Origin of the sequence: Nocardiopsis sp. NPDC050513 (assembly GCF_044457925.1) — a bacterium.
Classification (GTDB): domain Bacteria; phylum Actinomycetota; class Actinomycetes; order Streptosporangiales; family Streptosporangiaceae; genus Nocardiopsis.
The window spans coordinates 1-113,677 of the sequence record NZ_JBITHK010000015.1 but is presented as its reverse complement, the minus strand read 5'-3'; the positions used below and the strand labels follow the sequence as shown (position 1 = coordinate 113,677).

General features: G+C 73.4%; 106 protein-coding genes (1 of these 106 cut by a window edge). 35 read left to right on the top strand and 71 right to left on the bottom strand.

The features are described from left to right. The 3 genes in view from sufD to ACIBFB_RS23395 are tightly spaced (at most 19 nt apart) and all read right to left on the bottom strand, a layout consistent with a single transcriptional unit that may run on beyond the window. On the bottom strand, positions 1-754 hold the 5' portion of the coding sequence (sufD, locus tag ACIBFB_RS23405; RefSeq protein ID WP_397233539.1) for a Fe-S cluster assembly protein SufD. Its footprint begins 407 nt before the window's first position; 754 of the gene's 1,161 nt are visible here — the first part of the coding sequence; the start codon lies at positions 752-754; its stop codon lies off the left edge, out of view. Position 755: 1 nt separating this feature from the next. Beyond that, positions 756-2,168: a Fe-S cluster assembly protein SufB gene (gene sufB / locus ACIBFB_RS23400; protein WP_397233537.1), complete on the bottom strand. Its 1,413-nt coding sequence runs from the start codon at positions 2,166-2,168 to the stop codon at positions 756-758. 19 nt (positions 2,169-2,187) lie between these two features. Then, positions 2,188-2,964, bottom strand: coding sequence for a helix-turn-helix transcriptional regulator (locus ACIBFB_RS23395; protein WP_397233535.1), 777 nt, complete (start codon positions 2,962-2,964; stop codon positions 2,188-2,190). Positions 2,965-3,274: 310 nt separating this feature from the next. Here ACIBFB_RS23395 and ACIBFB_RS23390 point away from each other — a divergent pair, with 310 nt between their 5' ends. Further along, positions 3,275-4,216: an ABC transporter ATP-binding protein gene (locus tag ACIBFB_RS23390; protein WP_397233532.1), complete on the top strand. Its 942-nt coding sequence runs from the start codon at positions 3,275-3,277 to the stop codon at positions 4,214-4,216. After that, positions 4,216-5,049 carry an ABC transporter permease gene (locus ACIBFB_RS23385; protein WP_397233530.1) on the top strand — a complete coding sequence of 278 codons (834 nt, stop codon included), beginning with the start codon at positions 4,216-4,218 and terminating at the stop codon, positions 5,047-5,049. Before ACIBFB_RS23390 ends, ACIBFB_RS23385 begins: the two co-directional genes overlap by 1 nt. Positions 5,050-5,219: 170 nt before the next feature. On the opposite strand, the gene ACIBFB_RS23380 is transcribed toward ACIBFB_RS23385, so the two are convergent. Continuing rightward, a complete protein-coding gene (locus ACIBFB_RS23380; RefSeq protein WP_397233528.1) occupies positions 5,220-5,915 on the bottom strand; it encodes an RICIN domain-containing protein in 696 nt (231 codons plus the stop codon). Between the two features lie 128 nt (positions 5,916-6,043). On the opposite strand from ACIBFB_RS23380, the gene ACIBFB_RS23375 reads away from it, so the two are divergent. From ACIBFB_RS23375 to ACIBFB_RS23365, 3 genes are all read left to right on the top strand, one after another. After that, complete coding sequence (locus ACIBFB_RS23375; protein WP_397233526.1) at positions 6,044-6,415, top strand: hypothetical protein; 372 nt, start codon at positions 6,044-6,046, stop codon at positions 6,413-6,415. Positions 6,416-6,426: 11 nt separating this feature from the next. Beyond that, positions 6,427-7,359 carry an EamA family transporter gene (locus tag ACIBFB_RS23370; RefSeq protein WP_397233524.1) on the top strand — a complete coding sequence of 311 codons (933 nt, stop codon included), beginning with the start codon at positions 6,427-6,429 and terminating at the stop codon, positions 7,357-7,359. Between the two features lie 147 nt (positions 7,360-7,506). Beyond that, entirely contained in the window at positions 7,507-8,619 is a 1,113-nt protein-coding gene (locus ACIBFB_RS23365; protein ID WP_397233522.1) for a heme A synthase, read from the top strand. Here the strand turns inward: ACIBFB_RS23365 and ACIBFB_RS23360 are convergent. After that, positions 8,555-9,841 (bottom strand): PrsW family intramembrane metalloprotease, encoded by a 1,287-nt coding sequence (locus ACIBFB_RS23360; protein WP_397233520.1) that lies wholly within the window; start codon positions 9,839-9,841, stop codon positions 8,555-8,557. The genes ACIBFB_RS23365 and ACIBFB_RS23360 overlap by 65 nt on opposite strands. A 131-nt stretch (positions 9,842-9,972) precedes the next feature. Here ACIBFB_RS23360 and ACIBFB_RS23355 point away from each other — a divergent pair, with 131 nt between their 5' ends. Beyond that, entirely contained in the window at positions 9,973-10,386 is a 414-nt protein-coding gene (locus ACIBFB_RS23355) for a hypothetical protein (protein WP_397233518.1), read from the top strand. Between the two features lie 75 nt (positions 10,387-10,461). On the opposite strand, the gene ACIBFB_RS23350 is transcribed toward ACIBFB_RS23355, so the two are convergent. Then, positions 10,462-11,430, bottom strand: coding sequence for a heme o synthase (locus ACIBFB_RS23350; protein WP_397233516.1), 969 nt, complete (start codon positions 11,428-11,430; stop codon positions 10,462-10,464). Between the two features lie 393 nt (positions 11,431-11,823). Continuing rightward, positions 11,824-12,633 carry a DeoR/GlpR family DNA-binding transcription regulator gene (locus tag ACIBFB_RS23345; RefSeq protein ID WP_397233514.1) on the bottom strand — a complete coding sequence of 270 codons (810 nt, stop codon included), beginning with the start codon at positions 12,631-12,633 and terminating at the stop codon, positions 11,824-11,826. A gap of 274 nt (positions 12,634-12,907) precedes the next feature. Here ACIBFB_RS23345 and ACIBFB_RS23340 point away from each other — a divergent pair, with 274 nt between their 5' ends. The 10 genes from ACIBFB_RS23340 to pgl all read left to right on the top strand — a co-directional run bounded on the left by ACIBFB_RS23340 (position 12,908) and on the right by pgl (position 26,455). Then, positions 12,908-14,257, top strand: coding sequence for an MFS transporter (locus tag ACIBFB_RS23340; RefSeq protein ID WP_397233512.1), 1,350 nt, complete (start codon positions 12,908-12,910; stop codon positions 14,255-14,257). A gap of 88 nt (positions 14,258-14,345) precedes the next feature. Further along, entirely contained in the window at positions 14,346-15,845 is a 1,500-nt protein-coding gene (locus tag ACIBFB_RS23335; protein WP_397233510.1) for an FGGY family carbohydrate kinase, read from the top strand. Then, on the top strand, positions 15,842-17,326 hold the full coding sequence (locus ACIBFB_RS23330; RefSeq protein WP_397233508.1) for an FGGY-family carbohydrate kinase: 1,485 nt from the start codon (positions 15,842-15,844) through the stop codon (positions 17,324-17,326). The genes ACIBFB_RS23335 and ACIBFB_RS23330 overlap by 4 nt, the downstream gene beginning before the upstream one ends. 79 nt (positions 17,327-17,405) lie before the next feature. After that, positions 17,406-18,047, top strand: a complete 642-nt coding sequence (locus ACIBFB_RS23325) for a histidine phosphatase family protein (protein WP_397233506.1) — start codon at positions 17,406-17,408, stop codon at positions 18,045-18,047. A 72-nt stretch (positions 18,048-18,119) separates the two neighbouring features. Further along, positions 18,120-19,181, top strand: coding sequence for a 2-hydroxyacid dehydrogenase (locus ACIBFB_RS23320; protein WP_397233504.1), 1,062 nt, complete (start codon positions 18,120-18,122; stop codon positions 19,179-19,181). A 456-nt stretch (positions 19,182-19,637) separates the two neighbouring features. Next, entirely contained in the window at positions 19,638-21,731 is a 2,094-nt protein-coding gene (tkt, locus tag ACIBFB_RS23315; protein WP_397233502.1) for a transketolase, read from the top strand. An 88-nt stretch (positions 21,732-21,819) separates the two neighbouring features. Further along, a complete protein-coding gene (gene tal / locus ACIBFB_RS23310) occupies positions 21,820-22,929 on the top strand; it encodes a transaldolase (RefSeq protein WP_397233500.1) in 1,110 nt (369 codons plus the stop codon). 187 nt (positions 22,930-23,116) lie between these two features. Beyond that, positions 23,117-24,754 (top strand): glucose-6-phosphate dehydrogenase, encoded by a 1,638-nt coding sequence (gene zwf, locus ACIBFB_RS23305; RefSeq protein ID WP_397233612.1) that lies wholly within the window; start codon positions 23,117-23,119, stop codon positions 24,752-24,754. Positions 24,755-24,785: 31 nt separating this feature from the next. Continuing rightward, positions 24,786-25,712, top strand: coding sequence for a glucose-6-phosphate dehydrogenase assembly protein OpcA (locus ACIBFB_RS23300; RefSeq protein WP_397233498.1), 927 nt, complete (start codon positions 24,786-24,788; stop codon positions 25,710-25,712). Then, on the top strand, positions 25,709-26,455 hold the full coding sequence (pgl, locus tag ACIBFB_RS23295) for a 6-phosphogluconolactonase (protein WP_397233496.1): 747 nt from the start codon (positions 25,709-25,711) through the stop codon (positions 26,453-26,455). The genes ACIBFB_RS23300 and pgl overlap by 4 nt, the downstream gene beginning before the upstream one ends. Positions 26,456-26,520: 65 nt before the next feature. Here the strand turns inward: pgl and ACIBFB_RS23290 are convergent, their stop codons facing one another. Beyond that, positions 26,521-26,949 carry a DUF6069 family protein gene (locus ACIBFB_RS23290; RefSeq protein ID WP_397233494.1) on the bottom strand — a complete coding sequence of 143 codons (429 nt, stop codon included), beginning with the start codon at positions 26,947-26,949 and terminating at the stop codon, positions 26,521-26,523. Between the two features lie 129 nt (positions 26,950-27,078). Here ACIBFB_RS23290 and ACIBFB_RS23285 point away from each other — a divergent pair, with 129 nt between their 5' ends. After that, positions 27,079-28,086 carry an AraC family transcriptional regulator gene (locus ACIBFB_RS23285; RefSeq protein WP_397233492.1) on the top strand — a complete coding sequence of 336 codons (1,008 nt, stop codon included), beginning with the start codon at positions 27,079-27,081 and terminating at the stop codon, positions 28,084-28,086. Then, positions 28,087-28,467, top strand: coding sequence for a DUF397 domain-containing protein (locus ACIBFB_RS23280; protein WP_397233490.1), 381 nt, complete (start codon positions 28,087-28,089; stop codon positions 28,465-28,467). Here the strand turns inward: ACIBFB_RS23280 and ACIBFB_RS23275 are convergent. Both ACIBFB_RS23275 and ACIBFB_RS23270 read right to left on the bottom strand, forming a co-directional pair. Further along, positions 28,359-29,369 carry a hypothetical protein gene (locus ACIBFB_RS23275; RefSeq protein WP_397233488.1) on the bottom strand — a complete coding sequence of 337 codons (1,011 nt, stop codon included), beginning with the start codon at positions 29,367-29,369 and terminating at the stop codon, positions 28,359-28,361. The two genes, ACIBFB_RS23280 and ACIBFB_RS23275, sit on opposite strands and share 109 nt — an antisense overlap. Before the next feature lie 420 nt (positions 29,370-29,789). After that, a complete protein-coding gene (locus ACIBFB_RS23270; protein ID WP_397233486.1) occupies positions 29,790-30,680 on the bottom strand; it encodes an NAD(P)H-binding protein in 891 nt (296 codons plus the stop codon). A gap of 124 nt (positions 30,681-30,804) precedes the next feature. Between ACIBFB_RS23270 and ACIBFB_RS23265 the strand changes: the two genes are divergently transcribed. Then, positions 30,805-31,641, top strand: a complete 837-nt coding sequence (locus ACIBFB_RS23265) for a LysR family transcriptional regulator (RefSeq protein WP_397233484.1) — start codon at positions 30,805-30,807, stop codon at positions 31,639-31,641. Here the strand turns inward: ACIBFB_RS23265 and ACIBFB_RS23260 are convergent. Beyond that, positions 31,638-32,186, bottom strand: coding sequence for a carboxymuconolactone decarboxylase family protein (locus tag ACIBFB_RS23260; protein ID WP_397233482.1), 549 nt, complete (start codon positions 32,184-32,186; stop codon positions 31,638-31,640). The genes ACIBFB_RS23265 and ACIBFB_RS23260 overlap by 4 nt on opposite strands. Positions 32,187-32,295: 109 nt before the next feature. On the opposite strand from ACIBFB_RS23260, the gene ACIBFB_RS23255 reads away from it, so the two are divergent. The 4 genes from ACIBFB_RS23255 to ACIBFB_RS23240 all read left to right on the top strand — a co-directional run bounded on the left by ACIBFB_RS23255 (position 32,296) and on the right by ACIBFB_RS23240 (position 34,171). Beyond that, the gene (locus tag ACIBFB_RS23255; protein ID WP_397233480.1) at positions 32,296-32,862 is read left to right on the top strand and encodes a TetR/AcrR family transcriptional regulator; all 567 of its coding nucleotides are present in this window, start codon (positions 32,296-32,298) and stop codon (positions 32,860-32,862) included. A gap of 193 nt (positions 32,863-33,055) precedes the next feature. Continuing rightward, positions 33,056-33,445 carry a nitroreductase family deazaflavin-dependent oxidoreductase gene (locus tag ACIBFB_RS23250; RefSeq protein WP_397233478.1) on the top strand — a complete coding sequence of 130 codons (390 nt, stop codon included), beginning with the start codon at positions 33,056-33,058 and terminating at the stop codon, positions 33,443-33,445. A 52-nt stretch (positions 33,446-33,497) separates the two neighbouring features. After that, a complete protein-coding gene (locus ACIBFB_RS23245; RefSeq protein ID WP_397233475.1) occupies positions 33,498-33,788 on the top strand; it encodes an ArsR/SmtB family transcription factor in 291 nt (96 codons plus the stop codon). After that, entirely contained in the window at positions 33,785-34,171 is a 387-nt protein-coding gene (locus tag ACIBFB_RS23240) for a VOC family protein (RefSeq protein WP_397233474.1), read from the top strand. The genes ACIBFB_RS23245 and ACIBFB_RS23240 overlap by 4 nt, the downstream gene beginning before the upstream one ends. Positions 34,172-34,237: 66 nt before the next feature. Here the strand turns inward: ACIBFB_RS23240 and ACIBFB_RS23235 are convergent, their stop codons facing one another. The 3 genes from ACIBFB_RS23235 to ACIBFB_RS23225 form a co-directional block, all read right to left on the bottom strand. Then, the gene (locus ACIBFB_RS23235; protein WP_397233610.1) at positions 34,238-35,812 is read right to left on the bottom strand and encodes an alpha/beta hydrolase; all 1,575 of its coding nucleotides are present in this window, start codon (positions 35,810-35,812) and stop codon (positions 34,238-34,240) included. Between the two features lie 213 nt (positions 35,813-36,025). Continuing rightward, positions 36,026-38,194 carry a CRISPR-associated protein gene (locus ACIBFB_RS23230; RefSeq protein WP_397233472.1) on the bottom strand — a complete coding sequence of 723 codons (2,169 nt, stop codon included), beginning with the start codon at positions 38,192-38,194 and terminating at the stop codon, positions 36,026-36,028. Between the two features lie 347 nt (positions 38,195-38,541). Continuing rightward, positions 38,542-38,913: a hypothetical protein gene (locus tag ACIBFB_RS23225; protein ID WP_397233470.1), complete on the bottom strand. Its 372-nt coding sequence runs from the start codon at positions 38,911-38,913 to the stop codon at positions 38,542-38,544. A 362-nt stretch (positions 38,914-39,275) separates the two neighbouring features. On the opposite strand from ACIBFB_RS23225, the gene ACIBFB_RS23220 reads away from it, so the two are divergent. Next, entirely contained in the window at positions 39,276-40,421 is a 1,146-nt protein-coding gene (locus tag ACIBFB_RS23220; RefSeq protein ID WP_397233468.1) for a hypothetical protein, read from the top strand. Positions 40,422-40,437: 16 nt separating this feature from the next. Here the strand turns inward: ACIBFB_RS23220 and ACIBFB_RS23215 are convergent, their stop codons facing one another. From ACIBFB_RS23215 to ACIBFB_RS23180, 8 genes are all read right to left on the bottom strand, one after another. Next, complete coding sequence (locus ACIBFB_RS23215; RefSeq protein ID WP_397233608.1) at positions 40,438-42,696, bottom strand: TIGR03986 family CRISPR-associated RAMP protein; 2,259 nt, start codon at positions 42,694-42,696, stop codon at positions 40,438-40,440. Beyond that, positions 42,696-43,433, bottom strand: a complete 738-nt coding sequence (locus tag ACIBFB_RS23210; RefSeq protein ID WP_397233466.1) for a hypothetical protein — start codon at positions 43,431-43,433, stop codon at positions 42,696-42,698. The genes ACIBFB_RS23215 and ACIBFB_RS23210 overlap by 1 nt, the downstream gene beginning before the upstream one ends. Beyond that, positions 43,430-45,277 carry an RAMP superfamily CRISPR-associated protein gene (locus ACIBFB_RS23205; RefSeq protein ID WP_397233465.1) on the bottom strand — a complete coding sequence of 616 codons (1,848 nt, stop codon included), beginning with the start codon at positions 45,275-45,277 and terminating at the stop codon, positions 43,430-43,432. The genes ACIBFB_RS23210 and ACIBFB_RS23205 overlap by 4 nt, the downstream gene beginning before the upstream one ends. Then, the gene (locus ACIBFB_RS23200) at positions 45,274-47,073 is read right to left on the bottom strand and encodes a hypothetical protein (RefSeq protein WP_397233463.1); all 1,800 of its coding nucleotides are present in this window, start codon (positions 47,071-47,073) and stop codon (positions 45,274-45,276) included. The genes ACIBFB_RS23205 and ACIBFB_RS23200 overlap by 4 nt, the downstream gene beginning before the upstream one ends. After that, on the bottom strand, positions 47,070-47,831 hold the full coding sequence (locus tag ACIBFB_RS23195; RefSeq protein WP_397233462.1) for a hypothetical protein: 762 nt from the start codon (positions 47,829-47,831) through the stop codon (positions 47,070-47,072). The genes ACIBFB_RS23200 and ACIBFB_RS23195 overlap by 4 nt, the downstream gene beginning before the upstream one ends. Then, entirely contained in the window at positions 47,828-49,639 is a 1,812-nt protein-coding gene (locus tag ACIBFB_RS23190) for a hypothetical protein (RefSeq protein WP_397233606.1), read from the bottom strand. Before ACIBFB_RS23190 ends, ACIBFB_RS23195 begins: the two co-directional genes overlap by 4 nt. A gap of 572 nt (positions 49,640-50,211) precedes the next feature. After that, positions 50,212-51,165, bottom strand: coding sequence for a CRISPR system precrRNA processing endoribonuclease RAMP protein Cas6 (cas6, locus tag ACIBFB_RS23185; protein ID WP_397233459.1), 954 nt, complete (start codon positions 51,163-51,165; stop codon positions 50,212-50,214). Positions 51,166-51,256: 91 nt separating this feature from the next. Then, positions 51,257-51,796 carry a DUF1697 domain-containing protein gene (locus ACIBFB_RS23180; RefSeq protein WP_397233457.1) on the bottom strand — a complete coding sequence of 180 codons (540 nt, stop codon included), beginning with the start codon at positions 51,794-51,796 and terminating at the stop codon, positions 51,257-51,259. A 118-nt stretch (positions 51,797-51,914) separates the two neighbouring features. Here ACIBFB_RS23180 and ACIBFB_RS23175 point away from each other — a divergent pair, with 118 nt between their 5' ends. Continuing rightward, positions 51,915-52,910 carry a hypothetical protein gene (locus ACIBFB_RS23175; protein ID WP_397233455.1) on the top strand — a complete coding sequence of 332 codons (996 nt, stop codon included), beginning with the start codon at positions 51,915-51,917 and terminating at the stop codon, positions 52,908-52,910. A 130-nt stretch (positions 52,911-53,040) separates the two neighbouring features. On the opposite strand, the gene ACIBFB_RS23170 is transcribed toward ACIBFB_RS23175, so the two are convergent. Continuing rightward, the gene (locus tag ACIBFB_RS23170; RefSeq protein ID WP_397233453.1) at positions 53,041-54,429 is read right to left on the bottom strand and encodes a YcaO-like family protein; all 1,389 of its coding nucleotides are present in this window, start codon (positions 54,427-54,429) and stop codon (positions 53,041-53,043) included. A gap of 300 nt (positions 54,430-54,729) precedes the next feature. Here ACIBFB_RS23170 and ACIBFB_RS23165 point away from each other — a divergent pair, with 300 nt between their 5' ends. After that, entirely contained in the window at positions 54,730-55,650 is a 921-nt protein-coding gene (locus tag ACIBFB_RS23165) for an SAM-dependent methyltransferase (RefSeq protein ID WP_397233451.1), read from the top strand. Between the two features lie 41 nt (positions 55,651-55,691). Here the strand turns inward: ACIBFB_RS23165 and ACIBFB_RS23160 are convergent, their stop codons facing one another. Continuing rightward, a complete protein-coding gene (locus ACIBFB_RS23160) occupies positions 55,692-57,467 on the bottom strand; it encodes a cation acetate symporter (protein ID WP_397233449.1) in 1,776 nt (591 codons plus the stop codon). Next, positions 57,467-57,757, bottom strand: a complete 291-nt coding sequence (locus ACIBFB_RS23155) for a DUF485 domain-containing protein (protein WP_397233447.1) — start codon at positions 57,755-57,757, stop codon at positions 57,467-57,469. Before ACIBFB_RS23155 ends, ACIBFB_RS23160 begins: the two co-directional genes overlap by 1 nt. 631 nt (positions 57,758-58,388) lie before the next feature. Between ACIBFB_RS23155 and ACIBFB_RS23150 the strand changes: the two genes are divergently transcribed. Continuing rightward, complete coding sequence (locus tag ACIBFB_RS23150; protein ID WP_397233445.1) at positions 58,389-58,670, top strand: hypothetical protein; 282 nt, start codon at positions 58,389-58,391, stop codon at positions 58,668-58,670. A gap of 220 nt (positions 58,671-58,890) precedes the next feature. On the opposite strand, the gene ACIBFB_RS23145 is transcribed toward ACIBFB_RS23150, so the two are convergent. From ACIBFB_RS23145 to ACIBFB_RS23110, 8 genes are all read right to left on the bottom strand, one after another. Beyond that, a complete protein-coding gene (locus tag ACIBFB_RS23145) occupies positions 58,891-59,985 on the bottom strand; it encodes a GNAT family N-acetyltransferase (RefSeq protein ID WP_397233443.1) in 1,095 nt (364 codons plus the stop codon). 209 nt (positions 59,986-60,194) lie between these two features. Then, entirely contained in the window at positions 60,195-61,400 is a 1,206-nt protein-coding gene (gene hutI / locus ACIBFB_RS23140; protein ID WP_397233441.1) for an imidazolonepropionase, read from the bottom strand. After that, a complete protein-coding gene (locus tag ACIBFB_RS23135) occupies positions 61,397-62,779 on the bottom strand; it encodes a formimidoylglutamate deiminase (RefSeq protein ID WP_397233439.1) in 1,383 nt (460 codons plus the stop codon). The genes hutI and ACIBFB_RS23135 overlap by 4 nt, the downstream gene beginning before the upstream one ends. Then, positions 62,776-64,014 (bottom strand): allantoate amidohydrolase, encoded by a 1,239-nt coding sequence (locus ACIBFB_RS23130; protein WP_397233437.1) that lies wholly within the window; start codon positions 64,012-64,014, stop codon positions 62,776-62,778. Before ACIBFB_RS23130 ends, ACIBFB_RS23135 begins: the two co-directional genes overlap by 4 nt. Before the next feature lie 2 nt (positions 64,015-64,016). Further along, positions 64,017-65,675, bottom strand: coding sequence for a urocanate hydratase (gene hutU, locus ACIBFB_RS23125; protein ID WP_397233435.1), 1,659 nt, complete (start codon positions 65,673-65,675; stop codon positions 64,017-64,019). Between the two features lie 16 nt (positions 65,676-65,691). Then, positions 65,692-67,239 carry a histidine ammonia-lyase gene (gene hutH, locus ACIBFB_RS23120; RefSeq protein ID WP_397233433.1) on the bottom strand — a complete coding sequence of 516 codons (1,548 nt, stop codon included), beginning with the start codon at positions 67,237-67,239 and terminating at the stop codon, positions 65,692-65,694. A gap of 98 nt (positions 67,240-67,337) precedes the next feature. Beyond that, positions 67,338-67,739, bottom strand: coding sequence for a type II toxin-antitoxin system VapC family toxin (locus ACIBFB_RS23115; RefSeq protein WP_397233431.1), 402 nt, complete (start codon positions 67,737-67,739; stop codon positions 67,338-67,340). Further along, positions 67,736-67,996 (bottom strand): FitA-like ribbon-helix-helix domain-containing protein, encoded by a 261-nt coding sequence (locus ACIBFB_RS23110; RefSeq protein ID WP_397233429.1) that lies wholly within the window; start codon positions 67,994-67,996, stop codon positions 67,736-67,738. Before ACIBFB_RS23110 ends, ACIBFB_RS23115 begins: the two co-directional genes overlap by 4 nt. Positions 67,997-68,111: 115 nt before the next feature. Here ACIBFB_RS23110 and ACIBFB_RS23105 point away from each other — a divergent pair, with 115 nt between their 5' ends. After that, positions 68,112-68,873, top strand: coding sequence for an IclR family transcriptional regulator (locus tag ACIBFB_RS23105; RefSeq protein ID WP_397233427.1), 762 nt, complete (start codon positions 68,112-68,114; stop codon positions 68,871-68,873). Here the strand turns inward: ACIBFB_RS23105 and ACIBFB_RS23100 are convergent. Then, the gene (locus tag ACIBFB_RS23100; protein ID WP_397233425.1) at positions 68,865-69,545 is read right to left on the bottom strand and encodes a hypothetical protein; all 681 of its coding nucleotides are present in this window, start codon (positions 69,543-69,545) and stop codon (positions 68,865-68,867) included. The two genes, ACIBFB_RS23105 and ACIBFB_RS23100, sit on opposite strands and share 9 nt — an antisense overlap. Positions 69,546-69,660: 115 nt before the next feature. Between ACIBFB_RS23100 and ACIBFB_RS23095 the strand changes: the two genes are divergently transcribed. Continuing rightward, on the top strand, positions 69,661-69,918 hold the full coding sequence (locus tag ACIBFB_RS23095) for a hypothetical protein (protein ID WP_397233423.1): 258 nt from the start codon (positions 69,661-69,663) through the stop codon (positions 69,916-69,918). Between the two features lie 496 nt (positions 69,919-70,414). Here the strand turns inward: ACIBFB_RS23095 and ACIBFB_RS23090 are convergent, their stop codons facing one another. The 10 genes from ACIBFB_RS23090 to uvrC all read right to left on the bottom strand — a co-directional run bounded on the left by ACIBFB_RS23090 (position 70,415) and on the right by uvrC (position 80,697). Further along, positions 70,415-70,786, bottom strand: a complete 372-nt coding sequence (locus tag ACIBFB_RS23090) for an RNA polymerase-binding protein RbpA (protein WP_017606310.1) — start codon at positions 70,784-70,786, stop codon at positions 70,415-70,417. A gap of 79 nt (positions 70,787-70,865) precedes the next feature. Then, a complete protein-coding gene (gene secG / locus ACIBFB_RS23085; protein WP_075924865.1) occupies positions 70,866-71,099 on the bottom strand; it encodes a preprotein translocase subunit SecG in 234 nt (77 codons plus the stop codon). 293 nt (positions 71,100-71,392) lie between these two features. Further along, positions 71,393-72,169 (bottom strand): triose-phosphate isomerase, encoded by a 777-nt coding sequence (gene tpiA, locus ACIBFB_RS23080; protein WP_397233420.1) that lies wholly within the window; start codon positions 72,167-72,169, stop codon positions 71,393-71,395. Between the two features lie 75 nt (positions 72,170-72,244). Then, positions 72,245-73,429: a phosphoglycerate kinase gene (locus ACIBFB_RS23075; protein WP_397233418.1), complete on the bottom strand. Its 1,185-nt coding sequence runs from the start codon at positions 73,427-73,429 to the stop codon at positions 72,245-72,247. Between the two features lie 148 nt (positions 73,430-73,577). After that, entirely contained in the window at positions 73,578-74,582 is a 1,005-nt protein-coding gene (gene gap / locus ACIBFB_RS23070) for a type I glyceraldehyde-3-phosphate dehydrogenase (protein WP_397233415.1), read from the bottom strand. Between the two features lie 347 nt (positions 74,583-74,929). Next, positions 74,930-75,910, bottom strand: a complete 981-nt coding sequence (gene whiA / locus ACIBFB_RS23065; RefSeq protein ID WP_075924862.1) for a DNA-binding protein WhiA — start codon at positions 75,908-75,910, stop codon at positions 74,930-74,932. 201 nt (positions 75,911-76,111) lie between these two features. Next, a complete protein-coding gene (locus ACIBFB_RS23060; RefSeq protein ID WP_397233412.1) occupies positions 76,112-76,522 on the bottom strand; it encodes a DUF488 domain-containing protein in 411 nt (136 codons plus the stop codon). 76 nt (positions 76,523-76,598) lie between these two features. Then, positions 76,599-77,573, bottom strand: coding sequence for a uridine diphosphate-N-acetylglucosamine-binding protein YvcK (yvcK, locus tag ACIBFB_RS23055; RefSeq protein WP_397233410.1), 975 nt, complete (start codon positions 77,571-77,573; stop codon positions 76,599-76,601). Positions 77,574-77,785: 212 nt separating this feature from the next. Beyond that, entirely contained in the window at positions 77,786-78,670 is an 885-nt protein-coding gene (gene rapZ / locus ACIBFB_RS23050) for an RNase adapter RapZ (protein WP_397233408.1), read from the bottom strand. Next, complete coding sequence (gene uvrC, locus ACIBFB_RS23045) at positions 78,667-80,697, bottom strand: excinuclease ABC subunit UvrC (protein ID WP_397233406.1); 2,031 nt, start codon at positions 80,695-80,697, stop codon at positions 78,667-78,669. The genes rapZ and uvrC overlap by 4 nt, the downstream gene beginning before the upstream one ends. A 148-nt stretch (positions 80,698-80,845) precedes the next feature. On the opposite strand from uvrC, the gene ACIBFB_RS23040 reads away from it, so the two are divergent. Continuing rightward, positions 80,846-81,994, top strand: coding sequence for a mechanosensitive ion channel family protein (locus ACIBFB_RS23040; RefSeq protein ID WP_397233404.1), 1,149 nt, complete (start codon positions 80,846-80,848; stop codon positions 81,992-81,994). Between the two features lie 76 nt (positions 81,995-82,070). On the opposite strand, the gene ACIBFB_RS23035 is transcribed toward ACIBFB_RS23040, so the two are convergent. From ACIBFB_RS23035 to ACIBFB_RS22930, 22 genes are all read right to left on the bottom strand, one after another. After that, entirely contained in the window at positions 82,071-82,475 is a 405-nt protein-coding gene (locus ACIBFB_RS23035; protein ID WP_397233604.1) for a Rieske (2Fe-2S) protein, read from the bottom strand. Positions 82,476-82,674: 199 nt separating this feature from the next. Beyond that, positions 82,675-83,199 (bottom strand): GNAT family N-acetyltransferase, encoded by a 525-nt coding sequence (locus ACIBFB_RS23030; RefSeq protein WP_397233402.1) that lies wholly within the window; start codon positions 83,197-83,199, stop codon positions 82,675-82,677. Positions 83,200-83,210: 11 nt separating this feature from the next. Beyond that, positions 83,211-84,788 carry an asparagine synthase-related protein gene (locus tag ACIBFB_RS23025; RefSeq protein ID WP_397233400.1) on the bottom strand — a complete coding sequence of 526 codons (1,578 nt, stop codon included), beginning with the start codon at positions 84,786-84,788 and terminating at the stop codon, positions 83,211-83,213. A 42-nt stretch (positions 84,789-84,830) separates the two neighbouring features. Then, positions 84,831-84,989: a hypothetical protein gene (locus tag ACIBFB_RS23020; RefSeq protein ID WP_017602384.1), complete on the bottom strand. Its 159-nt coding sequence runs from the start codon at positions 84,987-84,989 to the stop codon at positions 84,831-84,833. A gap of 373 nt (positions 84,990-85,362) precedes the next feature. Next, positions 85,363-85,611 (bottom strand): hypothetical protein, encoded by a 249-nt coding sequence (locus ACIBFB_RS23015; protein WP_397233398.1) that lies wholly within the window; start codon positions 85,609-85,611, stop codon positions 85,363-85,365. Further along, positions 85,608-85,874, bottom strand: coding sequence for a hypothetical protein (locus tag ACIBFB_RS23010; RefSeq protein WP_397233396.1), 267 nt, complete (start codon positions 85,872-85,874; stop codon positions 85,608-85,610). Before ACIBFB_RS23010 ends, ACIBFB_RS23015 begins: the two co-directional genes overlap by 4 nt. A 281-nt stretch (positions 85,875-86,155) precedes the next feature. Then, positions 86,156-86,356: a hypothetical protein gene (locus ACIBFB_RS23005; RefSeq protein WP_241479766.1), complete on the bottom strand. Its 201-nt coding sequence runs from the start codon at positions 86,354-86,356 to the stop codon at positions 86,156-86,158. A gap of 53 nt (positions 86,357-86,409) precedes the next feature. After that, on the bottom strand, positions 86,410-86,658 hold the full coding sequence (locus ACIBFB_RS23000) for a hypothetical protein (RefSeq protein ID WP_268643232.1): 249 nt from the start codon (positions 86,656-86,658) through the stop codon (positions 86,410-86,412). A gap of 118 nt (positions 86,659-86,776) precedes the next feature. Beyond that, positions 86,777-87,982: a helix-turn-helix domain-containing protein gene (locus ACIBFB_RS22995; RefSeq protein ID WP_397233393.1), complete on the bottom strand. Its 1,206-nt coding sequence runs from the start codon at positions 87,980-87,982 to the stop codon at positions 86,777-86,779. 158 nt (positions 87,983-88,140) lie between these two features. Then, entirely contained in the window at positions 88,141-88,755 is a 615-nt protein-coding gene (locus ACIBFB_RS22990) for an RDD family protein (RefSeq protein ID WP_397233391.1), read from the bottom strand. Positions 88,756-88,795: 40 nt separating this feature from the next. Further along, positions 88,796-91,630, bottom strand: a complete 2,835-nt coding sequence (gene uvrA, locus ACIBFB_RS22985) for an excinuclease ABC subunit UvrA (protein ID WP_397233389.1) — start codon at positions 91,628-91,630, stop codon at positions 88,796-88,798. Positions 91,631-91,967: 337 nt separating this feature from the next. Continuing rightward, complete coding sequence (locus ACIBFB_RS22980; RefSeq protein WP_397233387.1) at positions 91,968-92,993, bottom strand: TerC family protein; 1,026 nt, start codon at positions 92,991-92,993, stop codon at positions 91,968-91,970. A gap of 348 nt (positions 92,994-93,341) precedes the next feature. Next, on the bottom strand, positions 93,342-94,451 hold the full coding sequence (locus ACIBFB_RS22975; protein WP_397233385.1) for a glycosyltransferase family 4 protein: 1,110 nt from the start codon (positions 94,449-94,451) through the stop codon (positions 93,342-93,344). Next, positions 94,448-96,076: a murein biosynthesis integral membrane protein MurJ gene (gene murJ / locus ACIBFB_RS22970; protein ID WP_397233383.1), complete on the bottom strand. Its 1,629-nt coding sequence runs from the start codon at positions 96,074-96,076 to the stop codon at positions 94,448-94,450. Before murJ ends, ACIBFB_RS22975 begins: the two co-directional genes overlap by 4 nt. Before the next feature lie 10 nt (positions 96,077-96,086). After that, complete coding sequence (locus ACIBFB_RS22965) at positions 96,087-96,989, bottom strand: hypothetical protein (RefSeq protein ID WP_397233381.1); 903 nt, start codon at positions 96,987-96,989, stop codon at positions 96,087-96,089. Positions 96,990-96,994: 5 nt separating this feature from the next. Further along, the gene (locus ACIBFB_RS22960) at positions 96,995-98,086 is read right to left on the bottom strand and encodes a copper transporter (protein ID WP_397233379.1); all 1,092 of its coding nucleotides are present in this window, start codon (positions 98,084-98,086) and stop codon (positions 96,995-96,997) included. Then, entirely contained in the window at positions 98,083-99,288 is a 1,206-nt protein-coding gene (gene steA, locus ACIBFB_RS22955) for a putative cytokinetic ring protein SteA (RefSeq protein ID WP_397233377.1), read from the bottom strand. The genes ACIBFB_RS22960 and steA overlap by 4 nt, the downstream gene beginning before the upstream one ends. A gap of 154 nt (positions 99,289-99,442) precedes the next feature. Continuing rightward, positions 99,443-101,152, bottom strand: coding sequence for a DNA repair protein RecN (gene recN, locus ACIBFB_RS22950; protein ID WP_397233375.1), 1,710 nt, complete (start codon positions 101,150-101,152; stop codon positions 99,443-99,445). Between the two features lie 81 nt (positions 101,153-101,233). Continuing rightward, positions 101,234-102,160, bottom strand: coding sequence for an NAD kinase (locus ACIBFB_RS22945; RefSeq protein WP_397233373.1), 927 nt, complete (start codon positions 102,158-102,160; stop codon positions 101,234-101,236). 110 nt (positions 102,161-102,270) lie between these two features. Continuing rightward, complete coding sequence (locus tag ACIBFB_RS22940; protein WP_397233371.1) at positions 102,271-103,071, bottom strand: TlyA family RNA methyltransferase; 801 nt, start codon at positions 103,069-103,071, stop codon at positions 102,271-102,273. 6 nt (positions 103,072-103,077) lie between these two features. Then, positions 103,078-103,272 (bottom strand): hypothetical protein, encoded by a 195-nt coding sequence (locus tag ACIBFB_RS22935; RefSeq protein ID WP_397233369.1) that lies wholly within the window; start codon positions 103,270-103,272, stop codon positions 103,078-103,080. A 42-nt stretch (positions 103,273-103,314) separates the two neighbouring features. Then, positions 103,315-104,061: a membrane fusogenic activity family protein gene (locus ACIBFB_RS22930; protein ID WP_397233367.1), complete on the bottom strand. Its 747-nt coding sequence runs from the start codon at positions 104,059-104,061 to the stop codon at positions 103,315-103,317. A gap of 215 nt (positions 104,062-104,276) precedes the next feature. On the opposite strand from ACIBFB_RS22930, the gene ACIBFB_RS22925 reads away from it, so the two are divergent. Both ACIBFB_RS22925 and ACIBFB_RS22920 read left to right on the top strand, forming a co-directional pair. Further along, positions 104,277-104,627: an SCP2 sterol-binding domain-containing protein gene (locus ACIBFB_RS22925; RefSeq protein WP_397233365.1), complete on the top strand. Its 351-nt coding sequence runs from the start codon at positions 104,277-104,279 to the stop codon at positions 104,625-104,627. A 165-nt stretch (positions 104,628-104,792) separates the two neighbouring features. Continuing rightward, positions 104,793-106,094, top strand: coding sequence for a DUF1015 family protein (locus tag ACIBFB_RS22920; RefSeq protein WP_397233363.1), 1,302 nt, complete (start codon positions 104,793-104,795; stop codon positions 106,092-106,094). Here ACIBFB_RS22920 and ACIBFB_RS22915 read toward each other — a convergent pair. Next, entirely contained in the window at positions 106,075-107,682 is a 1,608-nt protein-coding gene (locus tag ACIBFB_RS22915; protein ID WP_397233361.1) for a serine hydrolase domain-containing protein, read from the bottom strand. The genes ACIBFB_RS22920 and ACIBFB_RS22915 overlap by 20 nt on opposite strands. 207 nt (positions 107,683-107,889) lie before the next feature. On the opposite strand from ACIBFB_RS22915, the gene ACIBFB_RS22910 reads away from it, so the two are divergent. After that, positions 107,890-108,897 (top strand): HAD-IIA family hydrolase, encoded by a 1,008-nt coding sequence (locus ACIBFB_RS22910; protein ID WP_397233359.1) that lies wholly within the window; start codon positions 107,890-107,892, stop codon positions 108,895-108,897. A gap of 98 nt (positions 108,898-108,995) precedes the next feature. Here the strand turns inward: ACIBFB_RS22910 and ACIBFB_RS22905 are convergent, their stop codons facing one another. After that, positions 108,996-109,460 carry a single-stranded DNA-binding protein gene (locus tag ACIBFB_RS22905; protein WP_397233357.1) on the bottom strand — a complete coding sequence of 155 codons (465 nt, stop codon included), beginning with the start codon at positions 109,458-109,460 and terminating at the stop codon, positions 108,996-108,998. A 256-nt stretch (positions 109,461-109,716) separates the two neighbouring features. Here ACIBFB_RS22905 and ACIBFB_RS22900 point away from each other — a divergent pair, with 256 nt between their 5' ends. Together ACIBFB_RS22900 and ACIBFB_RS22895 are read left to right on the top strand one after the other, a co-directional pair. Beyond that, positions 109,717-110,691 carry an MBL fold metallo-hydrolase gene (locus ACIBFB_RS22900; protein ID WP_397233355.1) on the top strand — a complete coding sequence of 325 codons (975 nt, stop codon included), beginning with the start codon at positions 109,717-109,719 and terminating at the stop codon, positions 110,689-110,691. A 17-nt stretch (positions 110,692-110,708) separates the two neighbouring features. Next, positions 110,709-111,608: a GNAT family N-acetyltransferase gene (locus ACIBFB_RS22895; protein ID WP_397233353.1), complete on the top strand. Its 900-nt coding sequence runs from the start codon at positions 110,709-110,711 to the stop codon at positions 111,606-111,608. Here ACIBFB_RS22895 and ACIBFB_RS22890 read toward each other — a convergent pair. From ACIBFB_RS22890 to ACIBFB_RS22880, 3 genes are read right to left on the bottom strand one after another with little or no spacing between them, the layout of a single operon-like run. Beyond that, complete coding sequence (locus tag ACIBFB_RS22890; protein WP_397233351.1) at positions 111,586-111,972, bottom strand: NUDIX domain-containing protein; 387 nt, start codon at positions 111,970-111,972, stop codon at positions 111,586-111,588. The two genes, ACIBFB_RS22895 and ACIBFB_RS22890, sit on opposite strands and share 23 nt — an antisense overlap. A 20-nt stretch (positions 111,973-111,992) precedes the next feature. Further along, entirely contained in the window at positions 111,993-112,730 is a 738-nt protein-coding gene (locus ACIBFB_RS22885) for a hypothetical protein (protein WP_397233349.1), read from the bottom strand. Then, complete coding sequence (locus ACIBFB_RS22880; protein WP_397233347.1) at positions 112,664-113,080, bottom strand: hypothetical protein; 417 nt, start codon at positions 113,078-113,080, stop codon at positions 112,664-112,666. The genes ACIBFB_RS22885 and ACIBFB_RS22880 overlap by 67 nt, the downstream gene beginning before the upstream one ends. Positions 113,081-113,677 lie beyond the last annotated feature (597 nt).

The following is a 113,677-nucleotide window of genomic DNA, read 5'->3' as shown; positions in this document are numbered from 1 at the left end:
GGTCGATCAGCGAGCGGTGCTCGTGGTGCTGGCCGTCCCCGGTGAAGTACAGGCCGTGCAGCTCGGCGTTGCCGCCGCGCCCGGTGTAGGCCACCTTCGGGGAGAGCCGGACCAGGTCGCCGCCCAGCGTGATGACGATCGACTTGAACGTGGCGTCCTTGGCGACCTGGGCGTTGTGCTGGGTGACGTCGACGGCGTCGCCGTCCCAGTCCTGCACGCTGACCAGCGTGAGCCGGGCGCCCTCGCCGACGTGGACGTCCACACTGCCCGCGCGCACGCCGCCGCCGGTCTGGTTGAGGACGACGACCGCCTCGGCCAGCGGCTTGACGTCGATGACGTACTGGTCGAAGCGCGTCCCGCCCTGCGCCTGGCGCTCGATGGCCACGTGCCGGTCCAGGGCCTTGCCCTGGGCGACGGTGACGACCGTGGCCTCTTCGAAGGAGGAGTGGGCCTGGGCGACCACGCGGTCCGCGGGGCGGCCGGCCGTGCCGATCCGGGAGTCGTCGCGGCCGACGCGCTCCACCGTGACGCCCTCGGGGGCGTCGATGTCGAGCTTGTCGGCTCCGTCGGCCACGGCACTGCCGTCGTGCAGGCCCCTGAGCCGGCGGATCGGGGTGAACCGCCACTCCTCCTCACGACCGGTCGGGACGGGGAAGTCGTTCACGTCGAAGGACCCGTGGGTGGCCAACTTGGAGAACGGGATGTCCCCGAGACCGTGACTGTGGGCCTTGGGTTCGATGCTCGGGCTGGTCAACTTAACCAACCGCTCCTTCCATCTGAAGCTCGATCAGCCGGTTCAGTTCCAGCGCGTACTCCATGGGCAGCTCGCGCGCGATGGGCTCGACGAACCCGCGCACGATCATGGCCATGGCCTCGTCCTCGTCCATCCCCCGGCTCATGAGGTAGAACAGCTGGTCCTCGCTGACCTTGGAGACGGTCGCCTCATGCGCGAGCTCTGCGTCGTCCTCGCGCAGGTCGTTGTAGGGGTAGGTGTCCGAGCGGCTGATCGTGTCGATCAGCAGCGCGTCGCACTTGACCGAGGACTTGGCGTGGTCGGCGCCCTCCTGCACCTGCACCAGACCCCGGTAGGAGGCGCGGCCCCCGCCGCGTGCCACCGACTTGGAGATGATGGTGGAGGAGGTGTTGGGCGCGCAGTGCACCATCTTGGAGCCGGTGTCCTGGTGCTGGCCCTCGCCCGCGAACGCGATCGACAGGGTCTCGCCCTTGGCGTGCTCGCCCATGAGGTAGACGGCCGGGTACTTCATGGTGACCTGGGAGCCGATGTTGCCGTCGATCCACTCCATGGTGGCGCCCTCTTCGGCGATGGCGCGCTTGGTGACCAGGTTGAAGACGTTGTTCGACCAGTTCTGGATGGTCGTGTACCGGCAGCGCGCGTTCTTCTTGACGATGATCTCGACGACCGCGGAGTGCAGCGAGTCCGACTTGTAGATCGGTGCGGTGCAGCCCTCGACGTAGTGGACGTAGGCGCCCTCGTCGACGATGATCAGCGTCCGCTCGAACTGGCCCATGTTCTCGGTGTTGATCCGGAAGTAGGCCTGGAGCGGGATCTCCACGTGCACGTTCTTGGGAACGTAGATGAAGGACCCGCCGCTCCACACGGCGGTGTTCAGCGCGGCGAACTTGTTGTCGCCGGGCGGGATCACCGAGCCGAAGTACTCCTCGAAGATCTCCGGGTGCTCCTTGAGAGCGGTGTCGGTGTCCAGGAAGATGACACCCTGCTCCTCCAGGTCCTCACGGATCTGGTGGTAGACGACCTCGGACTCGTACTGCGCGGCGACACCGGCGACGAGGCGCTGCTTCTCGGCCTCGGGGATGCCCAGCTTGTCGTAGGTGTTCTTGATGTCCTCGGGCAGCTCCTCCCAGGAGGTCGCCTGCTTCTCCGTGGACCGCACGAAGTACTTGATCTTGTCGAAGTCGATCCCGGACAGGTCCGCGCCCCAGTTGGGCATGGGCTTCTTGTCGAAGAGCCGCAAAGACTTGAGGCGGAGCTTGGTCATCCACTCCGGCTCGTCCTTCTTGTCGGAGATGTCGCGAACGACCTCTTCGTTGAGACCGCGACGGGCCTTCGACCCGGCCTCGTCGGAGTCGGCCCAGCCGTACTCGTAGTTGCCGAGCCCTTCGAGCTCGGGGTGCGCGATAGACGTCATGCGCGGACTCCTCCTGGACTCAGACGTCCTTGTGGTGTTCCGAGCCGCCCGCCCCCTGGCGGGCGGCGTTGGTCGCGGGGGTGCCGTCTCCCCCGCTCGCCCCGTCCCCCCGAGGGGTGACGTGCGTGGTGCAGACACCGTCGCCGTGGGCGATGGTGGCCAGCCGGCGCACCGGGGTGCCCAGAAGCCGCGAGAAGGCCTCGATCTCGGCCTCGCAGAGCTGCGGGAACTCGGCGGCGACGTGGGCGACGGGGCAGTGGTGCTGGCACAGTTGGTCGCCGCCCCCGGGTGCGGGCGCCCGGCCCGCGGTGGCGGCGTAACCGTCGTTGGACAGTGCCTCGGCCAGGAGCCGGACGCGCTGTTCGGGAGGAACCGCGTCCAGCAGTGGCCTGTAGCGCCTCTCCAGGTCGGCGACCTGACGCTGGGCGAACTCGCCGACGGCCTCGGGGCCGGCGGTCTCCGCGAGGAAGCGGAGCGCGCTGGAGGCGAGGTCGTCGTAGGCGTGGACGAAGGCGTCCCGCCCGGCCTCGGTGATGGCGAAGACACGCGCCGGGCGACCCCTGCGCCGGCGTCCGCCGACGGGTCGTGCGTCGCGGGCCTCGACCATGCCCTCGCTGGTCAGGTTGTCGAGGTGGCGGCGGATGGCCGCCGGGGTGAGCCCGAGCCGTTCCCCCAGGGAGGAGGCGGTGATCGGACCCTGTTCGAGAATGAGCCGCGCGACCCGGGCACGGGTGCCGTTCTCGGCCCCGCGGTCGGGGCCGGACATCGGGCGGGGCACACTGGTCGCGTCGGGCACAGCGCTCCCCTCCCTTCTCCGGACGCCGCTCGTGTTTTTGACAACATCAGTGTGGCCTAAATAAGTCCGCGTAGGCAAACCCGCATTCATGCGCTTCGTCACGAAGGTCAGCCTTGCCTAACTGCGCATTCATCCAGGGGCCATCGGCCGGTCACAACGCCGACCGGCCGAAGAACAGTCCGTTGTCCCACATTCCGGGACGCCGCGCCGCCATGTGGACACCCCTGCCCGAGCCCTCCCGGCACCCGCCCCGAACCCCGCTCCCGGGCCGGTGCCCCGCCCCACCGGGCCGCACGTAGACTCAGGGCCCATGGACACAGCCGCGGTCGAGGTCGTCGACCTGGTCAAGCGCTACGGCGCCACCACCGCAGTCGCCGACCTCACGTTCACCGCGCGCAGGGGCGCGGTCACCGCGCTGCTCGGCCCCAACGGCGCGGGCAAGACGAGCACCATCGAGATCTGCGAGGGGTTCCGCCGTGCCGACGGCGGGCGGGTGCGCGTGCTGGGCCTGGACCCGGTCGCCGACGCCGCCGCGCTCAAGCCCCGCGTCGGGGTGATGCCCCAGTCCGGCGGCGTGCCCACCGGCGCCCGCGCGGGCGAGTGGCTGCGCCTGATGGCCTCCTTCCACGCCCGTCCGATCGACCCCGGCCTCCTGCTGGAGCGCCTCGGCCTGACCTCCGCCGCCGCGACCCCGTTCCGCCGCCTGTCCGGCGGCCAGCAGCAGCGCCTGTCCCTGGCCTGCGCCGTGGTCGGCCGCCCCGAACTGGTCTTCCTCGACGAGCCGACCGCCGGGCTGGACCCGCAGGCGCGGATGGCCACCTGGGATCTGGTGGCCGCCCTGCGCGCCGCCGGGGTCGCGGTGATCCTCACCACCCACCACATGGACGAGGCCGAGCGGCTCGCCGACCACGTGATCGTCGTCGACCGCGGCTCCGTGGTCGCGGAGGGGAGCCCCCGCGAGCTGACCGGCGACCGCCGCGAGGTGCGCTTCTCGGCCGCCGCGCCCCTGGACACCGAGGCCCTGCGGGCCGCCCTGCCCGAGGGCGGCCGGGTCGGGTCCGCGACCGCCGTCGGCGGCGGCCGGGAGTACGTGGTCACCACCGACGACCCCGACGCCCTGGGCCCGGAGTTCCTGGCCACGGTGACCGCCTGGTGCGCCTCGGCCGGCATCCTCGCCGAGGACCTGCGCGTGCGGCGGCGTACCCTCGAAGACGTCTTCCTCGAACTCACCGGCCGGGAACTGCGCGACTGATGACCGAGCACACCTCCAGCACTCCCACGGCCGTTCCCGTCGGCCGCACCGCCGACGGCGACGCCGACCTGTTCCGCCCCGATCCGCAGGCCGCCCCGGCCTGGCGGATGGTCACCGCGCAGGCGGGGATGGAGCTGCGGATCATGCTGCGGCACGGCGAGCAGTTCCTGCTGACCATGGTCATCCCGGTCCTGCTGCTGGTGGGGTTCAGCCTCACCTCCGTCCTGGACGTGGGCGGGGGCTCCCGCGTGGACGCCCTGACGCCCGGCGTGCTGGCGCTGGCGGTCATGTCGACCTCGTTCACCGGCCTGGCCATCGGAACGGGCTTCGAGCGGCGCTACGGGGTGCTCAAGCGCCTGGGCGCGACCCCGCTCCCGCGGTTCGGACTGCTGGCCGCCAAGACCCTGGCCGTGCTCGGCGTCCAGGCGATCCAGATCGCGGTGCTGTCCTCCGCGGCCCTGCTGCTGGGCTGGTCGCCCTCGCTCGCCCCGGTCGGCGCCGTGGCCGCGCTGGCCCTCCTGCTGCTGGCCACGGCCGCGTTCAGCTCGCTCGCGCTGCTGATGGCGGGGACCCTGCGCGCCGAGGCCACGCTGGCCGGGGCCAACCTGGTGTACGTGCTCATGCTGGGGCTGGGCGGGGTGCTCTTCCCGACCAGCAGCTTCCCCGGACCGGTCGAGCAGACGGTGGCGGCGCTGCCGATCACCGCGCTCACCTCGGGGCTGCGGGCGGTGCTGGTCGACGGGTCGCTGCCCGGCGCGGCCCCCTTCGCGGTCCTGGCCGTGTGGACCGCCGTGGCCGGGCTGCTGGCGAGCCGCCTGTTCCGCTGGGAGTAGCAGTGTTCGTCTTGGTCCTCCGCTTCGCTTCGGACCGTGTTCGGGCGCCCCGAAGGCAGGGATTCTTCCTCCTCGGCTACGCCTATCGCTCGTTCCTCGCTACGCGGCTTGCCTCGTCGTGCAGAACCCTGCCGGCGCCCGAACGGTAACCCCCTGGGGTGTCCGACCGCTCAGGACAGCGGGAGCAACCGCCACTGCTGGTGGGCCTGGCCCGCGTCGGCGGCCTGCGTGACCGGAGTGCCGTTGTCGGGCGCGCCGCCCCGGCCCTCCAGGGCCTGGCCGGTCGCGCGGTTGACGATGCGGACCACACCGGGGCCGACCTCGACGAGGGACCACTGCTGGTTGGGCTGCCCGGTGCGGGTGAGCAGAGCGGCGCCCGGTCCCGCGTCGGCGGCGGTGGGGATCTCCAGGAGCTTGCCGGCGCCCACGGCCTCGATCTCGTAGAACCCGCCCTCGACGGGGACGAAGCGCCACTGCTGGTTGACGCCGTCGTGGCGGTCCCACAGGTGCACGGGCGATCCGTTGGCGGTGGCGGCCTGGACGACGTCCAGGACACGGCCGCCGTTGCCGTTCTGGAGCACGTAGGTCACCGCGGGGTCCAGGCCCGCGGGGTGGGCGGGCTCCTCCGAGGGCTCCTCGGTCGGCTCCTCCGAGGGCTCCTGTTCGGGCGCGCCCGCCGGTTCGGCGAGGATGCCCGCCTCGACCGCCAACGCGGGTTCGTCCCGCTCCGCCGCACCCGGGAAGAGGAGACCGCCGGCGTACCCGGCGATGGCCACGACCATCACCAGCGCGATCGCACCGACGACGATCGGCCAGCGGGGGACGAGGCTCTCAGTCTCGGGGGCGGGGTCGGTTCGAGAGGGCATGAGTGGGTGCTCCAAGGCGGCGGGGTACGGGCCGTTTCCGCGACGACCCCGGTCTATTTCACACCACATGCGCTGATTCGCGCATGTTGACCGGTCGGGACGGTGCTCGCCCGGTAGGGTCGGCCGCCATGGAGGTCATCGGAGTTCCCTGGTTCATCGCCGTGCGCCATCTCGGACCGCCCCTGTTCCTGCTCGCGGTGGGCGGGGCGGTGCTGGTGCGGCGGCGTCCGGCCCGGAGCGGACTGGTGTGGGCGGGCCTGCTCGCCAACCTGGCCGCCGCGGCGCTGCCGTACGCGTGGATCGGCGCGCAGGCGCTGGCCGCCCAGGCCGAGCGGACGGTGTTCGGTCTGGTCATGACCCTCCTCCAGCCGGGCCTGGTGGTCGTGGCGTGGCTCCTGGTCCTGGCCGCCCTGGTCGGTCCGCGCCGCTCCGGGGACGACGGTTCCGGGGAGGACGGCTCCGGGACTCCCGCCGTCGCGGAGCGGGCCCCCAAAACGTAGGATGATCCGCCATGAGCTTCTCGTCAGGTCGCGACCGCTCCGCGTCACGCGCGGCCCTGGACTCCGTGCCTCCGGTCTGGCTGGTCCTGGTCGGCATCTCCTCCGTGCAGATCGGCGCCGGGGTGGCCAAGAACCTGTTCGAGGCGCTGCCCCCGGCCGCCGTGGTCTGGCTCCGGCTGCTCACCTCGGCGGCGCTGCTGGTCGTGGTGGCGCGCCCGGTCCTGCGCGGACGCGGCAGGGGCGACTGGGCGGTCGTCCTCGGCTACGGGGTGTCGCTGGCGCTGATGAACCTCTTCATCTACCAGGCCTTCGCGCGCATCCCGTTGGGGATCGCGGTCACCGTCGAGTACCTGGGACCGCTGTCCATCGCGATCCTGGGCTCGCGCCGGCGCGTCGACCTGCTGTGGGCCGCACTGGCCGGGCTGGGCGTGGTCGCGCTGGGCCTGGAGTCGGGCTCCATGGACCCGTGGGGCATCGGGTTCGCGGTGCTGGCCGCGACGGCGTGGGCGGGGTACATCCTGCTGAGCGCCGCGACGGGGCAGCGCTTCGAGGGGGCCTCGGGGCTGGCGGTCGCGAGCGTGGTCGGCGTGGTGCTCCTGGCCCCCGTGGGCGTCGTCCAGGGCGGCGCCGCGCTGCTCGACTGGCGGCTTCTGCTGTTCGGCCTGACCGTGGGCGTGCTCTCGTCCGTGGTGCCCTACTCGCTGGAGCTCACGGCCCTGCGCCGGATGCCCCCGCGGGTGTTCGGCGTCCTCATGAGCCTGCAGCCGGCCGCCGCCGCACTGGTGGGGCTGGTGCTGCTGGGCGAGCAGCTCACCGTGTGGCAGTGGATCGCGGTCGCCTGCGTCATCGCGGCCAGTGCCGGAGCGACGCGCACCGCGGCCCGACGCGTCGAGGGCGAGCGGGAGGCCGAGCCCGCCTCCGCGCCTCCGCGCCGGGACGGGTGATCCCCCTCCCACGACGTCCCCGGGGGGCGCGGCCCCGCCGACGGACGCCGACGGCTCGGACGCCCGCGGCCAGGGGCGTCCGCGCAGGTCGCGGCGGTGGGCGGGGGCGGGCGGCGGGAGCCGGAGCCGTGTACTACAGTCTGTCGTATGTTTGCGCTCCCGGACGCCGCGACCACGGCCCCGCACCCGCTCCCCCCGCTCGCGACGGAGACCATCGAGATCCTCGGCGCCCCGCTGTGGGCCTGGCAGATCGCCGTCGCCGTCACCGGGGTCCTGGTGCTCGTCCTCCTCGCCCGCACCATCTGGACGCCGACCCCGCGGTCGCTGCGCGCGTGGGCGCTGGGCAACGTCGTGGTCAACGCCGGAATCGCCGTCACCGGAGCCACCGTGCGCGTCACGTCCTCCGGGCTCGGCTGCTCGGAGTGGCCGCGCTGCACCCCCGAGAGCTTCGTGCCCGTCGACACCGAGCACGCGGCGCTCAACGCCGCGATCGAGTTCGGCAACCGCACGCTCACGTTCCTCGTGCTCGCGGTCGGGTTCATCACCCTCCTGGCCGTCCTGCGCTCACGGCCCCGGCGCCGCGACCTGACACGGCTGGCCGTGATCATCCCCTTCGGTGTGCTCGGCCAGGGCGTGGTCGGCGGCATCACCGTGTGGACCGACCTGCACCCGGCCTCGGTCGCCACGCACTTCCTGCTGTCGATGGTGGTGACCCTCCTGGCCGTGGCGCTGTACGTGCGCTGCCAGGAGCCCGAGGGCACGCCCCGGGTCTCGGTCGGCCCGATGCTGCACGCGCTGAGCGTCGGCCTGCTCGTGATCGGGTTCCTGCTGCTGGTCGCCGGGACCGTGGTCACCGGGACCGGGCCGCACGGCGGCGACGCCGAGGCCCCGCGCTGGGACCTGGCCCTGAGCGCCGTCACCCGTGTGCACTCCGCCCTGGCCTGGCTGACCCTGGCGACGGCGGTCCTGGCCGCGGTGGTCGCCGTGCGCGGCGGGGCGCGCCGCCCGGTGCGGGTCAGCGCGCTGGCCCTGGTCGCGGTGGTGGTCCTCCAGGGGATCCTGGGCTACACGCAGTACGTGCTCGCCCTGCCCGAGGGACTGGTGGTGCTGCACGTGCTCGGCTCGACGCTGACGTGGATCGCGATCTGCCGCCTGTACTTCGCCACCACGCGGCTCGTCCCGGAGGGCGGGGAGCTCAGTGACCCGGACGCTGTCCGTGGCGGGGAACGTAGTCCTGCTGAGCCCGCGCCTGGGCGATGACGTGGGCGAAGTCCGACCGGCGTAGGAAGCCCGAGTCGGTCGGGCGCTCGGCCCAACCGGGCGCCACCGGCTGCGGCATCCGCCCCAGGAAGGTGTCCCGTGCCACGTGCATGAGCGCCAGGAACGAGTCCCGGCGGACCTTCCAGTCCTCACGCGGCACTCCGGCGTCGAGTTTCTTGTGCAGCAGCGCCAGCTCCGTCGCGGCCAGCTGGTACTCCTTCATCGCGCTACGGCCGCGGCGGCCCGCGTTGCTCGCGGCCCACTCCCGGGCCCGGCGGCGTCCGGCCATGGAGCTGAGCATGGTGACGTCGGCCCGCGTCACCAGCCCGGTGGGGATGTACCGCGGCAGGTACTGGGCGATGGCCCTGATCTGGGCGTGGCGGTCCCGGACAGCCGTTCCCAGCAGGCACATCAGCACCACGAACAGCACGAAGTAGGCCGCGGCGAGCCCGAGCCACCCGAAGCGGGTCGAGGCGTTCCACATGCCGTGCAGCACGACCGCCAGACCCCATCCGGCCACGGGCGCGAACAGGCGCGTCACGCCCGTGTTCATGGCCGCGTAGGCGACCCCCACCCCGATCATCGCCGTGTAGATGGGGTGGCCGAAGGGCGCGATCAGTCCCCGGATCGCGAAGGTGGCGACCAGGGTGTCGTCGAAGAACGCGCTGAGGAAGTAGAGGACGTTCTCGGTGAAGGCGAAGCCGGTGGCGACCATCGCGCCGTAGATGACGCCGTCGGTGAAGGTGTCGATCTCGTGGCGGCGGCGCCACAGGATGATCAGCAGGACGGCGCCCTTGGCGCTCTCCTCGACCACGGGCGCCACCACCGAGGTGGCGACGTAGTCCCCCAGGTCCGCGCCGTACAGCGGGACGGTGAGGTTGTTCATGCCCCAGGTGTTGAGCAGCAGGGACACCACCACGGCCACGCCGGCGCCCCAGACGAAGGCGAAGAACAGCACCCATCCGGGTTCGGGTTCGAACCGGTCGAGCATGAGGATCAGCGGCACCAGCACGGACACGGGGATGACGGCGGCGACCAGGCTGACGACGAAGCCGACGGCGCCGTCGATGCCGGCGGCCGCTCCGCCCGCCACAGCCAGCAGCCACAGGTAGACGAGCATGCCGAGGAGGCACACCAGGCTGACCGTGGTGCCGACGATGAGCGTCGCCGAGTAGCGGGAGCGTCGGCCCTGGAGGATGGCCTTGCTGTCGAGTCGGGGCATGGGCACCGATCGTATCGGGATCCGGGGGCGGGCCGCGCCGCCGCCCACCGGTGTCCGCGCACGTCTACCGCCGTGTCGCCGAATGCGGCACTATCGAGCCAGATTCCCGTCGTCGTACCGGAAGGTCCCCCATGGACACCGTCTCCTCTCCCGCCACGGCCCTGTGGGCACTGCGGGTCGCAGCCCTCCTCCACCTGACCGTCGTCCTGTGGGAGGGCGCCACCGCCGGACAGCTCGTGACCTTCAACGAGGACGCGCTGCCCCTGCACTACTACGGGGCCTTCGGCGTGCACGTGGCCGCCGCGGCCCAGGCCGCGGCCGCCTGGTGGGTGTGGCGGGGCGCGGGACGGGGGCCGGAGGCTCCCAGGACGGTGCTGGCGGTGAGCCTGGTGGCCTTCGCCCTGGGCTTCGGCCAGGCGGCGATGGGCAGCTACGGGCCGCTCCAGGCGCACGTGCCCGTGGCACTGGTCCTGACCGGTCTGGTGGCGTGGGCCGCCGTCCTGTCCTGGTCGCGCGGGCTCAGGAGCCTGCCCGCCGGAGGCTGACCGACCGCGGCGCGCCGGACACGCGGCTGGCGGCGTCCCGTGCGGGACGCCGCCACCGGAGCGGTGCGGGGGCGGTCAGCCCAGGACGTTCGCGAGCAGCGGGTCCACGGTCACCGCCACGAACAGCAGCGCCAGGTAGGCGTTGGACAGGTGGAAGAAGCCCATCGTCCTGAGCTTGGCGCCGGTCACGCCCGCCATCGAGCGGCTGAGCAGGCGGTGCGCCTGGCCCACCAGCAGCGCGCCCAGCACGACCGCGACCGCGCCGTAGAACCAGGTGGTGCCCGCCACCGGCCAGAAGATCAGCGACACGACCACGGTGGCCCAGCTGTAGAGCACGCACTCCAGGAGCACCCGGCGGTCGGAGGCCACCACCGGCAGCATCGGCACCTTGGCCGCCGCGTAGTCCTCGCGGTAGCGCATGGCCAGCGCCCAGGTGTGCGGAGGCGTCCAGAAGAACACCACCAGGAAGAGCACGAACGGCGCCCACGACAGCCCGCCCGTGACGGCGGCCCAGCCGATGAGGACCGGCATGCACCCGGCGATGCCGCCCCACACGACGTTCTGGGCGGTGCGCCGCTTGAGCAGCATCGTGTAGACGAAGATGTAGAAGAGGATCGCGAAGACCGACAGCGCGGCGGAGAGCCAGTTGACCAGGACGGCGAAGCCCGCGGTGGAACCGGCGGCGAGCACGAGCCCGTAGGTCAGCGCGCCGCGCGGCGTGACCACGTCCATCGCCCCCGGACGCTGGCGGGTGCGGCGCATCTCACGGTCGATGTCGCGGTCGATGTAGCAGTTCATCGCGTTCGCGCTGGCCGCCGACATCGTGCCGAACAGCAGCGTGGCCACCGCGGTCCACAGCGGCGGGACGCCCCCGGCCGCGACGAACATCACGGGGATCGTGGTGATGAGCAGCAGCTCGATGACGCGGGGCTTGGAGAGGGCGACGTAGGCGCGCACGTGATCGCCGAACGAGGCCTTGCGGGGGGCCCGGGGGGCGGCGGTGTCGGCGGCGCCGGTGTGCGGGGAACGGTCGGCGAGGGCCATCAGCACCGCGCCCCCGGTCGGCTCGCTGGCGTCCCCGGGTGGGGCACCGGCTCGGTTTCGGACACGCGGATACCTCGACAAGTCTAAGGGTCTCGACACTGCTCGCCATGCGGGGTCGATCGGGCCGACAAAGCGTCTGGATCGGCGGAAACCCCGTCAACGACATACTGTAGTACTTCCTCGCGCGCCCCGGGGACGAGCCCCCTGACAACGGATATCCCCAGGTCCAGGGCGTGCGGGGCGGCGGGGTCCCGCCGGGTGTACAGCAGCGTCGCACACGCCCGTGCGCGCTGCCAGCGTGCCACGCGCCGCCCGGCCCCGGCCGGACGCGGCCCGCGGCTCATCCGCCGCGCACCGCGGGGCCTCCCGGTCGCCGCCCGGTTCCGGCCTCCGTCAGCACGGCACCACCTGGACGTCCACGCCCCGGTCCCGGATCCGGCGCAGTTCGTCCCGGGGGACGCCGTCGTCGACGATGACGAGGTCGAACCCGGTCAGCGGAGCCAGGGCGTAGAGGCCCTCCCGGGTGAACTTGGTGTGGTCGACCAGCAGGACGCGCCGCGCCGCCGCGTCCATGAGCGCGCGCTTGACGTGCACTGTCTCCTGGGACTGGTGGTAGCAGGTGCCGTGGGTGATGGCGGTCGTCGACATGAACAGCACGTCGGCCCGGAAGGAGCGCACCGCGTCGGCGGTGTGCAGGCCGAGGAAGGCGTCGTAGGCGGGGTAGTAGGCCCCGCCGAGCGCCACGACGTCGATGCCCGGCACCCCGGCCAGCGCCTTGAGCGCCGACAGGAAGTTGGTGATGACGGTCAGCGGAGCCCGTCGCGGCAGCCGCTTGGCCACGTGCAGGGCGGTGGTGCTCTCGTCCAGCATCACCGACTGCCCGGGCGAGACGAGTGCGAGAGCGGCGGCGCTCAGCCGGTCCTTCACCTCCTGCATCGCGGCCCTGCGCTGTTCCAGGTCGCCGTGGAACACGGCCGAGGTCTGGGCGGTCGCGCCGCCGCGGACCTTGCGCAGCCATCCCTGCGACTGGAGCGCGTCGAGGTCGCGGTGGATGGTCATCGGACTGACGTCGAACTCCTCGGCGAGCGCCTCCACGCGCACGAACCCCGCGTCGGCGACCCGCTCGCGGATGCCGAGCTGCCGCGCGTGCCGCCCGGCGCCCGGCGCCGCGGTGTCACCGCCGGTCGATGCGCTGCGCGACATCGCGCCTCCTTGTGTCCTCGCGAGACCCCAGCGATGCGGACCGCTGACCCATGTGAGATCTCACAGTATCTAACACCGATGAAACCCGCGGAAATCCCCGTGTGACAAGGGCGATCATCCAGCGCCGTCACAACCAGGCGCGACGAGCGTGTGATGAGTGTGTGGTCAAGCCTTGTGTCCCATAACACGCGTCACTTTCATGGACCTCACACGCGGTACCGCACCAGGTCCACCGGTCGGCCCCCGAGGGCCGTCCACGACGAGAGAGGGTGACATGTCCAGCACCCAACACGACCCGCGGTCGGTGACGGGATCCGCACCCCGGCACTGGACCGAGCGGATCGGCATCCCCCGACCGCTGGCATGGGGCTTCATCGGTGTTCTCATCTTCATGATCGGCGACGGTATCGAGGCCGGATACCTCTCGCCCTACCTGCTCGACCAGGGCATCCCCGCGCAGCGCGTGGCCCTCGTCTTCAGCGTCTACGGGGCCACCGCGAGCATCGCGGCGTGGTTCTCCGGCGCGCTCTCCGACCTCTGGGGACCCCGCCGGGTGATGTGGACCGGCCTGTCCGTCTGGGTCGTCTGCCACATCCTGTTCCTCACCCTGGCCCTGACCACGGTCGACTACCGCCTCATCCTGCTCACCTACGGCCTGCGCGGATTCGGCTACCCGCTGTTCGCCTTCGGGTTCCTGGTGTGGGTCACCGCGGTCACCCCGCGCGGGCGGTTGGGAACCGCCGTGGGCTGGTTCTGGTTCGCCTTCACCGGCGGGCTGCCGACCCTGGGGTCGCTGGTCGCCAGCGGTCTGGTGCCGTGGATCGGCGCCTACTCCACGCTGTGGGTCGCGCTCGGGCTCATCGCCGTCGGCGGGCTGATCGCGCTTGTGCTGGTCCGCGAACCCACCGGCGCGCGGCGGCTGGCCCCCGAGGGCGAGCGCCCGATCATCACGCTGCTCGGCAGCCTCACCATCCTCTGGCGACGCCCGCGGATCGGTGTCGGCTCCGCCGTCCGCGCCATCAACACCGCCTCGCAGTTCGGGTTCCTGGTCTTCCTTCCGGTCTTCTTCACCGAGACCGTGGGCCTGTCCCTGGAGCAGTGGCTGCGGCTGCTCACCGTCATGTTCGCCACGAACATCGGCTTCAACCTCCTGTTCGGCGTCGTCGGCGACCGCCTGGGGTGGCGCCGCACCGTGGCCTGGTGCGGCGGCGTCGGCTCGGCGGTCAGCGTCCTGGCCCTCTACTACGTGCCCGCCGCGGCCGGACCCCAGTACGCGCTCGCCCTCCTGGTCGCCGCGTTCTACGGCGCCACCCTGGCCGGATACGTGCCGCTGTCCGCGCTGATGCCGTCGCTGGCCCCCGAGCACAAGGGCCAGGCGATGGCCGCGCTCAACCTCGGCGCCGGCGTCAGCGTCGTCGCGGGGCCCGCCGTCGTCGCCGTGTTCCTCGGCCCGCTCGGCGTGGTCGGGGTGATGTGGATCTTCGCCCTCCTCCACCTGGCGAGCGCGCTGATGACGGCCTTCCTCAGGCTCCCCGACGGGAGGAGCGCGGACGGGGCCGTCCACCAACGGACCGTCGAGCCGCGACCGTCGCCCTCCTCCCCCACCGGGAAGGAACAGGGATAGGAGCCGGTACCCGGCCGATCCGCACGACGCGCATCCGCCGCCGCCCCCGCCGGGGGGCGGCGGCCCCACCACCGACTGGAGGACACAGATGGCGGTCACCACCGTCGATGTCGGCACCTCGATGATCAAGGCCGTCGTCTTCGACGACCACGGCCACGAGGTCGCCGTCGCCCGCCGCGCCACGGAGGTGCGCCGCCCCCGGCCCGGTTGGGCCGAGCAGGACATGGACGCCGTCTGGCGCTCGGTCGCCGCGGCCGTCCGCGAGGTCGGCGAGCGGACGGGCGAACCCGTCGACTTCCTGGCCGTCACCGCCCAGGGCGACGGCTGCTGGCCCGTGGACGGCACGGGGGCGCCGACCGGACCGGCGATCCTGTGGTCGGACGGGCGCGCGGCGGCGATCGTCGAGCAGTGGCGCGCCGACGGCGTCCTCGACGCGGCCTTCCGCCGCAACGGGTCGCTCACCTTCGCCGGACTGCCCAACGCGCTGCTCGCCTGGCTGTCCCGCAACGACCCCGACCGCCTGCGGCGCACCGCGGCCGTGCTCACCTGCGGCGGCTGGGTGTTCCACCGGCTCACCGGCGCCGTCTCGGTGGACGAGTCCGACGCCTCGGCGCCCTTCCTCGATCTGCGCACCCGCGGCTACGACCCCGCCTGCCTCGACCTGTTCGGCCTGGAATGGGCGGCCGGCCTCCTGCCCGAGGTGCGCGGCGACGACCGCCGCACCGGAACGCTCACCCCGGCCGCCGCGGCGGAACTCGGCCTGCCCCAGGGCCTGCCGGTCGTCATGGCCCCCTACGACATCGCGTCCACCGCCCTGGGCGTCGGCGCCGTCGCCGACGGCCAGGCGTGCAGCATCCTCGGCACCACCCTGTGCACCGAGGTGGTCACCACCGCGCCCGACACCGCCGGCGAGCCGAGCGGGCTGACGATCGCGCTCGACTCCTCCGGCCACCTGCTGCGCGCCTTCCCCACCCTCGCCGGAACCGAGATCCTCGGCTGGGCGTCCTCCCTCCTCGGCACGGACGGCCCGGCGAGCCTGGGCGACCTCGCGCTGGCCGCCGCCCCGGAGCCCGGCGGCCCCCTCTTCCTCCCCTACCTGTCCCCCGCGGGGGAGCGGGCGCCCTTCCTCGACCCCCACGCGCGCGGCACCTGGTGGGGACTGTCCCTGGAGCACGACCGCGCCCGGATGGCTCGCTCGGTGTTCGAGGGGCTCACCCTCGTCCTCAAGGACTGCCTGGCCGCCTCCGGAGTCCCCGTCACCGAACTGCGGCTCAGCGGCGGCGGAGCCAACAGCGACCGGTGGTGCGCGCTCATCGCCGACGTCACCGGCGTGCCCGTCGTCCGCTCCACCGACACCGAGGCCGGCGCGAAGGGCGCCTTCCTCAGCGGCCTGGTCGCCACGGGCCGCTCCCCCGACCTCGCCACGGCCGCCGCGGACCACGTCCACCTGCGCCCGGTCCGCGAACCCGACCCCCGCCTGGCCGGGCTCTACGCCCACACCTACGAGCGGTTCCTGGCCCTGCGCGAACTCACCCGCCCGGGGTGGGCGCTGATGACCTCGGACCCCGGGAAGGGGGCACCGGCGTGACTGACTCCCGATCCGTGTGGGTCGGCGTCGACCTCGGCACCCAGAGCGTCCGGGCGCTGGCGGTCGACGCCCGCGGAGCCGTTCTCGGCGGGGCCCGCGAACCCCTCCGCAGCCACCGCGACGGCGACCGCCACGAGCAGGACCCCGAACGGTGGTGGACCGCCGTCGCCGACGCCTGCCGCCGCGCGCTGCGCGACGTTCCCGCCGCCCGCGTCTCGGGTGTGGCCGTGGACGCCACCTCGGGCACCCTGCTGCTCGCCGACGCCCACGGCACGCCGCTCACCCCCGGGCTGATGTACGACGACGGGCGTGCCGACGCCCAGGCCGCCCGGGCCGACGAGGTCGGCGCGCGCGTCTGGGCGGAGCTGGGCTATCAGCGGATGCGCGCCACGTGGGGGCTGCCCAGGCTCCTGTGGCTGCTCGACCACGACCACCGCGCGCGGTCGGGAGCCGCCGTGGTGCTGCACCAGCCCGACCTCGTCACCTGGCGGCTCACCGGGCACCGCACCGCCACCGACGCCAGCCACGCGCTCAAGACCGGCTACCACCTCGTCGAGGAGCGCTGGCCCGAGGAGGTGATGGCCGGACTCGGCGTCCCCGCGTCGCTGCTCCCCGAGGTCGTACGGCCCGGCGCCGTGCTGGGCGAGGTGTGCGCCGCCGCGTCCGCACGCACCGGCCTGCCGCGCGGGGTCCCGGTCGTCGCCGGTATGACCGACGGCTGCGCGGCGCAGCTGGGGGCAGGGGCCCTGGCGCCCGGAGCGTGGAACTCCGTGCTGGGCACCACCCTGGTGCTCAAGGGCGTGAGCCCGCACCCGCTGCGCGACCCCGGCGGCGTGGTCTACTCGCACCGCTCCCCGACCGGGGACTGGCTGCCCGGCGGCGCGTCGAGCACCGGCGCCGGGGCGCTCACCCACGCACTGCCCGGCCGCGACCTGGACGCGTTGTCCGCGCGCGCCGCCGAGCGGGGGGCCACGTCCACCGTGGCCTACCCGCTGGTCTCGCGCGGGGAGCGGTTCCCGTTCCACGCGCCCGGCGCCGAGGGCTTCCTGCTCGGCGCGCCCGCCGACGAGACCGACCACTACGCGGCCCTGCTCCAGGGGGTCGGCTACGTCGAACGGCTCTGCTACGACTACCTCGACCTCCTCGGCGCCCCCACCGACGGTCCCCTGAGCCTCACCGGCGGCGCCGTGCGCAGCCGCTACTGGTGCCAGCTGCGCGCCGACATCCTGGGCCGCCCGGCCGTCGTGCCCGCCAACGCCGAGCCCGCGCTGGGCATGGCCGTGCTCGCCGCCTCCCGGGAGCGCGACCCGCGGCGGGTCGCCGCCGAGATGGTGCGGGTGCGGGCGACCATCGACCCGCGCGACGACCGCCGCGAGACCGACCGCCTGCGCGAGGGGTACCTGCGCCTCGTCGACGAACTCCGCGGCCGCGGCTGGCTGGACCCCGGCGTCGCCGCGCACGCCGCGGCGCGCGCCCGGTGAGGGGGCGGGCAACGGTGCGTCCCACGACGTGGGCGACTCCCCGACACGACCAATCCGACCCGCGAGAACGGAGTACACAGTGACCGACCTTGTCCTGGCCCGGCACGGCGAGACGACCTGGCACGCGGACAACCGCTACGCGGGCTCCAGCGACGTCGCGCTGACCGCGCGCGGCCACGCCCAGGCCGAGGCGCTGGCGTCCTGGGCCGACGGCGCGGGGCTGGACGCGGTGTGGTGCTCGACCCTCTCCCGCGCCCGCGAGACCGCCCTGCTCAGCGCCCGGGCCATCGGCGCGCCACCGCACGCCGACGAGCGGCTCCGGGAACTCGACTTCGGCGAGGCGGAGGGACGGACCGCCGCCGAGATGGAACGGCTCTTCCCCGAACGCCGGGCCGCGTTCACCGCCGACCCGGTGGCCCACCACCTGCCCGGCGGAGAGGACCCGCGCCTGGCCGTCAAGCGCGCTCTGAGCTGCTTCGACGACATCGTCGACCGCTATCCGGAGGGACGCGTCCTGGTCATCGCGCACAGCACGCTCATCCGGCTGGTCCTGTGCCATGTGCTCGGCGTCCCGCTGCGCGAGTACCGCCGCCTCCTCCCGACCGTGCGCAACACCGCACTGACCACCCTGAGCGTGACCGGGGGCCGTACGGCGCTGATCGACTACAACGTCCCGCCCGGGGCCGCCGCCGCGCGCCCGTCCGAACGGCGCGAAGCGTAGGCCCGCGCCCGCGCCCGCGCCCCCGCGCCAGCCCCGACTCCGAATCCGACGAAGAGACCCGAGGAACACCCCATGACCACCACCGTCCTCGCGGCAGGCGACCGCTTCGTACTGCCCGGACTCCTGTCCGACGCCGTCCGCGCCCGGGTGGGCGCCGACGTCGAGGTGCGCGAGCTGGAGCTGCCGTGGCCGCATGTGCCCTTCGGCCCCGTCGCCGAGGTCCAGGAGGCGTCGGGCACCGAGGAGGAACTCGTCACGGCCCTGCGCGGCGCGCGCGTGTGCGTCACGCAGATGGCGCCGCTCACCGAGCGCGTCCTGGCCGCCTGCCCCGACCTCGAACTGTTCTGCGTCGGCCGCGGCGGACCGGTCAACGCCAACCTCGACGCGGCGACCCGGCACGGCGTCGCCGTCTGCTTCGCGCCCGGGCGCAACGCCGCGGCCACGGCCGAGCACACCCTCGGCCTCATCCTCGCCGCCGCCCGGCGCATCCCCGATCTGCACGCCGACCTGCGGGCCGGGCGCTGGCGCGGCGACTTCTACGACTACGACAACTGCGGCGTGGGGATCGAGGGGGCCGCCGTCGGGCTCGTCGGCTACGGAGCCATCGGCCGCCGGGTCGCCGCGGCGCTGTCCGCGCTCGGGGCCCGCGTCCTGGTGTACGACCCCTACGTCGCCGAGGACGCCCTGCCGGAGTCGGCCGCCAGGGTGAGCCTCGGCGACCTGCTGGCCCAGGCGCGGATCGTCTCACTGCACGCCCGCCTGACCGCGGAGACCGAGGGCCTCATCGGGGCGGACGAGATCGCCGCGATGCGGCCCGGCGCCGTCCTGGTCAACTGCGCGCGCGGGGGGCTGGTCGACTACGGGGCCGTCCGCCGCGCCCTGGAGTCGGGTCACCTGCACGCGGCCGCCTTCGACGTCTACCCCGAGGAGCCCGTACCGCCGGGCTCCGGGCTGCTCAGGGCCCCGAACGTCGTGCTCACGCCGCACGTGGCCGGGGCGAGCCGCCAGGTCGCGCACACGGCGGCCGGCATGGTCGCGGACGAGGTCGGCCGCCTCCTGGACGGCCGGCCGCTCGCCCACTGCGCCAACCCCGCCGTCCTGGACGCCGACGGGGTGTACCGGAACGGAAGGTAGCCGGACGCGGCCCAGGAGGCCGGCGTCCCACCCGACGCGGGCTCCGAGACTTCGCACACGTTCGGCCCCGCCACCGGCACTCCCGCGGGCCCACCCGTCGTCCGCGGGGCACGCACCGCATCCTCGGCCGGGCCGCGCCTGGACAGTCGCTTCGCCGGACGGTGACGAACGGTGTCGGGTAGCGCCTCACCTGGACGCGGACGATAGGCTCACAGTTGGCCGAACCTGTCGGGATTCCCTCGGCCGTCGCGACCGTTGCACTGGATGACCTCGCGGCCGGGGGGCGTCCTACGCCCCGCTCCGACACCCAGGGCGGTCCGTCCCCCGCCGGGTCTCCGGTCCGCCTCACCGGCGGGCCGCGCCGGGCGCCGACGACCGTCCCGGCGACCGTACGCCCACAACCACACCCAGCGCACACCGTGCCGAACGGGTGCCCGAGAAGGAGAACGAAAGTCCGTGAACGCCCACACGCCGCACGAACTTGAGTGGTCGGACCTCGACCTCCGCGCCGTCGACACCGTCCGAGCACTGGCGATGGACGCGGTAGAGAAGTCGGGTAACGGACACCCCGGCACGGCCATGAGCCTCGCGCCCGCCGCCTACCTGCTCTTCCAGAAGGTGATGCGGCACGACCCGACGGCCCCCGAGTGGGTGGGCCGCGACCGGTTCGTGCTCTCCTGCGGCCACTCCAGCCTCACGCTGTACATCCAGCTCTACCTCGCCGGGTACGACCTGACCCTGGACGACCTCAAGGCCCTGCGCCAGTGGGACAGCCGCACGCCCGGCCACCCCGAGTTCGGGCACACCGCCGGTGTGGAGACCACCACCGGCCCGCTGGGCCAGGGCATCGGCAACGCGGTCGGCATGGCCATGGCCGCCCGCCGTGAGCGCGGCCTGTTCAACCCCGAGGCCGGTCCGGGCTCCAGCCCCTTCGACCACCACGTCTACGCCATCTGCTCCGACGGAGACGTCCAGGAGGGCGTGAGCCACGAGGCCAGCGCGCTGGCCGGGACGCAGCGGCTGGGCAACCTCATCGTGATCTGGGACGACAACCGGATCTCCATCGAGGACGACACCCGGGTCGCGCACACCGAGGACGTCGCCGAGCGGTACCGCGCCTACGGCTGGCACGTCGAGGAGATCGACTGGGCCGCCTCCGGCGAGTACCACGAGGACGTCCACGCCCTGTACGAGGCGATCCAGCGCGGCAAGGCCGAGACCGAGCGGCCCACGTTCATCCGCCTGCGCACCGTCATCGGCTGGCCCGCGCCCAACAAGCAGAACACCGGCGCGATCCACGGCGCGGCCATCGGCACCGCCGAGATCTCCGCCACCAAGGAGATCCTGGGCCTGCCCGACGAGCCGTTCGCCGTCGAGGACGCCGTCATCGAGCACACCCGCGCGGCCCTGGACCGCGGGCGCCAGGCGCACTCGGAGTGGGAGGCCGCGTTCCAGGCCTGGCGCCGCAGCGCCGGCGAGCACGGCGACCTGTTCGACCGGCTCCAGTCCGGCAAGCTCCCCGTGGGCTGGGAGGACAGCCTGCCCGTCTTCGAGGCCAGCGAGAAGGGCATGGCCACCCGCAAGGCCAGCGGCGAGGTGCTCAGCGCCGTCGCCCCGGTCCTGCCCGAGCTGTGGGGCGGCTCCGCCGACCTGGCCGGGTCGAACAACACCACGCCCAAGGGCGAGCCGTCCTTCCTGCCCTTCGACCGCGCCAGCACCATGTTCCCGGGCAACCCGTACGGCCGCGTGCTGCACTTCGGCGTCCGCGAGCACGGCATGGGCTCCATCCTCAACGGCATCGCCCTGCACGGCCCCACCCGCCCCTACGGCGGTACGTTCCTGGTGTTCAGCGACTACATGCGCCCGGCCGTCCGGCTCGCCGCGCTGATGAAGCTGCCGGTCACCTACGTGTGGACGCACGACTCCATCGGCCTGGGCGAGGACGGCCCCACCCACCAGCCGGTCGAGCACCTGTGGTCGCTGCGCGCCATCCCCGGTCTGGACGTCGTCCGCCCGGCCGACGCCAACGAGACCGCGGTCGTCTGGCGCAAGGTGCTGGAGACCGCCGACCGCCCCGCGGCGCTCGCCCTGACCCGACAGAACCTGCCGGTCCTGGACCGCACCCGGTACGCGCCCGCCGAGGACGCCGCCCGCGGCGGCTACGTGCTGGCCGAGGCCGGCGGGGGCGCCCCGGAGGCGATCATCGTCGCCACCGGCAGCGAGGTGCCCATCGCCCTGGCCGCCCGCGAGGAGCTGGAGTCGGCGGGCACCCCCACGCGCGTGGTCTCCATGCCGTGCGTCGAGTGGTTCGAGGCCCAGAGCGACGAGTACCGCGAGAGCGTCCTGCCCCCGTCCGTGCGCACCCGCGTGTCGGTCGAGGCCGGGATCGCGCTGGGCTGGCGCGCCTACGTCGGCGACGCCGGCGAGTCGGTCGGCCTGGAGCACTTCGGTGCCTCCGCGCCCTACGAGACCCTGTACGAGAAGTTCGGCATCACCTCCGAGGCCGTGGTCGCGGCGGTGCGCGCCAGCGCCGCCAAGGCCGGACGCTGACGTCGCGGGCCCCGCGCCGAGACCCGGCGCGGGGCCCGCTCCCTGTGTTACCGGGCGCCCGGCGCCCACGAGGAAGGCACGAGACACCATGAGCCACACACCACTGAAGGCCCTCTCCGAGGCGGGCGTGTCCGTCTGGCTGGACGACATCAGCCGTGAACGGCTGCGCACGGGCAACCTGGCCGCCCTGATGTCCACCCACCACGTCACCGGGGTGACCTCCAACCCGACCATCTTCGAGAAGGCGCTGGCCGAGGGCGGCGCCTACGACGAGCAGCTGCGCGAGCTCGCCGCGCGCGGCGTGTCGGTCGACGAGGCCGTCCGCCTGCTCACCGCCTTCGACATCCGCTGGGCCGCCGACACCCTGCGACCGGTCTACGACTCCACCGAGCGGGTGGACGGACGGGTCTCCCTGGAGGTCGACCCGCGCCTGGCCCGCGACACCGAGCGCACGGTCGCCGAGGCCAAGGCCCTGTGGTGGCTGGTCGACCGGCCCAACCTGATGATCAAGATCCCGGCGACCGCCGAGGGCCTGCCCGCGATCACCCGCGTCCTGGGCCTGGGCATCAGCGTGAACGTCACGCTGATCTTCTCGCTGGAGCGCTACCGCCAGGTGATGGACGCGTTCCTGGCCGGGATGGAGCTGGCCCGCGTCAACGGCCACGACCTGTCCCGCATCCAGTCCGTGGCGTCGTTCTTCGTCAGCCGCGTGGACTCCGAGGTCGACAGGCGGCTCGACGCCGTCGGCACCGACGAGGCCAAGGCCCTGCGCGGCCGCGCCGCCGTGGCCAACGCCCGCCTGGCCTACCGCGAGCACGAGGAGGTCTTCTCCTCCCGCGAGTGGAAGGCCCTGGCCGACCTGGGCGCCAAGCCGCAGCGCCCGCTGTGGGCGTCCACCGGCGTCAAGGACCCCGCCTACGAGGACACCCGCTACGTCACCGACCTGGTGGCGCGCGACACCGTGAACACGATGCCGCAGGCCACGCTGGACGCCACGGCCGACCACGCGGTCGTCACCGGCAACACGATCCTGGGCACCTACGAGCAGGCCGAGGACGACTTCGCCGCGCTGGAGGGCGTCGGCGTCAACCTCACCGAGGTGTTCGGGGTCCTGGAGGACGAGGGCGTGCGCAAGTTCGTCGACTCCTGGGAGAGCCTGCTGGGCGGCCTGTCCGCCAAGCTCGACCAGGCGTCCTGACCCCCGGCCGCCGTGCGGAGCCCTCCCCCGGACGGGACCGTTCCGCCCACGACGAGGGGCGCGCCGACCCACCGGCCCGGGGCGCCCGGCCCGCGCCCCCGTTCCCACCCGGACGGGGGCGCGGGTTCCCGGCCACCCTCCACCGGACACTCTCGACAGAAGGACGAGACACGTGAAAGAACCGGTGATGCCCGGAGCGGTGCCCAACCCGCTCCGCGACGCCCTGGACCGCCGTCTGCCCCGCATCGCCGGGCCCAGCGTGCTGGTCCTGTTCGGCGTCACGGGCGACCTGGCGCGCAAGAAGCTGCTGCCCGCCATCTACGACCTCGCGAACCGGGGCATGCTCCCGCCGGGCTTCGGCCTGGTGGGCTTCGCCCGCCGCGACTGGGAGCACCAGGACTTCGCCGCCCAGGCGCACGAGGCGGTCCGCGACCACGCGCGCACGCCGTTCCGTGAGGACGTGTGGCGCCAGCTGAGCGAGGGCATCCGTTTCGTCCCGGGCGACCTCGGCGACGACGACGCCTTCGACCGCCTGGCCGACACCGTGCGCGAGCTGGACGCCCAGCGCGGCACGGGCGGCAACTACGCCTTCTACCTGTCGCTGCCGCCCAAGCTCTTCCCGACCGTGGTCACCCAGCTCAAGCGCTCCGGGCTGGCCGAGGCCAAGGAGGGACAGGAGGGGACCGCGCCGCAGGCGTCCGTTGAGGGTGGTAGCCCACCCCCCGCGCAAAGCGCCCCCCGTGGGCGACGGCGGGCGACGGGTGGGCCCGGCGGCACGACGCCGTGGCGGCGGGTCGTGATCGAGAAGCCCTTCGGGCACGACCTCGACAGCGCCCGTGACCTCAACACGGTCGTCGACGACGTGTTCCCGCCGTCGTCGGTGTTCCGCATCGACCACTACCTGGGCAAGGAGACGGTCCAGAACATCCTGGCGCTGCGCTTCGCCAACACCCTCTTCGAGCCGCTGTGGAACCGCAGCTACGTGGACCACGTGCAGATCACCATGGCCGAGGACATCGGCGTGGGCGGACGCGCGGGCTACTACGACGGGATCGGCGCGGCGCGCGACGTCATCCAGAACCACCTCCTCCAACTCCTGGCCCTGGTCGCCATGGAGGAACCGGTCTCCCACGACGCGGACGCGATCCGCGCCGAGAAGGAGAAGGTGCTGTCGGCGGTCTCGCTGCCCGCGGACCTGTCCACCGGGACCGCGCGCGGCCAGTACGCCGCCGGGTGGCAGGGCGGCGCGGCGGTGCGCGGCTACCTGGAGGAGGACGGCATCCCGTCCGACTCCTCCACCGAGACCTACGCCGCCCTCAAGCTCATGGTGGACACCCGGCGCTGGTCGGGGGTGCCGTTCTACCTGCGCACGGGCAAGCGCCTGGGGCGGCGGGTGACGGAGGTGGCCCTGGTCTTCCAGGCGGCTCCGCAGCAGCTGTTCCCCCGCGCCGACATCACCGAACTGGGGCAGAACGCCCTGGTCCTGCGCATCCAGCCCGACGAGGGGGTGACGCTGCGCTTCGGCTCCAAGGTGCCCGGCGCCAGCATGGAGGTGCGCGACGTCAGCATGGACTTCACCTACGGCCAGTCGTTCACCGAGGCCAGCCCGGAGGCCTACGAGCGGCTCATCCTGGACGTCCTCATCGGCGATCCGCCGCTCTTCCCCCGGCAGGAGGAGGTCGAGCTGTCCTGGCGGATCCTGGACCCGATCGAGGAGTTCTGGGCCGCGTCGGGCCGGCCGGAGCAGTACGGCTCGGGCACCTGGGGCCCGGAGTCAGGTGAGGCCCTGCTCGCCAGGGACGGCCGCCAGTGGCGGCGCCCGTGACCGCCCACGACCACGCCGGAGGGAACCGCCGATGACGCTCTACCTGCCGCACACCACGACTTCGGCCATCGCCGAGGCGCTCATGGCCGAACGGCACAGTGTCGGCGGCGGCGCCATGAACATGGTCCTGACCCTGGTCATCGTCACCGACGAGGCCGACCACTACGACGCGGTGCGCGCGGCGACCGAGGCCGGGCGCGAACACCCGTCGCGGGTGGTGGCGCTGATCCGGCGCGACCCCAAGGCCGACCCGGCGATCGACGCCGAGATCCGCCGCCCGGGAACGTCGGGCCCGGGCGAGGCGCTGCTGCTGCGGCTGTACGGGCCGCTGGGCGAGCACCCGGACTCCGTGATCACGCCGCTGCTGGTGCCGGACGCGCCGGTCGTGGCCTGGTGGCCCGGGGTGGGACCGACCGATCCCGCCGCCGACCCGGTGGGCCGTCTGGCCCAGCGGCGCATCACCGACGCGCTGCGCGCCCCCGACCCGCTGACCGACCTGCGCGAACGCGTGTCGCACTACACCCCCGGCGACACCGACCTGTCCTGGACCCGGCTGACGCCGTGGCGATCGCTGCTGGCCAGCGCCATGGACCAGCGGTGCGGGTGGGTGACCTCCGCGACCGTGACGGCCGAGGAGCACTACCCCAGCGCCGACCTCATGGCGGCCTGGCTGACCGACCGGCTCGCGGTGCCCGTGGAGCGCGCCGTCTCCGACGGGCCCGGACTGACCGAGGTCCGCCTGACCACCGACCAGGGCGACGTCGCCCTGACCCGGATGGACGGGCGGGTGGCCACGCTGTCGCGGCCCGGCCAGCCGGACCAGACCGTGGCTCTGGAGCGGCGCGGGGCGGCCATGGCCCTGGCCGAGGAGCTGCGCCGACTGGACGCCGACGAGATCTACGCGAGCGCCGCCCGCCACCTGGGGCCCAAGCTCGCTGGAAGCGGAGCGAGGGCATGAGTGGACCGGAGATCCTCCGGCACGCCGACGGGGACGAGCTCGCCGACGCGGCGGCGCGACGGCTGTCCGACCTGATCGCCGGGGCCGGACGGGACGCACGAGCGTTCCACCTGGTGCTCACCGGCGGCGGGGTCGGCATCGCGACCCTGCGCGCGCTGGGCGACCGCGCCGAGGCGGTCGGCCTGGACTGGGCGCACGTGCACCTGTGGTGGGGGGACGAGCGCTTCCTGCCCGAGGGCGACCCCGAGCGCAACGAGACCCAGGCCCGCGAGGCGCTGCTGGACCGGGTGAAGCTGCCGGTGCACCACGTGCACCCGATGCCCGCCTCCGACGGGATGGACGGGGACCACATCGGGCACGCGACGACCCGGTACAAGCGGGAGCTGACGACGGCGGCGCGCGGCGAGGCTCCGGTGCCGCCGTTCGACGTGTGCCTGCTGGGCGTGGGTCCGGACGCGCACGTGGCGTCGCTCTTCCCGGGGCTGCCCGCGGTGCGCGAGGACGAGTCGGCCGTCGCGGCGGTGCACGACTCGCCCAAGCCGCCGCCGCGGCGGATCTCGCTGACGCTCCCGTCGATCCGGTCGGCCCGCGAGGTGTGGGTGCTGGCGTCCGGCGAGGGCAAGGCGGAGGCCGTGCGGCTCGGACTGGCGGGCGGGGACCCCGGTGAGGCGCCCGTCGCGGGAGCGCGCGGTGACGAGCGCACCCTGTTCTGGGTGGACGAGGCGGCCGCGTCCCGGCTCTGACCGCGTGAGGGGAACCGTCCCGGCCGGACACCGGGTCCGACCGGGGCGGTTCCCCGCGCGGCGCGTCAGGCGACGGTCGAGCTCCGCCAGAACACCGGGACCAGGATGGCGGCCGCCAGGACGTGGGTGAACACCAGGACCGCCTCGGTGGCCGCGGCTCCGCCGACCGACAGGGACGGCACGCAGGACACGACGGTGAAGACGACCGCCGCGACCGTCCACAGCAGCCGTCCGCGAGCCCCCATGAGGCGTTCGGCCAGGGCCAGGGCGCCCCAGCCGATGAGGCCGAAGAGCGCCGTCCACATGACGAACGCGGCGACCGGGACCGGGCCCGGCGGCATGCCGGGCATCTCGATCACCATGTCGGCGCCCAGGAGCGGGGCCAGGGCGCCGACGACCGCGGTGGCGACGCTGGCGGCGGCGACGGCGCCCAGCCGGGGCTTCCACGCCCGACGGGTGCTCGCGGATCGGGCTTCAGGGGATGTGGTGGTCATGTCGACTTCCTCGTGTCTCGTGGGTACGCAGTAGACCGTACGGACATCCGGCGAGACATCCTATGCGTGAGACGATCACTCCTATACTCGATCGTCCACGAGGCATGTGATGTGGGGTACGCTCCGAGCATGGACCTACTCAGTGACGCGGTCGCGGCCGCGCGCTCGGAGCAGCCGTGGGCGGCACGGATCGCCTGGCACTCCCCCTGGGGCATGCGGTTTCCCGACTCGCGCGGGGCGTCCTTCCAGCTCGTCCTTCAGGGTTCCTGCTGGGTGCTGACCGAGGGGAACGAGCCCCTCCCCCTGGGCGTGGGCGACGTCCTGTTCCTCCCGCACGGCGAGGGGTACGCCCTCGCCGACCGCCCGGACGCGCCGGTGTCGGAGATGACGTGCGCGCCCGCGCTCAGGAGGTGGGAGGAGGGAGGCGGCCCGGACGCGCCCCTCGGCGAGTACGTCTGCGACGGGCACGGGGCCAGGCCGCACCCGCGCTTCGGTTCGGCCGTCCTGGGCACCGTGTCCGAGGATCCGGCCACCTGTGTGACCGTCGGCGGGTGCTACCGGAACGACTCCACCCGCCCCCACCCCCTCCTCTCGGAGCTGCCGCCGATGGTGCACCTGCCCGCCGGTGTGGGACAGCGTCCGGAGGTGGCGGCCGCCATCGACCTGCTGGGGCGGGAGTTGAACGAGACGCGCCACGGGCGCGGCGCGGTGATCCCGTCACTGCTGGACGTCCTGCTGATGTACATCCTGCGCGCGGTCCTGGAGGAGCACCGTCCGGACCGGATGTGCGGATGGGTGTCCGCGCTGCGGGATCCGGCGGTGAACGCCGCGATCCAGGCCGTGCACGCCGACCCCGCCCACCCGTGGACCGTCGCCGGGATGGGCGAGCGCGCGGGACTGTCGCGCGCGGCCTTCTCCCGGCGTTTCACCTCGATGGTGGGCCAGTCGCCCCTGGCGTACGTGACGTGGTGGCGGCTGACCCGGGCGAGGGAGCTCCTGGAGCGCACCGACGTCCCGATCAGCGCGATCGCGGCGCGGGTGGGCTACGGATCGCAGTTCGCCTTCGCCAACGCCTTCAAGCGGGAGTTCGGCATCGCGCCGGGACGGTACCGGGCGGGGTTCGCCGACGCGTCCTGAGTGTTCCGCCCGGACGCGGGCGTCCGGGCGGAGCGGTCATGGGGCCCACAGGCAGAGGAGAACGGCGGGGCCGCATGCGTGGAGGCCGGAATCCTGCGGGACGGCTCCGGCCGGGTCGCCGTCCGCCACAGCCGCCGCCCCGAGGGCGCGCACATCGTCTACACCCGCCAGGGGCGGGAGGCGTTCACCCAGGGCGTCCGCGCGGGAGAGTTCGACGTCGACGGCTGGCACGGGTGCCCAGCAAGCCGGGCCACCACCGACCACAGCCGTGATCAGAACTCGGGAACCTCCTCGGTCCCCAAACCCAGGGCACAGCTGAACACCTCCGGCGTCTCATGGCACGGCACGAAGGTACGACCCTCCGCCTCCCCGTACGCGTAGGCCGCCAGCCAGTACTGCTCGGGCCGCTCAGGCGGGGCCTCGGCGAAGAAGGGTCGGTCGCCATCGCGAAGGAGGACCTCGTCCGTGTTCTGTTGGGCGTCGACGTACCGCGCTTCGATCTCCCATTCACAGGACCGCCCCTGAACCAGGGCCTCCACCCGGAGGCCGCCCGGCTCCAATCCACCGCCCAGATCGATCCGCCTTCGACTGAAGTAGGGCTGGCCTTGATCAGGTCCCTCGTCCGCGATGTACAGCGTGGGGTCGTTGTCGTTGAGATCCACGACCACACCCGGATAGGACGCCTGACCAGCCGGAGGATAGTCCACGACAGTCACGGCCGTCGGTTCCGCGCACGAGATGTTGACGGGGGTCATGTCCACGATGCTGAGCTGAGAAGTACGTGTCGACAGGAGATTCATGTTGAACACCGCGGCACCGAATTCGCCGGTCGCACCGGGCTCCTCCCAAGACCACCCACCCGGAGGTCCTGTTTGCAAGCCGCCGAAATCGCGGATCAACCGCCCACCCAGAGGTCGGAGAAAGTCCCACACCTCCGTGGCCGGAACGGTCTGAAGCGTCTCTCCCTCCTCCGCCGTCAGCGGACGGTCGAGGACGATCGAGAAAGTGTCGGCGGTTGACGTGTCGTAGGTGATCGAACTGGTGAAGGGTGCACTTTCCTGGTCGACCTCCACCTGGGCCGCCCTCTCCTCGCGGAGCCGCGCCTCAGTGGACCACACGTCGTAGGCGAAGGTCGCGACAAAGCCGCCCACCACGGTGAGGAGAGTCAGTACCACGTAGATCGCCCATGCCCGGAGACGAGTCCGCCGTGGTACGTCCCGCCCCTCGGGAAGGTACCGGTCACGGAGGATCCCGAGGGCCGACGGCGGCGCGTCCCGTTCCACCTGAGCATGTGGCCGTCTTCGCCGCCGCCGGGGGAAACCGGGAGATAATCGTCCCCTCCTGGGACGCCGCGACGACGAGACGGAATCGGACCTGGAGTCGTCGGAGCCATTCCACCCCTCTATCTCGCCCATAGCCGGTGCCGAGCCTCCTTCTCACAGCGACGCATCCGAGGCGACGGTAATATACTTGTCACCTTCTGTCGCGGATTTTGGCCCAGAGCGGCCATTCCGGAGACCGATGCCACCGAGTTCATCTCGGCACTGAGCGAGGAGCCATCGTGACCCCCGAGCCGACGTTCCAGCACCTCTCCAGCGCGTTCACCCAGGGCGTCCGCGCGGGAGGGTTCGACGTCGACGGCTGACACGGGTGCCCCCGGACCGCCGTCCGGGGGCACGATCTCGTTCCCGGGGATCGGGGGCTCAGCCCAGGACGGCCGGTCTGAGCACGTCCTCGCACCACTGGCGGAAGCCGGTGGGCGCCGACTCGGGGGTACGCGGCACACCGGGACCGTAGAAGCCCTGCCCGTCCATGGCCTCCACCATGTCGACCAGGCCGTCCGCCCACGCCTCGCTCGCCCCGAAGCGCAGCATCGCCGCCCGGTAGTCCGCGCCGCCGACGTGTCGGACGCCGACGGGACGGTCGAGCACCTCGGACACGACCTCCGCCATGCCCTCGGGGGACAGATCGTCGGGTCCGACCAGCGGAACGTCGTCCCGCCCTGTCCAGGCGTCGTCGAGCAGCAGCCGGGCCGCCGTCGCCGCGATGTCCCGGGTGGCGCACGTGCGCAACACCCGATCCGGTGTCAGCGCCAGGGAGAACACGCCCGCGTCGCGCATCGACCCGGCCTGACCGAGCAGGTTCTCCATCAGAAACGGGGGGCACACCGCCCGGTAGTGGACGCCCGTGCCCGCGACGGCCTCGTCCATGGCCAGCGACGCCGAGATCTGCCCGGCGTTCTCGGCCACGCCGCGTCCCAGACTGGAGACGGCGACCACCCGTTCCAGGCCCTGCCCTGCGATCACCTCGCACAGCGGCTCGGTGAAGTCGCGGAAGTGGCCTTCGACGCTGTCCGCCGAGGGGTTCGGGGGCACCAGCCAGAACACGCTGTCGGCGCCCGCGCACGCCTCCTTCAGGACGAGGGGGTCGGCGTGCGATCCGCGCACGACCTCGACGCGTTCGCGCACCCGCGCGGACAGGCGGGCGGGATCGCGGGCGATCACCCGGATCCCCGTCGCCCGGTTCGGGGCGTCGAGGAGGCGGTCGAGGACCTGACGGCCGATCTGGCCGGTCGGGGCGGTGACGACGATCATGGACGACTCCTGGAGGGGTACTCGATCGGACGTCCACGAGCCTGCTACGTGGCGCGCCCGAACTGAAGGATCGATCCGCTCTCAGTCGTTACCCTCAGGGCAATACCGATCCGAGGGGGAGACCGTGGAATCCCGCCCGCTGCGCTACTTCGTCGCCGTCGCCGAGGAGCTCAACTTCACCCGGGCCGCCGAGCGGCTGGGCATCTCCGCACCGCCCCTGTCCCGCGCGATCCGCCGGTTGGAGACGCAGATGGGGGTCGCGCTCTTCGAGCGCACCACCCACAGCGTGACACTGACCCCCTCCGGAACGGTGCTGCTCGCGGAGGCCAGGATCGCGCTGGACGCCCTGCACGCCGCCGAGCGGCGAGCCCAACGCGCGGCCGAGGAGGAGCCGAAGCTGGTCCTGGCCGCGAAGGCCGACGGGGACGCGGGGCTGCTGGAACCGGTCCTGGCGCGGTTCGCGTCCGATCCGGCCGCTCTGCCGGTCGCCGTCCGGCTGTGCGCGTGGCACGAACAGCCGCGCATGCTGCGCCGGGGAGAGGCCGACGCGGCCCTGGTCCACGAGCCCTTCGACCGCACGGGTCTGGACACCGAGACGCTGACGGTCGAACCGCGTGTCGCCGCCCTGTCCGCTCGCCATCCGCTCGCCGCCCGGGACCGCCTCGCCCTGGCCGATCTCGGCCTGCGCCCGGGGGACCTGCACCGATACCTCGACGAGGTCCGGGGCGCGGCCCGCGACCTCGCCCAGCTGCTCGCGCTCGTCGGGCTGGGCGACCTCGCCCCGGTGCTGCCGGCCTCCGTCGCCGCCCGCTATCCCCGTCCGGGCGTCGTCTACCGGCCGGTCGCGGACGCACCGCCGGCGGTCCTCGTCCTCGCGTGGCCGCAACAGTCCCGTTCGAGGGCCACGGCGGCGCTCGTCCGCGCCGCCGTGGCCGTGGCCGACGACCGTGCGAACTCCTAGAGCTCGGCGAGCGGCTTGGCCACCGGCCACTCGATGTCGACGTCGAGGGCCTTGTTCACGTAGTTGGTCAGGACGTTGAGCGCGACGCCCGCGACGACCTCGACGATCTCGGCGTCGCTCAGACCCGCCTCGCGGGCCTTGGCCAGGTCCTCGTCGGCCAGGGACCCGCGCGTCTCGGTGACCTTCACCGCCAGGTCCACGACGGCGGCGGACCGCGGGTCGGTGCTGGTGCCGCGGCGGGCGGCGACGATCTCGACCTCGCTCACCTTGGCGACGTTGGCCGCGATGTAGGTGTGCGCGGACAGGCAGTAGTCGCAGCCGTTGACCTCGGCGACGGCCAGGGCGACGCGCTCGCGGTCGGCGGCCGACAGCTCACCGCCGCCGAGGGCGCCGTTGAGGCCGAGATAGCCCTTGAGCGCGCTCGGGCTGTTGGCGAGGGCCTTGGCCAGGTTCGGCACGACGCCGAGGGCCTTCTTGACCGCGTCCAGCTGCTCGGCGGCGACGGGGCCGGCGGAGGCGGGCTCGATCAGGGTGACACGGGACATGGGAGGCTCCTTCCGTGGATCGAACAGACTGGTTCGTTCGATCGCAGGTGAATCTAGACCCCCGCGCCCCACCTTGTCAAACAGATCTGTTCGTTCGATACTGGCGGGCATGACCACCACGAACCGACGGACCCCCGTGCGCGAGCGACTGTTGGAGACCGCCGACCGGCTCTTCTACGGCGAGGGGATCCACGCGGTCGGCATCGACCGGATCATCGCCGAGAGCCGCGTCGCCAAGTCCACGATGTACGTGCACTTCCGCACGAAGGAGGACCTGGTCGAGGCGTACCTGCGCCGACGGCACGCGGCGATAGCCGACCACGTCCAGGCAACGCTCGACCAACGGACCGACGGGTACCGCGAGCGGGTGCTGGCGGTCTACGACGCGCTCGAAGGGTCGCTGTGCTCGACCGACTGGCGCGGTTGCCCGTTCACCAACGCGGCCGCGGAGTACCCGGCCCACGAGGGCATCCGCTCGGCCGTACGCGACTGGCGCGACTGGCTCCACTCGCTCTTCGACCGACTCTTGGGCCCACGGGCGGAGAAGGAGTACCTGGTCCCGGCGCTGATCCAGCTCGTGGACGGATCCATGACCGCCGCCCACCTGGACCGCGACACCGGCGCGACATCCGTCGCCCGGCGCGTCGCCGCGACGCTCCTGGACACGGCCGTCTGACGGCGGGGGCGCGACCGCCTCGGACACGCCCTCCGCAATCGATCAGGGATCGGGAAGCGTCCCGAACCCGCGCTCACTTAGTGTGACCGTCAGGGACAACATCGTCAATGAGTGGAGGCAGTCGATGGCACGGGGGCGGAAGGCCGGAGGCCGTGGTGGGCACGGAGCGTTCTCACGCTGGATGCAGCACCGCATGAACGCGCGCGTCATCCGCAAGATCCGGGATGGGCGCGGGAGGTTCATGGGCATGGACGTGCTGATCCTGCACACGGTGGGTCGGCTCAGCGGCCAGGAGCGGGAGACGCCCGTGGCCTGGTTCCCCGACGGCGGGGACTCCTGGCTGGTCGTCGCGTCGGGCGGCGCGAAGCGGCATCCGGACTGGCACCTCAACCTGGTCGGACGCCCCGAGCAGGCGGCGGTCGAACTGCCCGGCCGCGACGTCGTCCCGGTGTCGCCGGAGGTGCTCGACGGCGCCGAGCGCGAGGATGCCTGGCGGCGCGTCGCCGCCGCCCAGCCCCGCATCGAGAAGTACCAGCGCAAATCCACCCGGGCCTACCCGGTGATCCGCCTCACCCGGAAGTAGCGGACCAGGCCAGGACTCGATAGGCAAGTGAGCACTTGCCTATAGTGGGGGCATGGCCGACGACGTCTTCAAGGCACTGGCCGACCCCACGCGCCGAACGATCCTCGACGAACTCGCCGAGCGGCAAGGGCAGACACTGTTCGAGATCTGTGGTCGGCTGAGCATGAAACACCAGCTCAGCATGTCCCGCCAGGCGATCTCCCAACACCTCTCCGTGCTGGAGGCCGCGGGCCTCGTCGAGACCCGACGCGAGGGGCGCTACAAGTTCCACGACCTGAACACGGCTCCGCTGAGACACATCGCCGAGCGTTGGATCAGGCCCGATACACCGGAGGACTCATGAGGATCCATCTGACCAGCGTCTTCGTCGACGACCAGGACAAGGCCCTGAGCTTCTACACCGACGTGCTGGGATTCGTGAAGAAGACCGAGGTCCCGCTCGGCGAGGCCCGCTGGCTGACCGTGGTGTCCGCCGAGGAGCCGGACGGCACCGAGCTGCTCCTCGAACCCGACGGCCACCCCGCCGCCAAGGCCTACAAGGCGGGTCTGGTCGCGGACGGCATCCCGTGCGCCCAGTTCGACGTCGACGACGTCCAGGCGGAGTTCGAGCGGCTCCGGGACCTGGGCGTGCGGTTCACCCAGGAGCCGACGGAGATGGGTCCGGTCACCATGGCGGTGTTCGACGACACCTGCGGCAACCTGATCCAGATCGTCCACCACGCGTAGGCGCCGGAGGACGCGTGTGCCCCCGGACCGGCGCGGTCCGGGGGCACACGCGGGGTCGGGCGGGGGTCAGACCGCGCTCGGGCAGGACACGTCTGCTCCGAGCGCCTCGCCCGTGAGCAGGTAGGCGTCCACCGGGTCGTCCACGCACGCGCTCTTGTCGTTGCCGTAGAGCGTGTGCCCGGCGCCCTCGTAGGTCACCAGGGTCGCGGTCTCCAGCTGACCGGCCAGCTCCTCGGCCCACGCGTACGGGGTGGCCGGGTCGCCGACGGTGCCGATCACGACGACCGGCGGGGCGTCCGGGGCGGTGAACCCGGTCGGCGCCACCTCGGTGTCCGGCCAGTACGCGCACGGCAGCTGGTCCCACACGAGGTCGGCACCGAACAGCGGCGACTCGTCCACCGCCCGGTCCGCGGCGTCCCGGTAGGCGGCGATGTCGGTCGGGTCGTCGCGGTCGGCGCAGTTGATCGCCGTCAGCGCCACCTCGTAGTCCAGCTCCTCCTCGCCGGGCTTGGTCTCCGCGGGCTCCTCGTCCCCGTAGAGCCCGTAGGTGTTCTCGTACAGCAGGTCGAGGTACTCCCCGGTGGCCACGGCGTCGCCGGCGGCCAGGGCGACGACCAGCTCACCGAGGTAGTCCCAGCTCTCCTCGTAGTACAGCTCCATGCTGACCATCGACACCAGCGTGGCCCCGTCGACCGCGGTGCCCTGGACGACCGGCGGGTCCTGGTCGAGCGCGGCCGTCAGGCCCGCCATCACCTCGTCCGCGTCGGCCGCACCGGAGAACGGGCAGCCCTCCCGCGTGGTCGCGCAGTCCTCGGCGAACAGCTCCCACGTCCCCTGGAAGCCCATGGCCTGGTCGTAGGCGACCTCGACGTTGGGCCGGTCGGTCTCCACCGCGCCGTCCAGGACGAGGGCGCGGGCGTGGTCCGGGTACATCTCGGCGTAGAGCGCCCCGATGTAGGTGCCGTAGGAGTAGCCGACGTAGCTCAGCCGCTCGTCGCCCAACGCGTCGCGGAGCACGTCCAGGTCGCGGACGACGTTGACCGTGCCGATGTTGGCGAGGAACTCCTCCCCCACCCCGTCGACGCAGTCCCGCGCGTACGCCCGGGCGCTCTCCTCCAGGGGCTGGAGGTCGGCGTCGGTGAGGTCACCGGGGTCGGCGTCCGCGAACCCCTGGCGCACCTCGACCATGGCGTTCCAGTTCCCGCACACGAACCCGGAGCTCTCGCCCACGCCGCGCGGGTCGAAGGAGACCAGGTCGAAGGAGGCCCTGACCTCGTCGGAGAACGAGGGGTAGTCCAGCATGTCGAGGCCGGTCACACCGGGTCCGCCGGGGTTGACCACCAGCGATCCCACGCGTTCCTCGGCCGCTCCCTGGGCCGGGGCGCGCACCACCGCGAGGTCGAGGGTCTCGCCCTCGGGCCGGTCGTAGTCCACCGGGACGGAGACGGTCCCGCACTCCAGGGCCTCGACCCACGCGGCCTCCGACCCCCATTCGACGAGCTCGTCGACCTGCGTCCCGTCGTAGCAGGCGGACCAGCCGATCGTCTGGCCCGCGAACGCCGCCGTGGCGTCCGCCGCCTCCGCCGCCTCCGACTCGCCCGCCGTCGGGACGCACCCCGAGACCAGGGCGGTCACCGCCATCACCGTTCCGGCCCCCAAGGCCGGGACTCCCCACCGCACCCGCGGCTCCGTTCTGTCCACGCGTCGCACTCGACGCGATGCTCTGCTCCATGGCGCGCCGCCGGGATCCTCCGGTTCGGCGCACGGGGGATGGGATGGACCGAACCGCGTTCCGGTTGCGCCGAATCCGCGGGGACTCGGTGACGCTGGACACAGGCCGCGGGCGCGGTCGGCTCAGAGACGGCTGACGTCGGTGTCGAGGAGCGCGGGGAGCGCGTCGGGCGACGCCGTCACCACCAGGGGGCGCAGCGGTTCCCCGAAGGAGAGGCGGTCGGCGGGTGCGCGGTCGCCGGGGGCGGTGTGCGCGATCCAGTCGACGAGTTCGCGCGCCCGGCCGACGTCGCGCCCCGGCCGGGTCAGGGCCACGACCGCGCCCGCCACGTCGCAGCGCAGCTGGAGGTGGAGGGTCGCGGCGAAGGCGCTCTGCGCCCACGCGCCCGGTGTGACGTCGTGGGTGCGGCCGTCGTGGGCGCGGCGCCTGCGCCAGGCCGGTGCGGCCAGGCCGACCGCACGGTCGTCGAAGGTGAGCACGAGGCTGGGCCGCTCCTGCGCGGTCAGGCACTCCCGCGGATCGGCGAGCGTGGTGTCCATCCACACCGCGACCGGGCCGCTGGCCGCGTCGGCGAGCGCGGCGCGCGCCGCGTCGACGAGGGCCGCGTCGACCTGGGTCCGGGCGGCACGGCACAGGCGCGCGGCGAGCGGCCCGTCGAGCGGTGCGTACCCGGGCAGGACCAGCGGCCAGTCCACGGCGGCGCGCCCCTTGAGCGGCAGCACGCCATGGGTGCGGCAGACGACCGCGCGCTCGTGCGGCAGTTGGTAGGTCACGCAGGCTCCCGAGCGCAGGGCGGCCAGGGCCAGGCCGAGGCTCATCGCCTTGGTACCGGTGGTGATGTCGGCGATCACCGGGGGCGGCGGGGTGTCCGGGTCCTGCCCCGGAGCGGTCTCGCGCACGATCCAGTCGTGGGCCACGGCGGCGACCGCCTCGGCGTCGGCGCCCTCGACCGGGTCGGGGGTGAGGCGCACACGGTCGCGGTACCCGGCCTCCCGCAGGCGGTCGGCGTCCGCGGGAGCGGCCCCGGGGTGTTCGGCCGCGTGCAGGGTGCGGGCCGCCGCCACGCGGACGTTGTCGCGCAGGCTCTGCCGCGAGGGCAGCACCAGCGCGCGGGCGGGACGGTGGGCGTGCACGGCGGTCAGGGTGCCCAGGCGGCTCCCGCCCAGTGCGGTCACCAGGACCGGCCCGTCCCCGGGGCCCGGGTGGGCGACGGGGGCGGGGTCGGCGTGCGGAGCGACCGGCGGGATCGGGCGCGACGGGGCGCCGGGCGGGCGGGTGCGGGGCGTGGGGAAGAACGCCCCGCGCAGGTCGTCGAAGGAGGTGATCCGCTCCAGCAGGTCGCCCAGGTTCCACACGTGCACGAGCCGGGCGGTCAGCGCCGGGCTGTACGCGGTGATCGCCTCCCGCAGGCCGGGGACGACGGGACCGGTGTAGACGAACAGGACCTGGGCGGCGCCGCCGAAGACGCGGCGGGCCTTGGCCACGGTCCACCCGGCGCGCGCCACGACGTCCGCGGGCCGGGTCTTGGCCTCCACGCACAGGACCCGGTGGCGGTGGCGGACCACGGCGTCGAAGTCGGCGACCGAGCCGGTCGGGTGGACGGGGTCGGCGACCTGCCGCGGGCCCAGGACCTCGGTGTCGGGCTGGCCGCGCAGGAGTCGTCGCAGGTGGGACAGGACACGCCCCTCGGCGACCACACCGCGCCTGACGGAGGGGGACATGTCCGGGAATCGGGCCAGGAGCGCCTGTTTGCCGCCCTGGGCGACGAGGCGGACGGGTTCGGGGTCGCGGTCGTCGAGCCACCGGGCGCCGTGGACCCCGGCGAGGGTGCGCAAGTCGACACCGGTGGTGGCGAGGGGCAGGCCGGGGTGGACGGGGTCGGCGGTGCTGAGGGTGTCGCCGCCGGCGTCGAGGTAGTGGCGCCAGCGTCCGGCGTGCGGGTGGCGGTCGGCGGGGAAGGCGTGTCGGTGGAAGAGGGCGGCGGCCACGCTCATGACCTTGGTGCCGCCGGTGTAGTCGAGGAACCAGGGGCGTGCGCCGTGGTCGCGGTGGAAGGCGTCGAGGGCGGCGGACACGGCGGCGAAGTCGTGCGGGTCGGGTCCCGCGCTCAGGGGGCGGACGGAGGAGGGAGCGGCGATCCGTTCGACGGCGGCGGCGACGCGGTCGGCGATGGCCCTGGTCCCGTCGCTGCACAGCAGGGCGACGTGGTCGGCGGGCAGGGTGAGCGAGGAGAGCAGGGCCGGGGTGGGGTTGCGGCCCACGAGGACGACGGCGGTGCGGGGAGTGTCCACGACGTCCTTCTCCGACGGGTGGTCCGGGGCCTCCACGCTAGTCCAGGCTCGACGCTTTCTCCAGGGTTCGGTGACCGGACGTGGTCGTCACGCCACTCACGGCCGTCCAGGAACCCCTGGGCACCGACAGGCACGCGGTCGTCCAAGGGCTCACGGACATCAGGGGACCCACGACCGTCCGAGGATTCACAGACATGGGCGAGCACGCGGTCTTCCAAGAAGACGTGGCCACCAAGCGACTCCCCCACCTCTCAGGGGCTCATGGGCTTGGACGGGCACATGATCCTCCAGGGGCGCGCGGCCGTCGTGGGACCCAGGGCCGGTGGGGGACGCGCGCTCGCGCGGGTTCACCGGCCCGCGGGCTCCGGCCGCGCGGGCACGGGCCTGCCGCTGATGACGAACGACCGACAGGCGGTGACCACTCCGCGCCCGTCGCGGACCAGGTCGGAGGGGACGAGCAGGTCGTGGCGCTCGGGGTGGGCCGAGCCGACGACGGAGGACACGATGAACCACACCCCCGCCTGCGGTTCGGGCAGGTCGGCACGCGTCCGCCGCTCCGCCACGAGCGGCACCCCGGCGGGCACGCCGTCGGCCTCCGCCACCGGTACGCGCACCGCCTCCACACGTACCGGGTGGGTCGCCCGGGGCCAGCTCTCGATCACGCGTGAACGCTCGTCGACGACTGTCACCACATGCGGCGTCAGGTTGAACACCGGCATCCGGCGACCTCCGTTCCTCTCGCTCCGCGACGGCCTCCGCGGAGTCGCGGCGGGCCGCGTCGGCCCCGGCCGGGGCCGTCATCGCAAGTCTCTCGGACACAGCCGCGCGCCCTGCTGGGACGCTCCCAGCGGCCCGGTCGCGGGGCTGGTGTGACGTGTGTCCGTTTCGTAGCGCTCGGCGACACGAATACGGATTCGGGACCCCGTCCGGACATTGACAGTGCGTTCGGAACCGCCCTACTTTGGGGGCGGACCTCCCGTTCACGCGGGGGTGTCCGGACACGGTCTCACCGACTCTCGCACACGCTTTCCCGGAGGGCTGGGAGAGCGACCCGGCCCCGGATCCCCGGGGAGAAGAGTTCGTGAGCACGCACCACTGCTCCGCCTGGGAGCTGTTCGGCTCCGCCGCCTTCCTGCGCGCGTTCACGCGTGTGCTGGGGTGCGGGCCCTGCTCCGCGGACGGAACCGCCCAGGGCTGCGCGGGTCACTCCGAGCAGTTCTGCGACTACGTCGACCTGTGCGCCGAGCACTGCCCGTGCCCGGTCCACGGCGGCGACCCGACCAGCGTCATCGCCGTGCGCATGGCACGGGCCGTGCCCGCACCGTCCGGCGTCGACCGCACCGCCGCCCACCGGCTGCGCGACGCCCTGGACGACGTGCGCCGCGACCGGTCGTACAAGAACCTGCGCCGCGTGTACCCCCAGCCGACGGCGGGCGGACGGACCCGGTGCGCCTTCTCCGAGCGCCCCCGCCGCTGGGCGCAGCGGCGCGACGTCGCCGCGGTGGCCGCCGACGTGGTCGACCAGGAGGCGCTGGCCCTGCTGGTGCTGACCGCCGGATGGGGCAACCCGGCCGCCGACCTGCCCGAGGACATCCACCCGGGCGAGACCGTCTCCTTCACCGAGGACGGCAGCGCCGTACCCGTCTCGGACCTGCACGGGCGTCCGGTCACCGAGGCCAAGGAGCCTCCGATGGTCTCCACCGCGACCGGCGACTACCTGCTGCGCAAGCTCGCCGAACTGGCCGCCGGACGCGACGCCGACCAGGCCCGCACCCCCGACCAGCGGCGTCGGTTGCGTCTGCGCGAGGTCCTGCCGGGCGTCAGCGGCGAGGACGTCGCCCGCCGCCTGACCGGGGTGCTGGGGCGCATGGCGGTCGACATGCCCGCGCACTTCCGCCTCGTCCAGCAGGCCCGCGGCCGGGCGCGCAGCGCCCCCTACGCCCCGGTGCCCGACTCCCCCGCCGTCGAGGAGGACACCACCGACCGCCGCGAGGTGCTCTCACCGGCGGAGCGGTCCTGGTTGGAGGACACCGGCCGGGAGCTGGCCGTCCGCGCCCAGGCCGACCGCGCGCGCTTCGACGCCGATCCGCGGGACGCCCTGGACGGACTGCTGCGCCGGATCCTGGAGGAGGGCTCGGGCGTGCCCGAGCGCTGGCACGGCGCCCAGGACGACCCCGACCTGCGCGCCGACCTGCTGGAGGCCTTGGCGGAGGCGATCGAGGGATGAGCCCGGCGCCTCCCGCTCATCCGCCGTGTCCGGGGCCGTCCGAGGTCCGGCCGCGCTCCCGGTCCGCGTCGGCGAACCGGACGGTCAGCGGCGGCAGGACCGGGTACTCGGCGAACTCCCGCAGGGACATCACGGCCGTGCGGTCCCACGGAAGCCGGTCGCGCCACCGGCTGGCCAGGCACACGTCCACGGCCTGGTCGACCTCGCGCCACCGCTCCGGGCGAGCCTCTCCGGGCAGCCTGCCCGCGACCAGCGCGGTACCGAACGCGTCCAGGAACCCCCGCACGCGGGCGTCGGTGGCGCGGGCGACCCCGGCCGCCGGATCGAGCGAGACCGCGCGCGCCCGGCGGTCGACCAGGTACAGCTCCGGCCGCAGGTGCACGCTGCCCATGCCCAGCGACTTGCCCATGCCGATCTTGTGCGCGTGGGCCGGGTCCGCCGGGTCCCCGCCGTCGACCGGGTTGTCCAGGAGCAGCGCGCGCAGCAGCACCCCCAGTTCGCCGTCGGTGAGGTTGGTGAAGGTGACACGCGAGCGGAAGGTGAGGCCGTCGCGCAGGGGCACGACGTCGCGTTGGGTGTCGCGGACCGGCTCGGCCCGGTGCCCGGGCGGGAGGACCGTGACGCCCAACTCCTCCTGGGCCCGTGCGTCGTACCGCACGGGGCTGCCCCATGCGGCGCGGTGCCGGTGCAGGTAGGTCTTGAACCCGCCCAGACGGACGCGCCCCTCGTGGGACCAGGTGACGATGTCGGGCCGGTCCCCGGCCGCCGCGTCGGGCCCCTGCACGAGGTAGTTGGCGAAGCAGCCGCGTTGCGGGGAGAGCAGGCGCACGCGCAGGGCCGCGCAGTCGGGGTAGTCGGGGTCGGGGTCGGCGCTGAGCGCGTGCCCGAAGGAGACCCGGCCCTTGGACGCGCCCGCCTCCCCGGCGAAGGTGTCGGTGTCGCCGAACATCGCGCGGCACACGTCCACCGGGCGGCCCGCCCGGACCGCCCGGTCGGGGTCGCCGTGCTGGGGTCCCAGGACCGCGGCGGGGACGGCCCGGCGGACGGGGTTGTCGTCGCTGACGGCGATCCGGTAACCGCCCGACCGGCCGAAGGAGACGACGTCGCCGGACAGGTCGACGTCGAACCAGACCGGTTCGAGCCCGTCGCGGGGCAGTCCGCCCCCGCTGGCCCCCGCCACCGGCGGGCGGCGGGGCTTGGCGGTGTCCACTCCGAGGCCGTCGGGGAAGGCGACGCGCTGGTAGCCGGTGATCTGCTCGGCCGACTCGAACAGCTCCACCATGGCGTCGGGGACCGCGGACCGACCGGAGCGCAGGTCGGGCGGCCGGGGAAAGAGGTAGGCGTTGCGGCGCTCCCCGGCGGCGACCCCGGTCAGGACGGTCAGGCACGGGACGATCCCGCCGCGCCCGCGTCCCGCGGCGTGCGGGGCGCGGGCGTCGAGGTAGCTCCGGGCCTCGGGTTCGGTGGGGGCCACGGCGCAGATCCGTTTCTCCCCGGGCAGGTGGACCGCGTGCACCCAGCGGAACTGGAGTCGGCCGTGCTGGTCGTGCGCGGTGGGGACGTAGCCGCCCGTGCGGGGCGGGTCGGGGAAGTCCGCGACCCCGAAGTCCCAGGTCAGCAGGCTCTCGCGGAGGACGTCGAAGGACACCCTCAGCGCCTGGCCCGCTTCGCCGGTCAGCGGGGTGGCCGGAACCTCGACGACGTACCACCGGTCCTCGTCGGCGGCGTGGAACAGGAACCCCTGCTTGGTGCGCAGGCCCGCGCGGCGTTTGCGGTAGTGGGCGTGCTGGTGGGCCATGACCTGGCGGGCGCGGGTGGACAGCGCGCTGTCGGCGCTGTCGGGGTCGATCCGCACGGGAGCGCGGAAGAACAGCATCGGGGTGTTGACCGGACCTGTCTCACCGCTGGTGAGCATGCGCACGGTGTTGCGGACGAGGCCGCGCAGAGTGGAGCCCGGGATGGCCGGGAGGCGGGCGTCGCCGTGCGGGAAGCGGGTGGAGGCGTTGACCGCGCCGCGGTCGAGGGTCTGTCCGACGAACGTGGGAGTGAGGGTGGTGAGGGTCAGCTCGATCCAGCCCGAGTGGGTGCCCTCGACCGTGCGGTCGTGGCTGCGCAGGAGGTCGTCGGTGCGCAGTCCCGCGTGCAGGTCGGCGGCGGGCAGAGGGGCGTCGGCCAGGCGCACCAGGCCGTAGGGCGCCGTGGCGGGGTACCGGGCCGGGGGATCGCCGTCCTGGTCGTCACCGCCGCACGGTGGGGACCCGTGCGACCGCCGCATCAGTCCCCCGCCCATCGGATCTCGTCGCCGGTGCCGACGTCGATCTCCGGTCCGGTCGGTTTGGCGCCCGTGGACAGGCCGGTGAGACGGTGGAAGGCGACTCCGACGGCGCCGGTGGCGGGGTCCGCGGCCCAGTACTCGCGCACGGTCAGCCAGGTGCCCCGGCTGGTCAGCGCCGTGCGCCCGCCCGGGGCGGGGCGGGCGTGCCCGGCGAAGTCGGCCCACGCGGCCGGGAGGACGGCTCTGGCTCCACCGGGCTCGCGCGTCACCGACAGGGGCGCCCGGGAGTCGACGGTGCGGCTGTGCGCGGGCCCGTTCCACCCCTGGAGGAGGAAGGAGCGGTCCCGTGGGCGGAGCCAGTCGGGGACCGGGGCGGGGTCGTCGGAGCTGATCCACCCCGTCTCGGCCCGTTCGCCGAGGCGGATCTGGGCGGTGGCGGAGAAGACCAGGACGTCCAGGATCCGCCAGCGGTCGGCGGCGGGGACCAGGGGCCGTGTGGTCGGATCGGCGCCCGGATGAGTGTCGGAGCGGAACCAGCGGTCGCCGGGACAGGTGCCGGTGACGCGGGCGTCGCCGAGTTCGGCGAGCAGCCACTGGGGCTGGTCCGGGGAGTCGGGCGCGTCCAGGAGACGGCAGCGCGATCCGTGGTCGAACACGTCGGTGAGGACGCCGTCGACCTCCTCCGGGGTCAACCGGCGGACGGCCAGGCCGGCGGGTCGCGGGGGGCGGTGGGTCACCGGTCACCTCCGGTCGGGTCGGCGGGCGCCAGGCGGGCGTGCAGCGCGGCCAGCCAGCGCCGTGCGGTGGCCGCCTCGGGGCTGGCGGGCGCGAACACGGCGGTGGCGAGGTCGACGGTGCGTGCGGGTCCGCCGTCACCGGGGTGGAGGGTCAGCGCGGCGGCGGTGGCGGTGAGGCGCCCGTTGCCGCTGCCCGCGCCCGCGCCGAGGGTCTCGAAGGGGACCGTGGCCAGTTCCCGGATCAGGAGAGCGAGCAGGCCGAGGACGGCGTCGTCGGGTTCGCGCACGTCGAGGACGGCCTCGGCGGTGCCGCCGCAGTGCAGGTCGGTGGTGAACAGGCGGCCGTCGACCGCGTCGCCGAACAGGGCGTCCACGGTCAGACGGGTGGTGGTCAGCGGCGCGCCGCCGATCAGCACGGGGGTGGCGCGCAGGAGCACGCGCGAGGGTCGGGGCGCGCCCCGTTCGGTGTCGGCGCCCCACCAGTGGGCGTGCCAGCGCCGCCAGAGGGAGGGCGGGCCGCCCAGGTGTTCGGCGGTGTCGCGCACCAGGCGCGCGGAGACCCTCTTGAACAGGGAGAACAGGGCGGTGTCGCCGAGGACGGGCGCGAGGCGGACGGCGGCGGGGTCGGCGGCGGCCCCGACGGGGCGGTGGCGGTGGGCGCGGTCGACCGCACCGATCCGGTCGCTGGCCGGTGCGTCCCCGATCATGAGCAGCCCGGGGCGCGGGTCGGGCGGCGCTCCGGCTCCGCGGGCGGGTGGCCCCCCGATCCCACGGGAGACACCCGTTCCCGCAGCGCGCGCGGGCACCTCACGGCGCTGGCCGGCGGTCGTGTGGGCGGAGTCGGCCGTACTCCGCCGGGCGCGCCCGTCCGGCCCGTCCGTGGATGCCGTGCGCCCGAGCGTGGCGCGGTCGTCCCCGGCCAGGGTCCGGGAGCCCCCGGCGACGGGTGGCGCGGCGCGTTCGCCGACGGCGAGGGTCAGGTGGAGTTCGGCGCGGTGGCGGCGGTCGGCGACGGCGGCCAGGGCGGTCAGGTCGACGGCGGTCGCCTCGTGTCCGCGGGATGCCAGCTCATCCCGCAGAGCGGTGAGCAGGCCGGTGCTCTCCCCCGGTGCGGCGCGATCGGCGGCGTCCGCGCCGGCCACCGGGCCCTCCGGGGCCGCGGCGTCCTCCGACCAGCGCTCGGCCCAGGTCCGCGCGTGGTGGGCGAACCATCCGTGTTCGCCGGTGAGGTCGTACCTCCGGGCGCTCCAACGCATGGCCCGCACGGCCCCGTACCCCCTCCCCGTGCGACCCCCGACGTGCGCACCCGTCCCCGATCCGTCGAGCCCTCCGGTGGCGAGCACGAGCAGCGCCAGGAGCCCGGGTTCGTCGGCGGGGGTGGGAACGCGCAGGCGCACGTGCGCGGTGAAGACGGTCCCGGCGGGCAGGATCTCCCACTGCCACGTCCGTCCGGGCCGGACGGCCCCGGTGGCCGGGTCCACGCGCGTCCCCGAGCGCACAGCGACCGTCGCCCCCGCGGGCAGGACCGCCTGGGCGTCGTCGAGGTCGAGCGCGCTGGGGGCGGGCGGCGGCACGTCCTGGCCGGTCTCCGTCCGGGGTTCGGAGGCGCCGAGGAGCGCGCGCACGCGGTCGGGGTCGCCGGTGCGCTCGGCCAGCTCGTGGCGCAGGAGCCCGGCCAGGGTGGTGGCGCGCAGACGGGGCGCCCCCGTGCGGGGGTCGCGGTCCAGGCGCAGGTCGACGTCGCTCTCGGCGGCGTGGCGTGCGGCGGCCTGGGCGGCGCCCACGTGGGTGTCGGTCAGCAGGCACAGGCGCGCGGTGACCTCCCAGACCAGGGCCGGGATCACCTGCGGCCTCCCCGGGGCGGGCCGCCGTCGGCGGCCGGGCGCAGGACGCGGGCGGCCTCGGCCAGCCAGGACGAGACCAGGACCAGGCACAGCCGCGCCGCTCCCCGGCGCTCCCAGGCCAGGGCGTGCGCGGACAGGCCGCTGGGGTGGGCGCGCGGTGGCCTGCCGTCGGCCAGGGTCAGGTCGACGGCGGCGACGGCCTCGGCGTAGGCGGGGCCGTGCCGGGGATCCGGACGGTTGTCGGCCCACCACGCGGCGGCGCCCTCGGCCAGGTCCTCCAGCCAGGCGCGGACCGTGACGGTTCCGGGTCGGCCGGGTCGCGCCAGACGGGCGCGCTCCAGCGCGCGCACCGCCCGGTCGTGCAGCACCCTGCGCGCTCCCGAGGGGTCGGTGTCGGCGGAGGGGCCGCCCGTGACGGTGCGGTGCAGGGCCGCCAGGGCGTCCTCGTGGGTGTGGTGGGGGTGGACCACGACCTCGCGCAGACGGCCTACCAGGCTGGGGGTCAGCGGTGTGAGCAGGTGCGCCGACCCCTGCGCCAGCGCGCGGGCGTGGTCGCGGACCGCTGGGGCGGCCGCGTTCCACAGCAGTTCGTCGTACAGGGAGCGCAGCTGGGCGTCGGCGTCGGGGTCCGGCGGTGTGGACAGCGTGGTCCGGTCCCCGCCCGCGAGGGGTTCCGCCACCGGGGCGAGCGGTTCGGGGACGGGCGGCGGCGGGAAGGTGAGCGTGAACTGGCCGTGGCCGTCGACCACCCGTTCTCCCAGCGGGTGCGCCTCCAGGAGCCGGGCGCGTTCGGTGGTCAGGTCCCGGTCGAGGCGGAGCCGCACCACGGCGCCGGGCCGGGCGGCCCAGCGCTCCGCCATCGGCCCCTGGTAGCCGCGGTGGTAGGCGCCGACGGTCTCGGCCTCGACGTGGCTGGCCAGGATCTCGGCGCGGGTGTCGGGCAGGTGCCGCCCCAGGAGGTCGAGCACGGCGGGGACGAGCGCGTGGGGCCGGTGCTGGCCGTGCTCGTCCACCACGAGCGCGGGGGAGAGCAGCAGGAGGTCGACCGGGGCTCCGGCGGGCCAGGAGCGGTCGGGGTGCACCGGGTCGACGCGGTCGTGCGCGAGCAGGCGGTCGGGGTCCGCGGGGGTGACGCGGACCCCGCCGTGCGCCCGGGCGCCGCCCGATCCCAGCGTGAGCGTGCCCTCGGCCTCGGCGAGGGCGGCCACCACCCGTCGGGCCAGGACGTGCAGGGCCGCGGTGTCCGGAGCGAGCAGCTGCCAGCGGGCCTCGAAGACCTGTCCGGCGTCGAGCGTGGTGGTGAGGAAGGGAACCCCCTGGGGGTTGGCGCCGACGCGGGACCGGCCGAGGTACTGCTCGGCGGTCGTGCGCGGGCGGGCGCGCAGCGAGCGGTCCGGAGTCAGGGGGTCGCGGACGGCGCGGTAGGGGGTGGCCGGGTCGGTGGGGCCGAAGACGTCGACGGTGGTGTCGCCGTCCTTGCCGGGGGTGTACAGGTGGGCGGGCGGCGGAAGGGCGACGGCGGCGCGGGGCAGGTGGGCGGCGACCGGGTCGCCGTCGGGTTCCAGGCGGGGGTGGGCGGGGGCGAAGCGCAGCGCGTCGCCGCGCGCCACCCAGGCGTCGAGGTCGTCGTGGCGTCCGGCGCGGTGCAGGGCCGCGGCGAGCATGCCGCGCTGGGCCCGCCCGCTGATGACGTGTGCGGAGTCGACGCTCAGGGGGTCGAAGGCGGTGCGCACGGCCAGCGTGTCGGTGAGGACGTAGCGCAGCGGCAGGTAGGCGGTCCGCGGGGCGGGGGTCACCGGGGCTCCCCTCCCCGGCTCGCCCAGCCGGTGGAGGCCCCCGGAGCGGGCGAGGCCGCCGAGGCGGGTGGGCCGGGCGCCTTCCCGGGGGGCGGCGCATCCTCCAGGACGGGCGGGGCGGCCAGCCGCAGCGTCGTGGCGTGCGGGTCCTCCGCCCCCGGGCCGACCAGACGGACGTCGACGCGACCGCGGCCCCGGGCCCCCTTCGATCCGATCTGGGTGGTGGCCAGGCAGGCCCGGGCGAGGATCCGCCAGTGCTCCTCGTCCGGGGGTGCGGCCCAGGTCAGCGCGGCGGTGAGGGTCAGTCCGGGCAGCAGGACCCGGTGGGTGCGCAGCCGTCCGGGCTCGGGAGCGCCGTCGGGGCCGATCTCGACCCCTGACTCCAGGGCGGTGTAGGCGTCGGTGACCGCCCGGCGCAGGGCGGCGCGCAGGGGTTCCGCGCGCCCGGCGAGCGCGCGGCCCACGGCGGCGCGCACGTCGTCGCCGAGGACGGCGTGGCCCACGCGCAGCATGCGGTCGGGGCCGTGGGAGCGGTCGCGGCCCAGGAGCTCGTCGGCGGCGCGGGACAGGTGCGGAGCGACGGTCGACGCGCTGGCCGCCCCGGCTCGCAGTCGCGCGGCCAGGCGGTGGCGGGGCAGGTAGGGCAGGCCGTGGTCGTCGGTGACCACGTCGGTGTCGGCCCCGGTGCCGTCGGCGCTGGCGCCGACGAAGAGGGCGGGTGAGGCCAGGTGCACGGCGATGCGGTCGGGGCGGCTCACCGGAACGGGCCCTTCACCGCCGGGACCGCTGCCTGACGGTCGGGGGGTTGGGGCAGGTGGGGCGGGAGGGCCTCGGCCAGGCCCGGGTCCAGGTGCAGGTCCATGACCTCGACGGCGTCCAGCAGCGCTCCGGGGGTCCAGTCCGCCGGCAGCGCCACGGGGGCGCCGGTCACCCGGGTCCGGCGGTCGATCTCGGGACCCGGGTCGGCGCCCGCCTCCAGGAGCGGGACGAGCGCGGACACCAGCCAGCCCCGGTGGCGGGTGTCGCCGTCGGCGAGGAGGCTGCCGGGCGCTCCGTCGGCCAGGTAGCGGTCCAGGAAGCGGGCGAACCCGGTGCCGGTCAGCGGCAGGGCGGTGCGGGGGCCGGGGGCCCGACGGGCCTGGTCGAGTCTGCGCAGGACGCGCTCCACCCCGTCGAAGCGGGTGGTCCAGGCGACGGTGTGGTCGTCGGGGGCCGTGGGGTCGGTCGCGGCGCGGTCGACGCGGTGCTGTTTGGCGCGGCGGCACATCGCCTCGCACAGGTCGTACCCCAGGGACAGGGGCGCGCCGACGGGCTGGACCGCGATCCCCGCGCCGACGGTCGGCACGTGCGTGGTGTGCACGCGCCCGTCCGGTCCGGTGACCGTGCGGCCGCCGTCGGACGCGCCGCCGCGGGCCCCGGCGAGCGCCCGGTGCAGGGCCACCCGGGGGTCGCGGGAGTCGGCGATCCGTTCCGGGTCGGCGTCCAGCCAGTCCAGGGCGTACCGGGTCAGGCTCAGCGCGAGCCGGGCGTCGCACAGCACGGTCAGGTCGTCCCCCGCCACGACGATGGGGCGCAGCGGCAGTCGGACCGGCCCGGTCGGCGTGTGGAAGAGGGAGACCGGTCCGGCCGCCCCCGTTCCGGGGATGTGCGGGCGGCGGCCGGAGTCGGCGCGGACGGTGGCGGCGACCGCGCGGACCAGGGCCCGGGCCAGCCCCTCGGTGAGACCGGCGATGCGGGTGGACAGGCGCCGCTGGGCCAGGGAGCCCGATCCGGGGACGGCGGGGTCGGCGGCGCGGTCGCGGTAGTCGCCGAGGATGACGCCGAGCCCGTTGACGTCCACGTGCACGACGGCCAGACGGCTGACGTCGCCGTGGTCGCGGCCGAGCCGGTCGACCTCCATGGGGAGCGCGAGTTCGGGCTCGCCCGCGGCGGTCACCGCCCCGTCCAGCCAGGCGGAGCTGTGCGCGCGGTGCCAGCGGCGGCCCACCCCGCGTGCCCGGGCCACGTCGGCGGTCACCCGCTCGTGGACGCCCGCGTCCCCGTCCTGGGCCCGGCTGCTGTCCACGACCTCGGCGGGTCCTCCGGTGACCGCGCACACGGCTGTGACGCCGTACCCGTGGGCGGGGGTGTGCAGCGCCGACATGTGCCGCCGGGCGTCGCGCAACCGCGACGGCAGCACCGCCAGGGCCTCGTCCACGCCCGCGACGGCCGGCTCGGCCCCCGTCCCTTCCCCGGCGGGGCCGTAGGGGACCAGGGCGACCACGGGGGTGAGCCGCCCGGCCAGGTCGCGCAGCCGCCGGGTGTAGCGGCCGGTGAACTCCCGGGCGGCGGGCAGATCGGGCACGACGACGGTGAGGGCGCCGCCCGCGTCGCGCAGGACCACGTGATCGGGCGGCAGCAGGTCGGCGACGCCGTGGCGGGAGCTCGCGGTGTCGGTCAGCTCCGCGACCAGGGCCGCCCGTCCCACCGCGTCGAGGATGCGCCGACCGCCGAAGACGAACGCCTGGATGCCGCGCAGATCCACGCCGACCACCACGCCGCTGACCGGCGGGGCTCCCGCCTCCACCCGGCGGGGGAGCGACCGCGCCGGGAGCGGCGGTCGAGGGTCGCGACGTGTCACCGGGGGTCTCCCTCTGGGCGGGCAGGGATCGGGTACGGACGTGCGGGCGTCCTGGTCATCTCTCTCGGACGCTGCCGGTACGGCCTCGGCCTCCACCGATACCAGGCGCACCGCCCATGAGGCACCATTTCATCACGGATTGTCCTGTTTCTGCCGTTCCCGGGGCAGTGTCCGAGAGAGCTGGATGCGCATCCGCCCTTCCCTCACGGAGAGGTCCCCACCATGACCCGGCACCTTCCGGAACCCACGGCGCTCCCCGGCCCGTCCACGGCCCCGGCGCCCACCGTCCCGGCGCCGCTGACCGCCCAGGACCTGGTCCCCCACCTGCGAGGACTGGCACGGACGCTACGGGAGCGACGGGAGGACCGGGTCCACACGCCGCCGTCGTGAGGGCGGGCGGCGGCTCCCGCCCCCGTCCACGGGGTGGGAGCCGCCGGGGTGGAACCGCCGCGGTGTCCCCACCCGCTCGGGGGCCGGCGCCCGACCGCCGTCCTCGGGCGGGAGCCGGCGGTCCCGGATCAGTCGAAGAGCGTCCCGGTGAACTCCTCGGCGGCGACCCGGGGACGCGTGCCGTCCATCCGCTGGGGCGTGCGGCGCCCGCCCCGGTCCGCCCGCCCGCGGGTACGGGGCGCGGGGACCCGGGGGGCCGCCCCCGTGCTGGTCACCGTGTCGACGCGGACGGCGCCGAACCCCTGGGCGGTGTACTTGCCCACTCCCGACAGCTCGACCAGCTCCAGCAGGGCGGCGAAGGCGTCGGCGTGGCGGCGCTCACCGCCGACCAGGTCCAGCCGCAGACCGCCCTCCCAGCCCAGAATGGTGCGGTTGTCGGCGTGGTGGTGCTCGGCCAGCCGTACGTCCTCTCCGGGAAGGGGGACGCGCCGCACCTGCGCCAGGCCGCCGAGCACCAGCTCCAGCCAGGGTTCGGCCAGCTCGCGCGGGGCGAACCGCGCGACCGCGCCCACGGCACCGCTGCCGCCGACGATCCCGCCGCCGGACCGGTGGACCGCGCCGAAGATCCGTCGGGGGTTGGGCCACACGTGCGGGATGCGTTCCCCGGTGGCGTCCCGCGTGGTCATGACGATGGGCGTGCGACTGCGGATCGCCGCCGAGCGGACCGCCGACGGGCCGCGCGAGGACGTGAGCATGCGGAGGTAGGAGACGTCGAAGGTGCGGGTGACCGACAAGGGTTCGAGCAGGTGGTCCCCAATCCGCTGCGGCTGCCCCACCAGGTCCCGCGGGTCGACCGGGGGCGGGACGGCGTCGTCCAGCCAGGTCAGCGTCCAGTGGTGCAGCCGGTCGCCGAGCGGCGCGGGCCAGCCGTTCATCGACCACCGCTTGGCGGCGGCGTGCTCGTCCGGGAGCTGCGGCCACCAGTGGTTGAGCAGTCCGTGACAGTCCTCGGGCCGGATCGGCCGCGCGGTCTCCGCCAGGTCACGCAGGATCACGGTCCAGCGTGTCGGCACCGGCACCACCCCTTCTCACGTGGACGTGACGGCCACGGGTCCGCGCCGTCCTCGGTTCACCGAGGACAACTCTCGGACAGTCGCCCGGGATGGGCGCTGGTCAGCCCTCGGCCATCTCCAGCAGCCGCAGAACGGTGCGCCAGTTGCGTCCCGTGAGGAAGCCGTCGGCGTGCCGGGCGACGAGGTCGGGGACCCTGGCCTTGCGCAGGCCCTCGCGGTGGTCGGTGTAGGCCTCGGTCCCGGTGACGGCGAGGCGTTCGTCGGGAAGGTGCGACAGGTCGAGCCCGCGCAGGGCGTCGACGTCCAGGAGTCCTGAGCAGAACAGGACGAGGAAGCGGGCCGGGTCGGGGACGTCCAGGGGGTTGGCGTCGACGGCGGCGCGCAGCCGGCCGGCCGTGCGCACGACGGTCGGGACGTCCAGGCCGAGTTCGCGGCGGACGGCGTCGCGGACGCGCGCCGCCACGTCGTCGGCGTCGGCCCCGGGCGCGGTCAGCACGACGTTGCCGCTCTGGAGGTGGGTGGCCACGTCGGTGTAGCCCAGCCCGGCGACCAGCGTCCGCAGGTCGGCCATGGCGACACGGCGGCGCGAGCCCAGGTTGATTCCGCGCAGCAGCGCGACGTACCTCGTCATGTCCCCCATTGTGGCGCGGCCGTCGACATTCCCGGATCCCTCGCTCCGCCGGGCGCGGGCGTCCGCGTACGCTGGTCCCGACCGGCGCGTCGAGCAGCGCACCGACCACACGTGATCCGGAGCCGCCTTGCCTCGCCTGACCCACGCCTTCGACGTCGCCGCCGTGGACCGGGAGGTGGTCACGCGAACGGTCGCCGCGGCGCACGAGGTCACCCGCTCGTGCCGGTTCGACGGACGGGGCTGGCTGCTCACCCCCGACGCGCCCACGCGCGAGCGGCTGACCAGGCGCGCCGAGGAGCTCGGGCTCGTCGACCGCGAGGCCGCCGCGCGGCGCGAACGGGAGCGCGTCGCCGAGGCCGAACGCTCGGGCGAGGAGGTCCGCACCGCGGCGGAACGGGCGACCGCGACCGCGCTCCAGCTCCAGACCGGTCGGCACCTCGCACCCCGCAGCCACTACCTTGTCGCCGAACTCTCCGCCGACGGCGTGCCCCTGGAACCGCGCTACGAGGAGGAGGGGTGGAGCAGCACGGGGCTGACCGTCACGTCCTGGGACGAGGCGGGCACGTGCGCCCTGGAGTACGCCATGCCCGACAGCGTCGGCACGGGCGAGCCCCCCGTGACATCGGGAACGGTGGCCCACGACGCGGCGGGCGTCCTCACCGTGACGACGCGGATCCAGCTGCCCGGCCGCTTCCCCCGCTGGCGCGCGGCCGGCGCCACCCTCACCGTCGACACCGGGGCCTGGTACGCCGCCCTGGAGGCGGGCACGACCGGTCCCCCCGTCCGCCTGTCGGCGACCCACGCGCTGGCCGACGTCACCGCCTGGCTCTCCCCCGCGCCCCGCGCCGACGGCCGCTGGGACGTGACGGCGGTGCTGGACGTTCGGGGGCGCGGTCTCATCGCGCGCCCGCTGGTGGCGATGCTGGTCTGGGCGATCCGGGGGTCCTTCCGCAGGGAGGAGCGACACGCGCGCCGTGACCGCCGGACGGAGGTCGTGGGACCGCGTGAGCGCTGGGAACGCGCGGTGCGCTCCTGGGACCGTGTCGCACACCAGGCGCGGCGGATTCCGGACTTTCTCCACGACGTGGCCAAGGCGATGGCCGAAGCGCGGCCCGGGTACTGACCGGAACCACCTTTTCCGGCACCCATTCCCCACGTATTACCGGCTCCTCCGAATTTCTCGGAGAACACAGAGCAACACGTATGTCACGCCGTGATTCAACCTTTGATCGCAGTACCGGAAAACACGGCGTTCACCGCGTTCCGACGTGCCCGCGGCGGCCGCGCGCCCCGGGCAGCGCCAGGTGGCCCTGGGTGACGAGGTGGAAGCGCTCCAGCCCGGGGCACTGGACCTGGACGACGGTGGTCCCGTGCGCCAGTTCCGCGAGCGTGTGCGCCACCACGCGGTGGCCCGCCGCGGCGATCCGCGCCACCACGGCCTCCCGCTGCGCCGCGACGCCGGTCCCGGGCGGCACGAGGTCCGGCGCGGGCGCGCCCTCGGGCGCCGTGCCGAGCCGGTCGGCGACGTCGAGCGTCGCGCAGGCCAGCAACCGGGGATGGCCCGCGAGCCGGGCGCGCACGGCCGGTCCGGTGTCGTGGTCGGCGACCAGGCGGGCGAACGGCGCCGAGGAGTCCCCCGACGCCGACTGCTCGGCCACCACCCGGGCGAGCAGCTCGCCCTGCACGAACTCGGTCACCGCGCGCTCCGCGGCCAGCTCCCCCCACAGCGACGCGCCGAGCCCGTACCGGTGCGCGGCCTCCGGGCCGCCCGACGCGGGCGCGTACGCCATGACCACGGGAACGCCCAGGTCGGTGGTGAGGTCGAGCAGGGCGACCGGCCCGCTGACCAGGGCACGGGCACGGTCGAGCTGGTCGCGCAACCGTCCGGGCAGCGCCGCCTCCGGCACCCTCGCGGGCATGGGACCGCGACCGTAGACCGACCGCAGCAGGAACAGGGAGAACGCGTCGCGCTCGACCCACTCGTTGAGCGCGTGCAGCAGCGCCTCGTCCCGGGTGGCGCCGATCGCGCACCCGGAGTTGACGCTGTAGGACAGCGCGGCGCGGTAGTCGGCGGTGTCGCCGAGGCCGTGCCGCAGGGCGGTCGTCTCGGCGTCCGACCCGGGATACCAGGGCGCCCACAGGTACAGGGGCACGTCCGCTTCGGGGCCGCCGTCGAGCGCCGCGTAGCGCACGCACGCCACCCGGGCGCCGTCCTGGCCGGCCACGTCGCGCACGGCGCGGTCGGCCGCGAACGGACCCCCGCGCAGGTCGGCGGCCCCGACCAGCCGCAGGGGCAGGGAGTCGAGAACGGTGGGGCCGGTGAAGGCGTGTTCCAGGGCCTCGAACCGGGCGCCGACCCTCGCGGCGCCGCCCGCACCCTTGCCCGCGCCCAGTCCGAAGGGGACCTCGGTGCCGTCGGCGCGCCACAGACCGCACTGCACGGCCGTCGGGTCCCGGTCGTCGAGCACCCGGTACCGCGCCCGCCAGCCCAGCGCGCGGGTGTCCGCGCCGACCTGGGCCTCGGCCTCCTCCAGGGACAGCTCGCGTTCGGGCGAGCCGGGCCGGTCCACGGCCCCGCGGCCGGGAAGGGGACGCGAGACGCCCTCCCGCCCGGCCGCGGGGATCCACACGGAACGCGGCACGGCTATTCCGCGACGGCCTCGTCGAGTTCCTCGACGGCCATCGTAATGTCCTCGGTGGGCTCCAGGGGAGCGGCCCAGTCATATCCCGCGCAAGCCATGACGATTCCTCTCTCACGGTGGTTTACCAAGCACGAATCAGCTCCGTGCTCAGGCCTTCCTATCCCACGGTCAAAGCCTTTGTCACCACCTGGCGGACAGGAATTCCTACCATGGTCCGATGTCGCCTTTCACGTTTTCCGCATCCACCTCGCCCGACCTGGGCGGATGCGCGGACGTGTCGGAGAGTGACAGACTCGCGCCATGGTGAACACCCCAACCGACCTCGCACGACGTGTCGAGGAACTGACCGACGGTGTCTGGATCCTGGCCGCGCTCGCGTCGGCGGCAGGCGACGGCTGCCCGGACGGCGCGGCGCTGTCCGACGAACACGGCGCGCTGCTGGCGCACGCGGGTCTGGCCGAGCGCGGCCCGGACGGATGGCGCCTGCTTCCGGCCCACCGCGCGGCCCTGGACCGCCAGTCCGACCCGTCGGCCTTCGCCCGCCGGGTGGCCCGTCAGCTGCGCCAGGCCGCGGACGCGATCGAGGACCGGCCGGCGCCGCCCGAGGACGACGCCGCCTTCGTGGCCGAGGGGGTGGCCTCGGGGGCGCGCGTGGGGTCGTTCCTGGACCTGCTGGCCGCGAGCGTCCCCGGATTCGCCCCGGTGCTCCGGACTGCGGGGCTCAGCGTCCTGGACGTGGGCACGGGGATCGGCGCGGTGGCGGCCACGGTCCTGGACCGCGTTCCCGGTTCCCGCGCCGTCGGCCTCGACACCGATCCGCGCGCGCTGCGGCTGGCCGAGGACCACCTGGCCGAGCGCGGGGTGCGCGACCGGGTCGACCTGCGCCTCCTCGACGTCGCCGACCTGACCTCCGACGACGTCTTCGACCTGGCCTGGCTGCCGCTGTCCGTGCTCTCTCCCGACGCGGCCGACGCGGCGCTGCCCCGGGTCCACGCCGCCCTGCGCCCCGGGGCGTGGCTGGTCAGTGCGACAGCCGTCGGCCCGGACGGCGACGGCGGCACCCGCGAGGCCGTGCTCCGGTGGCGCATGGCGCGCTCCGGGGTCGCCCCGTGGCCGCCGAAGGAGGTGGAGCGGCGGCTCGCCGCGGCCGGGTACCGGGGCGTGACGGCCGTCCCCACGCCCGGCCGCGCGGTCACGCTCGTCGTCGCCCGGCGGGCGTGACCGCGCGGGTCCGGTGTGCCCGCTCCGCCCCGGCCCCGCCCTCAGGAGGAGGACTCGGTGCCCCAGCCGGTGAGCGAGCGGACGCGCAGCTCGGTGTAGCGCGAGGTGTCGCGCTCGTCCGAGAGCAGACTCCCGACCACCGCGCACAGGAACCCGACCGGCACCGCGAACAGCGCCGGGTTCTCCATCGGGATGAGCTGGATGTCGATCCAGGCGGGCAGCAGCGACAGGTTCTCCCCGGTGACCGGGTGCGTCTTGCCCGACATCACCGGGGAGACCAGCATGAGCAGCAGCGTGCACGAGAGCCCGCCGTAGATGCCCCACTCCACGCCGCGGGTGTTGAACCGCCGCCAGAACAGGGTGAGCACGATGACGGGGAGGTTGGCGGCGGCGGCGATGGCGAACGCCAACCCGACGAGGAAGGCCACGTTGAGCTCCTGCGCCCGGATCGCCAGGACGATGGCCAGCCCGCCGACCGCGCACGCCGAGAAGCGGGCCACCCCCACCTCCTGCGACTCGCGCGGCCGTCCCCACATGAGGATGTGCCCGAACAGGTCGTGTGCGATGGAGGACGAGGAGGCCAGGGTCAGGCTGGCGATCACCGCCAGGATCGTGGCCAGCGCCACCGCGGAGATCAGCGCGAGCAGCACCGCCGCGCCCACCGGCCCGGCCGTCAGCCGCCCCAGCTGCTCGGCGAGCATCGGCACCGCGCTGTTGCCCGACGGATCGAGTTCCAGGATGCGGTCGGTCCCCACCAGGGCCGCCGCGCCGAAGCCCAGCGCCAGGGTCATCAGGTAGAACGCCCCCACCATGACGATGGCGCGGTTGACCGAGGTGCGTGCCGCACGGCCGTCCGGCACGGTGTAGAAGCGGATGAGGATGTGCGGCAGGGCGACCGTGCCCAGGACCAGCGCCAGCCCCAGGCTGATGAGGTCGAGCTTGTTGAACATCGTCCGCACCGGGTCACCGGGCACCTCCACCCCCCAGCGCAGCCCCGGTTCGAGGAACGCCTGACCGTGGCCGCTGGCCCGGGCCGCCTCCGTCAGCAGGGCGCGGGGATCGAAGGAGAACTGCGCCATGACCAGCACGGTGAGCAGTCCGGTGGCGCCCAGCAGCACGACCGCCTTGATGATCTGCAGCCAGGTGGCGGCCTTCATCCCCCCGTACATGACGTAGACGATCATCAGGACGCCCACGAGCACGATCGCCCCCGACCGGGCCTGGCCCGGGCCCACGCCCAGGAACGTGCCGCCCTCGTGCAGTCCGAGCAGGACCGCCACCAGAGCGCCCGCCCCGACCATCTGCGCGACCAGGTAGAACACGCACACGGTGACGGTGGAGACGGTGCACGCCAGGCGCACCCGCATCCTGCGCATACGGAACGCGGGCAGGTCGGCCATGGTGAAGCGGCCGGTGTTGCGCATCAGTTGGGCCATCGGCAGCACCAGCAGCCACGCCACCAGGAAGCCGACGGAGTACAGGAAACCGTCGTAGCCCCTCAGCGCGATCATCCCGGCGATGCCCAGGAAGGACGCGGCCGACAGGTAGTCCCCGGTCAGCGCCAGGCCGTTCTGGGTGCTGGAGAAGGCGCGGCCACCGGCGTAGTAGTCGACCGCGCCGTGCGTGGTCCGGCGGGCCCGCACGGTGACGGCCAACGTGACGAGGACGAACACGGCGCACAGGACGAGCGTCCAGGCGTGCGCGGCGCCGAACTGGCCGGCGAGGCCGGTGGCGTCGGCGGAGGCCGCGTGGGCGGTGCCGTCCCCCGTGACGGCACCGCCCACGGGCTCTCGGAGGACGCCGGACGAGGCGGTCATCACCGGATCACCCGCCCGCTCACGGTCTCCTCCTCGCGGACCCGCTCGCGGATCCGTTCGGCCAGCGGATCGATCGCGCGGGCCGAGAAACGGCCGAAGGCCCAGGAGAGCGCGAAGACCACCAGGAACTGGCCGATTCCCATGACGAGGGCGACGTTGACCGGGGCGAACACCGGCCTGGCCATGAATTCCCTGGCATAGGCGGTGAACAGCAGATAGGTGAGGTAACTGAGGAGGAATCCGGACACCAGAACGATCGCCTGGAGTGCGAATCTCCTTCGCAGTTTCACGAAACCCGGGTCCACTGACATCCGTTCGCACGCGCGCGCCACGTCGGCCCGCGCGCGCCTGCGCGCCGCCGCCGACCTGGGACCCCGTGGACGGAACGGCTCCCTCCGCCCGTCGACACGCCTACCGAAGGCGCCCTCCATATACTCGACCACAGCCCTCCCCCTGCGTTTCTCCCCCGGATTCCGCTCCCCCACGGCATCCGCCGTCACCGGCGCGCGCCATGAGGGCGCGATACCGATTCCTCCTCCACCGCCGCGCGTGCGCGCCGACGTGTCGTGAAGTGGGAATTACGATAGCCAGGAGAACGCCGCCGCGTTCACCAAACGCACAAATCGGTTGACGCGCATTCCGCGCACCGATCACACGAACCGGACGAAGCGCCGTGGAATCCACCAGTGCGTACCAAACCACGACCGGGGGTCCCCGACCCGGCCGCACGGCACCGGCACGCCCCGCCCTTCCAGCGCCGACGCGCCGCGCGCGGGCGCGGACGGTGTCCGGTCTTCGCTAGGCTTCGGGGCGACCCCGAACCCGACACGGAATCCGCCGCTCATCGGCTTTCCGCGTTCGTACACGTGTATGATTACGGGGTCCGGACTATTCACGCGATACCGAAGGGAAATCCCCGCCGTGGTCACCGAGGTCTTCACGCGCAAGTACTGCGATCCCCACGCCGTCCGCGAGGAGAAGGTCGAGGCGACTGAGGTCATCCAGTTCGCCTGGGAGGGCGCCGTCCGCGAGGTCGACGCCTGTGACGAGTGCGCCAAGGAGCACGAGTCCCGCTACGAGCCCCTCGTCGACTACTCCCGTCCGGTGAAGAAGCGCCGCGTTTCCAAGAAGACGTCCGCTTCGGCCCCCGCCGACGACGGCTCCGCCGACGCGGCCGCGGACAGCGAGTCGGACGCAGACTAGGCCCACCCGTCGCCCGCCACCGCCCGAGGACCGCTTCGCGGCGGGGCGGGCCCCCTCAACGGACGCCTCCGGCGCAGCACCACCCACCCGTCGCCCGCCACCGCCCGAGGACCGCTTCGCGGCGGGGCGGGCCCCCTCAACGGACGCCTCCGGCGCAGCACCCACGAGCGGGGGTCGGCGACACCCCCAGTGACCGCCGACCCCCGCGTCTCGTCGCGGCTCAGGCCTGGCCCATCAGCCTCGCCACCTGACCGCCGCGGCGCGCCTCACCGCCCACGCCCGCCTGCACCGCCTCAGCGACCGGCAGGCGGGCGTGCACGTACGTGCCGCCCTGCGGCCGCACCGACGCGCCCAGTCGCCGCATGATCCTCAGCATCCCCGTGTTGGCCAGGCTGGTCTCCGCCCGCACCTCGGCCAGGCCCCAGTCGGCGGCCACCACCGTCAGCGCCCGGGCCACCGCGGTACCCACACCGCGCCCCTGCCAGGCGTCCTCCACCAGGAAGGCGATCTCGCCCACACCCGGGTCCAGGGTGTACATCAGGTGCCCGAGCGCCACCGGCTCCTCCCGCCCGCGCGGGCGCACCGCCAGGGTCAGCCCGCGTTCGGGGTCGCAGAACACACGCAGCATCCGCGGGCTCAGCTCGCTCATGCCCGTGAAGTACCGGTTGCGCACCGTCTCCTCCGAGCAGCGGCGGTGCAGGTCGCTCAGGGCGGGCGCGTCGCTCTCGCGCACCTGGCGCAGGGACAGCGCCACGCCCTCACCGGTGCGCACGATCCGGTCCGTGGGCACCGGACCCGTCGACGGCATCACCGAACGCACCAGGGCGTCCGCCCGGCTCGACTCGGTCCAGGTGAACGGGTGGGAGGCGCGGCGGACCAGCACCCCGCGCAGGGGGCCGACCGGGACCAGCATGGCCGTGCCCGCGTCGGCGTCCGCGACCTCGTCCGCCCGGGTGAGGTTGGTCCACCGGGCGTCGTCGGCCAGCAGGAGTTCCGCGAGCGCCTCGGGCAACCGGTTGGGGTGGGCCCGCAACCGCGCGGTGAGCAGAAGGGCCCGGGTGACGTCGTCCCCGACCTCGCGCCTGTGGGCGGGAACGGCCGTCACCGTACCGGACGGACTGAGCTCCGCGACCGCGCGCACCGCCCGCGCGTGGTTGCCCGGCACGTCCACGACGAACTCGTCGACCACGCCCGCCACGTCGGTGTGCAGGGACAGGCCGACGATGTTGCCTCCGTGCCGCGCGAAGGCGCCGACGACCTCCGCGAGCCCGCCGGGGCGGTCCTCGACCGCCGTCCTGATCCTCCACAGGCCCACAGTGTCCTCCAGGGGGTGGTTGCTCCCGTCGCCGCGGTACGACTCTGGACCGCGACGACGGGACGCGCACCGACGTGGTGTCCACGGTGGGCGACGCACGTTTCGGGGACGTTAGCCGACCGTTGAGTTCCGTCGGCGATCTCGCCGGACCGCGTGATACGGCGTCATCGAGGGACGTCCGGTACCGGCTCGGAACGGATCGGCGCCGGTCAGGGGCGTCCGGCGACCAGCTCGCCGTCCTTCCACACCGCCGCGACCTGCGGGACCCCCGGCCGGTAGGCCAGGTACAGGTGGTTGGGCGCCTCCAGGAGCGTGAGGTCGGCGCGCGCGCCCGGCGCCAGGTGGCCCACGTCCGTGCGGCGCAGGGCCCGGGCGCCGCCCGCGGTCGCCGCCCACACCGCCTCGTCCGGCGTCATCCCCATGTCGCGGACGGCGACGGCGACGCAGAAGGCCAGGCTGGAGGTGAAGCACGACCCCGGGTTGCAGTCGCTGGCCAGGGCGACCAGGGCTCCGGCGTCGATGAGCGCGCGTGCGTCGGGGTAGGGCTGGCGGGTGGAGAAGTCGACGCCCGGCAGCAGCGTGGCCACGGTCGGTTCGGGCCGCCGGGCCGCCTGGGCGAGGGCGTCGACGTCCTCGGCGGTCAGGTACGTGCAGTGGTCGACGGAGGCGGCGCGCGTCTCGACCGCGAGCCGCACGCCCGGCCCCTCCCCGAGCTGGTTGCCGTGCACGCGGGGCAGCAGCCCGCGCCCGACACCGGCGGCGAGCACCCGGCGCGAGGCCTCCTCGTCGAAGGCGCCGCGCTCGCAGAACACGTCCACCCACCGCGCGTGCGGCGCGCACGCCTCCAGCATGGGCCCCGTCACCAGGTCGACGTAGCCCTGCGGATCGTCCGCGTACTCGGGAGGGACCACGTGCGCGCCGAGGAAGGTGACCTCCTCGGTGACCCGGGCGGCCACGGCCAGGGCGCGTTCCTCGTCGGCGACGGTGAGCCCGTACCCGGACTTGACCTCCAGGGTGGTGGTGCCCTGCGCGTGCGCCTCGCGGACCAGGCGCCGGGCGTTGGCCAGGAGTTCGGCGTCGCCGGCCGCCCGGGTGGCGGCGACGGTCGTGCGGATGCCGCCCGCCGAGTACGGTCTCCCGCTCATGCGCGCGGCGAACTCCCGGCTCCGGTCGCCCGCGAACACGATGTGCGAGTGGCTGTCGACGAAGCCGGGCAGGACGCAGCGCCCGGCGGCGTCGACCCGGGCGTCGGCCGCGGGGGCCCGGTCGCGCGGCCCGGCCCAGGCCACGCGACCGTCCTCGATCACCAGGGCGGCGTCGGGGATCTCGCCGACCTGCCCGTGCCCGAGCCCGGGATCGTTGGTGACCAGGGTGGCGATGGCGTCGACGAGGACCGCGCGGGGCGTGTCGGTCATGTGTGCAGCTCCTTGATCACCGTGTCGAGGTCGTGTGCGGCGTCGGGCAGGCGGGTGTGCACGCCGTCGCGGACGGTCCAGCGCCCGTCGGCCATCACGTGGCGCACGTCGGCGGCGGTCGCCGCGAAGACCACCGCGTCCGTGGCCCGGGCGGGATCGGCCCCGGCCAGCCGGACGCCGTCCAGGGGCACGTTGACCAGGTCGGCCCTGGCCCCCGCCCGCAGCTCACCGGCGTCCGCCCCGCCCCGCTCCGGGCCGCCCGCCCAGCCGAGCGAGCGGTGGCCGTGCGTGGAGGCCGCGCGCAGCAGCGCGCCGCCGCCCAGGGTGCCGCGCCGGTGGGTGCGCAGGCGCTCGTGCAGTTCGACGCCGCGCGCCTCGGCGAACAGGTCCGTCTGCGCGTGCTGGTCCGTGCCCAGACTCAGCCGGTCCGGCGCGAGGTCGCCGGTGCGGGGCAGACCGTCGGCCAGGTCCCGCTCGGTCGTCGGGCACAGGCACACGGTCGCCCCCGCGCCGCGGACCGCGGCCACGTCGGCGTCGGTCAGGTGGGTGGCGTGCACCAGCGTGGTGCGGTCGGACAGGGCCCCGGCGTCGGCGAGCACCCGGGTGGGGGTGCGTCCGTACGCGGCCAGGCAGGCGGCGTTCTCCGCCGGCTGCTCCGACACGTGGACGTGCAGGGGCATCCGGTGCGCGTCGGCGAAGGCGGCCACGCCGGGCAGGTCCTCGGCGGGGACCGCGCGCACGGAGTGCGCCGCCGCGCCGACCCGGGCGTGCTCCCCCTCCGGGGTGAAGGCGGCGACGCGGTCGGCCCACCCGGCCACGTCGCCGTCGCCGAACCGGCGCTGGGGGCCGGTGAGCGGCGGGTGCGACCCGTGCTCGTCCAGCCCCCCGGACAGGTAGCACACGTCGAGCAGCGTGATCCGCACCCCGGCCTGCGCCGCCGCCTCGACCAGGGCGTGGCCCATCGCGTTCGGGTCGGCGTAGCGCGCGCCGCCCGCGGCGTGGTGCAGGTAGTGGAACTCGCCCACGCACGTCACCCCGGCCAGGGCCATCTCCGCGTAGACCGCCCGCGCCAGGCGCAGGTAGGAGTCCGGGTCCAGGCGTTCGGCGACGCGGTACATCCCCTCGCGCCAGGTCCAGAACGAGCCGCCGTCCGCGTGGGTGCGGCCGCGCAGGGCCCGGTGGAAGGCGTGCGAGTGGGCGTTGGCCAGACCCGGCAGGGTGAGACCGGACAGGACCTCGGCGCCCTCGGGCGGCACGGCGGCCTCCGCCACCGAGGCGAACCGTCCGTCGGCCACATCCAGCAGCACGCCGCGGGTGGGGGCGTCTCCGCCGAGCCAGGCCCACTCGCACCAGTGGCGGCCGGTCACGGGCGCGGTCACGGCGCCACCTCCCCCACGGGTCGGGCGAGCAGGTCCTGGAGCACGTCGGCCAGGGCGAGCACCCCGGCGTGGCAGTCGTCGGGGCGCGCCCACTCCTCCGGCGAGTGCGACACCCCGGTGGGATTGCGCACGTAGAGCATCGCGGTGGGCACGTGCGCGGCGAGCACCCCGGCGTCGTGTCCGGCGCCGGTGGGGAGGACCGGCACGCGGGGATCGGGGGCCCGGGTGCCGACGACGGCCGCCAGACGGTCGCGCAGCCCGTGCGCGAACGGCACCGGCGGAGTGAGCGACTCGGCCGCCATCGCGTAGCCGACGCCGTGCTCGCGCGCGGCGGCCTCGGCCCGGGCGCGCACGCCCTCGACCACGGCCGTGAGCGCGGCCTCGGAGTCGGCGCGGGCGTCCAGCCAGGCGTTGACCAGGGACGGGATGGCGTTGGTGCCGTTCGGCACGATCACCGTCCTGGCCACGGTGGCGCGCGCGCCGTGCTCCTCGGCCAGGGCGCGGGCGGCCAGGACGGCGTGCGCGAAGGGCAGCATGGGGTCGTTGCGGTCGGCCAGTCGGGTGGTCCCGGCGTGGTCCGCGCGGCCGGTGAAGTCCATCCGCCACCGGCCGTGCGGCCAGATCGCGCTGGCCACGCCCACCGCGTGGTCGGTGTCCTCCAGTGCTCGGCCCTGCTCCACGTGCAGTTCGACGAACACGTCCAGCAGGGCGAGCGCGTCCGGATCCGGGCCGATGCCGTCCGGGTCGTGCCCGGCCCCGGCCATCGCCTCGGCCCAGGTGACCCCGGCGGCGTCGGTCAGCCCGCGGGCGCGTCCGGGCGCGATCTCCCCGGTGGTCAGGCGGCTGCCCAGGCAGGGGACGCCGAACCGGCCGCCCTCCTCCTCCACGAACACCACCAGGGCGAGCGGGCGGTCGGGGCGCACCCCGCGGGAGCGCAGCTCGTCGACCGCGGCCAGGGCGCTGGCCACCCCGAGCGGGCCGTCGAAGGCCCCGCCGTCCGGCACCGAGTCCAGGTGGGAGCCGGTGGCGACCGCTCCGGGGCCGGGCGTCCCCCACCAGGCCCACAGGTTGCCGTTGCGGTCGGTGCGCACGTCGAGTCCGCGTGCCGCGGCCTCCCCGGTGAACCAGGCGCGGGCGTCGGTGTCGGCGCCCTCCCAGGTGTACCGGCGGTAGCCGCCGCTGTCGGCGTCGCGCCCGACCGGGGCCAGGTCGGCCCACAGACGGTCGAAGGACACGGTCACTCCCCCTCGGCCATGGGGACGCGGATGCCGTGCTCGGCCGCCACCCGCGCGGCGTCCTCGTATCCGGCGTCCACGTGCCGGATCACGCCCATGGCGGGGTCGTTGGTCAGGACCCGGTCGAGCTTGGCCGCGGCCAGCTCGGTGCCGTCGGCGACGCTGACCTGGCCCGCGTGCAGGGAGCGGCCCATGCCCACGCCGCCGCCGTGGTGGATCGACACCCACGAGGCGCCTGAGGACGTGTTGACCAGGGCGTTGAGCAGCGGCCAGTCGGCGATGGCGTCGGAGCCGTCCTTCATCCCCTCCGTCTCGCGGTAGGGGGAGGCGACCGAACCGGTGTCCAGGTGGTCGCGGCCGATGGCCAGCGGCGCGGAGACGGCGCCAGAGGCGACGAGGTCGTTGAAGCGCGCCCCGGCGGCGGCCCGCTCCCCCTGGCCGAGCCAGCAGATCCGCGCGGGCAGACCCTGGAAGGCGACGCGTTCGCGCGCCATGCGGATCCACCGCGTCAGGTGGTCGTTGTCGGGGAACAGGTCGAGGACCGCCTCGTCGGTGCGGGCGATGTCGGCGGGGTCGCCGGACAGGGCGGCCCACCGGAACGGGCCCCTGCCCTCGCAGAACAGCGGCCGGATGTAGGCCGGGACGAACCCGGGGAAGTCGAACGCACGGGTGAAGCCGCCCGTGCGCGCCTCGTCGCGGATGGAGTTGCCGTAGTCGAAGACCTCGGCTCCGGCGTCCATGAAGCCCACCATGGCCTCCACGTGCGCGGCCATCGACGCGCGGGCCCTGAACGTGAACTCCTCGGGCTTGGCTGCGGCCAGGTCGCGCCAGTCCTCGAAGGCCACGCCGACCGGCAGGTAGGCCAGCGGGTCGTGCGCCGAGGTCTGGTCGGTGACCACGTCGATCGGGGCGCCCTGGGCCAGCAGCGCGGGCAGCGCCTCGGCGGCGTTGCCCAGGACGCCGATGGACAGGGCGCGGCGCTCGTCGCGGGCCCGGACGGCCAGCCGCAGGGCGTGGGCGAGGTCGTCGGCGCGCACGTCCAGGTAGCGGTGTTCGAGACGGCGGTCGATCCGGCTGGAGTCGCACTCGACCACGATCGCCACGCCGCCGTTCATCGTCACGGCCAGCGGCTGGGCGCCGCCCATCCCGCCGAGGCCCGCGGTGAGCGTGATGGTTCCGGCCAGCGACCCCCCGAAGCGCCGGGCGGCGACCGCGGCGAAGGTCTCGTAGGTGCCCTGGAGGATGCCCTGGGTGCCGATGTAGATCCACGAACCGGCGGTCATCTGCCCGTACATGGTCAGGCCCTGGGCCTCCAGGCGGCGGAACTCCGGCCAGTTCGCCCAGTCGCCGACCAGGTTGCTGTTGGCGATCAGGACGCGGGGCGCCCACTCGTGGGTGCGCATGACGCCGACCGGTCGCCCGGACTGCACGAGCAGGGTCTCGTCGCCCTCCAGGTCCCGCAGGGACGCGGTGATGCGGTCGAAGCTGCGCCAGTCGCGCGCGGCCTTGCCGGTGCCGCCGTAGACCACCAGGTCCTCGGGGTGCTCGGCCACCTCGGGGTCGAGGTTGTTGTGGAACATGCGCAGGGCGGCCTCCTGCTGCCAGCCCTTGGCGGACAGGGCGGTGCCGCGGGCGGCGCGGACGGTGCGCGGGGTGCTCATGGGTCTCCTCGGGGTCTCAGGCGAGCGCGGTGACGGATTCGGCGGCGGCGACGACGGTGCCGTCGGCGACCAGCGCGGCGACGGCGGCGATCTCGGGCGCCAGGTGGCGGTCGGGGCCGGGGCCGGACACGCGCTCGCGGACGGCGCGCAGGACGGCGCCGGTGGCGGGTCCGGGCTCCAGCGGCGAGCGCAGGTCCAGGGCGCGGGCGGCGGTGAGCAGCTCGACGGCGAGCACGCTGGTCAGGCCGTCCACGGCGCGGCGGAGTTTGCGCGCGGCCGACCACCCCATGGACACGTGGTCCTCCTGCATGGCGGAGCTGGGGATGGAGTCGACGCTGGCGGGCGCGGCCAGGCGCTTGAGCTCCGAGACGATCGCGGCCTGGGTGTACTGGGCGATCATGTGCCCGGAGTCGACGCCGGGGTCGTCGGCGAGGAAGGCGGGCAGGCCGTGGGAGCGGGCGACGTCGAGCATGCGGTCGGTGCGGCGCTCGGCGATGGAGGCGGTGTCGGCCACCGCGATGGCCAGGAAGTCCAGCACGTAGGCGACGGGCGCGCCGTGGAAGTTGCCGTTGGACTCCACGCGGCCGTCGTCGAGGACGACCGGGTTGTCGATGACGCTGTCGAGCTCGCGCCGGGCGACCAGGAGCGCGTGGTCGAGCGTGTCGCGGGCGGCCCCGGCGACCTGGGGGGCGCAGCGCAGTGAGTAGGCGTCCTGGACGCGGTTGCACTCGGGGCCGCGGTGGGAGGCGACGATCGGCGAGTCGGCGAGCATCGCGCGGATGTTGGACGCCGAGGCGGCCTGGCCCGGGTGCGGGCGCAGGCGCTGCAGCTCCTCGGTGAACACCCGGTCGGTGCCCAGCAGGGCCTCCACGCTCATCGCGGCGGTGACGTCGGCGACCTTGAGCAGCCGACCGAGGTCCTCGCAGGCCAGCACGAGCATGCCGAGCATGCCGTCCGTCCCGTTGATGAGGGCCAGCCCCTCCTTGGCGCCCAGCTCGACGGGGCTCAGGCCCGCCTCGTGCAGGGCCGTGTAGGCGGGGAGCCTGGCCCCGGAGCCGTCGTGGACCTCGCCCTCCCCCATGAGGGCGAGCGCCACGTGGGACAGCGGCGCCAGGTCTCCGGAGCAGCCGAGGCTGCCGTACTCGTGGACGACGGGGGTGATCCCGGCGTTGAGCATGGCGGCCAGGGTCTCGACGGTGGCGACCTCCACCCCGGTGTTGCCGGAGGCCAGGGTGCGCAGCCGCAGCAGCATGAGCGCGCGGACGACCTCGCGCTCGACCTCGGGCCCGGTCCCGGCAGCGTGGGAGCGGATGAGGGAGCGTTGGAGACGGGCGCGCAGGTCGGGGGCGATGTGGCGGGTGGCCAGGGCGCCGAAGCCGGTGCTGACCCCGTAGGCGGGGACCTCGCCGCGGGCGAGCGACTCGACCCGCTCGCGGCCGTGCCGGACGGCCTTGAGGGCCTCCTCGGAGAGCGTGACGCGGGCGCCCCCGCGCGCGACGGCCAGAACCTGGGCCGGGGTGAGCGGGGCGCCGCCGACGGTGACGGAAGGAACTGCTGTGGTCATACCCCCATTGCAGCGCTGGTGAGCCCGCTGGTGAAGGGGTGACCCACGGTTTCTGTCTGACATTTCAGACAAAACTGGGCTGACCCACCACCCGTTCGCTACCGGATGACCCGCACCTCGCACCTCAGGCCCGGCGCCGCGGCCAGCCGAGCATCCCCCGTCACGAGTGCGCAGTCGAGCGCCTCCGCCACCGCGACGTAGGCCGCGTCGTAGGACGTCAAGTTGGACCGCAGATCCCAGATCCGGTCCGCCACTCCGCCGACCAGGTCCACGTGCGCGATCGCCTGCAAGCCGTAGAGCTTGCGCGCCGCCTCCGCATCCCCGGTGGTCACCTTCTTGCCAAGTATGAGCCCACGCAGCGAGTTGAGGAACTCCACAGGCTGATGGCTTGGCGCGTACCACTCACAATCTGCTCTTAGCACCCTTCGCGCCACGGTGGTGCTCCGCCCCGGTGCCCCGAGATAGAGGTCGATCAGCACGGACGTGTCGACGACGATCACGCGGCACCGCTCTCCCCATCGCCGCCTGACACCTCGTCGCCGCGAGCGGCTCGCACTGCCGCGACGATCTCATCCATGCTCAGATTGGCCCCCGGCAGAGGCGTCTGTTCGGCGATCTCCCGGTTACGGGCGAAACGCGCCTCGCGCTCCAGGACCGAGAGCACATACGCCTGAAGCGACTGCCCCGATCGTTTGGCCTCCGCCGCCAGGATGTCTCTGACCTCGTCCGGAACGTCCTTGACCTGAATAGCTGCCATGGCGCCATGGTAGCGCAACTTGGCTCAATTCTTTCGCTGAAGACAGCGATGGGTAGCGCCAAAACAGCGCCCAAATTTCTTCTCTGTCACCTCGGTCGGATGGGACAATCGGGATATGACTCTCGTTCCGGCGGCCACGCGCGCGCTGCGGCTGCTGCGCTTCCTGGCGTCGCGGCCCGGCCCCGTGTCGGCGTCGACCGTCGCCGCCGAACTCGGGCTCCCGCGCTCCAGCGTCTACCAACTGCTGGAGGCCATGGCCGAGGAGGGGTTCGTCACCCACCTGCCGGAGGAACGGCGCTGGGGGCTGGGCGTGGCCGCGTTCGAGATCGGCTCGGCCTACCTGCGCCACGAGGGGCTCGAACGGCTCGCGCGCCCCCTGCTGAACCAGCTGACCGAGGCCACCGGCGCCACCGCCCACCTGGGCATCCTGCACGGCTCGGACACCCTGTACCTGCTCAAGGAGCAGCCCCCGCACGCGCCCACCCTCATCACCGGCGTCGGCGTGCGCCTGCCCGCCCACCTGACCGCCTCGGGCCGGGCCATGCTCGCCCTGCTCCCCCGCGCCCAGGTCCGCGCCCTCTACCCGGACGCCGCTGCCTTCACCGACCGCACGGGCCGGGGCCCCAGCACGCCCACCGCACTGCGCCGCGTGCTCGCCGACGAGTCCAGGCAGGGATGGTCGATGGAGAACGGCCAGGTCACCGAGGGGTTCGTGTCCGTCGCGGCCGCCGCCACCGACCACAACGGCCGACCCGCCGCCGCGATCAGCCTGACCGTGCCCAGCGCCCGGCCGGTCACGCCCCAGGCCCTGGCCGCGCGCGTGCGCGACGCGGCGGCCGACCTCACCCGGCGGCTGGACGGGCGCGCGTCACCGTAGCGGTTCGCTGCGCTCCACGATCGACGGCAGCGGCGCCGTCCGCTCGATCATCCGCAGGATGCGTTCCTTGACGTCCTCGGGCACCTGCACGTAGAACTGCGTGGGCGCGTCGACCTCCTCCAGCCCCAGGCTCTCGGCGGTCTCCGCCCAGCTGGGCAGTTCGGGGTCGGTGCGGTGGGTGTCGAGCACGAACTCGATGAAGTAGGTGAGCCGGCGCCCGCCCGTGTGCACCTCGCGGATCCGCCGCACCTCCGGCCACGCGACGAACGTTCCCTCGCCCGGGAACCACCACTTGCGCTCCTGCAGGACGGTGACCCCGTCGCTGTCCGCGCTGATCCCCTGCCGGGTGATGCGCTGCGGCAGCCCGCGCACCACCACGACGTTGCTGCCCGGGCCGAGGAAGGCCATCACCACGGCGGCCGTGCCCCACAGGACGACCGAACCGACCGTGCGGTCCCCCGACACCAGAGACCAGACCAGGGACCCGACCACAACGAGGAAGCCGAGGGTCAGGGCCGCCGAGAAGTAGGCGACCGCCATCCACATGCGGGCGTGCGGGCCGCGCAGGCTGACGTACCGGCGCAGGTGCGACACCCCGGCGGGCGGCTGGGTCAGGTCCGAGGGCACGCCCCGGACGGCGGCGCCGGAGTCGGAGGGTTCGGGGGAAGCCATGGCCCCATTCTCCCAACTCTCCCGTGTGCCCGGTGCGCCGGACCGCCCGCGCGGCGGGGGATCGATCCGCGCGAAGCCCGGGCGAGGGGACCGCCCTCGGGCTAGAGTCCCGTCCATGAGACGCAACACGCGCGAATTCGACACCGAACTGCGGGCCAACGGCGAGATCATCACCCTGGACGGAGTCTCCTACCAGGGGCGGACCGTGCTGGTGGACGGACCGGACCAGTTCGCACCCCTGGAACGCTGGGCCAAGGGCGTCGCCGAGTCCCTGGGCGAACCGGTGACCTGGCGCGCCCTGGAGAAGGGCGAACTGGCCGCACGGGGCACGGTGCAGCCCGGGCCGGGGGCTCAGAACCTGCGCGCGCTCTGAGCTCCGCACTTGGCGCACTGGAACTTGCGGTCGTCGCCGAGAATCCAGTCGTGGTCGCCACCGGTCGGACACGCTGACATCGACACCATCTCCTCAGGAGGGGCTTTCGGGGGTGCGTGGCGATCACTGTAATTCCCAGTAACCACACCAGTCCCGGGAATGAGAAAGTCCACCAGTCCTTCACATCCGCGCCCGACAGTGCCATCCCACGATGGAATTGTCAGCACCTGGTGTGATCGCATCGTCATTCCACGCCACCGCCGCCGTCCCCACCACGATGACGTGACCGCCCCGAACGCCCCGAGGGGCCCGTCGCCGCGGCGACGGGCCCCTCGGACGGGGTCATGGCGACGGGAACGCCCCTCCAGGGGCTGCCGATCAGGCGCCGCCGGAGAGCGGCGGAGGGCGACGCGCGGGCGGGGACGCTGCGCCCCCGGCCGTCAGGCCGCCCGGACACGGTCCACCGGAGGAGCGGAGGACCAGGACGAACACCGGCCTAGTTCTGGGAGGCCTTCATGTGGGCCTCGACCGCGGCGCGGTCGGCGCGCAGCTTGGCGAGCGCCTCGTCGAGGATGAGCTTGCCCTCTTCCTCGCTCCGCCGCTCCTTGACGTAGGCCAGGTGCGTCTTGTAGGGCTCGGTGCGCGGCGGCGACGGGGGGTTGGCCTTGTCCTTGCCCGCGGGGAATCCGCAGCGCGGGCAGTCCCACTCGTCGGGGACGGCGGCCTCGCTCGCGAAGCTGGGCACGACCTCGTGCAGGTTCGCACAGTAGAACGGAACCCGGATCCGGGGGGCGGCCTCGCCGCGCTCCGCCTCGCCCATCGGGCCGGCTCCGACTCGGCTGCCACGGATGGCACTGCCACTACCCACGAATAACTCCTTCGGCGAACGCGCTCACCGGCACTCGGGCGAGCGTGACTGTGGACGGGGGAAGCCTTCGGGACGCCTGCTAGGCCCGGCCGTACAGGATGCCGAGGACGACGACGGAGAGGATCCACACGATGCCGACGGCCACCGTCATGCGGTCGAGGTTGCGCTCGACCACCGACGAGCCGCCGAGCGAGGACGTGACCCCGCCGCCGAACATGTCGGACAGACCACCGCCCTTGCCCTTGTGCAGGAGCACCAGGAAGATCAGCAGCACACTGAGAACCATCACGAAGATGGACAGACCGAGAGTCACACGCTCACCCGTAGCTCGACCCCGAAGCGGGGGGATGGACACCACGGCCCCCGTTTCCCACCCGTACCGGCGACGGCACCGCGGCACCTGGCCGACCGGTCGGATCAGGGAAGGAGGAGACCGGGACGATTTCGGATTTTACCGTGCCGTGCGCGGCACGGGAGGGGACTCACGCGATACGCGCAGGTCCCCTCAGCGAAGTCTAGCCCGACGAGAGCCCCCGTCGGACACCCCGTCCCCCGAAGTCGGACGAATCCGCCCCCTGGGACGGGGCTCCGCGAGACACCGCGCGACTACCGGTCGCCGTAACGGATCACTGTGACGAACTCGTCGGCCTTCAGGCAGGCGCCGCCGACCAGAGCCCCGTCCACGTCGGCCTGGGCCATGATGCCGGGGGCGTTGTCGCCCTTGACCGAACCGCCGTAGAGCACGCGCACCGCGTCCGCGACCTCCTGGGAGTACAGCTCGGCCAGGCGCACGCGGATGGCCGAGCACACCTCCTGCGCGTCCTCCGGGGTGGCGACCTCGCCGGTGCCGATCGCCCACACCGGCTCGTAGGCGACGACCAGCTTCGCGGCCTGCTCGGCGGTGATCTCCTTGAGCGCTCCGTCCAGCTGGGCCAGGACGTGCTCGACCTGGCGGCCCTGCTTGCGCACCTCCAGGCCCTCGCCCACGCACAGCAGCGGCACGATGCCGTGGCGGTAGGCGGCTTTGACCTTGGCGTTGACCAGGGCGTCGTCCTCGTGGTGGTACTCACGGCGCTCGGAGTGGCCGACCAGCACGTAGGAGCACTCCAGCTTGGCCAGCATCGCGCCGGAGACCTCGCCCGTGTAGGCGCCCTTGTCGTGCTCGGAGATGTCCTGCGCGCCGAAGCCGATCCGCAGCTTGTCCCCGTCGACGAGCGTCTGCACGCTGCGCAGGTCGGTGAACGGCGGCAGGACGACGACCTCGACCTTGTCGTAGTCCTTGTCGTTCAGGGCGAAGGCCAGCTTCTGGACGAGGGCGATGGCCTCCAGGTGGTTGTTGTTCATCTTCCAGTTGCCCGCGATGAGCGGCAGGCGCTGGGACATGTGGTCACTTCCCGTCATGGTCGTTCGGCGCGCCGGTCGGGCCGCGCCGGGGTCGCCGGATTGGGGGTGGACGCCTCAGGCGAGGGCGTCGATGCCGGGCAGGTCCTTGCCCTCCAGGTACTCCAGGCTGGCGCCGCCGCCGGTGGAGATGTGGCCGAACGCCGACTCGTCGAAGCCGAGCGCGCGCACGGCGGCGGCCGAGTCGCCGCCGCCGACCACGGTGAAGGCGTCGGAGTCGACGAGCGCCTGCGCCAGCGCGCGCGTGCCGCCCGCGTACGGCTCCATCTCGAACACGCCCATCGGCCCGTTCCAGAACACCGTGCGGGTGTCGGCGATCTTGGCCGCGAACAGCTCCTGGCTCCGGGGGCCGATGTCCAGGCCCATCCGGTCGGCCGGGATCTCCTCGACGTCCACGGCCGCGTGCGGCGCGTCGGCGGCGAACTTCTCGGCGGCCACGACGTCCACGGGCAGGACGATCTCCACGCCCTCGCGCTCGGCCCGCTCGAGGTAGCCCCGGACGGTGTCGAGCTGGTCGGTCTCCAGCAGGCTGGAGCCGACCTCGTAGCCCTTGGCCTTGAGGAAGGTGAACACCATGCCGCCGCCGATGAGCAGGCGGTCGGCGGTGCCGAGGAGGTTGTCGATGACGCCGAGCTTGTCGGAGACCTTCGAGCCGCCGAGCGCCACGACGTAGGGGCGCGCCGGGTCGGCGGTCAGCCTGCGCAGCACCTCGACCTCGGTCAGCACCAGGCCGCCGACGGCGTGCGGGAGCTTGCCCGGCAGGTCGAAGACGCTGGCGTGCCTGCGGTGCACGGCGCCGAAGGCGTCGCCGACGTACAGGTCGGCCAGTGCGGCGAAGCGGTCGGCGAGCTCGCCGCGCTCGGCGTCGTCCTTGCTGGTCTCACCCGGCTCGAAGCGCACGTTCTCCAGCAGCGCGACCTGGCCGTCGGCCAGGTCCGCACAGGTGGCGCGGGCCGACTCGCCCGCGGTGTCGGCGGCGAAGGCCACCTCGGCTCCGAGCAGTTCGCCCAGGCGCGCGGCGACCGGGCGCAGGGAGAAGCGGGGGTCCGGGGCGCCCTTGGGGCGGCCCAGGTGGGCGGCGACGATGACGCGCGCGCCGCGCTCGCGGAGCGCCTGGACGGTGGGCAGGGCCGCGCGGATGCGGCCGTCGTCGGTGATCCGCTCGCCGTCCAGGGGCACGTTGAGGTCGGCCCGGACGAACACGCGCTTGCCGGAGACGTCGAGGTCGTCGATCGTCCGCATGCTGGTCTCCTCGGTGGTCTGATCAGCCCGGACGTCGCGCCGGGCGAGGGTCGGGTGGGGAGGACCGCCGGGTCATGACGGCACCCCCTCGCCCGCACAGCGTGCGAAGGGGTGCCGTGCGCTGACGCGCGACGAGGGCGTCCGGTGGTTACAGGTTGGAACCGACCAGCTTGGCCAGGTCGACCAGGCGGTTGGAGTAGCCCCACTCGTTGTCGTACCAGCCGACCACCTTGACCTGGTTGCCGAACGCCATGGTCAGGCTGGAGTCGAAGGTGCAGGAGGGCGAGGTGCCGACGATGTCGGAGGACACGATCGGGTCCTCGGTGTAGACCAGGACGTCCTTGAGCGGACCCTCGGCGGCGGCCTTGAAGGCGGCGTTGACCTCGTCCTTGGTGACCTCGCGGTCCAGGGTGACGACCAGGTCGGTGACCGAGCCGTCCGGCACCGGGACGCGCATGGCCATGCCGTCCAGCTTGCCCTGGAGCTCGGGGATGACCAGGGCGGTCGCCTTGGCGGCGCCGGTCGTGGTCGGGATGATGTTCTGCGCGGCGGCGCGGGCGCGGCGCAGGTCCGAGTGCGGGAAGTCCAGGATGACCTGGTCGTTGGTGTAGGCGTGCACCGTGGTCATCAGACCCTGCTGGATGCCGAAGCTGTCCATCAGGACCTTGGCCATCGGCGCCACACAGTTGGTGGTGCACGAGGCGTTGGAGAGGACGTTGTGCTGGGCGGCGTCGTACTTGTCGTCGTTGACGCCCATGACGACGGTCAGGTCCTCGCCCTTGGCCGGGGCGGAGATGATGACCTTCTTGGCGCCCGCGGTGATGTGCTTGCCGGCGTCCTCGGCCTTGGTGAAGCGGCCGGTGGACTCGATGACCACGTCCACGTTCAGGTCGGACCAGGGCAGCTGGGCCGGGTCGCGCTCGGCCAGGACCTTGATGGTCTTGTCGCCGACGCGGATGAAGTCCTCGCCCACCTCGACGTCGCCGTCGAGGGTGCCGAGCACGGTGTCGTACTTGAGCAGGTGCGCGAGCGTCTTGGTGTCGGTGAGGTCGTTGACCGCGACGATTTCGATGTCGCTGCCGCCAGCGGCGACCGCGCGCCAGAAATTGCGGCCGATCCGACCGAAGCCGTTGACGCCTACACGGATGGTCACGGAACCAATCTCCTCATATGTCGCACATCATTTCCACCCGCGCATTCGCCCCCACACCGTTCACCCAGGCAGGAAGACCAGGGCAACCGCCTTGAACAGGGTTAACACGCGCCAGGTGTTGTCAGAGAGCCTAGCGGAGCGCCGACGGAGCACAGCGAGGGGGCCGTGTCCAACGGCCCGCAGACCCTCGTGGATTCGCGACCATACTGGCACCAACGGGCGAACAGGTCTATACCATTGTCCGAAGTTATCCGCGTGTTTCCGCAGTTAACAAAGCCGAACACCTCAGGCCTCTCCCGCGATCCCGCGTTCACACGGCCGTCACCCGACGTCACGCCGCGACGCCGTCACGGCACCAGCATGTCCGGAGTGAGGTTCGCCTCGGTGCCCTCGATGCCCAGGTCGGCGGCCCGCTTGTCGGCCATGGCGAGCAACCTGCGGATCCGCCCGGCGATGGCGTCCTTGGTCAGGGGCGGCACCGACAGCTGCCCCAGCTCCTCCAGGGACGCCTGCTTGTGCGCCAGACGCAGCTTTCCCGCGGCCACCAGGTGCTCGGGGGCGTCCTCGCCCAGGATCTCCAGGGCCCGCTCCACACGCGCCCCGGCCGCCACCGCCGCGCGGGCGCTGCGCCGCAGGTTGGCGTCGTCGAAGTTGGCCAGCCGGTTGGCGGTGGCGCGCACCTCCCGGCGCATGCGCCGCTCCTCCCACGCCAGCACGCTCTGGTGGGCTCCCAGCAGTGTCAACAACGCGCCGATGGAGTCGCCGTCACGCACCACGACCCGGTCCACACCGCGCACCTCACGCGCCTTGGCGTGCACCTTGAGCCGCCGCGCCGCGCCGACCAGCGCCAGCGCCGCCTCCGGACCCGGGCAGGTGACCTCCAGCGACATCGACCGGCCCGGCTCGGTCAGCGAACCGTGCGCGATGAACGCGCCCCGCCACGCCGACTCGGCGTCGCAGGCCCCGCCCGCCACCACGTGCCGGGGCAGACCGCGCACCGGACGGCCGTTGTTGTCCACCAGACCGGTCTGGCGGGCCAGGGACTCGCCGTCCTTGATCACCCGCACCACGTACCGGTTGCCCTTGCGCAGCCCGCTCGGGGACAGCACGACCACCTCGGACTCGTGCCCGAAGACCTCGGAGATGTCCTTGCGCAGACGACGGGCGGCGGCACCGGTGTCGAGCTCGGCCTCGATCACGATCCGCCCGCCCACCAGGTGCAGGCCACCGGTGAACCGCAGGATGGTGGACACCTCCGCCTTGCGGCAGCATGGCTTGAGAATGGCCAGACGGCTCAACTCATCCTTCACCACGCCGGTCATCGCCATCGCCGCGATCCTCCCCCTCGAACTGGACCGTCCCGGTGTCCCGCACCGGGCGCCGGTGTGCACCGACGCGGCCCCGCCACGCTCGGTTTCCTTCGTGGCAGACTACGCGACACGGCCTTCGGTGCCGACCCCCGCGCGGCGTGTTGCCCATCCCGCTCCTGGTCAGAGCATGGGCGTGTCGTCGTTCGTGCCGGTGTGCGGTCAATTGCCCCCGGCCTCGGCGGACAGGCGCTCCTCCAGGTAGGCGCGCAGGACGAGCGCGTGGTTGCGCTCGGTGTCCCTGGCCGCGTACAGCAGGGTGACCGGACCGCCGCGGGCCGCCGTCAGCACCGGCTCCAGCGCCTCCGGGCGGGCGTCGAGTTCGGCGCGGTAGCGTTCGGCGAACTCCGCGAAGCGCCCCGGGTCGTGGCCGAACCACCTCCGCAGCTCGGTGCTGGGGGCCGCCTCACGCAGCCAGCCGACACCCTCCAACGACGCCCGGGACACACCGCGCGGCCACAACCGGTCCACGAGGAAGAGCCGCCCCGCAGGGGGCTCGCGCCCCTCCTCCGGGTGCCCGCGCGCCCGCACCGCGTCGTAGACCCGCTCAACACGCACACCGTGAACAGCCATGACGCCGGTGTTCCCCGCGCGGGTGCGCCGCGAACACCGCGCTCCCGCCGCCTTCGACCGACGCCTGCGGCGACGGTCACCCTTCGAGGATCCGCTCGAAGGCCGCCGCCAGCCGCTCGGCGTCGTGCCGGGGCGTGCCGTCGTCGCGGCCCAGGTCGTCCAACACCAGGCGGCCGCCCAAGTCGCGCACCACCCTCCGCAGCGGCGCGGCGTCCTCCACGGTGCCGCGGTCCGCCAACACCACGTCCACCCCCAGCTTGGGCGCGTGGTCGCGCAGCACCTCCAGGTACGTCTCGGGCCGGAACCCGTCGGTCTCGCCCTGCTGCGGGGACAGGTTGAGCGCCACCACACGCCGGGCACGCGTGGTGACCAGGGCGTGCGCAAGATCGGGGACCAGCAGGTGCGGCAGCACGCTGGTGAACCACGACCCCGGCCCGAACACCACCCAGTCGGCCTCGCGCACCGCCTTGACCGCCTGCGGGCTGGCGGGCGGCGCCTCGGGGATCAGGGAGATCGACCGCACCTGGCCGCTGGTGCTCGCGCACGCCACCTGACCGCGCACCGTGGTCAGCTCCTCGGGCCGGCCGGGGTCGATCCCGGCGACCTCGGCCGCGATGTCCAACGGCACCGACGACATCGGCAGCACCCGCCCGTGCGCGCCCAGCAGCTGACCGACCCAGTCCAGGCCCGCCACCGAGTCGCCGAGCAGCTCCCACAGCGCGACGATCAGCAGGTTGCCGACCGCGTGGCCGTGCAGCTCGCCCTCGGACCGGAACCGGTGCTGGATCACCTGGCTCCAGGTGTGCCCCCACTCGTCGTCGCCGCACAGAGCCGCCAGGGCCATCCTCAGGTCGCCGGGGGGAAGCACGCCCAGTTCGCGCCGGAGTCGGCCGCTGGACCCGCCGTCGTCGGCGACCGTGACGATCGCGGTGACGTCGGTGGTCACCCTGCGCAGGGCGGACAGGGAGGCGTGCAGGCCGTGCCCCCCGCCCAGCGCGACCACGCGCGGCGGGCGCGTCCCGTCACCGTCCAGCGCCGTGCTCTTCGACATGATGACCCTGGCCTGCCCCTCGTCCCGTGTGCGGCTGGCGCCCGCGACCGCGCCCGCCGGGGACGGCGGGCAGGCGGTCGACCCGCGCCCAGGACCGCCGGACACCGGCCCCGGAGGGCCGACACCAGCGGTGACCGGGCCAATCTAAGCGAAGACACCGCTCTTGGCGATTCCGCTCACTCTGCGTACGGTGCCCGGGTCCGCACGGGGAGCTACTCCCGTCCGACGTCCCGGTGCACGACGTGCACGTCCACGCCCTGGGCGCGGAGCCGGTCGCCGAACTGCTCGGCCATGGCGACGCTGCGGTGCTTACCGCCCGTGCACCCCACGGCCAGCGTCATGTAGTGCTTGCCCTCGCGCTGGTAGCCGTCGATGGTCAGCTTGAGCACCTCGGAGTAGCTCTCCAGCATCTCCTTGGCGCCGTCCTGGGACAGGACGTAGTCGCGCACCGGGGCGTCCCGGCCGTTCATCGGCCGCAGGTCGGGCACCCAGTGGGGGTTGGGCAGGAACCGGCAGTCCAGCACCAGGTCGGCGTCGACCGGGAGTCCGTGCTTGAACCCGAAGGAGACGACGTTGGCGCGGATGCGGCCCTCGCCGTCCTCCCCGAAGAAACCGAGCACGCGCGCCTTGAGCTGGTGCACGTTGAGCTGGGAGGTGTCGATCACCAGGTCGGCCTCGCCACGGATCGCGCGCAGGGTCTCACGCTCGCGGGTGATGCCGTCGGTGAGCAGGCCCTCGCCCTGCAGCGGATGGCGGCGGCGCACACCCTCGAAGCGGCGGACCAGCGCGTCGTCGCCCGCCTCCAGGAACAGCACCCGCGCGGTCATGTCGCGCTTGCGCAGTTCCTCGACCGTGGACAGCAGGTCCTCGGTGAAGGCCAGCGACCGCACGTCCACCACCACGGCGACCCGCGGCACCGCTCCGTGCGTGCGCCCGGCCAGTTCGATCATCGTCGGCAGCAGCCCGGGCGGCAGGTTGTCCACCACGAACCAGCCCAGATCCTCCAGCGCTCTGGCCGCCGTGCTCCGTCCCGCACCGGACATCCCGGTGACGATGACCACCTCCGGCGGCAGTTCGCCGCCCAGTTCGACCGTCATGTGTCTCCTCCCCCGTCAGTGCCTTGCTGTGCTGGCGCCCCATCGCCTCGGCCGCCCCCTCCGGCGGGCTCACCGGTCAGGTGCGCGTGCACGGCCTCGGCCAGTTTGGGGCCGATGCCCGGGACCGCGGCGATCTCCTCCGCCGTGGCCGAGGCCAGCCGTTTGACCGACCCGAACTCCTTGATCAGCGCTGTCCTGCGGGTCGGGCCCAGACCGGGCAGGTCGTCCAGTTTGCTGCCCGTGAGCGCCTTGGCCCGCTTCTGGCGGTGGTAGGCGACGGCGAAGCGGTGCGCCTCGTCGCGCACCCGCTGGAGCAGGTACAGACCCTCGCCCGTGCGGGGCAGGATCACCGGGTCCTCGTCGTCGGGCAGCCACACCTCCTCCAGGCGCTTGGCCAGACCGCACACGGCGATGTCCTCGATCCCCAGTTCCTCCAGTGCCCGGCGCGCCGCCTCGGCCTGGGGCCGGGCCCCGTCGACCACCACCAGGTTAGGGGGATAGGCGAACTTTCCGGGCGGCGGGGCGTCCCCCGCCGGACGGTCTCCGTGGTCGCCGCTCTCCCCCATGCGGGCGACCTCGCCCGCCCGGGCGCTCTCCTCAAGGTAGCGGGTGAACCTGCGTTTGATCACCTCGTACATGGCGGCCACGTCGTGTTGTTCCGCGCCGCCCTCGCCGGACCCGCGGATACTGAAGCGGCGGTACTCGGACTTGCGGGCCAGGCCGTCCTCGAACACCACCATGGACGCCACCACGTGCTCGCCCTGGAGGTTGGAGATGTCGTAGCACTCAATGCGCAGCGGCGCCTCGGGCAGGTCCAGGGCCTCCTGGACCTCGTTGAGGGCCCGGCCGCGCGTGCTCAGGTCGCCGGCTCGGTGGGTCTTGTGCCGGGCCAGCGCCTCACGGGCGTTCTTGGCCACCGTCTCCATGAGGTCCCTCTTGTCCCCGCGCCGGGGCACGCGCACGTCGACGGTCGAGCCGCGCAGCCCGGACAGCCACGAGGCGACGGCGCCGGTGTCGGCGGGGGCGTCGGAGACCAGGACCTCGCGCGGGACGGCGCCACCGGTGCCGCCGTCCTCGTCGGCCGCCTCCTCCGCTCCGCCGTAGAGCTGGCCGAGGAAGGTCTCCATGAGCTCGTCGGGACCGGCGTCGGTGACCTTGTCGACCACGTACCCCCGCTGCCCGCGGATCCGGCCGCCGCGCACGTGGAAGATCTGCACGGCCGCCTCCAGCTGGTCGTCGGCCATCGCGATGACGTCGCAGTCGGTGGAGTCGGGCAGCACGACGGCCTGCTTCTCCAGGGCGGCGCGCAGGGCCCCGATGTCGTCGCGGATGCGGGCGGCGCGCTCGTACTCCATCTCCTGGGCGGCCTCGGCCATCCGCGCCTCCAGTCCGCGGATGAACCGTCCGGTGTCGCCGGCGAGGAACGAGCAGAAGTCCTCCACGAGCGCGCGGTGCTCCTCGGGGGTGGCCTTTCCCACGCACGGGGCCGCGCACTTGCCGATGTAGCCGAGCAGGCACGGCCGACCGCTGTTGCGGGCGCCCCGGAAGACCCCCGCCGAACAGGTGCGCACCGGGAAGACCCGGAGCATCAGGTCGACGGTCTCGCGGATGGCCCAGGCGTGGGAGTAGGGGCCGAAGTAGCGCACGCCGCGCCGCTTGGCGCCGCGCATCACCTGGACGCGGGGGAACTCCTCGTTCAGGGTGACCGCCAGGTAGGGGTAGCTCTTGTCGTCGCGGTACTTGACGTTGAACCGGGGGTCGTACTGCTTGATCCAGGAGTACTCCAGCTGGAGCGCCTCCACCTCGGTGCCGACGACGGTCCAGTCGACGTCGGCGGCGGTGGAGACCATCTGCTGGGTGCGCGGGTGCAGACCGGCGAAGTCGCGGAAGTAGGAGGACAGCCGGGCACGCAGGTTCTTGGCCTTGCCGACGTAGATGACCTGCCCCGCGGCGTCGCGGAACCGGTAGACGCCCGGGTCGCGCGGGATGGATCCGGGTGCGGGACGCAGGTGTGGAGTCGCAGCCATACCTCCATTCTGGTCGGTGCCGGGGACATCCGGCCACCCGCGGCTCCCACGTCACACCGGTCAAACGTCACGAGTGCGTATCGGGATGTTCTAGGTTGGGCGGGTACCGACGAACTTCCCAACCCGGACGACGAGGGGGCCCACCGCCGTGTCAGCTGGCCAATGGATCGCGATCGGCGTCGCCGTCGCGATCTCCCTGCTGCTGGTCTTCGTGATCCACTGGCTGCTCAACCACCAGCTGGGCCGGATCTGGCCGCAGGCCCGGTTCGTGGTCGCGCGCTCGACCTTCACCGCCTACGCCGCCGGCGCGGTCGTGGGCGCCAACCTGGCGCTGCCCGACCGCGGCGAGGTGGAGTGGAGCATCTACCAGACCATCGACCACCTGATGGTCATCCTGATGATCGGGTCGCTGACCGGTCTGGGCATAAGCCTCGCCTACGCCGCGACCGACATGATCCTGGCGCGCCTGTCGACCTCCAACGGTGACGCCGACCGCCGCGCCCGCCGCCTCCAGACCCAGGTCCGGCTGCTGCGGCGGGTGATCACCTCCATCATCGTCGTCCTGGCGATCTCGGCGATCCTGTTCACCTTCGACGAGGTGCGCGCGCTCGGCGCCGGACTCCTGGCCTCGGCGGGCATCATCGGCATCGTCGCCGGTGTGGCCGCCCAGTCCACCCTGGCCAACCTGTTCGCCGGGCTCCAGCTGGCCTTCAGCGACGCGCTGCGCATCGGCGACGTGGTCGTCATCGAGGGCGAGTGGGGCCGGGTGGAGGAACTGAGCCTGGTCAACGTCACCGTGAAGATCTGGGACGAGCGCCGCCTGGTCGTGCCGGTCGCCAACTTCACCACCATGGCCTTCGAGAACTGGACGAAGCAGAGCACCCAGATCACCGCCAAGGTCATGCTGCCGCTGGACTGGGAGGTCCCGATCGGGGCACTGCGCGAGGAGGCGGGCCGCCTGATCACCTCCAGCGAGTACTGGGACGGCCGCAGCTGGTCCTGCCAGGTCGTGGACATCCTCGGCGACGGTCTGGTCCAGGTGCGGGTGGTCGCCACGGCGGCCGACTCCGGCGACCAGTGGAACATCGCGTGCCAGATGCGCGAGCACCTGGTCGGCTGGCTGGTCGAGCACTACCCCGAGTCGCTGCCGCGCAACCGCACCGAGTTCGTCTCCGGCGGGGACGACGCGGACTACGCCGCCCAGTTCCCCGCGTCGGCGTTCCGCAGGGGCGCGAGCGCCCGCGAGGCCGAGAAGGCGCTCGTGGAGCACAGGGACAAGGACTCCGACGAGGGCTGACCCACGCGAACGCGGGGCCCGGAACACTCCGTTCGGTGTTCCGGGCCCCGCGCGCGTCCGGCGCCGGTCCGGCCGCTCAGGCCCCGGACGCCGACTGCAGGATGATGTCGGTGCCGTCGACGGTCACCGTGAAGGACTCCAGGGGCTCGGTGGCCGGACCGGCCACGGGCTCACCGGTGACCAGGTCGAACCGACTGCCGTGGCACAGGCACCCGATGACCTCGGTGACCTCCTGGACCGTGCAGCCGCCGTGCGTGCAGGAGGCGCCGAAGGCCCGGTAGTCGCCCTCCTCGGGCTGGGTGACGACGAGCTTGCTGTCGCTGAACACCGCGCCGCCGCCGACCGGCACGTCCGTGGTCTGGCCGACCACCTGTCCGAACCGCGCCTCCTGGGGCCTGGGCGCCTCGCCTCCGCAGGCGGCGGCCGTGGCCGTGACGGCCGCGGCCGTCCCCGCAGTTCCGAGCAGGCGCCGCCTGCTCATCCCGCACCCGCACGTTCTCTGACCGGCCACGTCCGAACACTCCTCACCTGCACCGTTTGAGCACTACGGAGTGTAGTAGGTGGCCGGAGCGCTCCCGACCGGGGGTGGGTCCGGCCACCCGGGCGCGGTCAGCTGACGTCGAGCACCACGGTTCCGGCGATCTTGTCGTGGATCCCCTGCCGGTTGGGCCGGTTCGGGATCAGATGGTGACCACCGCCGTCAGACCGAGTTCGTCCAGGTCAAGGCGCTCCGCTCGGCGCGCGAGCAAGTACAGGTGACCGGCTCGCCGGTCCATCTCCTTGACCAGGGCGAACCCCTGGGTCTCGTAGTACTTGACCAGCTCGGGGAAGAAGCATCCCCGCCGCACCCACTGTCGCCCCTGACGCGCGGCCTGGTCGACCGCCCACAGAGCGATCAGGGTTCCAGGCTTGTGCTCCCGGTACCCGGGGTCGGTGACGGTCGTGAACAGATACAGGGACTCCTCGGCCGCCTCCTCAGACGTCCAGTCTTTCGGCGGCGCCTGGGTCATGACCGTGGTGCATCCGACGATGCGACCTTCGGCTTCGAGTACCCACATGAAGCCGCTTCCAGCCTGTCCGGCGAGGTCGTCGACGTTCTCACGCCATGACTCCAGCCCGCGCTGTTCCATCCAGTCACAGCGCGCGGTGATCATCGACGCGACTCCAGGAGTGTCGGCCTCGGTGGCGGGACGCATGGTGAACACGACTGGTCCTCTCAGTGCAGGAAGGCGGTGGCGGACAGGTGCAGGCTCAACACTTCCAGGATCTTCGCGTCGCGCTCTTCGACGTAGCGCCCGGGAGTCAGCCGGTCGACCGCGGTACGCAGCCCGTCGGGGTCCACCAAACCCTCATCGAACAGCACTGAACCCTCGGCCAGCATACGAGCGAACAGCTTGGGTGCGTAGGTGGTCAGGGCGTGCTCGACGACCTCGGCGAAGCTCTCCCGCTCCACCGGATACACGACGTCGTCGCTCATCCCGAGCCCGGCCAAGCGACGCCGCTGAAGCTGCTTCAGCTCACGCCAGGCGAACGGGAGCTGCTCGCCGAGCGCCACCATGTCCGGGTCCGCGAACGGGTGCACCGGCCACAGCCCATGCTTGAGAAGTACCGGGGCGGTCGTCTCCAGCGTCAGCAACGTCATGGAGTTGATCAGCGCCGGGGGAGCGATGCCGTCGTCGGCGAACTCCAGCACGCTCGGAACCCGCGGGCCGACCCACGGGAGGATCTGCGCGTCGGTGACCTCACCGAGCCCCTTGTGGGGCTCCTCCTCCTGGGTGAGGGCGACCATCTCGTCTCCCCCGAGGCCGGTCACGACGGTGCGGGCCCCAGCGGCGGCGATCGAGCGTGCCATCTCGACGAACGGCCGGTGCAAAGGCTCCTCCGTGGGGTTGACCACGCGGCCGTTGACCCAGGGGCAGTCAGGCGAGAGCGGAAGGTACCGCATGGCGTCGACGACCAGGTCCGAGTCGGCGAACCGCACACGGTCGCGGATCTCGGCGCGACGCCGGATCTGCTGCTCACGCCCAGGACCGCCGATCAACAGCGTGGCCGTGGGAAACCGGCCCGGGTACCGCTCGGCCGCGCGGGTGGCCACGGTGCCCGAGTCGAACCCGCCGGTCAGGTGGAACAGCGTGGTCTCCTCAGCCCAGGGGCGGCGGTCCATCGCCGTGTCCATGGTCGAGATGAACGCCCCCAAGACGTCGGCGTCCGGTGCCAACTCGCGAGGCGTGCGATGCAGGGCGGGATCGGGATAGGTGATCCACAAGTGCCCGCCGAAGTGCGCGGTCGCGCGCTCGGTGAGCCGGTGCACACCCCGGTACAGCGTCTCCGTCGAGTAGCGGGGCCGGTAGATCAGCAGCCGAGAGACGTCCTTGGGGTTGAGCCCGGTGGCGTGTGGGCGCAGGTCCGCCATGTCCCACGACCCGACCAGGGCTGTGCCGTCAGTGGCCAGGTAGAGAGGGGTTGTCCGGGCCGAACCAGCGGTGACGCGCACCGGCCGGTCGGGTTCGGTCTCGACGAGGACGAAGTCGGTCGGCCAGCCGGTAACGGCGTCTCGGGCCTGGTCGTACTCGGCGGGGGTGAGGTCGCGAACCTCGGGATCGCAGACCGTCCGGTCGGCGACGCGTTCGCGGACCACGAGCAGGGTGCGCCGTCCGTCGGTCGCGGCCAGGTGCTCGACCATCGGGTGGTCGAAGGGCTCGATGCGGCTGCGGGTGTCCAGGGTGCTGTAGCACGCCCCGGACCAGTGCCAGGTCGGATTCTCGCTGTAAGGGGTCAACTGCAATCGCAACATGGGGGCTGCTCCGGGGCGTGCGTCGTTCAGCGGATCAGGTGGTTAGCGGGCGGTCGTGTCGTAGGTGTGGGCGGCGTCGCCCGACCCCGAGGACTTCTTGTACTCGTGGCTCTGCGCCGGGGTCTGCACGACCGCGCGGCGGGTCGCGAGGAACAGGCCGGTCACCTGTTCGCTCGTGGGCGGTGGGGTGAAGTCGTTCACCGCGTTCTCCTCTTCTGCTGGTGTTGACGGTTGCCCAGCGGGTGATCCCTACTGGGTGGGCACCGTTCCCGAAGGGGGACGGCGCTTGCTCCCGCGTGCCTGGGGCGGAACCAGCCAGGCACGCGGGTCTGTGGTGGTGCCCGTTATCGGGGCGGATCTCCGTCTCGGCTGACGGACTCATCCGTCTGCGGGGTTTATCTGGTCACGGTCAGGACGTCACGGCAGTGGCGGCAGGTCGCAGTGCGGATCCGGTCCTGCTCGCCGGGTGGTTCCTGGATGTAGTCGTGCTGTCCGCTGGCGGTGCCAATGCACCGGGTGGATCCCCTCCGCGGGGGAGGGTGCGGCCCCAGCGGGGGCAGGGGCCGCACCCGGCTCAGACCGACGCGACGGCGTCGGGCAGGTTCTCCAAGGGGGACTCCCACACGAGCGTGTGCGGGTGCGGATCCCGATATCGCGAGCGGGCCACCCGGATCACCGGCCCTACGACCGCGGCGTAGACCGCGTGGCATTTCAGATCGGGACCCAGGTAGTGGACGACGGTGCCACGCTCGGCGGCCCACTGCTTGAGGGCGGACACGTCGGGCAGCTCACGAATGTCGCACACCATGCGTCGGTGCTTCATCGCGCCACCACCCCCTGGCGGGGCACCCGCTCGTGACCGGTCTGGTAGGTGATCGGCGAGGCCGCGATCGCGTTGTCGAGCAGATCGACCGCGCCGACCAGGTCGCCGGTTCCAGCCGCGTAGTCGACCGCCCGGCGGACGGCGTCGGCGCGGGTGTGCTCCAAGGCGTCCCGGTCGGCGCGGCCGGTGTCGGTCGGCGCGGCCGGGAGAGTGAGCGCGTCCCGGATCGAGGCGAGCAGGTCGCCCATGTCGGTGTCGATCATGCGGCGCCTCGCAGCAGGATCTTCACAGCCAGGGAGAGCGAGGCGAGGTCGCCGCCAGGCCAGGCCACGTAGGCCCGGACGCGGGAGGACGGGGCAGAGGGGCGGGTGTAGCGCCGGACTCGGCGCGACCGGTGTCGTGAAAACAGTACGATCCTCATGTCTGCCTGCCTCTTCAGGTAGACCGGGCCCGGGGTGTTCGCTGCACCGCCGGGCCGTTTCAATGTGGTTGGGGCCTGATCCGAACGGAGACGGGGATCAGGCGCGCAACGCGGTAGGCGGCTTCACTGGTGCGTTGCTGTTGACGTGACCCTCAGCGCCTCGAAGAGCCGCACACGGAGTTCGGTGATGCTCGCTGCGGTGACACCGACGAGACCGTTGTCCGCGCCGGTTCGCAGGGCACACCACCAGCCGGGGGACTTCCACACTTCCCAGCCCGGAAACTCCCTGTGGAACTGGGCGACCTGACGGTCACGGTCGTCCACCAACCGCGGCCTTGCCGGTGCCACCGGTTCGGCTTTCTGCCGGGGTCGGTGCGTCACGACGCCTCCAGTTGCTGCACGAGGTCGTCGTAGGTGTCAGCGGTCAGCTCCTGCGGCCTGCCCGAGGCGGGGGTGGTGATACGCACGGCGCACCACTCGCGGGCTGACTGGTCCTCGTCCCTGGACCGCCAGAAGCGCCATCCGGGGTACGTGCGCCGCAACTGTCCCAGCCGCTGCTCACTGCCGTGGTCGCTGGGCCATGGGCCGTGCAGCGACTCCCTTTCGAGCGCGCGTGTTCGCGCCATCGTGGACCTCCCTCACTGGTAGGTGAGGGAGACGCTACGCAGAGTTCGATGGAGTTCCCAGGGACAGAGCGTCCGGGTTCACGAGTGACGTGTCAGTAACCCGGACGCTCCGTCCGGGCTACTCGCTGGTGGTGCGGAATGCAGACACGAGCCCCGCCAACGGGTCGCTCATCCGCGCCTTACGCCGCCGCAGTTCTTCGGTGAGCGCAGCTCCGAACTTCTGGTGCCGGAACCACTCCGGCGACAGAGCTTGCGCCTGCGCGGCCGTCTCGATGGCGTCATCGGTCCGACGACGCAGAGACTGAGACTTCGCCACATCCAGCAGGTGCCGCCCGTACTGGATTGACAGCAACTGCCGGACGTCCACCTTCCCAGCGGCCTTGAGTGCCTCGGCGGGCTTGCGCAGGACGGTGTAGATGTGCGCCGACTGGACCGCGAGCTGGGTCGGACCGAAGCTGATCCAGTACCGGCGCGAGTCCTGGTCCATCTGAACAGCAGCCGACCGAGCGTCTCGCAGGAACTGTCGCGCAGACGAGAGCCGGTCCGCGTCCGATCGGTGAGCGTCTGATCCTGCCAGCACGGCGGCCTGCATGAGCAGCCCGCCCCATACCGCGATCCGTGCTTGGTCGCGGTCACCCATTCTCGGAGCGACACATTCGGCTGCACGCACCACGAGATCCTCAGCTTCGGCGTAGCGGCCCATGTGCAAAAGCACCCACGCGTAGGTGCCCGTGAAGCTCACGGGGCGGTAGGGGTCATCGCCTTGGCGAGCGGTCGTGATCGCGCGTTCCACACCGGTCAGTGCGGCGTCGACCTTGCCGGTGTGGACCAGCAGGGCGCTCGCGAGGTCGTAGGCGTGTGCGTAGGGTGCCGCGACGGCGTCGGTGCCGTGTTCGTACTCGGCGATCCGGCAGTCTCGGAGCAGGTCGGGTACGAGTGCGGCGAGCGCTCCGAACTCTCCTGCGAAGTACGCCCCGTAGCCGCGTCGGACCGTGCGCATCAACTCCTCGGGGGAGGCCGGGCGGCCTTGAGGGCGATCGGGCAACAGGAGCTGGGGGTCGAAGATCGCGTTGCGTACGGCGATCACCGAGGAGGTGCCCACGGGGGTCAGGCGGGCGCGTTTGCGGATGAGGTCACCGGGGTCGCAGTCCAGGGCTCGGGCGAGCTTGACGATGCTGGGTAGTGAACCGACCCGGGCACCGCGTTCGAGGCGGCCCACGTAGTCGGCCGAGACACCTGCCCGGTCGGCGAGCGCTTCCTGGGTGAGTCCGGCGTCTTCTCGGCGTTCCTTGAGCTCGGGGCCGATCCTGATAGCCTCGTCCATAACGAAGGTCCCGTCTTCGGCTGGTGAGTGTGCACTGCCAGCCTAGGCTGGGACCTTCCTTCATGTCAGGGTTGCAGCGGGGTTGTGCCCGTGCTTCCCACCTGCGTAGGCGGCCGGAGCGCTCCCGACCGGGGGTGGGTCCGGCCACCCGGGCGCGGTCAGCTGACGTCGAGCACCACGGTTCCGGCGATCTTGTCGTGGATCCCCTGCCGGTTGGGCCGGTCCCAGGCGGCCATTCCGGCGGTGAACACTGCCACGGCCGCGACCACGATCCACAACGGCCAGCCCGGCAGCGCCGACAGAAGCACGGGCAGCCCGAAGATCGCGGCGCGGACGAGCAGGGCCGCCGTGGGCACGGCTCCCAGGCGGCCGGCGCCGGCCACGGGCGCCACCCGCAGGCCCATCATCCGCTTGCCGAGGGTCTGCTGCCACCGGGCCAGCGCGAACGCCTCATAGCCCGTGTACAGGACGAAGAACGTCACCGCCAGGAAGTACCCGTAGCTGCGGGCGCCGTCGCCGGACCCGCCGAACAGGTTGCGCGCGCCCAACCAGACGAGCGCCAGGACGAGGGCCACCAGCAGGACCGGCAGCGCCACGACCGTCATGTCGATGACGCGGGCCAGCGCCCGCGGCCCCCAGGAGGCCAACGGGTACAGCCGCTCCTCCGGCCCGGGGGAACCGGGCGCGGAGGGTCCCGCGGGTCCCTGGGGGCCCGGGTACGGGCGCCCCTGCCCGTGCGCGCGCCAGCGGGGGTCCGGGGGTGGCTGGTTCATGGTGGCGTCCGACCTCCTGGGCGGGTCGCGGGCGTGCGGTTCAGAGGATCTTGGCCAGGAACTGGCCGGTGTAGGACTCGGCGACCGCGGCGACGTCCTCGGGGGTGCCCTGGGCCACCACCCGGCCGCCGCCGGAGCCGCCCTCGGGTCCCATGTCGATCACGTGGTCCGCGGTCTTGATCACGTCGAGGTTGTGCTCGATCACGATCACCGTGTTGCCCGAGTCCGTCAAGCGGTTGAGCACACCCAGCAGCTTGCGGATGTCCTCGAAGTGCAGACCGGTGGTCGGCTCGTCCAGCACGTACACCGTCCGCCCGGTCGAGCGCCGCTGCAGCTCGGCGGCGAGCTTGACCCGCTGGGCCTCGCCGCCCGACAGCGTGGTGGCGGGCTGTCCCAGACGCACGTACCCCAGCCCCACGTCGGTGAGGGTCTGCAGGTGGCGGCGGATGGCGTTGATCGGCTCGAAGAACTCCAGGGCCTCGGCGATGGGCATGTCGAGCACCTCGGAGATGTTCTTGCCCTTGTACCGCACCTGGAGGGTCTCGCGGTTGTACCGGGCCCCGTGGCACACCTCGCAGGGCACGTACACGTCCGGCAGGAACTGCATCTCGATCTTGAGCGTGCCGTCGCCCGAGCACGCCTCGCACCGGCCGCCCTTGACGTTGAACGAGAACCGGCCCGGCTGGTAGCCGCGCGTCTTGGCGTCGGTGGTCTGCGCGAAGAGCTTGCGGATGTGGTCGAAGACCCCGGAGTAGGTCGCCGGGTTGGAGCGCGGGGTGCGGCCGATCGGGCTCTGGTCGACGTGCACGACCTTGTCCACCTTGCCCGTGCCGTTGACCCGCAGGTGGCGGCCGGGGACGTCGCGGGCCCCGTTGAGCTCCTTGGCCAGCGCCTTGTACAGGATCTCGTTGACCAGCGTGGACTTGCCCGACCCGGACACCCCGGTCACCGCGGTGAACACGCCCAGCGGGAAGGTGACGTCGATCCCGTGGAGGTTGTTCTCCCGGGCGCCGCGCACGACCAGCTCGTGGCCCCGGGTGCGGTCGCGGCGCGACGCGGGCAGCGCGATGGAGCGGCGCCCGGCCAGGTAGTCGCCGGTCATCGAGTCCGGCGAGGTGAGCAGCTCGTCCACGATGCCCGACACCACGACGTGGCCGCCGTGCTCGCCCGCCCCCGGGCCGATGTCCACGACCCAGTCGGCGGCGCGGATGGTGTCCTCGTCGTGCTCGACGACGATGAGCGTGTTGCCGATGTCGCGCAGGCGCTGGAGCGTCTCCAGCAGCCGGGCGTTGTCGCGCTGGTGCAGGCCGATGGACGGCTCGTCCAGGACGTAGAGCACACCCACCAGGCCCGACCCGATCTGGGTGGCCAGGCGGATGCGCTGGGCCTCGCCGCCGGAGAGGGAACCGGCGGCGCGGGCCAGGCTCAGGTAGTCGAGTCCCACGTCCAGCAGGAAGCCCAGTCGGGCGTTGATCTCCTTGAGCACCTGGGCGGCGATGACCATGTCCCGGTCGGACAGCTTGAGGTCGGCGAGGAAGGCCGCGCTCTCGCTCAGCGACATCTGCGCGACCTCGGCGATGGACCTGCCGCCGACCGTCACCGCCAGCACCACCGGCTTGAGGCGGGTGCCCTCGCAGGTGGGGCAGGGCACGGTCCGCATGTACCCCTCGAGCCGCTCGCGGCCCCAGTCGCTCTCGGTCTCGGCGTGCCGCCGCTTGACCCAGGGGACGACGCCCTCGAACTCGGTGTAGTACGAGCGGTTGCGCCCGTACCGGTTGCGGTAGGTGACGTGGACCTGGGTGTCGTGGCCCTCCAGGATGGCCTTGCGCACGCGGCGCGGCAGCCTCTCCCACGGGGTGTCCAGATCGAAGCCGACGGCCTCGCCGAGGGCCGTGAGGATGCGGTCCCAGTACCCGGAGTTGGTGCCGCCGGTCCACGGGGCGATCGCCCCCTCGGCCAGGGTCCTCTCCGGGTCGGGCACGAGCAGGTCGGCGTCGACCTCCATGCGGGTGCCCAGGCCGGAGCAGTCGGGGCAGGCGCCGTAGGGGGCGTTGAAGGAGAACGAACGCGGTTCGAGCTGTTCGAAGGACAGGTCGTCGTAGGGGCAGTACAGGTGTTCGGAGAAGACCTTCTCCCGCTCGGGGTCGTCCTCGGCCAGGTCGACGAAGTCCAGGACGATGGTGCCGCCCGCGAGCTTGAGCGCCGTCTCCACGGAGTCGGTGAGGCGGCCCCGGGACGAGGCCTTGACGCTGAGCCGGTCCACGACGACCGCGATGTCGTGCTTGTCGTAGCGCCCGAGCTTGGGAGGGTCGTCCAGACGCACGGCCGCGCCGTCGACGACGGCGCGCGTGTACCCCTTGCTCTGCAGGTCCTTGAAGAGCTCGACGTACTCGCCCTTGCGGCCGCGCACGACCGGGGCGAGCACCTGGAAGCGGGTGCCCTCGGCCATCTCCAGGACGCGGTCCACGATCTGCTGGGGGCTCTGCCGGGCGATCTCGCGGCGGCACTCGGGGCAGTGCGGCACCCCGACGCGCGCCCACAGGAGCCTGAGGTAGTCGTACACCTCGGTGATGGTGCCGACGGTGGAGCGGGGGTTGCGGCTGGTGGACTTCTGGTCGATGGACACCGCGGGCGAGAGCCCCTCGATGAAGTCGACGTCCGGCTTGTCCATCTGCCCGAGGAACTGGCGGGCGTAGGCCGACAGGGACTCGACGTAGCGCCGCTGTCCCTCGGCGAAGATCGTGTCGAAGGCGAGCGAGGACTTGCCGGAACCGGACAGGCCGGTGAACACGATCATGGAGTCGCGCGGCAGGTCCAGCGAGACGTCCTTGAGGTTGTGCTCGCGGGCTCCCCGGACTACCAGTTGTTCGACCATCGAGTGAGACATCCTTCGGCTTGTGCGCACAGGACGTGGACCTCGTCGCGCGACGTCGGCTGACCCGTGTGTGGACTTCGCGGTCCGGTGGACGATCAATCGTCGGCGGCCACCCCGGCCCAGGAACCGGGCGCGAAGGGGGTGGGAAGGGGACGCGGACCCCGCGGTCCCTCCCGTCCGACAAGACTAACGACCGCCGCCGGCGGTTTCTTCCACCTCGAAGAAGTGGTGGTACCCGGACGACTCCGCGTCGGGCACCACCACTATAGACGAACAGGCGTTCGAACTACGCTGTTTCGGGAAACGGGTCCGGACGGAGGACGCGTCGCCGCCCGGGTCAGGTGCGCTCGCGCGCGTCGTCGCCCTCGGCCCCCACGGACACGGCCTGCCGCCGGCGCTCGTCGGCCCGGGACTTGACCAGGCTGCCGACGATGGTGATCGTCATGATGCCGATGATCACGGTCAGCGAGGCGCCGATACCGATCTCCGGTGCGTGCACGCCGTTCTCGTGCAGCGCGTGCAGGATCATCTTCGCACCGATGAAGACCATGATCGCGGACAGGCCCCAGCTGATGTAGGCCAGCTTGTCCATCAGCCCGGCCAGGAGGAAGTACAGCTGGCGCAGGCCCAGCAGGGCGAAGGCGTTGGCGGTGAAGACGATGTAGGCGTCCTGGGTGAGGCCGAAGATCGCCGGGATGGAGTCGACGGCGAAGACGAGGTCGACGACACCGATCGCGACGATGACCAGGAGCATCGGGGTCACGTGCCGCCTGCCGTCGAGCTTCACGGTCATGTGCGCGCCGTGGTAGTCGTCGGTGACCGGCCAGAAGCGCTTGACCAGGCGCACGGCCGGGTTCTGGGTGAAGTCCTGCTGCTCCTCGTCGCCCTTCAGGTGGTCCCGGACGATCTTGTACCCGGTGTAGATGAGGAAGAGGCCGAAGAGGTAGAAGACCTCGCTCCAGGCGTTGATCACCTGGGCGCCGAGGACGATGAAGAAACCGCGCATGACGAGCGCGATCACGATGCCGATCAGCAACACCTCGTGCTGGTACTTCTTCGGGACCGCGAAGGCGCCCATGAGGAGGTAGAACACGAAGAGGTTGTCGACGCTCAGGCTCTTCTCGGTGATGAACCCGGCGAAGTACTCGGCCCCGGCCGTCGACCCGCCGAAGTACATCAGACCGAGACCGAAGACGATGGCCAGACCCACGTAGAAGACCGCCCACCAGGCGGCCTGGCGGATCCCGAACTCCTGGGGACCCTTCTTCTTACTCCAGGGATGGTCCACGATGGCCAGGTCGATCACCAGGACGGCGACCATGCCGAGAATCGTGGCGGCCCATACCCACAAGGGAACGTTCACGGACGGGAACTCCTCCGGTCGGTGCGCACGGGAGCACTGCGCGCACGTCTGACTACCGGAGGTCTCTCCCGCTCGTCCGACACCGGGACGAACCGACGGAACCGGGAACACGACAGTGTGCTCCGTGATGACGGCTCCGCCGCGACAGGGATACTCCCCTCACGTGACAGGGTACCGGCGCGCACCTCATGACATGCGGGCGAAGGCCGACCCGCACCAAGCATGTCATCAATCGGGCACCGAGGGAAGTCGTCCCCGGGGTGGTGTTCGCCATGCCGGAGGGTGAGGCGGCCACTACCTCCGCGGCCGGCGGCACGCCCGGCCCGAACGCTCCGCCCGGCCCGGACGTCACCAGGACGGCCCGCGGGCGGCGCTCCACCGGCGCGCGACCTCCGCGTACACGCCGTCGGCCGCCGCCACCGCGTCCTCCTCCGTGGGCAGTGCCTTCGCCGCCTCCCGTGCGCGCGAGCGCAGCTCCTCGGCCAGACCCGGATCGTCGAGCACCCGCCCGACCTCCGCCGCGAGCGCCCCCGGGTCGTCCGGCGCGACCATGCGCACCGTCCCGCCGTACAGGTCGGGGATGCCGCCGACCCGTGTGGCCACGACCGGCAGCCCGGCACGCAGCGCCTCCATGATCACCAGCGACGGCCCCTCCCACCGGCTGGGCAGGCAGAACACGTCCGCCGCCGCCAACAGGTCCGCCACGTCCGTCCGGTGCCCCAGCATCCGCACGTCCGCCTTGAGTTCGGCCGCCGTGTCGTGGAGCACACCCCACAACGGCCCGTCCCCCGCGATCGCCACCACGGGCTCGGGACGCCGGTCGGCGATCGACGGGGCGGCGGCCAACAGCGTGTCCAACCCCTTCTGCCCGACCAGACGCCCGATCGTCAGCACCAGCGGGCGCTCCGGCCGCACCGCCAGATCGGCCCGCGTCGCCTCACGCCCGTTGAGCGGCTCCCCGACCGGCGGCGCCGCCACCACCGCCATCCGTGCCCGGCGCGCCCCGGCCGCGCGCAGCCGCCGCACCAGGTCGCCCGAGACCCCCAGCGCCACGTCCGCCCGCCGCGCCACGATCCGCTCCAGCACCGGGTAGGCGGTGGACAGCGGCCCGCTCACCGACGGCGGCGCGTTGTGCGCGGTCACGACCAGCGGCGACACCCCCGCCAGCGCGCACAGCGCCCCCGCCCGCATCCCGTGCGCGTGGACGACGTCCGCGCCGCCGACCAGCGCCCCCAACCGCAGGACCACCGCCGGGTCGCCCACCGACGGAGCCGCCCCGATCGGCACCGGGGCGAACCGCAGCCCCGCCTCCGTGAACCCGAACGCGCGGTCCGCCGAGGCCGGACCGATCACCGCCACCCGGTGGCCGCGCTCCCTCAACCCCTCGGCCAACGACCGCACGTGTCGACCGACCCCTCCGGTGCTGGTCCCGACGACCAGCGCGATCCTGCGGCTCACCGCTCTGCCCTCCTGCCTTCGAGTACGCTCCGCGCGCGGGCGGCCACCGCCCGCGGCGCGGACGGATCCACCAACGCCGCCACGAGCACGAACACCGCCAATCCCGCCATCCCCGCCACCACCGCGGAGCCCGCCGCCCGCCACGCCTGCTCCGCGGGCAACACCGCCGCGACCGTACGGCCCACCGCCCACCCGGCGACACCCCCCAGCGCCGAGGCGGCCAACGACCGGCCCACCCCGGCCAGCGCGGCGCCGCCGTGGGCACGCACCGACCCCGCGCACAGCAGTCCCGCCGCGACCGTGAGGCCGACCGTGACCGCCGCGCCCAGCGCCGCGATCGTCCACGGCGGGGGCGCCGCCCACACCAGGACGGTCGCGCCCGCCGCCACCACACCCCAGCCGGCGACCTGCGCCGCAGCCGCCCGGCGGCCGTGGTGGGAGGCGTACAGCGCCCGGCTCAACAGGGCCACCAGTCCGAACCCCACCACACCCGGCGCGTAGGCGAGCAGCGCGCGCTCCAACGCCAGCGGATCCTCCTGGGCGAAGACCGCCGCCACCGGGGCGGCTGCCGCCGCCAGCGCGGCGCCCGCACCCGCCGTGGCCACCACCGTGGCCCGGGTCGCACCCGAGACCAGCACGGCGAAGCCCCGGTGGTCCTGCTCCGCGTGAGCCACCGCCAACGCCGTGAACGCGCTGGTGGCGATCGGCACGGCCAGCACCCCGTACGGCAGTGTGAACAGGGCCCACGCGTAGGTGTGCAGCACCGCCGCGCCCGCACCGCCGCCCCGGTTCGCCAAGGCCACGAACAACAGCAGGCACGCCTGCATGCCCACGAGCGGGAGCAGCGAGGCGGCGGCCAGCGCACGGACCCGCTCCCCCACTCCGGGCGGGAAGGCCAGCCGCGGTCGCGGCCGCAGTCCCAACCGCCACATGGGACCCAACACGGTCAGGAACAGCGCGACCACCCCGGCCGTGGTGCCCAGCGAGAGCGTGAGCTCGGCCCCGGTGGGCAGGGATCCGACGTCCTGACGGTGCCCCGCGCCCCGCGGAACGAACGCGAGGTAGGCGGCGACGACCACGAGGCTCGACACGAGGGGGGCCAGGGCGGGGGCGAGGAAGCGGCGGTGCGCCTGCAGGACCCCGTACAGGACCGCCGCCAGCCCGTAGAAGACGATCTGGGGGGCGAACACGACGAGCATGCGCGCGGCGACGGCGAGCAGGTCGGCGTGGTCGCATCCGGCCGCCGGACCCAGCATGAGCGCGGCCACGGGCACCGCCCCGACCGCGAGCAGGACCGACAGGGGGACGGCCGCCAGGAGGACCCACGTCACCAGCGCCGAGACGGTGGCGCGCACCCGGTCGCGGTCGCCGCGCCCCACCGCCGAGGCCAGCACCGGCACCACCATCGCGGTCAGCGCCCCGCCGATGACGATCTCGAACAGCACCGCCGGCACCTGGTTCGCGGTGACGTAGGCGGTGCCCAGACAGGTGTCCCCCACCGTCTGGGAGAACACCACCGTCCGGCCGAACCCCGCCAGCCGCGCCCCGACGGTGGCCACCGCGATGACCGCCGCCGCCGCGCCGACGCCGCGCGTCACCCCGCTGCCGAGGACGGCGCGAGACACCGTGGTCCCCTCACACGCACCTGCCCCACCGGTCGAGACGACGCAGGGCGGGCACACTGTCGATCACCCGGGAGAAGCTCATGCGCTCACTGGCCAGTGTCAGTGCCACCGCCCCGCCGAGCAGCGCCAGACGCACGGGCCGCGGCGCGCGCGCCGCGGCCGCCACCCCCAGCGCCGCGCCGAGCGCGTTGGCTCCCGCGTCACCCAGCATGGAGCGCTCGGCCAGGTCGTCGGGGAGCAGCGCGGCCGACGCCCCCACCACCGGACCCACCAGGGGCGCGGCCGGGGAGGCCAGCGCCGGGGCCGCCGTCAGCAGAGCGAGCTTGGCCGCCCGGCCCGGACGCAGGTCGAACAGGTTCACCAGGTTCGCGCTCGCCGCGATCAGCGCCCCGTCCAGCAGGGTGTCGGCCGCGGACCGGCGCAGCAGGGCGGCCGCGGCCACACCGGTGGCGCCGATGCCGACCATCTTCACCAGACCGGTCGTCACCCGCCCGTGCGCCAGCGCGCCCAGATGCCCGCGCAGACCGCGCGCGGCGGGCGACCCGGACAGGTCGTCGTAGGCGCCGAACACGGCGGCCCCCGCGGCGGCCAGGGCACAGGCGGCGCGCACCCCGGGCGTCAGTCCGGGCGTGAGCAGGCTCGCCGCGCACACCCCCGAGGCCAGGGCGGGCCCCTCCTGCAGGGTGACCGGGCGGCCCCGGAAGTTGGTCCGCCGCCACGCCCCGGGGGAGTCCGGGGCCGCACCGCTGCCGGACCCGTCCGCCGACCCGGCGCCGGACGGCCGCGCGCCGTCCGGTCCCGGGCGGGTGAGCAGCCGGTAGGCGGCCCGGGCGGCCACCGCTCCCACGGCCGCGCCGACCAGCCCCTGGAACAGGGCGCGTCCAGCGGAGGGACGGGGCGCGGCCACGCCCACCGGGCTCACTCCTCGCCCCGGGTGGCACGGCGGACGTCGTGGTCCGACCCGTCACCGTCCTCGAAGTCCCCGCTCCCGGAGTCCCCCTCGTCCCCGTCACCGGTGTACCTCGGGCCCGGCAGCGGTTCGGGAACGACGCCCACGACGCCCTCCCCCACTCCGTAGGCGGCCCCGGGCTCCCGCAGACTCGCCGCCAGCGCGAGCACCGCGATCACGTCGCCCATCGGCCGGCCCGCCAGGTCGACGGTGGAGTAGGCGGGTTCCTGGGCGCGGGCACGGGCGAGGAGTCCGCCCGGCCCGGCCGAGGCGGCGTCACCCGCCAGCACGGTCGGACCGACCTGGGCCCGCAGCGCGGACACGAGCGTGGTCAGCACCGCGTGCGCCGTCTCGGTGTCCCCCTCCGAGCCGAACGCGGGCGCGACCACGACCACCGCGTCGGCGGCCTCGGCCGGCTCGCCCTGGAGCGCGACCAACCCGCCCTCGGCGAAGGCGGCCAGCACGGCGGCGGCCGCGCGGTCGTCGCGGTGCTCCTCCTGCTCCCCCTCGTCCTTCCTCCCGTCGCCGGTTCCCGAACCGTCGGCGGGCGCCTCGTCAGTGCGCCCGGCGTGCGCCAGCGCCCGGCCGAGCTCGGCTCCCGCCCGCTCGTGCGCGTTCCCGGTGAGGCGGTCGGGGTCGCGCGCCACCTGGAACGCGAGCTCGCCGACGAACGTCGCGTTGTCCCCGTCCACCAGCTCCGGGGTGAGGTCCACCCGGCCCACGACCTCGCCGTCGGCCTCTTCCACGCGGTCGGCCAGCGCCGTGACCACACCGGCGTCGGCGCCGGGCGCGGCCACCACGACCACGCCCACGCCGTCGAGCCGGCGGGCGAGCACCTCCTCGGACAGGGCCTCGGCGAACGTGTCGGCCCCGGCGCCGACGCGCTCGGCCGCGTCCCGCTCGGTGCGCAGCTGCTCGCTCTGCCCGCGCAGGTCGGCGGTCTCCGACTGGAGCGTGTTGAGCAGCGGGTCCTGGAGCATGGTCGTGCCCAGCACGAGCCCCACCGTCAGTGCGAGGAACACGGCGACGATGGACACGAGGTGGTAGCGGAAGTCGATCACGTGAACAGCCCTGCCATCCAGTAGGAGAACGCGTCCCAGCGCGCGGCGAGGAAGGTGAGGTAGACCTGGCCCGCCGGAGAGCTGTAGGCGGCGACGACGATGGTGAGGAGGCAGGCGGCGACCAGGGCCAGCAGGGCCCAGGGCGAGATGCGCGAACGGTACAGGCGGCTGACCCCCTTGGCGTCCACGAGCTTGCCGCCCACGCGCAGGCGGGTGAGGAAGGTGCTGGCCATCCCCGAGCGCCCCTTGTCGAGGAACTCCTCCAGGGTGGCGTGGGTGCCGACCGCCACGATGAGCGCGGCGCCCGCCCCGTCGGCCAGCATCATCGCCACGTCCTCGCTGGTGCCGGTGGCGGGGAAGACCACCGCGGTGTACCCGAGGTCGGTGAGGCGGGACAGGCCCGGCGCCCGGCCGTCGCGGTAGGCGTGCACGACCAGTTCCGCGCCGCTGCTCAGCGCCCGGTCGGAGACCGAGTCGAAGTCGCCGACGATGATGTCGGGCCGGTAGCCGGCCTCCATGACCGCGTCCGCTCCCCCGTCGACGGCGATGATCACCGGTCGGAACTCGCGGATGTAGGGGCGCAGGGCGGCGATGTCCTCGCGGTAGTGGTAGCCGCGGACGACGATGAGGGCGTGGCGGCCGTCGATGCCGGTGGCGATGGCGGGGATGCCGACGCCGTCCAGCAGCAGCTCGCGTTCGTGCTGGAGGTAGGCCATGGTGTTGGCCGCGAACGCCTCCAACTGGGTGGCCAGCCCGGCGCGCGCCCCGGCCATCGCCGTCTCGACGGTCGCGGCGTCCTGCAGGACGCCGCGCGCGACGACCTCCTCGCCCCGGTAGAGGGCGGCCCCCTCCAGGCGCAGCCGTTCTCCGTCGCGGACCCGGGTGAACACCTCGGGGTCGACGTCGTCCACCAGGGGGATCCCGGCCGCGACGATCATCTCCGGGCCCTGGTTGGGGTATCGGCCGCTGATGCTGCGCGCGACGTTGAGCACCGCCGAGACCCCGCAGCCGACGAGCGCCTCGGCGCTGACCCTGTCGAGGTCGACGTGGTCGATGACGGCGATGTCGCCGGGGTGGAGCCGCTTGGTCAGGTTCTTGGTGCGACGGTCCGAACGGACGGGCGCGACCAGCCCGGCGGGCGCGTCCCCCCGGGAGCGGCGCAACCGCAGGACTGTGGCACTGAGCGCATCCGATACCTTCATCGCTCGCATACTGTCAGAACTCGCTTACGCTAAGTCATAACAGCTGGTCGATCGGCGTGTTCTTGCCGCCAGACCAGCGCCAGCGACCGGCCCCCGGAGGAACCGGGGACCCCGGCTCGACGGAACGCGTCAGCAGACCGGGGCGGAGGTCGGCTCAGGCCGCCGGGTACGCGCGCTCCGGATCGGCGTTGGTCAGCAGCTCCTCGGCGTGCGCCCGACCCAGCTCGGAGTCCTCCAATCCGGCGAGCATGCGCGAGAGCTCACGCACGCGCCCCGCCCGGTCCAGGAGCACCACACCGCTCTCGGTGACCAGGCCGTCCGTGGACTTCTCCACCACCAGGTGGGCGTCGGCGAACGCCGCCACCTGCGGCAGGTGGGTGACCACGATGACCTGCGCACGCTGCGCCAGACGGGCCAGACGACGGCCGATCTCCACCGCGGCCTTGCCGCCCACACCCGCGTCGACCTCGTCGAAGACGAACGTCGGCACCGGGTCGGCACCGGCGAAGACCACCTCGATCGCCAACATCACACGCGAGAGCTCGCCCCCCGAGGCCCCCTTGTGCAGCGGCAGCGGCGGCGAACTCGGATGCGGGGCCAGCAGGAGCTCCACCTCGTCACGCCCGTGCGGACCGAACTCCGCACCCGTCTGGATCCGCACGCTCACCCGCGCGTGCGGCATGGCCAGCGCGGTCAGCTCCTCGGTGACGGCCGTGCCGAACCGCTCGGCGGCCTCGGTGCGGATACGGGTCAGCTCCGTGGCCGACTCCTCCAACCGGCCGTACAGCTCGTCGGTCTCGGCACGCAGGGCGTCGATCCGCTCGTCGTCGCCGTCCAGCTCGCTGAGCCGCTTGGCCGCGTTCTCCGACCAGGCCAGAACGTCGTCGGCGGTCTCGCCGTACTTCCGGGAGAGCTGGGTGAGCAGCGCGCGCCGCTCCTGCACCGCCGCCAACCGCGCCGGGTCCGCGTCGACGGACTCACCGTAGGACGCCAGCTCCGTCGCCGCGTCCGTGATCAGGTAGGACGCCTCGTCCAGACGGTCGCCGATCGCGCCCAGACGGGCGTCGTGCTCGCGCACCGACGTCACCGCCTGCCGGGCCGCCGAGAGCAGCCCGACCACGTCGACCTCCACGTCGGAGGCCGGATCCCCCGCCAGAGCCTCGTGCGCCGTCGTGGCCGCCACCCGCAGACTGTCGGCGTGCGCCAACCGGGTCTCCTCCGCCAGGAGTTCGGCGTCCTCACCGGGCTGCGGCTGCGCGGCCTCGATCTCCTCCACACCGAACCTCAGCAGATCGGCCTCCTGAGCGCGCTCGCGGGCGCGCTGGACGATCTCCTCCAGTTCCGCCGAGAGCTCGCGATGGCGACGGTAGGCCGCCGCGTACCGCTTCAGCTCCCGCGCCAGCTCCGGCCCGGCGAACCGGTCCAGGGACGAGCGCTGGCGCTCGGCGCGCAACAGGCGCTGCTGGTCGGACTGGCCGTGCACCGCGACCAGATCGTCGGCCAGGTAGGCGAGCAGACTCACCGGAGCCGAACGGCCGCCCAACGTCGCGCGTGAGCGCCCCTCCGCCGACACCGCCCGGGTGAGGATGAGCACGTCGTCGTCGATGTCACCGCCTGCCTCCAGGACCCGGGAGGCGACCCGACCGTCCCCGGGAACCGTCAGACGGCCCTCGACGACCGCCCGGGGAGCCCCGGGACGCACCCGCTGGGGGTCGGCCCGGCCACCGAAGAGCAGCCCGAGCCCGGTGACGACCATGGTCTTTCCCGCACCGGTCTCGCCCGTCACGACGGTGAGTCCCGGTGACAACTCCAGAACGGCGTCGTCAATGACCCCGAGCCCCTGGATGCGGACTTCCTCGAGCACCGAACCCTCTCCTGATAGTTGACGCCTGTGCGTAGCGCGCGTCGCACGCGCGTGCGCGGCGCGCCAGGAACCGTGTCCTGGTCAGCGGCCGCGCTCGACCCGCCCGCGCCAGCCCGCGACCGGCAGCCCGAACTTGGCCACCAGCCGGTCGGTGAACGGCGCCCGGTGCAACCGGGCCAGCCGAACCGGCGTGTCCGCACGGGTGATCTCAATGCGTGCCCCGGCGGGCAATTCGACCATACGCCGTCCATCGCACCAGAGCACGCCCGGTGCCGTGTCAGGGAGCACCTCCAACGCCACGGTGGCGCCGGGCCCCACCACCAGCGGGCGGGCGAACAGGGCGTGGGCGCTGAGCGGGACGACGAGCATCGCGTCGACGTCCGGCCACACCACCGGGCCCCCCGCGGAGAACGCGTGCGCGGTGGACCCGGTGGGGGTCGCGACCACCACGCCGTCACAGGTCCAGCGGGACAACGGGCGGCCGTCGATCTCCAGGACCGCCTCCAGGATGCGGCGGGCCTCCCCCTTCTCCAGGGTGGCCTCGTTCAGCGCCCAGGTCCGGACCGGGGGCGCGTCGTCGCCGCGGCCGCCGTTGAGGACCGCGACGTCGAGCGTCATCCGCTCCTCGACGTCGTAGTCGCGCCGGACCACGCTGCGCACCGTCGCGCCCAGGTCCTCGCGTTCGGCCTCCGCCAGGAAGCCCACGTGACCCAGGTTCACACCCAGCAGGGGCGCGCCGGCCGGACGCGCGATCTCCGCGGCCCGCAACAGCGTGCCGTCGCCGCCGAGCACCATGACCAGTTCGACGCCCTCGGCGGCGTCCGCGGTCGCGACGGCCTCCACCGGACCCAGGGCGCAGCCCTCGGCCGCCAGCTCCTCGACCTCGCCCTTGAGCATGCGCACGGTCAGCCCGGCGCGGGTGAGGCTCTGATGGACCAGGTGGGCGCTGCGCACCGCCGCGGGCCGGCCGGTGTGCGCCAGCAGGAGAACACTGCGTCCGCTGGTCATCGCCGTCCCCTTACGTTGGCTCCCCGGCGGGGAGTCGGATGCGGGCCGGGAGCGGTCGCTGACCCGGCCGGGTCACGTTACCGGACACCGAGGACACGGTGCCACGCGATTCAGCGCGGCCCCTCCTCGATCGCCCGGGCCAGTCGCTCGGGGTCCAGAGGCGGCGCGCCCGCACGCATCCACAGGAAGTACTCGACGTTGCCGGAGGGTCCTGGCAGAGGGCTGGCGGTCACGTCGACGGTGCCCAGCCCCAGGCCGAACGCGTGCTCCGCGACCTGGGTGACCGCCTCGGCCCGCAGCTCCGGCTCACGGACCACACCGCCGGCGCCGACACGGTCCTTGCCGACCTCGAACTGGGGCTTGACCATGAGCACGAAGTCGGCGTCCGGTGTGACGCAGTCGCGCAGCGGCTCCAGGACCAGGGTCAGGGAGATGAACGACAGGTCGCCCACGACCAGGTCGGGACGCGGCTCACCGATCCGCTCGGCGGTGAGCTCACGGACGTTCACCCGCTCCATGACCCGCACGCGCTCGTTGCTGCGCAGGGACCAGGCGAGCTGGCCGTAGCCGACGTCGACCGCGGTGACGTGCGCGGCGTCGCGGCGCAGCAGCACGTCGGTGAACCCCCCGGTGGAGGCGCCCGCGTCCAGGGCGCGACGGCCGGAGACGTCCAGGTCGAACGCGTCCAGGGCGCCGATGAGCTTGTGCGCGCCCCGGGAGACGTAGGGCGGCTCCTCCGACGGGGTGCGCACGACGATGGGCTGGTCGGTGCCGACCTGGGTGGCCGCCTTGGAGGCCACCATCCCGGCCACACGGACGTACCCGCCCTCGATGATCTCGGCGGCGTGGCCGCGGGAGCGTGCGTGCCCGCGGCGGACGAGTTCCGCGTCGAGGCGACTGCGTTTTGCCATGGTTACCTAGGATACCGGGGGTCGTCGGGGGGTGTCTGCGCCCTGGTCCAGCGCGCCGAGCACGGTGGACAGCTCCCGCTGCAGGGCGTCGAGGACCCCGACGTGCTCGGCGGTGGGCAGGGTGTCCAGCGCCGCCAGCCGCTCCCGCGTGCTGACGAGGGTCTGTTCGGCCAGTGCGGCGGCCTGCTCCATCGGGTCCATGGCTCTCCCGTGCTCGTCGGCTCTCCCGTGCTTCCGCGAAGACTACTTCTTCGCCGTGCCCCTGCCCTTGGTCGTGCGCTTGCCCGTCGACCGCGCGCGGGTGGACTTGGCGGTGGAGGGCTTGGACGCGTCCTTGGCCGTCGACCGGCCCTTGGCGCGGGCGGCCGACGGCCCGTCGCCGTCGGCCGGCTCAGCGTCGCCGCCGGAGGCCTCCGGCGCGCTGTCCGGCGCGGTCGCGTCCGGCCCCGTCTCCGCGGCGCCGCTGTCCGGGTGCTCCCGCACGCGCCCGTCCGCCGTGGCGGGGGCGTCGTCGACGATCGCGTCGGCGGACCCGGCGGACCCGGCGTCCCCGGCGGCCTCGCCGACCGGATCGGCGGCGGGCACGCCCCTGGCGGGATCCGGCTCGGGAACGGCGGCGGCGTCGACGGCCGTGGCCCGCGCCTGGCCGCGCGCGGCCAGGCGGCGTTCGAGTTCGGCGACACGGCGCACGAGGCGGTCGTACTCGCCGCGCGGGACGACGTCCATCCGCTCCAGCTGCCGCTCGACCTCGGTCCGGACCAGGGTGGCGATCGCGGCGCGGTTGGCCTGACTGGTCTCGATCAGTTCGCCGGCCAGGGCCTGGATGTTCTGGCCGACCCTCGGCGGCAGCGCCTCGTCGCGCGGCTGCTCGGGCGCGGCCGCGCCGTTCGCCCGCAGCAGCGCCTTGGCCGCGGCGACGGCCTCCTTGCGCGACAGTTCGGTGAGGCCACTGGCGGCATCGAGGTAGGTGCGTACCGCGTCGACGACCATGTTTCACGTGCTCCTTGATGGGACCGCGGGAGGAAGGGCTGAGCGGGGGACGGGGGATCGCACGAGGCGAGGGGGCCGCTGCGCGACGAGGGGGGTACGGGCCCAACGCTACCGGGGCGCGGGCGCCGATGGCACGGGAACTCCGGAGGCGGCTCCATTCGTCCCGTTCACCGGGCGAGGACCCCGACCCGCACCGGATAGGGCATCATGTGGCCATGAGCAGCATCGAGGCGTGCCTGGCCGGCATCGCCAGAGTGAACGAGCGCATCCTCGCCCGACCCGAGTCCGAACGCCGCAAGCACATCCGCGAGCGCTCCGTGAGCGTCGTGGTCCCGGACCTGGCCACCGTCTTCGACATGCGGCTCACCCTGGGCGGGCTCGTGGACGTCACCCACCGCCCCGCGGACCGGGCCGCCCCTTCCCCACAGGTGCGGGTGACCGTGGACAGCGCCGACCTCGTGGAGCTGGCCGAGGACCGGATGGACTACGCGCGGGCTCTGCTCACCCGCCGGGTCAGGGTGGACGCCAGTGTGGGCGACCTGCTCCGGATGCGCCGCCTGATCTGACCGCCCCCCGCGGACAGGGCGCCCGGCGGCACACCGCCGTGGGCCCGGTGGTCGCACGGAACGCACCGCCCCGCTCCGGCGGAGTCCCCGTGCGCGTGAGCCGGGCCGACGACAGGGACGCCCCGGGCACGCGTCGCACCCCTGGGCTGCGGGTACCTTTCTGGGATGCCACGCCAACCTCTCGCACTGGCTCCCTTCCGCGGTCTGCGGTACACGGCTCTGGACGTCGGGAAGATCCTCGACTCCCCCGAGCACGACTTCGCCCGCCTGCTCGCCCCGCCCTACGACATCCCGGGGCCGGAGGAGGCACGGGCGCTGCTGCGTTCCGACCCGCACAACGCGACGCACATCACCCGCCCCTACCAGCTCAACATCACCATGCCGGGCAACTGCTCGGGAACACCGGCGCGGTCCGTCTACGAAGGCGCCGCCGTGCACCTGCGCACCTGGATCGACGACGGCGTCCTGGCCCGGGACCCCGACCCCGCCCTGTACGTCTACGAACAGGTGACCGCCACGGGAATCCGGCAGCGGGGCGTCATCGGCGCGCTGAGACTACCCTCCGCATCGACGCCGGGGCCGGTGCGACCGCACGAGGAGGTGGGCCGCGCGCCGGTCCTGGACCGGGTCCGGCTGATGTCGCGGACGCGCGCCAACCTCGAACCGATCTTCCTGCTGTACCCGGGCGCGAACGGCGCCACGACCGGGATCACCGAGGCCGCCGAGGAGCACGGCAGGCTCCTGGTCGACACCCGCACCGCGGACGGAACCCGACACCGGCTCTGGGCGCTGACCGACCCGGCGGTCCACGCGGAGATCGAGTCCGACCTGGCGCGGCGCAGCGCGCTGATCGCGGACGGGCACCACCGGTACGCCGCCTACCAGCGCATGCACGAGTACGGCGACGAGCCGGGGTGGTCGCACGGCCTCGCCTACCTGGTGGACAGCGACGCGCATCCGCCGACGCTGGGCGCCATCCACCGTGTCGTCCCGGGGCTGACCACGGCGGAGGCGGCCGAGGCCGCGCGCTCGCTCGCCCGCGTCGAACGCGTGCCCGGCGGCTCCCTCGCCGACGCCGAACTGGCCCTGTCCAAGGTGGAGCACCCCGCGCTCCTACTGGCGGGTCCCGCAGGAGACCACCACCTGGTCCACGACGTCGACCGCGCCCGCCTGGCCGAGGCCACCGCCACCCACTCCGAGGCCTACCGCGAACTGCCGACCGCCACGCTCCACCACGTGCTCCTCCCCCTGTGGAACCGCTCCGACCGCGACGTGCGCATGGTGCACGACGAGGCCGGCACGGCGGTCGACGTCGCCCGCCACGAGGGCGGCACCGCTGTCATCGTGCCCCCGCTCCGGGTGGAACAGGTGTACGCCGTCGCCGAGCGCGGCGAACTGACACCTCGCAAGTCCACGTCGTTCGGGCCCAAGCCGCGCACCGGTCTCGTCATGCGCGTCCTCCCCTGACCCCGCGGCCCGTCCGGTCCGCGACGGCCGGCCGGGCGTCTCCATCGCTCCACGGTCCACGGGTGGCGCTGCCGCCCGTGGAGTCGCAGGCCTCCCCGACCGTGGTCCGGGCCGCGACCGACCGCACCGCACGGACCGCGTAGACCACGGTGACCGCGAGCCCGGCGGCCACCAGCAGGGTGAAACCGGTGGGGATGACGTAGAAGGTCTGCTCCCACGTCATGTGGCGGTTCTGGCTCAACAGCCCGAGGATCCTGTTCGGGAACACGGCGACGAGGATCACCCCGAGCCCCGGCAGCAGCCGCACGCACGTCCGCCACCAGGGCCGTCGGCGGGCTGCCTCGGCCCACGCCCCGGCCCGCCGCACACCCCGGCAGGCGAGGTACCCCGTCAGTCCCAGGAGCGCGACCAGGACCAGATCGACCGCCAGCAGCACCGGGCCCAACGGAGCGTCCGGCTCCGCGCCGTCGGCGAGCGCCACCAGCCCCGAGAGCAGCGCGTAGGCGTCGGAACTGCCCAGCCCGGAGTTGGCCATCACCGCGATCCCGTACCCGCTCTCGGGCAACAGGGCCTGGTACGCCGTGTAGGTGAACTGGATACCCCCGTGCGCGACCATCGGCGTGCCCGACGGTGATTCCCGGGTGTCCCAGCCCAGGCCCGCGGTCTCGCCCAGCCCGTCCTGGTCGAGCGGTGCGTGCGTGGCGTCCACGCCCTCCTCCGACAGGACGCGCGCCCCGTCCGCGCCCGCGCCACCGTTGTTCTGCGCGATGAGCCACCGGGCCATGTCGTCGGCGGTGGTGACCATGCCGCTCGATCCGTTGAAGTAGCCCTCCGGCTCCACGATGGGGACCGCCCGCCCCAGGACGGCGATGTGCCCCCGCGCCACCCCCGCCGCGAAGACCTCGTCGGCGCTGTCGACGGTGACCGTGTCGTCCATGCCCAGCGGGGTGAACGTGCGCTCGTCCAGGAACTCCGCGAACGGGCGACCGCTGAGGACCTCCACCAAACGTGCCGCCACCTGGTAGTTCGGGTTGTGGTAGTGCTCCTCGGCACCCGGGGCCGCGGCCAGTCCGACATCGGCCAGGCGCGCGACCGCGCCCGCCAGGTCGTCGGGCACCGGTGCGCCCTTCTCCTCGAACGTGGCGTCGGCCATCCCGGAGGTGTGCGTCAGCAGCTGGCGAACCGTGATCTCCGCCGAGCGGGGGTCGGCCGTGGTGAACTCCGGCAGGTGGTCCGCCACCGGATCGTCGAGCGCGACCTCGCCGTCCTCGACGAGCTGCATGACCGCCAGCGCGGTGAAGGACTTGCTGACCGAGGCCACGCCCATGGGGGTGTCGGCGGTCATCGGCTCGCCCCTGGAGTCGGTGCCGTACCCCGCCGTGAGCACCACCTCCGTCCCCCGGGTGATGGCGACGGTGGCCCCGGGCAGGGGCGAGGAGTCCAGGTAGTCGTGGACGTAGGCGTCCACCGCCTCGCGGGTCAGCGGCCCGGAGTCCGGGCGCTCGGCGTCGGCTGAGGCGGGAACGGCGCTGAGGAGCACGAAGCCAACGCAGAGGAGGCTCGGTGACACGGCCCTTGTCGGAAACATGGTGTCCATCGTGGTCCGCGGGACCCGGCTCGCGCGACGGTGCGGACCGCACGAACCCCCTGCGGCTGGCCGCACCCCCGGCCGTACCGGCGGCCCCACCCGGCGCCCGATGCGACGGAGCGCACACCCGCGACGGGAGGCCGCGCCCGCCACCGCGGCCATAGCCTGGACGCGTCGACTCCCTCCGCACGGAACGGATGCCCCGCGATGTCCCTGCTCGCCGCCGACCGCCCGCTCTCGGAGCTGCACGACGCGATGCTCCTCGACCTCGACGGCGTGGTCTACATCGGCCCGCGTGCGGTGCCGAGCGCACCGGAGGCGGTGGGCAAGGCCCGCGCGGCCGGCGCGCGGGTGGCGTTCGTGACCAACAACGCCGGGCGCACGCCCGCCCGCATCGCCGAGCACCTGACCGAGCTCGGTGTGACCGCCGCCCCCGAGGACGTGGTGACCTCGGCCGAGGCCGCCGCGCGCGTGGTACGCGACCGGTTTCCGGCGGGCTCGGACGTCCTGGTGGTGGGAGACACCGGTCTGCGCCAGGCGGTACGGCGCATGGGGCTGCGACCGGTGACCGTGGCGACGGAGTCGGTGGTGGCCGTGGTGCAGGGGTATTCGCGCACCATGACCCGCGACCTGATCGAACAGGGGGCCCTCGCGGTGGCCCGGGGTGCGCTGTACGTGGCGAGCAACGCCGACGCCACCGCCCCCAACGAGTGGGGGATCACCCCGGCCAACGGAGCCTTCGTGCGGGTGATCGTCCACGCGACCGGAGTCGAGCCGATCGTGGCGGGCAAGCCCATGCGCCCGCTGCACGAGGAGGGGATCCTGCGCACCGGCGCCAGGAAGCCGCTGATCGTCGGCGACCGGCTGGACACCGACATCGAGGGCGCCACCGCGCACGGGGCCGCCGGAATGCTCGTGCTGTCGGGGGTCGCCACTCCGCGCGACGCGCTGTGCGCACCGGCGCACCAACGCCCGAACTACCTGGCCTGGGATGTGTCGGGCATGAACTCGGCGCACCCGGCCGTGCTCCGGGAGGGTGCACGGTTCCGCTGCGAGGGGTGGACGGCCTCGTCCGAGGGCGGCGCGCTCCGCCTGGAGGGGGACGGCGACCGGCTGGACGGCCTGCGCGCGCTGTGCGCGGCGGCGTGGTCCGACCCCACGGCGGACCCGACCGGCCCCACCGCACGCCAGGCGCTGGCCCGCCTGGGCTGGTGACGCGGTGACTCCCTCCCGGCCCTGAGGGAAGCGGGATTCCGACCGCCCCCGGCGGGAGGGCCGCGCCGCGCGGCGCGCGCCGCGAGCTGGTTCCCGCTTCACCGCTCCACCCCCTTCCGCTCCACGGAGCGGCCTTCCACCGGCCCCGCTTCCTCGCGGTCCGCGGCTCGGACCCCCGCCCGCCCGGCGACGCCCGCTTCGGCCCGCTCCGCGGTCCGGGCTCCCACCCGTTCCGCCGTACGCACCTCGACCTCGTAGACGGTGCGCACCCCGTCACCGACCCGCCAGGCGCGCCTGCGCAGCGCCCCGGTCATCTCGACGACCTCTCCCAGCCGCCAACCCCGGACCCGGTCCTGGACCCCGGGGTCGAAGCTGACGCAGGTGATGGCGTCGGAACGGTGGCCCCGGAACCGGGAGTCGACGGTGCGGGCCACACACACGCGCCAGGTCGCGAGCCGGTCCCCGCTGGGGAGTTCCCGGACCGCGGGTTCGGCGGTGATGCGTCCCGCCACGACGATCTCGTTACGGTGCCCCGCCCGTGCGGGTGTGGTCTGCTGCCGCATGTGCCGTCCTTCCCGAAGTGCGCTGATTCCAGGTTCACGGACCCGGCGGCGAGCGGAAAGGCCCACGTCCAACCTGTGGACAACCGCCCCCTGCGCCCTCCCGACGGGATCGGCGTGTCCTAGAGTCGGGTCTGAACCGAGCGAGCGGGCAGACGTCGCGGCTGCGCGCGCCGACACAGCCGCGGCCGCTCCGACCGGTCCGCCGGTACCACCGTGGGGCGGTCCGGAACCGCCGACGGGCGAATCAGGAGGGCGTGTGGACGTGAACGGTCTGCCGGAGGGGATCACCTCCCTGGGTGACGAGGTCTTCGCCATCGACACGATGCTCGCCGGGTACCCGGGCGTGGTCTCGGCCTACCTGATCCGCTCCGAACGTCCCTGCGTCGTCGAGGTCGGCACCGCCGGCTCCGCCCCCGTGCTGCACCGCGCCATCTCCCACCTGGGGCTGGCCGCCGAGGACCTGGCGACCATCGTCGTCACGCACATCCACCTGGACCACGCGGGCGGCACCGGGGACATGGCCGCCGTGTTCCCCGACGCCGAGATCGTCGTCCACGAACGCGGCGCCCGGCACCTGGCCGACCCCACCCGGCTCATGAACAGCGCCGCGATGGTGTGGGGCGACCGGTTGGAGACCCTGTTCGGGCACATGCGCCCGACCGAGGCGACGCGGATCCGCGCGGTCGCCGAGACCGGCGAGATCGATCTGGGCGGCGGCCGCCGCCTGGTGTCGCACTACGCCCCGGGACACGCCAAGCACCACATGGGCCTGGTCGACACCGCCTCCGGCGACCTCTACGTCGGCGACGCCCTGGGGGTGTACAACCCCCTCACCGGCGACGTCCGCCCGGCGACCCCGCCCCCGGACTTCGACCTGGACGCGTGCCTGCGCACCCTGCGGCTGTTCGGCGACATCGAACCCCGGCGGCTGATGTTCTCGCACTTCGGCGCGGTGGAGGCGGTGTCGGAGACGGTGGAGCGCGCCGAGGCCGAACTGCGGCTGTGGGTGGAGACCGTACGCGAGTCCCACGGCAGCGTCGGCGACCTGGACCACGCGATCGCCATGGTGCGCGACAAGGTGACGGCGCGGTACGCGCCCATGCCCGAGCGGGCCGCGGGGGTCCTGGACACGCTCGCGGGCGCGGAGACCAACGTGTCGGGCATCGTGCACTGGTTGGAGCGCCTGGAGGCCGAGCGGGCCGGGAAAAAGGACGTGCCGCCCGAGGGGTGAGTCACTAGGGTCGCCCCATGACGATCCGCGCGCTGACCGCCGCAGACATCCCCGAGACACACCGCCTTCTGAGCGAGGCCTTCCCCGCCTTGGTCCTGTCCGAGGAGGCGATGCGCTGGCGCCTCGACCACGGCTCTCCCGGCGCGGACAACCTGGCACTGGTCCGCGTCCGCGACGACCGGATCACCGGGCACGTCCGCTCGGTGCTCCGCGACGGAGTCGGGAACACCTTCCTCCTCGTGAGCGACGACGGTCCGTGCACGGACCTGCTGGCGGCCTCGGAACGGAGCCTGGTCGGACGGGGCGCCCAGAGGCTGCGCGTGGCGGCGGCCGAGGAATCCGTGCAGCGCGGGGGGCGGGCCCTCCTCGAAGCCCTGCACGGATCCGAGGTGGTCGAGAGCCACCGGATCCTGGGGCTCGACCTCCGTCACCTGCCGGACCGGCCGGCCGCGCCCGCCGGTGTGGAACTGCGGACCTGGCGCGAGTTCGAACCTCGCGCCCTCTTCGAGATCGACCGGGCGGTCAACGAGGACGAACCGGGGGAACCCGTCGTCTTCGCGTCCTTCGAGGAGTGGTACGCGGAAGTGTGGGGGAATCCGCTGCACGACCTGGACCTCAGTCTGGTGCTGCTGCTCGACGGGACGCCCGTGGCCATCACCTGCTACGTCTCGGACCGCGGGACCCGGATGGAGTCGGCGATGACAGGCACCCTGCGCGCGTTCCGCGGCCGGGGTCTGGCGGGCTACGCCAAGAGCGTCGCGCTGCACCGCGCGAGGGAGAGGGGTCTCACCCACGCCTACACCGGCAACCACGAGGACAACGCGCCCATGCTCGCGATCAACGCGCGGCTGGGCTACCGGCCCGTGGGCACGGAGCGCGTGTTCGCCAGGGAAGTCAGGGAAGTCCGAGCTCCGTGAGCAGGTGCGCGTACAGGCCGTCGGACCACGACAGGTCCTCGGGCAGTGCGTCGAACTCGCCCACCTCGACGGTCTCGAAGTCCCCGCTCAACGGCACGGCGGCGACCACCTGCGCGCTGGTGACGACGGTGACGTGACCGCTGGCCAGCACGTAGTACCCGTGAACGGACACCTCGCCGAGGGTGGCGCCCGCCTCCTCCCGGGCCTCGCGCGCCACGGTGTCGCGGATGCCCTCACCGGGTTCGGCGTGCCCGCCGGGAAACTCCCACGCACGGTCCCGGTGGCGCACCATCAGCAGCCGGTCTCCCCGCAGCGTCAGGCACACCACCGAGTCGTGGGTCTCGGGCAGCACCCCCAGGTGCACCCGAGCCCCACCGAGCGGCCTCAGTCCCGCTCCCCGTCGTCGGCCTCCTCGGCATCCGTCCAGACGATGCCGTCGTGGTCGACGTCCACGAGCTCCACACCCTCCAGAGCGGCGAGGCGCTCGTCGGCGTCGGTCACGCCCTCACGGTCGACGGCGGACGCCCGCGCGAAGTACTCGCGTGCGTCGTCCTGACGGCCGAGCTCCTCCAGAACGTCCGCGTAGGCGTAGAAGAGCCGGGCGATCCAGGGCCGGGCCCGGCGTTCCTTGAGCTCGGGGACCTGGAGCTCGACCAGGGCACCCTGCACGTCCCCCATGTCCCGGCGGGCGCCGGAGGCGACGATCCGCAGTTCGATGCGGTCAGCGGCGTCGAGGTCCTTCGCGGCCGGATCGTTGCCGATCTCCAGTGCGCGCTCGGGGCGGCCGAGGCCGCGCTCGCAGTCGGCCATGATCGCCAGGAAGTTGTCCCGACCGCTCATCCGACGGGCGGCGCGCAGGTCGGCGAGGGCCTCCTGCCACTTGCCCACGGTGTAGGCGGCGACGCCCGACGCCTCTCGGACACCGGGCACCCGCGCCGCCTTGCGACGGGCGAACGCGGCGTGCCCGTAGGCCCGCTCGGGGTCCTCGTCGAGGAGGAGACCGGCGGCGACGATGTGCTTGCCGATGAGTTCGGCCAGGGACTTGGGCAGCGAGCTCAGGTCTCGGCGGGTCTCGGCGTCCAGCTGGTCGTAGGTGGCCTCCTCGGGCAGCGGCGGAGCCACGTCCGCGGGGTCGCGGTCCCGATCACGCGGTCGGTCGTCCCGGCGCCACTGGTCGCGCCCGCCCCGACGGTCGTCACGGCCGCGGTAGCCGCCGCGGTCGTCGCGACGCTCAGCACGGAAACCGCCACGGCGATCATCACGGCGGTCCCCACCACGGCGATCGTCGCGCCGGTCGTCGCGCCGGTCGTCACGGCGGCCCTCGCGCCGGTCCCGGTCGTCACGGCGCTCCTCACGGCCGCGGTAGCCGCCGCGGTCGTCCCGTCCACGGCGGTCACCGCGGTCGTCGCGACCCCGGTAACCGCCACGGTCGTCGCGACGCTCACCACGGAAACCGCCACGACGATCATCACGCCGCTCCCCGCCGCCGCGGCCCCTCTCGTCTCGGGAACCACCGTAGCCGGACCGGGAGCGGGAGCCGTCGCCGCGCCCCCGACCATCGGGCCTTCCGGAGCGGCTGCCGCTACGGTCGTTGGCTCCGGATTCCTCGCGGTCTCCCGATCGGCTGTCCTCAGTCATCAACCCGTCCGTCAACATTCAAAAGCGCTGCCACCTTGATCAGGAGCAGCGCGTCATAGTAATTGTCCCATCAGTTTACGACATGGAGCGGCTCACCACCGCCAACCGGGCAGTGGTGACCCTCTCCGTCCGAGTACCGAGCGTATCCGGAACGGACCAGAGGCCCGCCTGCCGTGCGTGATGGTCGATCGAGTTCGCCTCCATCATGACAGGTCCCGGCAGTCGGCAGCGGACCTGCCCGGGTGACCGAGGACCCCATCCCGACCCACGATCAGATTTCACAATCGCACAAGTGTGCGTACAAGGATGGGGGCCGTCTCATGGACGACCCCCAACCCAAGAAAAACCGTGGCAGCGACCTACTCTCCCACCCCACCACAGGGCAGTACCATCAGCGCAAAAGGACTTAACGACCGGGTTCGGAATGTAAC

Bases quoted from the DNA above. Each gene is read 5' to 3' on its own strand.
- sufB (WP_397233537.1), bottom strand. From the start codon at position 2,168: ATGACGTCTATCGCGCACCCCGAGCTCGAAGGGCTCGGCAACTACGAG.
- ACIBFB_RS23390 (WP_397233532.1), top strand. From the start codon at position 3,275: ATGGACACAGCCGCGGTCGAGGTCGTCGACCTGGTCAAGCGCTACGGC.
- ACIBFB_RS23385 (WP_397233530.1), top strand. From the start codon at position 4,216: ATGACCGAGCACACCTCCAGCACTCCCACGGCCGTTCCCGTCGGCCGC.
- ACIBFB_RS23380 (WP_397233528.1), bottom strand. From the start codon at position 5,915: ATGCCCTCTCGAACCGACCCCGCCCCCGAGACTGAGAGCCTCGTCCCC.
- ACIBFB_RS23375 (WP_397233526.1), top strand. From the start codon at position 6,044: ATGGAGGTCATCGGAGTTCCCTGGTTCATCGCCGTGCGCCATCTCGGA.
- ACIBFB_RS23370 (WP_397233524.1), top strand. From the start codon at position 6,427: ATGAGCTTCTCGTCAGGTCGCGACCGCTCCGCGTCACGCGCGGCCCTG.
- ACIBFB_RS23365 (WP_397233522.1), top strand. From the start codon at position 7,507: ATGTTTGCGCTCCCGGACGCCGCGACCACGGCCCCGCACCCGCTCCCC.
- ACIBFB_RS23360 (WP_397233520.1), bottom strand. From the start codon at position 9,841: ATGCCCCGACTCGACAGCAAGGCCATCCTCCAGGGCCGACGCTCCCGC.
- ACIBFB_RS23355 (WP_397233518.1), top strand. From the start codon at position 9,973: ATGGACACCGTCTCCTCTCCCGCCACGGCCCTGTGGGCACTGCGGGTC.
- ACIBFB_RS23350 (WP_397233516.1), bottom strand. From the start codon at position 11,430: ATGGCCCTCGCCGACCGTTCCCCGCACACCGGCGCCGCCGACACCGCC.
- ACIBFB_RS23345 (WP_397233514.1), bottom strand. From the start codon at position 12,633: ATGTCGCGCAGCGCATCGACCGGCGGTGACACCGCGGCGCCGGGCGCC.
- ACIBFB_RS23340 (WP_397233512.1), top strand. From the start codon at position 12,908: ATGTCCAGCACCCAACACGACCCGCGGTCGGTGACGGGATCCGCACCC.
- ACIBFB_RS23335 (WP_397233510.1), top strand. From the start codon at position 14,346: ATGGCGGTCACCACCGTCGATGTCGGCACCTCGATGATCAAGGCCGTC.
- ACIBFB_RS23320 (WP_397233504.1), top strand. From the start codon at position 18,120: ATGACCACCACCGTCCTCGCGGCAGGCGACCGCTTCGTACTGCCCGGA.
- tal (WP_397233500.1), top strand. From the start codon at position 21,820: ATGAGCCACACACCACTGAAGGCCCTCTCCGAGGCGGGCGTGTCCGTC.
- zwf (WP_397233612.1), top strand. From the start codon at position 23,117: ATGCCCGGAGCGGTGCCCAACCCGCTCCGCGACGCCCTGGACCGCCGT.
- ACIBFB_RS23300 (WP_397233498.1), top strand. From the start codon at position 24,786: ATGACGCTCTACCTGCCGCACACCACGACTTCGGCCATCGCCGAGGCG.
- pgl (WP_397233496.1), top strand. From the start codon at position 25,709: ATGAGTGGACCGGAGATCCTCCGGCACGCCGACGGGGACGAGCTCGCC.
- ACIBFB_RS23290 (WP_397233494.1), bottom strand. From the start codon at position 26,949: ATGACCACCACATCCCCTGAAGCCCGATCCGCGAGCACCCGTCGGGCG.
- ACIBFB_RS23285 (WP_397233492.1), top strand. From the start codon at position 27,079: ATGGACCTACTCAGTGACGCGGTCGCGGCCGCGCGCTCGGAGCAGCCG.
- ACIBFB_RS23270 (WP_397233486.1), bottom strand. From the start codon at position 30,680: ATGATCGTCGTCACCGCCCCGACCGGCCAGATCGGCCGTCAGGTCCTC.
- ACIBFB_RS23260 (WP_397233482.1), bottom strand. From the start codon at position 32,186: ATGTCCCGTGTCACCCTGATCGAGCCCGCCTCCGCCGGCCCCGTCGCC.
- ACIBFB_RS23255 (WP_397233480.1), top strand. From the start codon at position 32,296: ATGACCACCACGAACCGACGGACCCCCGTGCGCGAGCGACTGTTGGAG.
- ACIBFB_RS23250 (WP_397233478.1), top strand. From the start codon at position 33,056: ATGAACGCGCGCGTCATCCGCAAGATCCGGGATGGGCGCGGGAGGTTC.
- ACIBFB_RS23245 (WP_397233475.1), top strand. From the start codon at position 33,498: ATGGCCGACGACGTCTTCAAGGCACTGGCCGACCCCACGCGCCGAACG.
- ACIBFB_RS23240 (WP_397233474.1), top strand. From the start codon at position 33,785: ATGAGGATCCATCTGACCAGCGTCTTCGTCGACGACCAGGACAAGGCC.
- ACIBFB_RS23235 (WP_397233610.1), bottom strand. From the start codon at position 35,812: ATGGCGGTGACCGCCCTGGTCTCGGGGTGCGTCCCGACGGCGGGCGAG.
- ACIBFB_RS23225 (WP_397233470.1), bottom strand. From the start codon at position 38,913: ATGCCGGTGTTCAACCTGACGCCGCATGTGGTGACAGTCGTCGACGAG.
- ACIBFB_RS23215 (WP_397233608.1), bottom strand. From the start codon at position 42,696: ATGCGGCGGTCGCACGGGTCCCCACCGTGCGGCGGTGACGACCAGGAC.
- ACIBFB_RS23180 (WP_397233457.1), bottom strand. From the start codon at position 51,796: ATGGGGGACATGACGAGGTACGTCGCGCTGCTGCGCGGAATCAACCTG.
- ACIBFB_RS23165 (WP_397233451.1), top strand. From the start codon at position 54,730: ATGGTGAACACCCCAACCGACCTCGCACGACGTGTCGAGGAACTGACC.
- ACIBFB_RS23160 (WP_397233449.1), bottom strand. From the start codon at position 57,467: ATGACCGCCTCGTCCGGCGTCCTCCGAGAGCCCGTGGGCGGTGCCGTC.
- hutI (WP_397233441.1), bottom strand. From the start codon at position 61,400: ATGACCGACACGCCCCGCGCGGTCCTCGTCGACGCCATCGCCACCCTG.
- hutU (WP_397233435.1), bottom strand. From the start codon at position 65,675: ATGAGCACCCCGCGCACCGTCCGCGCCGCCCGCGGCACCGCCCTGTCC.
- hutH (WP_397233433.1), bottom strand. From the start codon at position 67,239: ATGACCACAGCAGTTCCTTCCGTCACCGTCGGCGGCGCCCCGCTCACC.
- ACIBFB_RS23110 (WP_397233429.1), bottom strand. From the start codon at position 67,996: ATGGCAGCTATTCAGGTCAAGGACGTTCCGGACGAGGTCAGAGACATC.
- ACIBFB_RS23105 (WP_397233427.1), top strand. From the start codon at position 68,112: ATGACTCTCGTTCCGGCGGCCACGCGCGCGCTGCGGCTGCTGCGCTTC.
- ACIBFB_RS23100 (WP_397233425.1), bottom strand. From the start codon at position 69,545: ATGGCTTCCCCCGAACCCTCCGACTCCGGCGCCGCCGTCCGGGGCGTG.
- ACIBFB_RS23095 (WP_397233423.1), top strand. From the start codon at position 69,661: ATGAGACGCAACACGCGCGAATTCGACACCGAACTGCGGGCCAACGGC.
- tpiA (WP_397233420.1), bottom strand. From the start codon at position 72,169: ATGTCCCAGCGCCTGCCGCTCATCGCGGGCAACTGGAAGATGAACAAC.
- ACIBFB_RS23075 (WP_397233418.1), bottom strand. From the start codon at position 73,429: ATGCGGACGATCGACGACCTCGACGTCTCCGGCAAGCGCGTGTTCGTC.
- whiA (WP_075924862.1), bottom strand. From the start codon at position 75,910: ATGGCGATGACCGGCGTGGTGAAGGATGAGTTGAGCCGTCTGGCCATT.
- ACIBFB_RS23060 (WP_397233412.1), bottom strand. From the start codon at position 76,522: ATGGCTGTTCACGGTGTGCGTGTTGAGCGGGTCTACGACGCGGTGCGG.
- yvcK (WP_397233410.1), bottom strand. From the start codon at position 77,573: ATGTCGAAGAGCACGGCGCTGGACGGTGACGGGACGCGCCCGCCGCGC.
- rapZ (WP_397233408.1), bottom strand. From the start codon at position 78,670: ATGACGGTCGAACTGGGCGGCGAACTGCCGCCGGAGGTGGTCATCGTC.
- uvrC (WP_397233406.1), bottom strand. From the start codon at position 80,697: ATGGCTGCGACTCCACACCTGCGTCCCGCACCCGGATCCATCCCGCGC.
- ACIBFB_RS23035 (WP_397233604.1), bottom strand. From the start codon at position 82,475: ATGAGCAGGCGGCGCCTGCTCGGAACTGCGGGGACGGCCGCGGCCGTC.
- ACIBFB_RS23025 (WP_397233400.1), bottom strand. From the start codon at position 84,788: ATGTTGCGATTGCAGTTGACCCCTTACAGCGAGAATCCGACCTGGCAC.
- ACIBFB_RS23015 (WP_397233398.1), bottom strand. From the start codon at position 85,611: ATGAAGCACCGACGCATGGTGTGCGACATTCGTGAGCTGCCCGACGTG.
- ACIBFB_RS23010 (WP_397233396.1), bottom strand. From the start codon at position 85,874: ATGATCGACACCGACATGGGCGACCTGCTCGCCTCGATCCGGGACGCG.
- ACIBFB_RS23000 (WP_268643232.1), bottom strand. From the start codon at position 86,658: ATGGCGCGAACACGCGCGCTCGAAAGGGAGTCGCTGCACGGCCCATGG.
- ACIBFB_RS22995 (WP_397233393.1), bottom strand. From the start codon at position 87,982: ATGGACGAGGCTATCAGGATCGGCCCCGAGCTCAAGGAACGCCGAGAA.
- ACIBFB_RS22990 (WP_397233391.1), bottom strand. From the start codon at position 88,755: ATGAACCAGCCACCCCCGGACCCCCGCTGGCGCGCGCACGGGCAGGGG.
- uvrA (WP_397233389.1), bottom strand. From the start codon at position 91,630: ATGGTCGAACAACTGGTAGTCCGGGGAGCCCGCGAGCACAACCTCAAG.
- steA (WP_397233377.1), bottom strand. From the start codon at position 99,288: ATGAAGGTATCGGATGCGCTCAGTGCCACAGTCCTGCGGTTGCGCCGC.
- ACIBFB_RS22945 (WP_397233373.1), bottom strand. From the start codon at position 102,160: ATGACCAGCGGACGCAGTGTTCTCCTGCTGGCGCACACCGGCCGGCCC.
- ACIBFB_RS22940 (WP_397233371.1), bottom strand. From the start codon at position 103,071: ATGGCAAAACGCAGTCGCCTCGACGCGGAACTCGTCCGCCGCGGGCAC.
- ACIBFB_RS22935 (WP_397233369.1), bottom strand. From the start codon at position 103,272: ATGGACCCGATGGAGCAGGCCGCCGCACTGGCCGAACAGACCCTCGTC.
- ACIBFB_RS22930 (WP_397233367.1), bottom strand. From the start codon at position 104,061: ATGGTCGTCGACGCGGTACGCACCTACCTCGATGCCGCCAGTGGCCTC.
- ACIBFB_RS22925 (WP_397233365.1), top strand. From the start codon at position 104,277: ATGAGCAGCATCGAGGCGTGCCTGGCCGGCATCGCCAGAGTGAACGAG.
- ACIBFB_RS22920 (WP_397233363.1), top strand. From the start codon at position 104,793: ATGCCACGCCAACCTCTCGCACTGGCTCCCTTCCGCGGTCTGCGGTAC.
- ACIBFB_RS22915 (WP_397233361.1), bottom strand. From the start codon at position 107,682: ATGTTTCCGACAAGGGCCGTGTCACCGAGCCTCCTCTGCGTTGGCTTC.
- ACIBFB_RS22910 (WP_397233359.1), top strand. From the start codon at position 107,890: ATGTCCCTGCTCGCCGCCGACCGCCCGCTCTCGGAGCTGCACGACGCG.
- ACIBFB_RS22905 (WP_397233357.1), bottom strand. From the start codon at position 109,460: ATGCGGCAGCAGACCACACCCGCACGGGCGGGGCACCGTAACGAGATC.
- ACIBFB_RS22895 (WP_397233353.1), top strand. From the start codon at position 110,709: ATGACGATCCGCGCGCTGACCGCCGCAGACATCCCCGAGACACACCGC.